The organism is Limibacter armeniacum (assembly GCF_036880985.1).
Taxonomy (GTDB): domain Bacteria; phylum Bacteroidota; class Bacteroidia; order Cytophagales; family Flammeovirgaceae; genus Limibacter; species Limibacter armeniacum.
This window is the reverse complement of the sequence record NZ_JBAJNO010000009.1, coordinates 2,133,843-2,249,185: the sequence shown is the minus strand read 5'-3', so window position 1 is coordinate 2,249,185 and position 115,343 is coordinate 2,133,843. Positions and strand designations below refer to the sequence as shown.

Genomic DNA, 115,343 nt, shown 5'->3' with positions numbered 1-115,343 from the left:
GGGATCGCAAGAGCAAACTCCATACTGGAACTTATGCAGACTGCTGAGCAAACCCCTGATGTGGTAGCAGGTCAAGCAGAAGTACGTTTCCTGAGAGGTTTTTACTACTATATCCTTATGGATATGTTTGGAGGAGTACCCGTAATTACTGCTTCAGAACATGATGGTAAATCAGCACCAAGTACTAGGGCTCAAGTATATGAGTTTATCGTAACAGAACTGGAAGGAATCAAGGATCAATTACCTGAAACTCCACAGTATGGTCGTGCAGGAAAGGCTGCTGCATATGCGATGCTAATGAAGTTGTACCTGAATAGTGGTGTTTATACATCTGATGGATACAATGTATCGACTCCATCTGCAGAAGCGCTTCAGAAAGTAGTAGAATACGCGAAGGTGATTGAAGGCATGGGGTATTCATTGTATAGCAATTACCTTGATACTTTCAAGCTGGAGAACGAAGGAAGCAACAAGGAGAATATCTTTACTATCACTTACATTGCACAGGCTGGTTTAGGTAATCATGGAAACTGCTGGGGAATGCACTACGATACTCGCAAACTGATTTATGATGGTAAGGAAGTAGAAGTTGGAGCTGGTCATTCTCAGTGGAATGGTTTTTCAGTAATGCCAGATCACTATGACTCGTTCAGTGACGATGATAACCGTAAGTCAATTTTCTATACGCAGTTTGAAACAGTTGATGGAACAGTAGTAGAACATACGAACGATGTACCATTACGTGATGCCAATAAACTGCAAGGTGTACGTGTATTGAAGTGGGAGATTGATCCTAAGCAACCAGGTATTGACTGGGGAGGAGATGGCGGTACTGACTTTGCTGTTCTCCGCTTTGCAGATGTATTGTTGATGCATGCTGAAGCAGAGGCAAGAATGGGTAATGATGCAGAGGCATTGTCTATTGTGAATGAATTGAGAACACAAGGTGGACGCTTTAAGGCAGACTCACCGATCGCAGATGCAACTGCACATATGACGGCACTAAGTGTAGCAGATGTGACAGAGTTTATCTTGATGGAAAGAGGATGGGAGCTATGCTGGGAAGGCGTAAGACGCCAAGACCTGATTCGTTATGGTAAGTTCCTGGATGCATGGCAGAACAAGCAAATGGAAAATGATGGAGCTTCTAAAACAGTGGATGGGGAGGTTGTGTACCTTCCAAGTGCTGGTAAGCCGAGTGATGCAGCAAAACGAATTGTTTTCCCTATTCCAACGGTGCAGGTTTCTCTTAACCCGAACCTGAATCAGAGTACAGGTTATTAATACAAGAGAGTGAACTGAAGGTAATATTTTCATATACACACTCATAGATTGAGTTGGATTACGCAAGCAGCCCTGAAAGGGGCTGCTTTTTTTGTTACATATATGTTGATTAAGAATGTTACAAAGAGAGGGGGAATGGATAAAGTATGGGTTTTCAACCTTTTCAAGGTGTTAATTAGATTCAAAGAATAGAAATTTCTTGTCAATGTTATATTCAATGTTAACATAATGTTACGTAATCTGTTTGAGTATGTCATTTTGTGAAATAAGACAAAGTATGTTCTTTGTTTTTGGCTAAATGAAGAAGAATTTTTGTGAATAAAAGTCCTTTATATAGGAGTTTTTTAGGCTCTTATCATGAGTGTTTATTCATTTAAATGGCTCATTTTCAATTTTTTAATTAACAATAGAACTCTGTTAAGGTTTCGTGTAAAGTGTGATTTAACAATTTCTTAAATTCTAAATAACTGACAATTGACATTAGAATCCGAAAATTGCCACCGGATTAAGGACAAACGACTAACGAATCAAAAGTGTGGGGACACTTCTGATTAAAAAATAATTAGGATCTCAGGTAAAAGATTAACTAACATGTTTTCAAGATTAGGGTACATTATGGCTGTGCTGTTTTTGACAGTACAAGCAGGGAATTCTTATGCCTTTACACAGGCAGATTCTGTTGTTACAGACACTACACAAGTAAAAACAGTTGATCCACAGAAGTCAGTGGTATCAATTGAAAACAAGCCATTCGGCAAGAGTCTTGTCATCGATACGAATGGTCCTGACTTCAAATTTTCATTGGAAGGTCGTGTACAGACCCGTTTTGACGTAGTAAGTCTTGACGGTGATAATACACAGGAGCTATACTTTAGAAGAGCACGTTTGAAGTCAGGCGGTTACCTTTTCAGTGAAAAACTGGGTTACAAACTGGAGTTTGACCTGATCAATAATGAAGTATTGGATGCCGTTCTGAAATGGAAATTTTTACCAAATACTTCACTTTGGGTTGGACAAACCAAATTGGCAGGTAACAGAGAGAGAGTTGTTTCTTCTCAAAACATGCAGTTTGTTGACCGGTCAAGACTGAATGCCGATTACAATATCGACAGGGATTTGGGCGTACAGCTTCATCACAAATTCAGTGTGAAAGACTGGGTGATCAAAGGTTCCGTGGCGGTAAGTACAGGCGAAGGTAAAAACTACAACTACGTTGGTGAGCAAGAACTATCTGATGGTTTGGCTTACACTGGCCGTATCGACTTCCTTCCTTTCGGAAATTTCAAAAGCAAAGGTGATTATGTTGAATCTGATCTTGAAAGAGAGTCTACACCAAAATTGGCAGTAGGGTTCACTTACAGTACAGATGATAATGCTATTCGTGACCGTGGTCAGAGAGGTAGTGTATTGTCTGGCACTAGAGACCTGGAGTCGTATTTTGCTGACTTTATCTTCAAGTACAGAGGCTTCTCAATGCTTGGTGAGTATGCTCATAAGTCTACAGACGGAGAGACACCAGTAGTCATTGATACAGCAGAGAGATTTGAATCTTTCAGAACAGGACAAGGTATGAACTTGCAAGCAGGTTACCTTCTGAAGTCTAACTGGGAATTCGCAGGACGTTTTACGGAAATCTGGCCTGAAGAAGTTACAGGTCGTGAGCATGTACAGGAGTACACCGTAGGCGTATCAAAATATATTATGAAACACAAGATCAAAGCGCAGTCAGATTTCAGCTATTCAGATTTTGATGTAGCGAAGGATGAAATGACGTGGAGATTGCAAGTAGAGCTTTCTTTCTAAGAACCAAAGCTAGCTCATTTAAGCAAGAAGATATAACTGAAGAAATTGAAGTAAAATGGAGACAACAACTAACAACAAAATGTTGAGCATCTCGAAGCAAGTAGTTTCGATTCTGATGGTACTGTTTGTGTTTTTGGTATCATTGAGTCTGATGAGTTCAGGCTTCAAACTGATGGGTAAGGATGTAGCATCAGAAATTATGACTGTCACTTCCAATCCTTTTATTGGGTTGTTCGTGGGTCTGTTGGCAACGGCACTTGTACAGAGTAGTTCAACAACTACTGCTATGATTGTTGCAATTGTTGCTTCAGGGGCTTTAAGTCTTCAGAATGCAGTGCCAATGATTATGGGTGCCAATATTGGTACGAGTGTAACAAGTACTATCGTAGCTTTGGGACACCTTTCTAATAAGGATGAGTTCAATAAGGCGATTGGTGCGGCTACTGTACACGACTTCTTTAACTTGATTGTAGTATTGGTTCTTTTCCCATTGGAGCTGAGTACAGGACTATTGTCTTCCGTAGGTTCATCTGTTGCTGCAATGTTCGTATCAGATGGTGCTAAAGAAAGCACAAAGCTATTCAGCATTATGGGGGTAACAGTAAAACCTACTGCTAAGTTTATCGTGAGCGTATTAGGCAAGAATCCATATATCGTATTGGTAGTAGCTACAGGTGTGTTGTTCTTCTCATTGAGAGCATTTACAACAGTACTGAAGAAGGTGTTGGTAGGTAACTCTCAAAAGAAACTGGAGAAATATATCTTCGGAACTCCAATCACATCGCTTTTCTGGGGTATGGTGATTACAGCAGGTGTGCAATCTAGCTCAGTAACTACATCACTGGCGGTGCCATTGGTAGCTTCAGATAAGATTTCTTTGAGAAAAGCATTCCCATTCTTGATGGGAGCGAACATTGGTACAACTGTAACAGCGCTAATTGCTGCATTATCCCAAAACGAAGCAGCTTTAGCCGTGGCACTTTGTCACTTGTTCTTCAACCTGTTCGGTGTGTTGATTCTGTTCCCGCTTCCAGCTTTCAGAAACATTCCAATCTGGTGTGCTGAAACATTGGGTAAAGCGTCTATGAAAAACAGAACAATTGGTTTTGCATACGTATTGGTAGTATTCTTCCTGATGCCGTTTACGCTGATTTATTTTACATCTCCAGACAAGCCAAGTGGAGAAGTGAAAAAGGTAGAAATACAGTCTTTTCAGAAGACCAAAACAGTTGCCTTGCACTAAGGATATAAGTTATCAAATATTGAAAAACCCGTCATGATGGCGGGTTTTTTTATTGCCCTATTGTATCGGGTCATTTATCTTGTGGCAAATTTATTCCACAAAACAGTACTGACGATGCATTATAAGATATCCTACCAGCAACCACAGCAGCATTTTATAGACTTTGAACTTACCATTGACTGTCCTGATGATGCGGCCATAAAACTTCAACTCCCTGCATGGAGACCCGGAAGGTATAGTCTTCAGAATTTTGCGAAAAATATCCAACGTTTTGAAATTTTGAATACCTCATCAGGAGAGCCTGTAAGCTTTAAGAAGGCGAGTAAGGACTGTTGGGAAGTTGATGTAGTAAATGTGAAACAAATCTCAGTACACTACAATTACTTTGCTGTACAGATGGATGCAGGAGGTTCTTGGCTGGATGAAACACAATTGTATATCAACTTTGTCAATTGTGGCCTTCAGGTACTTGAACGGGAACAGGAAGCTTATACAGTTGAATTAATATTACCTGATGAATATCGAGTTGCAACCAGTTTGCCAGCTCTCAGTAAGCACCAATTTGAAGCCCGAAATTTTGATGTGTTGGCAGATTCTCCACTGATAGCAAGTGATTCCTTGCAACATGAAAGCTATCAAGTTGATGGAAGTACATTTCATATTTGGATTCAAGGAAATGTAAAGCCTGATTGGGATAAGCTGCTGACAGATTTTGAACGGTTTACTAGAACCCAAATGACTCTTTTTGGTGGGTTTCCACATAAAGACTTCCATTTTATGCTCCAGATATTGCCTTACAAGCATTATCATGGAGTAGAGCATCATGAATCGACAGTAATTACATTGGGACCAGATGAAGAGTTTGGTTCAGATACGATGTATCATGATTTGATTGGAGTATCTTCTCATGAGCTGTTTCATGTTTGGAATGTCAAGGCGATAAGACCTGTAGAGTTACAACCTTATGACTTCAGCAAAGAAAGCTACTTCCGAACAGGTTTTGTGGCAGAAGGCTTGACAACCTATTATGGTGACTACCTTGTGGCAAGGGATGGAACAATCAAGGAGGAGCAGTATGTAGATGATCTGAATAAAATGCTGAAAAGACATTTTGAAAATCAAGGTCGTTATAACCTTTCTGTGGCAGATTCTTCATACGATTTATGGTTAGATGGTTATGAAAAAGGGATTCCGAACCGAAAGGTTTCTATTTATATCGAGGGTGCATTGGCTGCATTTATATTGGATACTGAGTTAAGGCAACAATCGGGAAATAAAAAGTCATTGGATGATGTAGTCCGGTTGCTGTGGGAGAGGTTTGGTCAAACAGGAATAGGTTATTCAGAGGAGGATTACAGAAAAGCGGTAGAAGAAGTAGCCGGAAAACCTATGCAAACATACTTCGAAACATGTATTGAGGGTAAAGGGGGCTTGGAGAAACAACTACAAGCAGCCTTTAGTTATGTAGGATGTAGTTTGGATATAAGTCTGTCAGCACAATATCAAGAAAGAGATTTTGGATTCAGAATAGCTGCTGATTCTTTACGTGTGACAGACATTGTACCGAACTCGCCGGCTGAATTGCTAGGCTATGGTGATGAAGTTGTAGCTGTAAATGGCAGAAAGGTCACATCCAGCAATTTCTCTTTGTTGGTGCAAAGAGCAGAGGAACTAGACCTGACAATTTTCAGAAATGAACATCTAAAAAAAATAAGACTGAAGCGTGACGGAAAGGACTATTTCAGTACTTACGAGGTGAAAATTGAAGATCAGGAAAAGTATCAAAAATGGATGAAAGCATAAAAAGGGTACAAAAATTGGATATATGCTAGGTGATTTTGCCTAGCAAATGCTTTTATGTAATTATACTTATCAGAAAAATTCAAATTGTACGTTATTCTTCTGTAGTTATACACAAGGCATTGATTGACGAACAATCCAAAAGCTTAATTCATTTCCAACAATACTAGGTATTACCATTTGAAATAAGATACCATGAAACAACTATTCACTGGACTTTTTTGTCTTTTTGTATTGCTCTCAAGCAATGCATTTGCACAGGAAAAGAACCATTTTAAACAATTTTTTGAGAAAGGTGAAAGACACCGTAAGGCAAAAGAATACAAAGAAGCAATCTTTGAGTACAGCAGTGCATTGCTAATTGCCGACACTTCAGCAACAACCCATTTTTGGAAAGGTGTCTGTCACCTGAAATTGCAGGAGTACGATGCCGCTATGAAAGACTGGGATAAGAGTATTGCTATTGACCCGACTTTCAAGCCGCCATATCTAGAAAAAATCAATGCTTATAAAGCAAAGAATGATAATGAGAAGGTCATTGAGATCATGAACAGCATGGCCAATGCAGACCCTGATGTAGACAGCAAAGCTAATGGTAAGCTGAATATTGCCAAATTGCTTTTTGATATGAAGCGATATAACAGAGCAATGCAGTTTACTAAAGAAGCTATGTCAGTGAAGTCAGATTACATGGATGCTATTCTGATGCATGGACAGGTGCTTAACAAATTAGGAAAGTGTGTTGAGGCTGCCCAGACATTGGAGAAGGCTACAGCTAAGTTAGGAGATAGTAACACTCAGGCAAGTGCTGCCTTTTTCTATGAATTAGGCTATGCTTATCACCAGTGTGGGAAATTTGATAAATCTAAAGAAGCATTTACACGTGCAGACTTTGGCCCTTACAAAGCGCTGATCGCAAAGTTACAGCCTGATTACTATTACTCGGTAGCATCTGTTTACAGCCAGGTTTATGAGTACGAAACGGCTGAAAATATGTTGAACAATGCACTGAGAATTGATGAGACTTATGCACAAGCAAACGTATTGATGGCTGATATGGAAATCAAGCAAGGTCAATATCAAAAAGGCATTCCTTTCCTGCAAAAAGCACTTCAGAATGCAAATGGGGATAAGTCTTATGAGATGATTTATACTCGTTTGATTGATATGATGCTGAATGCTAAAAAATATGCAGAGGCGATAACGTATGCAGATAAATGTTTGGGAATATTCCCTAATGCCAAAAATGCAACTTTCATGAAGGCAGTAGCACTTAATAAGAGTGAGAAGAAAGAAGAAGCAATTGAGCTGCTGAACAACTTGATGAATGCACCGGGTGTTACACAAGTAGATAGAGCCCAATACAATTTCTTATTGGGAACAATTTATGGTAGCTCAAAGCCTGAGGAAGCAAAGAAAGCATTGACAGAGTCTCGTAAAGGACCATTTACAAATGCTTCTCAGTACCTTTATGACTTGATTGATGAGCAAACAGGAAAAGGTATCTAACATTGACCTGATTGCTTAATAGGTATAAAAAAGAAAAAGCCCGATAGAGTATATCGGGCTTTTTCTTTTAATAGACTTTTGGACTTGAATAGGCAAAAGTGAGTGGATTAGGATATTTGAATTCATAACCCAACTTATCTTTTAACTTTTGTCCACTGACAGTCTTGTGATCAGGTAGTCGGCGAGGCTTTTCAAATTCGGGCATTTCATATCCAAACTCTTCGCTTTGCTTTATACACAATGCTTCTCTTGATGGATGTTCTGGAGCCACAGCATTGAGAACGGTATTCCATTTGTCTTGTAGAATTACTTGCTCAATAATACCAATCACATCATCTCTATGAATATAGTTGACCGGAAGGTCTCCTGTTTCAATGCCTTTCTTACCAGCCAAGTACTTGCAGAGCATACGATCATACCCCATCAAACCACCACAGCGAAGTATCGTTGTATCAAAAGGAGTATTGATTCTAAGTAGCTCTTCTGCTAATAATATTGACTTTGCATTATCGGCCTGTGAAGTACTGCTGTTTTCATTCACAATACCATTTGTGTCAGGGTAGACAGCAGTCGAACTTATATAAATCACCTTGTCAATAGGGAGACGTTCTACAGCTTCTTTTACATATTTAACTTGTTCAGCATGCCAAGTTAGCATTTGATGCTCCCTGAATTTAGGAGGGATACTGATAATGACCAGATCACTGTCCAAAAAGGCATCGAGACTATCTCCTTCAGGTGATGGGTTCAGTCGAATTACATAGGGTTTGATTCCAGCAGCTTCCAGTTCAGCTCCTTTAGCTTTGTTGGTGACACTTCCCTTTACTTGGTATCCTTTTTCGACAAGGTAAGCACCAAGAGGAAGACCAAGCCAACCACACCCCAAAATACTGATGGTTTTGATATTAGTTGCTTTTTGCATTTGTGAGATTGTTAATCTGTGGCAAAGAAATAGGTGAAATTATAGAGATTTACCCGTTTAGGTTTTTACTGAATGATACGAGCAGTTCTGCCACTGCCTTACTTCTTTCGGGTTCTTGCAGCTTGATCATGCTTCGGCTCTCAGCTTTCTGTAAGATCATTTCTGCCATATCAACAGCATGTAGGGCTTGTTTTTTACGAGCAGCAAGCGTTGCCTCCTGTTGATATACTCGAAGCATTTCTTCTGCAATTTCAGGGGCATAGGAAAGGTGCTTAATGCGAGCATCCTTGATTAAGATACCGGTTTCTACTAGTTTGTCTTTCATCTGAGATTGTAAGACACCTGCCAAAGCTTTGGTATTCCCTCTAAGCGTTACTGTATCGCTATCTTCTCCAGGGTTGTCAAATGGGTAGGTTTCTGCCAACATTCGCAGGGTCATGTTTGTATTGACCTCTACCATTTGTTGAGGGTTTTCCACTTCAAATAGTGCTTTTACTGTATCTTCTACCTTCCATATAACGGAAGCGGATATATCTATTGGAATACCTCTTTTGTCATAAACCCTCAGTTTTTCACATTCAAATACATGTGTTTTGAGAGATACAGGTAGCCTTTTGGCAAGAGGGTGTACCCAATAGAAACCTCCTTTGCTTACAGAACCTTTATAATTTCCTAAGACGGAGATTACTTTGGCTTCTCCTGGTAATACTGTAAAATAACCACGAAACATTAGTAATGCAATCAGCAAAACCAAAATGCCTGGAGCTTCTAAATAATCCCAGTTCATTAGAAGTACACCTGAAGTGAAGACAGCAGTTTGTAACACTGCCATGAGATAGCCCGATAGTGGAGCGAGGTTCTTTTCGATCAGCATATTGCAGGTTAGAGATAGTTCAAGCTTAAGGTAACAGCCCACTTTTGAAAGTGGGCTGCATCAGTTATTTATTATATTGGTTCATGGTCATGCTAATGCCAATTGTCGAGAAAGACAAGCACATGTCACAAGACTTATCAATGAGTGTACCGAGTTCAATTTTTTCATCGTCATTGAAGTCGCCTAAAACGAAGTCAATTTGTTTTCCCTTTGCATAATCATCGCCGATACCGAATCTTAATCTTGGGTATTGCTGAGATCCCAACATTTGTTCAATATCCTTTAGTCCATTATGTCCAGCACTTGACCCTTTTCCTCTCATTCTAATAGTTCCATAAGGTAGGGCCAAGTCATCAACAATGACAAGGAGGTTATCCATCTTGAGTTTTAGCTCACGCATCCAGTAGTTAACAGCTTTGCCACTTAAGTTCATATAAGTAGTTGGCTTGATAAGGTGGATGTGTCTGCCTTTATATTTGAAATCAGCCGTAAATGCTAGTCTGCCTGTTTCCCACTCAGCACCATATTTTTTAGCCAATTCATCCACGACCATAAAGCCGATGTTGTGACGGGTATGAGCGTATTCAGGTCCGATATTGCCTAGCCCAACAATCAGGTATTTCATAACAATTTCTATTGTATTCTTTTAAATAAAAAACCAAACGTCTTGATTTAGACATTTTGGAAAGCTAATCTCATCCTATATTCAAACAGTGAAATGAAAATTTCAATTAGAAACTATACTATTTGCTTGTGATAAAAGGTTGAAACGATAGTAACCGCTCGTTGAACCCTTTTTGAGGATAAGGGAAAAGACAAAGATAAAATTATGAAGACAAATTCCGTGATTTTCTATCTACTACTTGCGCTATGTAGTATGACTTCTTGTTTTGCAACAGCAGAGGTCAAGACAGATGCACAACCCATCTCGCACCAACTTTGGGGAGAGTTGCTCAGTAAACATGTATCAGAGGGTGGAAAGGTAGACTATAAGGGGTTTCAAAAAGACAGGGCAAAGCTGGATGAATACTTGCATTTGCTGTCAGCTAATCACCCAAACCCAGATACATGGACTAAGAATGAGAGGCTAGCTTATTGGATCAATGCATACAATGCATTTACAATTCAGATTGTGTTGGATAACTACCCATTGAAGAGTATAAAAGATGTAACTTCGCTAAATATTGCCTTTGTACATTCTGTATGGGATATCAAGTTCATCAAAATCGAGGGAGAAGAATACGATCTGAATAACATTGAGCATGGTATTTTACGTAAGAAGTTTGAAGAGCCTCGTATTCATTTTGCGATTGTTTGTGCCTCAGTAAGCTGTCCTAACTTACGCAATGAGGCATATACAGCCGATAAACTGGAGGAGCAGTTGCAGCAACAGGCAGTAGCATTTATTAACGATCCATCCAAAAATCAGATTTCAGCAAGTAGTGTGAAGATTTCTAAGATATTTACTTGGTTTAAAGGAGATTTTACCAAAAACGGATCGTTAGCCGATTTCTTGAATAAATATTCCAAAGTCAAGATTGAGCCAAAAGCTCGTATAGATTATTTGGATTACAATTGGGACTTGAATGAGTAAGAAGGGATACGTACCTTTGGCATAATATTTACGGTAATTTAATAGAGTGAACTTTTCACATAAGTTTTTCATTCTTGTTAAGTGATGTGGAATGAAAGGGCTGAATAAGTTCCACTTTCATGAAGAATTACAAACCCTTTTGAACCATTTTCAGATCAGAATATAAATATGAAAATCACAAAAAATTTACTCACAGCTTTTCTGATGTTATTACCATTTTCATTGTGGGCACAGGGAGCTTCGTCTTTTACAGATACGCTGGCATCCAATAAGCATACAGTGAATACTATACAGAACTATGATGTGATGTGGAAAAAGTCTTTGTGGTTTATGATGGACCTTCGCTTTAAAGTGAATGAAGGCTTTTATGCAAAGAACAACGAGCTGACACGTGTGTTGATTGATGCTGTGAAAAATGATATGATTCTTCCATATAAAAACGACTCTTTAGAGACCCGTATGAGTAAGGACGAGTTCTTGTCAAAATTGCGTATTCCACAAACGGAACTGGAAGGTGACTCACCTGTCGATGATTGGGCAGCGGAAGAATGGGGTGTGGAAGCTAAAACACCTCAACGTAATGCTGACAATGAGTATGATCCAAGAGATTTCTTTTTGGTAGAAGTGAAAGTAGACAGGGTTTTTGACAGAAGAAGAAGTACTATGTATAATGATATTGTTTCATTGACATTCTTCCTGCCTGCAGAGTATAATAAAGCTAAGTTGGATAAGCCTATAGCTTCCTTCTCTTATAAGGAGCTTTATAACCAAGTGTTTCATATAGAGAAAGACGGTCAAGTTGTAGACAATCCTGAAGCGGTTTGGTACAATTCCCAAAACTCTTCACAGCACAGAAATTTGGCAGATGCATTTGCCTTGGGTATGTATGAGAAGAGATTGGTGAAGTATGAAAACCCAAAGGACAACACAATTGTTGATCTATATGGAGATGGGAAAAAAGGTTATTACCAATCAATGGAAGTGCTTTACAAGTTGATGGAGTATGAGGCAACCCTTTGGTCATACTAATCACAAAAAAAGATATATTGAGTCCCGAAGATACCCTCTTCGGGATTTTTTGTTTTGTGATCTAGGGTAATTATTTGTTTATACTGGACAATTAAATAATTTAAATACCAATCAACTATTCCATACAGAAGAGACTTTTGAGCCTAAACTGATGAAGATACTAAGAAACTTTTTAATGCTGTTGTCTGTAATGCTTTGGTCACTTAGCACGCAGGCACAAGACACGGACTTACCATTTAAGATTAAAGCCCCTCAAAGCTATGTACATGAGGGTGATAGTGTTGTATTGGAAGGTGCAATGGGAGACTCAGCTTTTGTAGTCTACTTTGCAGATGACTTTCAACCTGCTGCACCACCGATGGTAGAAAACCCTTATTATGGTCAGTCAAATATGAAAGTTGATACAGTACTGAGAGTTTCGGTTACTGAACCTGTCTATCCTTCATCAAAAGGACTTGTGTTTTTTCAGCAAGATACCGCTACTGTACAAGGTGTGGGGTTGGCAGTTGTCCCTGAAGATTTTCCCAAATACCGGAAGCTGAAGAACCTTACAGCCTCAATGGTTTATATCTCAAGTAAGGAAGAGATGCTGAGCTTGAGTAATTCTCCTGACATGAAGCAGGTATTTGAAAACTTTTGGCTAAACCTTGGTGGAGGAAGAGAAAATGCCTCTCGTCTTATCAGTGTTTATTTTAGACGGGTATCTGAAGCTAACCGCAGGTTTACAAACTATAAGGAAGGTTGGAAAACTGATCAGGGAATCGTTTATATCATATTTGGTGAGCCGGACCAGATCAATCCAACTTTGGAAGGAGAAGATTGGGTATATAGTGAAAATCCTAATCACCGTGAAGTATCATTTTCTTTTGTCAAGAAGAAAAATATTTTTAGCGGCAATCACTACGAGTTGATACGTGACCCTAAGTTCAGAAAGCTTTGGTTTGATACGGTCAAACGCTGGAGAAATGGTACCATTCAGTAAGCAAAAACATATAAACTACGAATACCGGAAATAATCTCCATCAACTCAGCTTGGATTTTGTACCTTTGCAGGACCAACGAATCTGAATAGAACAGAAGGCGATTTATGGGGTAAGAGTTTGCCATATAATTGCTAACCTGTTCTTTAAGTTGAAAAGTATTTATGCAGCAGAAACAAAAAAAATATTTTGGACCACCTAGGAAGAAGGTGGATCCAAGTGAGATGGTTTATGGTATTCAACCAGTACTTGAAGCCATAGAGGCGGGGAAAGAAATAGATAAGTTGTTGGTGTCAAGAGAAACATCTAACTCGCAACTGTCTGAAATCATCAAACGAGCTCAGGATTTAAAGATTCCTGTGTCAAGAGTACCAGACCAGAAGCTTGAAAAAATCACTCGTAAAAATCATCAGGGAGTGATTGGCTTTATGTCAGCGATCGCTTATGCTTCATTGGATAATATTGTTTCTGAACTTTATCAGGAAGGGAAAACGCCTTTTATCCTGGTGCTTGATAGGGTGACAGATGTACGAAACTTTGGTGCAATTGCCCGTACTGCTGAATGTGCAGGTATGCATGCCATTGTGATTCCTAGTAAGGGTTCTGCTCAGATTGGTAGCGATGCTATTCGTACTTCAGCAGGTGCTTTGAGCCATATTCCAGTATGCCGTACAGAAAACTTGATGGAGGCAATACATTATTTGAAAAACTCAGGCTTACAGGTTGTTGCTTGTACTGAAAAAGGAGGGGATACGATTTACACACCTGATTACTCTGCGCCAACAGCTATTGTAATGGGATCAGAAGAAGATGGTATTTCGAATGAAATCATGATACAGTCGGATTACTTGTCCAAAATACCGATGGGAGGTAGAGTAGGCTCTCTGAATGTATCTGTAGCGGCAGGGATTATCATCTTTGAAGCACTGAGACAGAAAACAGTAAACTAAATATTTGAATAACTAAAGAGACGTCAACCAGTTCAAGTGGTTGACGTCTCTTGCCATTTAGGCAAACTAGCAAACACATGAAGAAGGTTCTCATCATCAGATTTTCATCAATAGGTGATATTGTTTTAACTACTCCTGTTATCCGTACACTCAAGACGCAGTTAGAGGGAGTGGAAGTACATTACTGTACCAAGAAGGGGTACAAAGGTATTTTGGAGCACAACCCTTATGTTGATAAGCTACATTTGTTTGATGGTGATTTGGGAGAGTTGGTAAAGCAGCTGAAAGATGAGAAATTCGATTTTGTAGTTGATTTGCACAACAACCTGCGTACTTCCATTATCAAGACTAGGTTGGGAGTAAAGTCCAAAGCTTTTAATAAGCTAAATTGGGAAAAGTGGTTATATGTGAATATGAAGATCGATAAGATGCCTAATGTGCATATTGTAGATCGTTATATGGAAGCAGTGAAACCATTGGGCGTTAAGATGGATGCGTTGGGGCTGGACTATTTTATTCCGGAGAAGGATGAGGTAGAATTGACTTGGTTACCTGAAAGCCACAGAGAGAAGTATGTTGTTTATGCTATTGGGGGGCAACATGCTACCAAACAGCTACCATTTGAAAAAATGGTAGAATTGTGTGATAAAATTCAGCAACCAATCATGTTATTGGGTGGGCCTGAAGATAAGGAGTTAGGTGATAAGATTGTTGCATTTTTTGACCAGACAAAAGGAGACCCTTCATATAATGAAGGTTTGGAGAAACTGAAGAAAAATAAGTTGGTATTTAATGGTTGTGGCAAGTTTAACCTAAACCAGTCGGCATCTGTAGTGAAACAGGCGTACGCTGTATTTACTCACGATACAGGCATGATGCACATAGCGGCAGCTTTCAAGAAAAATATATATTCAATTTGGGGAAATACCACTCCACAGTTAGGTATGTACCCTTACAGAACGCAGTTCACAGTTTTTGAAAACACTAAATTAGACTGCCGACCTTGCTCTAAAATCGGTTACAGTAAGTGTCCGAAAGGTCATTTCAAGTGTATGAATGACCAGCAGTTCGATTTTTACTTACCTTAAAAAGAAAGGGCTTCAGTATTATGAAGCCCTTTCTTTTTGGTTTATGCTAATTTATGGAGTCGTTCTTCGACTTGTGCAGCGATTAACTCAAAGTCTTGTTGGTTTTCAACAAAGTCAATAGACGTCATTTCAACAACCAGTAATTCACCCCAATTATAGTCTGAAATCCATTGGTCATAAAGATTATTGAGATTGTTGAGATAGTCCTTAGGAATATCTTGCTCATAATCACGACCACGTTTGATGATTTGTTCATGCAGACGGGAAGTGTCAGCTTTCAGGTAAATCAGCAAATCAGGTACTTTGACATATGAAGCCATTAGCTCAAACAAATGCTGATAATTGCTGAAGTCACGGTCATCCATTATACCAGAGACGTGCAAGTTTTTAGCAAAAATATGTGCATTCTCGTAGATAGACCTATCCTGAATAACTGGTTTGTTGCGGTTTGTAATATCGTTTACCTGCCTAAAGCTGTTGTTTAGGAACTGTACCTGTAGGTGGAAAGCCCAACGAGGCATATCGTGGTAAAAGTCCTCGAGGTAAGGATTCGCATCCGTACTTTCAAATTCTGGTTCCCACCCAAATCGTTCGGCCAGTTTGGTTGTGAGTGTCGTTTTTCCTGACCCTATATTTCCCGCTACTGCTATATACATTCCCTTTTCCTGCCTTATTTTAGTTATTCAGTTTATTTTCTACTTGCTTGATGATACTTTCCAAGTCATCTTGATTATTGACGAAGTCTCTATCATTCATATCAATAACAAGCAATTTGCCATGTGAATACTGCCCAATCCAGTCATTGTAGAGTGTATTCAGACTCGCTAGGTAAGACTCAGAGATAGATTGTTCATAATCACGCCCTCTTTTCTTGATCTGAGAAACCAGTTTGTCTGTATCTGCTTTCAGGTAAATCAACAACTCAGGAGCCGGCATGTATGAAACCATTGAGTCAAATAGGTGAATAAAATTGCCGTAATCACGATCACAAAGCTCACCACCTGCATGTAAGGCTTTAGAGAAAACGTGTGCGTCTTCATAGATAGACCTGTCTTGAATAACAAGTTGTTTACGGTTGACAAGGTCTTCTACCTGACGGAAGCGGCTATTCAAGAAATAGACCTGTAAATGAAAAGACCATCTAGGCATATCACCATAAAAGTCTTTCAGGTAAGGATTATCCTCTGTGCTTTCAAATCTCGGTTCCCAATTGAAATGCTCTGCAAGCTTGGTAGTAAGAGTTGTTTTGCCAGAGCCAATATTTCCTGCTATTGCAATATACACACCGTTAAAATTTATCAGTGAAAAGTATAATTATCATGTTAGTGCATAAAAAACGAGCTTCGCTAAAAGCTCGAAAGTATGCTTCATACGCATCATAGACGCTTAAAGCCCAAGTTTTGCAGAAACCTGATCAGCAATCAACTTGAAGTCTTCAGGGCGATTTACAAAGTCCATTTCAGTCATGTCAATGACTAGTAATTCTCCCATATCATATTGAGATATCCACTGCTCATACAACTCATTCAGGTTTGTAAGGTATTCTGTTGGGATATCTTGTTCGAAGTCACGCCCACGTTTCTGAATTTGAGAAACCAGTTTGTCGGTATCGGCTTTCAGATACACCAAAAGGTTAGGTGCTTTGACATGACGTGTCATCAGGTCAGATAGTGCCTTATAGTTTTGATAATCACGATCAGTCATCAGGTTGGAATTCTTGAGGTTTTCTGCAAAAATATGCGTTCCCTCAAAAATAGAGCGATCCTGAATTACGGGACGTTCTCGTAGGTGAACATTCTTAACCTGATTGAAGCGGCTGTTCAAAAAGTAAATCTGTAGATGAAATGCCCAACGGGACATATCATCGTAAAAGTCCTTTAAGTACGGATTGTCATCTGCACTTTCAAATTCTGGTTCCCAGCCAAAGTGCTGAGCCAACATATTTGTTAGACTTGTTTTGCCACTTCCAATATTGCCTGCTACTGCTATATACACGCTTGTTCGGAGTTTATGAAGTTTGTAAATACTGTCTCCGTTATTAGGAGCCTGATTCGTCGAATCCGATTAGGAGCAGGAAGCAGTAAGCTAAAGCAGCCTGCACCAGAAAAAATCGGACGCAAAAATAGGAAGCTCATCCGAAAAGCAAAACTTTGATTTTTGAAAGAGTTTATTAATAATCAGTAAAGTACTGACGGAAATTTCTCTTTTGAGAGGTCAGATTTGGAAAATAGCGTATACCAGAAATGATAACATCAGTACAATTGCTAATCGCATCCATACAGAAGTACGGCTTTGGCTGCGACTTCTGTTGTTGGAAAAGGAGATACGTTGGCGGATACCTTCCATGCTCAAGTCTTGATTGCCTTCCATTTGAGCTTTAATCAGCTTTTCTCTTTCTTCGATGCGTTCCTTTACAGGGTCATAGTAACGAGGTTCATAATCAAAACGGCGGTAGTTCGGAATCTTGAAAATTGATGGAAACTTTTTCATCGTTGAAATAAATTTTAGTTACACCAGTTTATTGGCAGGAATATCGCTTGGGAAAATCATGTTAAATGGGTCGTAAAGCAAATAAACTAGGAGGATAACATAGAGCCTAATCTACAAGCACGGTTTTGTTCCCATTCATGATGATCTTACAAAGCATATAATGTCTTCTATATGAGAATAAGTACTCTTTTTACAAAAGTAACAAAAATGTAGAGGGGAATTATTTGTGATATATCAAGATAGTGGGTGTATTACCAATTTTTAACGCCTACAATTACTGTTATAACTCCTTCATTATTCATACTTTTGTTGTTGCGGATAGTAATAAATGCAAAATATAATATTTGTTAGGAGGAATGTTTTTGAGTAATTTTTCGCTTAGATTAAGTTACATCTTTAAGCTTACATAAGTGCTTTTTTCTTCCCAAATATTTGCTTTGACTGTCGCATCAAAACAGGAACCTTATATTCTGTTCATTCCCTTTTAGGTTTTCCGTTTCGGGTAATTTAAAAGGATTGAAGAGGAAATATTAAATCAGGAGAAGGTATGACTTCAAGTTACGTGGACTCAACGAAACTTGAATATCAATAGCTTGTCCTGTACAACTATTCACTGAATTATTGAACATAAGCTATATTTCAACCAAGAGCTTATAAAATGACAAGAAGACGAATCATGCAAAGATTTCGCCTGGTACTGCTACCGTTTATCCAGATTAATTTATTAGTTCATTTTCTATCGTTCTCTGTAAATGCCCAAGACCGAGACTTTCACCGTCGGCAACAGGTTTGGGTAGACAGCGTATTACAAAATATGACTACTGAGCAGAAGCTCGGTCAGCTCTTTATGGTGTCTGCCTATCCGCAGCTTGGTAATCAGAACATTCAGGAACTTGAACAGTTGATAGGAGAATACCATATTGGGGGGGTAATCTTCTACGAAGGCGAGCCTGTGCAAACTGCTAGGCTAGTCAATCATTACCAATCTCTATCAGGTTTACCCCTGCTCATGGGTATGGATGCTGAACAAGGAGTAGGCTCGCGTATGACCGAAACGATCACACTTCCTAAGCAGATGACATTAGGGGCGGTAAATAGCAACCTTTATCTATATAATATGGGGCTTGAGGTTGCTAAGCAATGTAAACGCATGGGTATTAATATCAATTTTGCTCCTGTAGTTGATATAAATAGTGATCCTTCCAACAGTCTAATAGCCGATCGTTCCTTTGGGGAGATTCGTGAAATCGTTACAGCCAAGGGTAGTGCTTATATGAGAGGTATGCAAGACCAAGGTATTTTGGCTTGTGCCAAGCATTTTCCAGGGCAGGGTGAAGTACAGACTTATTCACATGAGGCATTGCCAGTAGTGAAAAAAGACTTCAAAGAACTGGAAGCTCAGGAACTGTACCCTTTCAAAAATCTTATTCTGGATAGCGTAAAATGTGTTATGATGGGGCATATGAATTTGCCTAAATTGGATAACACACCAATGCTACCAGCTTCGTTGTCAAATCAAGTGATTGATGGAGTGCTTAGAGATTCATTAGGATTTGATGGCTTGGTTATTTCTGATGTGATGAATGCAAATGCGCTAACTCAACATTATACATCAGGAGATGCAGAAGCTAAGGCAATCCTAGCAGGAAATGATATGGTATTGCACCCAACCAATGTGCCTAAAGCAATTAAGCTGTTGAAAGAAGCCATAGCAGATGGCAGGTTTCAGATAACTGATTTAGATAGCAAGGTCGCTCATATTCTAAAAGCTAAATACTTTGCTGGGTTATCTAGCTTTACGTCAGTTAATACGGACTTCCTTAAAAAGGACCTGAATTCTATACAGGTAAAAGCTTTGAAACAGGAATTGTTTGAGCAATCTATTACAGTACTGAAAAACAAAGAGGAGCTTTTGCCTGTCCGTGATGTAGCAGCACAGACTTTTGCCTCTGTTACAATAGGCTCTCCTTACAAGACCAATGACTTTGCTGAAATGTTGGACAACTATGCCACATTTGAACATCATACGGTTAATGCAAAGGAAGAGTCTACCGCCACAATGAACCGTATTTTAGAGAAAGTAAAAGATAAAGGAGTTGTTGTCGTAGGAGTCTTTAGTAAGACTAATGAAGAGCAAAAACGTTACGGTGTAAGTTATGCAACACAGCAGTTTATAAGGCAGTTACAGAAACATACAAAGGTGATAACGGTATTGTATGGAATACCTTATGGCTTGAAATACCTTGAAGGATGTGACCATTTGATTTGTGCTTATGAGACGGATCCAATAGTGCAGAAGGTGGTACCACAGGCTATTTTTGGAGCTATCGATACATATGGCATGTTGCCTGTTACAGCTAGCAAAAAGTTTCCGGCAGGTTCTGGGCTTAATATCAAGTCTATTCAACGTATAGGTTATGCCTTACCTGAAATGGTTGGAATGGATAGCGATATTTTGACCAAAATTGATAGCATTATACAGGAAGGAATCTCGGAAGAAGCAATGCCTGGATGTCAGGTAGTCGCCATTAAAGATGGTAAAATAGTACTTGAAAAATCATATGGATATTTCACCTATTCAAAAAGGGAAAAGGTCAATAACAATACAATCTATGATCTGGCTTCCATCACGAAGGTGGCTTCAACAGTGCAGAGTTTGATGTACTTGACAAGTCAAGGTGAATTTAGCTTAGATGATAAATTGGGAGATTATTTGGTAGACCTTGATTCTACAGATAAAAAAGATCTCAAAATAAAGCATATCCTTACACACTGCTCAGGACTTAGAGGAGGATATTTCTTTTGGGGTCATGTGATGGACAAAAACACATTTGTCTATCATCCTGAATACCTCCATGCATCTAAAGGAAAAGGGTATTCAGTTGAAGTAAGTCCTTCAGTATTTGCCGCAGATAGCATGAAAGATGCTATGTGGGACTGGTTGAAGGATGCAGGTCTTTCTAAAAGACGAAAATATAGAGGAGGAAGGTATTCTTATCATTATAGTGATTTGGGATACTATTTCATGCAGAGAATTGTAGAAGCGAAAAGTGGTCAAAGTTTGGATCAGTTTACACAAGATCACTTCTATAAGCCTTTAGGACTAAAAACGATGGGTTATTTGCCTAAAAAGCATTTTAGAAATGCAGACATTGTACCTACCGAGATGGATGTCCGTTACCGAAAGGAATTGATTAGAGGGTATGTACATGACCCTTCAGCGGCTTTGATGGGAGGAGTGGCAGGACATGCAGGCTTGTTTAGTAATGCTCATGATTTGGCGGTGCTAATGCAAATGAACCTCCAAGGAGGTTATTATGGAGGTAGAAAGTACTTTGATGAGGACGTGTTGAATTCTTTTAATACAAGACCTTTTACGCAGTACAAGAACCGTAGGGCTTACGGTTGGGATAAACCGAACCCGTGGGAAAAGGAAGATGGACCAACATCAGCATTGGCATCTAGCCGAACGTTTGGTCATACAGGTTTTACAGGAACTTGTACATGGGTGGATCCTGAGTATAATTTGGTTTATGTGTTTTTATCTAATAGGGTTTACCCATATGCGAAGAACCGCCAGTTGATGAAGATGAATATCAGAGAAAATATTCAGACAGTCTTATATGAATCAATAGGCTTGAAGCCACAGCAATAACAGAAAAAGGTGAAGATTAAATACTTCACCTTTTTTTGTAAAAGTGTATAAGTACTTTTTAGGTCTGTTATCTAGTTTGGTAATAAGTATCCTTTTGTAGAAAGTTTTATATTTAATAAAACCCATTAACCAACTTATAAAACCGGACCTATGGCAACAAAAAGGGACTTGAAAGGAGGATTAGCCTCAGCATTAGGAAGTACAGAGAATAACGCTGGTGGAAATTCGAAAGCAAGAGTGAATTTACCATTAGGATATAGGCTTACAAAGGAACATATCAACCGCTTAAGGGCAATAGCTCAACATGAAGAGAGAGACATTAAGGAAGTAATAGATGAAGCAATAGAGTTTTATTTGGAGTTTCAAGTAGGGGTTCCAGATAAAAACCAGAATTAAAATGAGTGTTTTAATAAAAAAGGAAGGAGTTTCTCAGTAATGGGCAACTCCTTTTATGTTTTGGTTAGTTATTGGGTGCTCCTGTATTAACCCAAGACTCGATAAGCTCGATTTTTTCATCAGATAGCTTATTTTGATCTTTAGGCATTGGACTAACACCATCTTCGTGTTTGATAGCTTTCAGGAGTCGGCCATTGTCAACAACAGCTTTAACGCCGGAGTAGTTAGACAAGGATATTCCACCACTGTTCCCATGACAGTTGACACAGTGAGTACTTAAGATAGGTTGAATATGCTCAGAAAAAGTAACCTCTCCAGATGAGTCTTTATTATCTTCTTTTTGTGGTGTGGGATCGTCTGAATCATGGTTAGATGAGCAAGCAAATCCAATGATAAAGATTAATAGTAACAACCTTAGCTTAGTATGCATGAAATTAGTTGGGTTTGATGTTAATGTTTAATTTGTCTAACATTTCAAATCTTATTCCAAAACAGGAAATACCTAAAGGAATAATGTTTGAACAATAAATGGAGTTGAATCCATATTTTTTGATGAATAATAGGACAGATAACTTATATCTTACTTTATGTTTCCAATCAAGATTCGCCAGATATTTAGTTTAATCTCTTTGATGGTTATGCCTTTATGTGCTTTACCACAGACAAAAGCATTAGGGTTCATTTTGTCAGATAAAGTAGCTGTAAAGGAGGAAGGAAAAGAGCTTTCATTTCCATGGGTTGGGGGATTGAATTCCATTCAATTCAATAAGATGGACCTTGATATGGATGGTCAACAGGATTTAGTTTTGTTTGATCGTCATACCCATAAAGTAACGACTTTTTTGTGGCTAGAAGATACATATATTCATCAGCCAGCCTATGAAAGTTTATTTCCAGATATAAATGGGTGGATGATCTTGGCGGATTATAATTGTGACGGTAAAAAAGATATTTTCACTACCTCACAAAAGGGGGTGATTTTTTTTCAGAACCTTGGCGGAACTGTATTAGCATTTGGAGATGCTATGATCATTGAGACGACTAACTCCTTGGGAAACCCTACAGCTTTATCTATTGACGGGGCTGATATTCCAGCAATAGTGGATCTTGATAGTGATGGGGATTTGGATATACTCACTTTTGCACCAAGCATTGGTACAACGGTAGAGCTTCATTTAAACCTTCAGGTAGAAAATGAATTGGAGTGTGGTAGTTTGACATTTAGAAAGGAGAATACTAGATGGGGAGAGTTTTCAGAAGGGAGTACCTGTGGGGAGTATTACTTTGATAGTAGTGAAAGTAACGAAAGTAATATGCGTCCGGCAGCTGTAAAACATGGAGGTTCTACGCTGTTGGTTTTGGATTTGAATGGGGATAACCAAATGGATTTGCTATTGGGTGAAGTGGATTGTGATACACCAATTGTACTGCTTAATGAGGGAACGAGTAAGGATGCCATATTTACTGAAGTTACTGTCGGTTTCCCTATTGAGACCCCTGCTGATTTACCAGTATTTCCTGCATCGTTTTATGAAGATATAGATGGCGATGGAGTTAGGGATTTGTTATTAAGCCCGAATATAGAATCTGGGGACAATGCATTGGGACAGACAGACTTTGCTAAGTCAAGCTTTTATTACAAGAATACCGGAACAGAGCAGTCACCTGTCTTTGAACTGACATCAGAGATGTTCTTGCAGAGTGAAATGGTGGATGTTGGAGAGTTTTCAATGCCTGCTTTAGGAGATGTGGATGCTGATGGGGATACAGACTTGCTTATTTCATCTTATGGTAGACCTGATGGGAATGGAGTGCCCCGCTCTACTATATATCTTTATCTGAATGTGGGAAGTGATACTGAACCTGAGTTTGAATTACAGACAAAAGATTGGCTTGAGGTTTCGTCATTGGGGTTGATAGAAGTACAAATACAGTTGGTTGACCTAAATAAAAATGGAGTGCCTGATCTTGCTTTTTCAGGTCGTGAACCAAACACGAGTAACAGTATGCTCCGTTATGTGATAAATCAAGCAGAAGCTAACCAGCCATATGAATTCGATTTGTCACAAGTGAAGACTATTGATTTTACGATTCGTCCACAGGACTATTTTTACTTTTATGATATAGACAAGGATGGGGAGGTAGATATATTGAGAAGTCTATTTAGTGGCTTCACTAACCAGAATGAGAACAGTGGTACGTTGGAGTATCATCGAAATACAGGAAACCTGTCTTTTACAAAGGTGACGGATGCATTTTTAGGAATAACCGATGACAAATGGAGGTCACCTATGCCGCTGATTCATGACTTTGATGGAAACGGAACACCTGATATGCTGATTGGTACAGCAGGTGGTAAGTTGGTTTATTATGAAAATGCTTTGAGTGATATTAATTCAGCACCAAGTGGTCGGCAAGATTTAGTGACATTGAAGGAAAACCAACCTTTAGGTTTATATGGATTTGGGAAAAACTTAGTTCCAACCATTTTAGAAAATAACCTTTGGATTGGTAGTGCAGGTGGTGGGTTGTTTTTATTAGAGAAAGGGATGTTTGAGATAACAGGTATTCCAGAGTTACCTGAAAGAGTTAAACTTTTTAAAGCCTATCCTGTTCCAACCAGTCAAACACTCACAATTCAGTCTAATTCGAAGTTGCCTCTTACAGGGCAGATTTATAGTGCTTCAGGAAATAGCGTATTGAATGATATTACTTTGTCATCTTTTGGAAAAGTAGAGTTAGATGTAGCCTCTTGGGTTAAAGGCCTTTATTTACTCAAAATGCATAATGAAGAAGGTGGAGCGACAATCAAAATATTAATACAATAATAGCGTGCGAATAATGGATACGGTGATATATATAGAAATAACAAAAGAAGTATCATTTGACTTTAGTAAACCATTACTAAATAAGATTAGGGCAGAAAAGGTGGGTTGTACTGTTTTTGATATAGATAACCATTCAGAGCCTTATACCATTAATTGTGCTGTGAAGTTATTGGAAGATGCTGCCGATGTACTGATTGTGGTGCATGCCATATCTGAGGGAACTGTGCGGAAATTGTTTCCGTTTTACAACAAAGTCATAAAGCTACGCTCAAAACTTAATTTGATAATGTTGGGGGATGAGTCTGTAAGTGAGAAGATGTTTTCACCATTGCATGAACGTTTTACGAAGGCTGCATCGATTTCAGAATTAGAAATGATGCTGGTAAAAGAATAATGGTTTTGATGAAACTTCTCATTTACAATAATTTATGATTGTGGGTTGGTAAAGAGAAAATAAAATCATAAGTTTGCACCTCTTTTGGGCGGATTACTGTTCCAAAAGAGCAAAAAGGATGCTTAAAATGGATTCTTCCGTTGGTATCCGAAGTTGGTTTATTGTTCATAAAATAAATTGTTTACAAAGTGGATACACTTAGCTACAAAACAATTTCAGTAAACAAAGCTACTGCTGAGAAGGAGTGGGTTTTGATCGATGCTGAAGGTAAGACACTGGGTCGCCTGGCGACTGAGGTAGCGATGATCCTGCGCGGTAAAAGAAAGCCTAGCTTTACTCCAAACGCGGATTGTGGCGACAATGTAGTAATTATCAACGCTGAGAAAGTTGAGATGACTGGTAAAAAATGGTCTGACAAACTTTACATTCGCCACACTGGTTATCCAGGAGGTCAGCGTGTGAGAACAGCTACTGAAATGAAAGAAAAATTCCCAATTAGAATCATCGAGAATGCTGTAAGAGGCATGCTTCCTAAAAACAGATTGGGACGTCAGTTGTACAGAAACCTGCACGTATACGCTGGTACTGAGCACCTGCACGAAGCACAGAATCCTAAGAAAATTGAACTGTAAAATTAAAACATTAAGATGGAAGTAATTAACACATCAGGCAGAAGAAAAACTTCTGTAGCTAGAATTTACCTGACTCAAGGTGAAGGAAAAATTACTGTCAACAAGAAAGATCTTGCTGATTATTTCCCATCTGAAATCCTGAGAACAATCGTAAACCAACCTCTGGATCTGACCAACGAGGCTGGCAAATATGATATTAAAGTAAACGTTCAGGGTGGAGGAATCAACGGTCAAGCAGAAGCAGTAAGACTGGCTATCTCTAAAGCAATTTGCGAAGTGAATGCTGAGCACAGATTGGTACTGAAGCCAGAAGGTCTGCTTACTCGTAACCCTAAAATGGTTGAGCGTAAGAAACCAGGTAGAAGAAAGGCGAGAAGAAGATTCCAGTTCTCGAAGCGTTAATCGCTGCTGGAAAAGCTTCAAGGCTCGTGTTTCAAAATATTGGGTACTGCTTGGACTGCTTGTTGGCAGTCCTTATCCCAACTTTTGAACGCTTTCGCCTTACATCTAGAAATCTAATTCAAGACTTTAATATCGTATTTGCTAACAATGAAAAATCTGGAATATAAAGATCTTCTTGACGCAGGTGTACACTTTGGTCACCTGACAAGAAAGTGGAACCCAAAGATGGCTCCTTACATCTTCATGGAGCGCAATGGTATCCACATCCTGGACCTGAACAAAACGAAAGTGTCTCTTGAGCAAGCTCAGCAGGCAGTGAAAAACATCGTAAAATCAGGTCGTAAGGTGATGTTTGTTGCAACTAAGAAACAAGCACAAGAGATCGTTTCTACTGAGGCATCTCGCCTGAAAATGCCTTTCGTAACAGAAAGATGGTTGGGTGGTATGCTGACCAACTTCGCAACTGTAAGAAAGTCACTGAAGAAAATGTCTTCTATCGATAAATTGATGAAAGACGAGGCTTTCAACGCTTTGGCGAAGAGAGAAAGACTGATGATCACTCGTGAAAGAGAAAAACTGGAGAGAGTATTGGGCGGTATCGCTGACCAGTCTCGCCTGCCAGCTGCTCTGTTCGTGATTGACGTGAAAAGAGAGCACATCGCGATCAAAGAAGCTAACAAGCTGGGTATCCCTGTAATTGCAATGGTAGATACCAACTCTGATCCTGAGGGTGTTGATTACGTAATTCCGTCAAACGACGATGCGTTCAAATCAATCGCTCTTATCACTTCTGCTATTGGTTCAGCTATCGAAGAAGGTATGTCTGAGCGTAAGAAGGAAAAAGATGAGGCTAACATGAAGGTTGCTGAAGAAGAGAAAAAAGCAGCTGACGCAAAAGACTCAGAATAATAATTAGATCAGAGCAGAATATCTCTTGGCATTAAGTTGACCGAAAGGTATTCGCTACTAATTTCAAACTCCTTAAGCTGAAATAAAATGAACATCAAAGAAATCGAAGCGAAACTGAAGGAGCTGAAAGCAAAACAGGGTGATTACTTCAAGCAAAAAAAGGCTGACAGAAACCCTGCGGATGTTGAAGCTATCAGAAAAGAAATGGCTGAGTTGAAAGAGCAAGCGAAAGCTGTTTACAGAAAGTCAGCTAAATAAGAAATAAAAGCTTATATTTGGACCCGCAGAGTACCTACTGGTGCACTGCGGGTTTCTTCTTATAACAAACTCATAAACAGTGCGTACTCAGCTGCCTTTATCAACAGGTAGGAGTACGGACTAATCCAGTAATCACAATAAAAATTCTTATCAAAAAATGGCTATTTCAGCACAAGACGTTAAGAAACTGAGAGACATGACTGGTGCCGGCATGATGGATTGCAAGAAGGCATTGGCTGAGGCAGAGAGCGATTTCGATAAAGCAGTTGAAATCCTGAGACTTAAAGGTCAGAAAGTAGCAGCGAAGAGAGCTGACAGAGAAACAACTGAAGGTGATGTATTCGTTTGGTCTAATGACAACGATTCAGAGTCTATCGCTATCGCACTGGGTTGCGAAACTGAGCCAGTAGCTGTAAACGACCAATTCAAAACGTTGGGCGAAACTATCCTGAAAGCGGCAGTAGAAAACAAGCCTGCTACAGTTGAAGAACTGATAGCTATTGCAGTTGACGGTGAAACACTGGAGGCAAAAATTACGGATCTGATTGGTAAAATCGGTGAGAAAATCCACGTAGCTAGCTACGCACATGTAACTGGTGAGAAAGTAGCCGCTTACAAGCACGGTAGAAAAATCGCTGTGTTGGTAGAGTTGGTTAACACTGATGGTGCTGACGTAGTTGAGGCTGGTAGAGACGTTGCAATGCAAGTTGCTGCGATGAACCCAGTAGCAGTTTCTGAAGCTGACGTTGACCCAACTGTAATCGCGAAAGAAAAAGAAATCGGACGTGAGAAAGCACTTCAGGAAGGTAAACCTGAGAACATCGTAGACCGTATCGCTGACGGTTACGTGAAGAAATTCCTGAAAGAAAACACTTTGTTGGAGCAATCTTTTGTAAAAGACCCTTCAGTATCTGTTGCTCAGTACCTGAACAACACGCAGAAAGGTATGACTGTGAAAGCATTCCACAGAGTATCAACAGGTGCTTAATTTCACTGAGTGAAAAATATAGCAAACGAAAAACGGCAGGAGCTTTTTAAGCTTCTGCCGTTTTTTTATTGTGCTCTTGAACTTACGATATGTTCAGAGTGATTGAGGTGTACCCTTAAAAGGTGATAGGCTTTATCTTCCCCATCATAATACCCATATATATAATCATCCTTCAGCTTGAATAGCGTTTCTCCAAGCCTGTAAAGTGGTAGCCCAATACTCTCAATGGAATGGGATAGTTTGACAATACTATTGTCTAATAATTCATTACGAATATGACTAAATGAGCCAATAGATAGTAAGCTCTTGATGTAAGAAGCGTGAAGAGTTTTGTTGGCCTTAAAGTCAGCATACATAGGATTGTATGTATAGGCAGACGCTACGCTTTCTAGGTCATTTGTTTCATTAGCTCCAATGGTCACTTCTAAAGTATTCGCATTCGTTTCATATACCGAAATTCCTATAGAAGGAGAGTGTAGCTTCTTGAAAAAATGCTTAGTGTGTTTTAGTTCCTCTGAAAGGTCTTGAATTTCTATTACAGGTGTATTCTTGAATGAAATCTCTCCCTTTTTGCTCGCTGTAAATTGTTGAACAATACTTTGGTTATCTAAACTGTTAACAACTAGTCTCATCTCGTGATTATTACTGGCAATACGAAATAAGTGCTTTTTGTATAAGAAGGAATTTGTATAGTCAAACTCTTCAGGGAAGTCATATTTTTGAAATGCAGCTATTCCATTTTGAAGGTCTAATTCTATGACTTGTGTTGAATGACTTATTTGATCTTCAATTGTGAGGTAAAGCTTGTTGTTCTGTTGGTATAACTTGTTTGTGTGATGAGAAAGTCCAAAACTGTTATAAGTGACTTCAGGTATTTTGAATGTCTGCTTTTTATGAGGAGATATAGTGTTGTATAGTGATTTTCTATTCCCTTCACTAGTGAATTTATGTCCCCAAAGGTCAAAAACTTTTTTCTCGTATCCATCATATGATAACTGATACATTTCAATAGCAGGGGTTCCATATGGTACCATCAGCATACATAGTGAAGAATCGTAAGTTACAGCCTGAATAAAATGGCTTTTTGTATTAGACTCTATACTGTACTGATGGTAATAGCTATTATTGTTTTCAAAGTCGAAAGTGATATAGTGGATATCATTCCGGTATTGGTCAAACATGTAAAGTATACAGCTGTTTTGTTTGACAATTCCACCGATAATATCTTTCGAATAGAAACCTGTAGGGAGCTTCATACTTTGCTTCCCCGTCAGTTGAAGATGTTTATTTAACATCATAGCATCAATCGTTGTCTTCCGTTTAATTAGTAGACAAACATTGGAGCTATCATAATTAAAGAGTGGAATGATATCAGCCTCTGAATTGGTTTCTTCCCACTGAATTGGAGATTGAAGCACTTGCTGAATACTTTGTGAAATGCACAAAAAGGGTAGCAGCAGGCTACATGCAATGAGTAAAAAGTATTTCATTACGTTTGTTGGGTTACCCGTAAGACGGTGACAGACTTAAAGGATTTGTAAAAAATGGATGAAGTATGTTGTTATTTCAATCTAAAATTAACAAATATTTAGAAAGTAACAAATTGTACAACTTTTGAAAGATTGTAAAAAGGAATGTGTATAGGTTGTTGTAGTAAAAGGTGGGATAGGGAAAAATTAAGCGGAATCATATGAACAATTCCGCTTATAAAAGAAAGTATTACAAAGAACTTAAAAATTCAACCAGCTTCTTAACAGCCTTACCTCTATGGCTGATACTATTTTTTTCCTCTAAGCTGATTTGAGCAAATGTCTTTTCATAACCATTAGGCTTGAATATAGGGTCATATCCAAATCCTTGGTCACCGGTTCTTTCTTCTATAATTTCACCTTTTGCAATACCTTCAAACTGATGATAAGTACCATCTATGACTAAGGTGATCACGGTTTTGAATTGTGCATTACGCTCACTTTTGCCTTTAAGGTTTTCAAGTAATAGGTCGATGTTATCATTACTATCTTTTTGAGGTCCCGCATAACGAGCTGATAATACACCAGGCTCTCCGTTCAATGCTTCAACTTCAAGACCTGTATCGTCAGCAAAACAGTTAACCTTGTAATTATCCCAAATGTAAGCAGCCTTTTGTTTAGAGTTTCCTTCTATCGTTGGTTGCTCTTCAGGGATGTCTTCATGACAACCAATATCACTTAAGCTTACAACTTTGAACTTACCTTCAAGCTGTAGGCTAATTTCTTTTAGTTTATTAGGATTGTTGGTTGCAAAGCAAATTTCTATCATGGCTAGTATTTCAGTTTATGAGTAAATGAAAGACGAATTTACAAATGCTCAAAAGTAATTTGCAAAAATAAACCTCGCAGGTTTTTCACATTCTTGTGAAACCCTGCGAGGTCTTTATTTATAAGTTAAGGAAATCTTATACTATCTAGCGTAAAGCTCTTCAAGTTTCATGTCAAAGACGAGCGTCGCGTTTGCTGGAATGGAAGAACCATTTCCTTGTGTTCCATATCCTAAACCTGAAGGAATATAGAAACGCATAGAGTCACCTTCCTGCATCAGACTTAATGCCTCAGTCCAACCTTCAATTACAGAGCTATAAGAAACTGTATAGGTTGTGTCTGTACTGATTACATCACCGTCATCATTTGTTTCTTCCTCTATATTTTCAGAAACAGTAGGGATACCAAAAGGCAATACGACTTGTAACGGTGAATCTCTCAGTATTGAACTGTCGAAAATATTGTTTTCATAAAGAACCCATCCAGTATAGTTTACAAGCAGGGAGTCATTATCATTAGCAAAAGTATCACCTTCGCCTTTTTTTAGGGTTTGGTAATATATGCCAGATTCTGTTCTTTGATAATCAATACCTTCCTTAAGTTCTAGGTCAAATTGGAGATGAGTCCTGATTTTGTCATCGTCTCTTTCGCTTTGAACAATAGCATCAAACCCACTGTCATCATCACAAGATGAGATAGACAGTACAGTAAGAAGCATAATAAAAATATTGAAGAGTTTATATCTAATCATAGTTAGTTAATAATTTCCTTAACGGTAATCTCAAAAATGAGTGGTGAGTATGGTGCAATAGAACTAGCCCCTGTCATACCGTAGCCATAGTGCGAAGGCATTAGTACTGTAGCTGTTTCACCAACTTTCATAGTTTTCAAACTAATTCCCCATCCTTTAACAAAGTTTGACGAATTTAAGAAAAATTTATATTCATTCCCAGAATCAAATACTTTGCCATTCAATAATTTTCCTGTATAGTCTACTGTAATGTAGTCTCCCTCTTGCACTTGTTGCGCACTATCTTCTGCTGCTTCGGTAACTACTTTGTAGATATCATCATAAGGAAGTAAGTATTGAGAGCTGTTTTCAATATCAAGAGAGTCCTTCATAAACTGAGCAATATGTGTTGCCTCATAATATTTTTGAGTAACTGTATCTCTTGCTGCTTCTACTTCTACTTCCATTCTAATAATAGCATTTTGAGGAACTGAGACACCATTGATAGTTCCACTATTTGATCCATATGCATAGAAAGAAGGGATGTATAATTCTGCTTTTTCTCCCATATACATGTCAGTAATACCATCTGATAGTCCGAATATAAAACCACCAGTTCTTTGATCACTCAAGTAGAATGTCATTGATTGAGCTTCTTTGTCAATTAATAGACCTTCTGCCTTGTCAGAAGCAAACAACTTTCTTCTAAACTTAATATCTAATACGTTGCCTGCATAGTTTCCATCTACACCTTCTATAAATGAAGAATCTTCAGGGTTAAGAGTTACAATGCGAACACCGTTAGTAGTTCTTCTGTAATCTATATTATTTGTTTCCAGGAACGTTTCGATAGCGTCTCCGTCTTCTGCTAGGTAGTCATTGATTTCATCTGAAGAAAACAAGTCACAACTGCTAAGTCCTACAGCTATTGTTGCAGCTGTAATTAGTTTGAACCAATAATTTTTCATTGTTTGCTAATTCGTTTATTTGATATTAAAGGCTTGATAAAGGTCTAGAATAACTTTTTGAAAAAGTAAAATTGTAGAGAAACAGGACGATTTTAGCGACGAATCATTCAATTTGTTCTACAGATCACCGTTTCTTTGCTATAAAATTACTATTCAAATGACACGAGTGCATCTTAAAGGGTTGGAAAAAAGTTAAATAAAATAAAAAATGGCTGAGAATTAATTTTCTCAGCCATTTACATATAACGCTATATTGCTTATTTCTTCTTGATGTCTAATAACTCTACATCAAACTTAAGAATAGAGAATGGCTTGATTTTCGGACCAGCTTCTCTAGGTCCATAAGCCAAGTCAGAAGGAATATACAGAGTAGCTTTAGCTCCTTTGTTCAATAATGCGATACCTTCATCCCATCCTTTAATTACACGTCCTTGCCCCAATGGGAATTCGAATGGCTCACCACGGTCAACAGAAGAATCGAACTTTTCGCCACTTGTCATCAACGTACCTGTATAGTGTACTGATACAGTTTGACCTGCTTCAGGCTTTGTTCCTTTACCTTCTTCATGAATCACATAAAAGAGACCATTCTCTGTACGTTGTGCTTCAATGTTGTTGTCTTTAAGGAATTTTTCAATCTCAGCGATTTCTTTATCCTTTTGTTGTTCAAAGCGAAGCTCAATACCTCTTTGGTACTCTTCTTTAGGCTCCATAGAAAGCACTTTGATACCAAGTTTAATTGGATCTCCAGCTTTACCAAACTGAGGAGGAACCATTGGGCCAAATAGGTCTTCTGTTTTTACGTCAACTAAAACACTGTCTCCAACAGTTGTTTCTCTGAATACTTGACCAAATACAGATGCTGTATCTCTTGGGTTGATAAGTGTTGCTGGAGGAAACAGCGTTTCTCTATCAGAAGTGTAAAGTACAGAGTCAGTATTGTTGTATATAGTAAGATTGTATTCTACAACATCATTGTCTATAGCTTTGTCTCCTTCATTTTCTAAAACGTGAGCATATTTATAGCCAGACTTAGTTGTCTTTTGTTCCGCAGATTTGTCACAGCCTGTGCTTATAGCTCCAAAAGCGGCAAGACCAATAATGATTTGTTTCTTAGTTAGCATCTTTTTTTGTTCTGATTATAGTCTTTAAATAGTACTTGAGGGTTAAGCCTTTTCGCTTTCGGCTTCTTGTTTCATTTCCTTCAAGGCTTTCTTGAATATTTGAACAGCCCCTTCCAATGTTCCATCAATAATTCTGCCTCCTGCTGCATTTTTATGTCCACCCCCATTAAAATAACGAGCAGCCATATCCGCAACAGAAAAATCTCCAATTGATCTTAACGAAAGCCTGATACCATCACTGTCATCATTTTCTTTGAACAGTGCAGCAACTTCAATGCCTTCTACTGAAAGTGCGTAATTAACCAAGCCTTCAGTGTCTCCTGTCTGGATATTGAATTGGTTACGATCTTCTTTTGAGATGGTGAAATAACCAGCTTGATATTCTGGTATGAATGTGAGTTTTTGACTTAAGGCATAGCCTAAAAATCTGAGCCTTGTCTCTGTATTGTTGTCATACACAAGGTTGTGTATTCTACTTGTATCAATTCCAATATCTTTCAGTTCAGCAGCTATACGTAAGGTACGGCTAGAAGTACTTGGATACTTGAATGAACCGGTATCTGTCATAATGCCGGCATAAATATTTTCAGCGATTTGCTCATCAATTTTATCAAGCCCGTTATCCAGCTCAATAAATTCATAGATGAGTTGGGCTGTTGCCGCAGCTTCTATATCATATAGTTCAAACTCAGCAATGTCATCCTTACCTCTATGGTGATCAATCAGTAAAATAGGTGTTTTATCTACAACTTCTTGAACAATTTCTCCCAGTTTCTCAATTCTACTGAGTGAAGAAAAGTCTAGACAGCATATAAGGTCTGCTTCGTGAATGATCTCGGCAGCTTTTTCTTTATTGTCATCGTTGGTGTACACGATCACCTCATCATTGCCCGGAAGCCAAAACAAAAACTTTGGGTAATCTGAAGGTGAGATTACATAAGTCGAATGTCCTGATTTTTTCAGGTACAGGGACAACGCCAAGCATGAACCTAATGCATCTGCATCGGGCTTATGATGTGGAAGAATGACTATTTTTTTAGGACTACTTAGTAGTTCCTGTAATTTCTTGAAATTATGCATACACGCTCAAAGAATAATACAAACACAAAATTGCTAAGATTTACTATGAATAACAAACATTTACTTACTCGCTTCCAATGACCTAGCAACTACCTGTAGTATATAGATCAACAAAACAATAAATAAACATACCTTTTTCTCGTAGGTAATGAGTTTGAGGTCATCTCGATAAGTGAAAAACCTAACACATTCCCCGATTAATTTTATAATTTAGCGGCTTTGTTTTTAGAAATTGTGACTCAAAGAGCACTTAGTATGGTAACGGGAATTAAAATTTGTCTGTTTCTATAAATAAGTAAAGATCAAGGCTATAAGTTTTCGTATAGCAATTGATTTCATAAGTACATTTTACCTTAGGGGATAGAATATAAATATTTTTCATTTAGATATGGGAACACCATTTGTCATTGGGATAACGGGCGGTAGCGGATCAGGGAAAACATACTTTCAAAAACAGCTAGCCAAAGCTTTGGGGGAAGAAAATATTTGTCTTGTTTCACATGACAACTATTACAGAACAATTGATAAGCAGCCCAAAGACCAAAATGGTATCGAAAACTTTGATACACCGGAGTCGATAGACTTGGATACATTTGCAAAAGATGTTGCTTTATTAAAAAGTGGCCACACAATAGAACGAGAAGAATATACCTTTAATAAGCCTGGAGTTGTGCCCAAAATGTTAACTTTTGAGCCAAAGCCCATTATCATGCTGGAAGGTATTTTTGTATTGCACAATAGGAAAGTAGCAGACCAAATAGATTTGAAGGTATTTATAGATGCTAAAACTCACCTTCAGATTAAGCGCCGTATCATTCGTGACAGCCTCGAAAGAGGTTATGATTTGAATGATGTGCTTTATCGCTATGAGAATCACATTATGCCATGCTATGAAAAATATATTGAGGTTCATAAAAATACAGTAGATTTGGTTGTGTGTAACAATCAAAGTTTTGATATGGCATTAGAGGTGTTGGTAACATACCTCAAATCAAAAGTTTGATATTTTTTGATCAAAACGACTATAAACGGTCGGTATGAACTAGATCAGTTGAGAAATGAATAAAAGGTTTGCAGTGATCGGTTTGGGACAGTTCGGTTTGGCTGTCGCTAGAAATCTTGCCTTGCATGGAGCGGAAGTATTGGCGATTGACCGAGATATGGATCAGGTCGAGATGGTCAAGGATGATGTGGCTTATGCTGTGGCTTTGGACTCTACAGATATCAAGGCTCTAAAATCTCAGAATATTGCTGAGATGGATGCAGTTTTGGTCGCAATTGGAGAAAATGTAGAAGGCCTGCTTCTGACAACTGTACTTTTACAAGAACTAGGAGTCAATAGGATTGTAGCCAGAGCTGTTAGTGATCAGCAGAAAAAAATCTTGGAGAAGCTTCAAGTGAAAGAGATTATTTCTCCTGAAAAGCAGGTAGGGGTTATGGTGGCAGAACAAATGATAACACCAGAGCGTCAATCTTCAATGGGTTTGCCTGATGGGTATGAAATTGTTCAGGTTAAAGTCCCACCAAAAGTACATGGCAGAACTGTTGATGAGATTGACTTTGAGGAAAGCTATGAACTTAGGCTAATCTGTATTAGAAGAAGTTACGAAATGCCTTCATCTGATTTGAGAGGGATTATCGAAAAAGAAGATCATTTGCTGTCAAGGCCACAGTTAAGTACTGTTCTTAACAGTAGTGATACTTTGATTTTATTTGGAAAGACGGATGATATTGAAACCTTCTTGAAGGTGAATAAAATATAGAAAAGAAAAAGGCAAGAAGACTATAAAGCTTCTTGCCTTTAATTTTTTATTGATAATGAAATCTTACTGCATCATTTAGTGACAGAACTACAGGACCGAGAGTACTTAAGAATGTTCTTAATCGTATTGTTGCTCGGTTTAAGCTCTGTCTGGTCTAGTTGGTTTTTTAAGTCTAGCAGGCTAAAGAAATCATCTTGCAATGTCTCTTCAGAGATCATTTCTCTGTCTAAGTCGTTCAGATCTGTTTCCTCTAATTCTTTGTAGAGGTGTTTAATTAGTAGATCCAGGTGTTGTTTTTGTTTTGTTGATGGCATGGGGTTCTGAGCTTTGATTCATCATCTTGCGCAAGTTGATTAGCGCATATCTCATTCTTCCCAAAGCAGTGTTGATGCTTACATCAGTAGATTCAGCAATTTCCTGAAAGCTCATCTGCATGTAGTGACGCATCACTAGCACCTCTCTTTGGGCTTCAGGTAGTTTCTTCACAAGCTCTCTAATTGTAGCATGAGTTTCGTGCTTGATCTTGATGTCCTCAATAGAGTCTTCTGAAAATTCCAGTGTATTGAAAACGTTGCTTCCATCTTCCATAATAATGGTTGGGTAACGTTTCTGCTTTCTGAAATAGTCTATCGCCATATTGTGGGCAATTCTGGAAATCCAAGGAAGAAACTTACCTTCTTCATTGTATCTTCCTGACTTAATCGTATTGATTGCTTTAATGAAAGTGTCTTGAAGAAGATCTTCAGCGACATAAGTATCTTTAACGATCAGATAGATGCTTGTGAATAACTTATTCTTATGTCTTTTTAATAAGGTTTCAAAAGCAGCTTCATTCCCGTTTTTATACTGGTTAATCAATTCGCAATCACTGATTTTGTACTTTTTCATGGTCAGATACATTAAGTTAACGATGCAGTAATAATGGTATTGTTGTTTTAGTCTTTTAATTCTTTGGTTTTACCCTAAAAAGCCAAATTTTAACATTTGAGAGAGAGGCTTTTGTACAAGTGCTGTGGGTATCCATTGTTTTCGTTTTTTCTCCTTTGTAAATCTTTGTAAAAGGCGCTCTAAATCAAAATTTTCTAAATTTCTTGGTCTAATAATTAAGGAAGTTGACCGATGAATCTTGCTAGTTTATCTAAAACGCTGTTTTTCCATCTGTCAACATAGTGTACAATGGTAGTCGGAAATGGCTGATATATAACTATTTCACTCCAAACTGGAATTTTTCAAAGAGTATGATCGGTGTTGACTAACAAATGATTAGTATTAGAAAAGTGCAATTATGGTGGTGAGGTTATACTGTAATATTTAATTATGAATTATTCTTCATGTGTTTGTGTGTACTTATCATATAATTAATAATTTCTTTAACAGCATTTTTTTATTCTATAAATGGGAGAATATGATGTAGTATGCTTGGTGGTAGAGTTTGTGGGTGTAATTAGGAAAGTCAATATTTGTATGCTTGTAGTACATAACTGCTGATAGGGTATTTGATTAAGAGGAAAAATTGAATTATTGAAATATGTTGGATGATGAGTATTATATGGGTGTAGCTCTTAGAGAAGCGCACAAAGCTGCCGAAGAAGGAGAGATTCCTGTAGGGGCGGTAGTCGTATGTAAAGGAAAAATAATAGGGAAAGGGTATAATCAGACGATTCGTCTAAATGATGCAACTGCTCATGCAGAGATGGTGGCAATCACCAGTGCTTCTGAGCATTTAGGCTCCCGGTATCTATCAGATTGTACATTATATGTTACGTTAGAGCCTTGCGTTATGTGTTCTGGAGCGACGTTCTGGTCACAGTTGGGTCGTTTGGTTTATGGAGCCAAAGATGATAAAAGAGGATATAGTAGGTTAAGCCCTTCTGTACTTCACCCTAAAACGGAAATTTTAACAGGTGTATTAGAAGAGGAGTGTAGCGAATTAATCTTAAAGTTTTTCAATAAGCTGCGAAAAGACTGATAGAGTATCAGCTTTTATGTCAGAGATGGAAGACAAACATTTCCTTTCTTTTGAGATAGCTGTTGGTCTTTTAACAAAGCCTTATAAAGTATCGGAAAGTAGATGAGATAAATTGAAGAGATGTTAAAGTAGAATGTAGCCAAATAACTCCTATTTAGAGTTATTTGGCATTTTCAGTCAATTGACTGGCTATGTTTTGAATCTCATCAGATGGGAAAATGTGAGTTCCTAATGTGGCTTCAATTGATTTAAGAAGCATTACTTTGGCAACGTTAAAGGCTTTTATTCCTTTATACCTTTTAGGAATAACAGGACTGAGTATACTATTGAGAAGTTTACCAATATCTTCTCCGATTCGTAGCTCTTCACGGTCACCTAGTAATAATGACGGTCTAAAAATATGTAAAGCATCGAATCCGATATCAGAAAGGTTCTCTTCAATTTTTCCTTTTACCTGATTATAATAGAAGAATGACTCAGGGTCTGCTCCCATTGCTGAGATTACAGAAAAGACTTTTACATCATGTTGTTTGGCCCAGTTAGCGAAAGCTTCAACATACTTGTAGTCTACTTTGTAGAAGGCTTCTTTGGATCCTGCTTTTTTCATGGTTGTACCTAAACAACAGAATGCAATATCAGGAGTAACACTTAGTTCTAAGTCAGAGATGTTATCTAGGTTGGTAACTAGCTCTTGTAGTTTTTCATGTTTTTGCCCTGACATTCTTCTTCCCACTGAAATTACTGTACTGTATTGGTCAGAGTCTAGAAGTTGCTTGAGCAGTGACGAACCTACCAAGCCGGTGGTGCCGATTATGATTGCTGTCTTCATTTTTGTAGTAGATGAAGTCAATTTGTTTAGAACTTTATTCTAACAAAATAAGAGACTTGTGCTATTTTATAAAGAAACCGGCCGGAGTCTTGTTTGAAACCGGCCGATACTGATTAGCTGATGGATTGTAAGTCTTGTAGTTTTTTGTAGACTCCATCGTCGTGTTGCATCAGTGCATTGTGAGTACCACGTTCTACAACTCCACCATCTTTAATAACTATGATCTCATCAGCATCTTGAATAGTACTTAGTCTATGTGCAATTACCAATGAGGTGCGATTTTTCATCAGATGTGTAATGGCATCTTGTACCAGTTTTTCAGATTCAGTATCCAAAGCTGACGTTGCTTCATCTAAAATAAGAATTGGAGGGTTCTTAAATACGGCTCTAGCAATACTAAGGCGCTGACGTTGTCCTCCTGAAAGTTTAGTGCCTCTTTCGCCAATTACAGTATTGTACCCATCTTCTGATTTTTCGATGAACTCATGAGCATTGGCAATTTTGGCAGCTTGCATCACATTATCTTTTGAAGCATTATTAGCTCCAAATGCTATATTATTGAAGATGCTGTCGTGGAAAAGAATCGATTCCTGTGTCACCACTCCCATGACACGTCTTAGTGAGTCAAGTGAGTATTCTTTTATATTGACACCGTCAATTAGAATTTCACCTTCCGTAACATCATAGAATCTCGGAATCAGATCGGCGATAGTTGATTTACCTCCTCCAGAAGGCCCTACAAGGGCAACCGTTTTACCTTTTTCAATAGATAGGTTGATACCTTTTAGGACTTTATTATCTCCATATGCGAAGTGTACATTTTTGAATTCAATTGAACCTTTGAATTCTGTTAGTTCTTTCAATGGTTCAGAATCCTTGATAGCAGGTTCAACTTCCATGAATTCCAATAGTCTTTCACCAGCTGCTAAGCCTCTTTGAATTACCCCGATAGTATTGGAAATAGCCTTTGCAGGGTTCAATACCTGAGTAAAGAGTACAATATAACCAATGAACTGACTAGCCTCAAGAGGAGCTGAGCTACTTTCATCTAGCACAAGTTTTCCTCCATAATAAAGAAGAACGGCAACAAAAGTAACCCCCATCACTTCTGAAAATGGAGAAGCTAGTTCCCTACGGTTAGCCTCTTTTGTGAATGAGTTCATATACTTGTCGTTTTCTTCTTGGTATTTGCCGTTTACAAACCCTTCTGCATTAAAGGCTTTTATAACCCTCATGCCACCAATTGTTTCATCTAAAATACTAACCAAAGAGGAAGAAATACTTTGGACATCTTTAGAATGCTTTTTAAGTTTTTTGGCAATAAACGAAATACCTCCACCTGATACAGGAATAAGTGCCAGCGTGAAAAGTGTTAGCTGAGGAGACATACTAAATAGTGCCCAAAAGAACACAATTAGGTTGATAGGCTCACGGACAAATGTTGTTAAAGACTGTGTGATAGAAGCTTCTACAGCAAAAATGTCGTTAGTAGACCTTGATACAATATCTCCACGTCTTTGGTTGTTGAAAAAGCCTATATCCAGAGACAGTACTTTATCATACATCGCTTGACGGATATTGGCGATGGTTTTGCCCTTTAGGCGTTCAGCCATACGGCGCGCCATGTAACGGAAAATATTAGCGAAAATGGAAGCGGAAATAGTAATAGAACATAGAGCTAAAAGTGCTGTAAGAGGTCCTTGTTGCTCTATAATCCTTCCGAATTCCTGATATCCATAATTTTTGATGAAGGATGTTGATAACTCAAAATCATCTAGTGTTAGAGGGTGTGCAGGAATTGTAGAGCTGTCAATATTTCCGAAAAGTATATCTAACAAAGGCATTAGCATAGCGAAGTTCGCTAGACTGAAAATACTTGCCAAGGTTGTTAGAATTAAATATGGTGCTATAAAGCCTCCGAGTGGCTTTGCAAAGTCTATTAGTCTAAGATATGTCTTCATTGTCCTTCTTTATCTTTCATAGCCCACCTCAGAAAGGTGTTATCCCACTCAGTATACCTAATTGAGACGTTTATTGATTTGGAGGGCGCAAATTACGACATATTCAAGATTAAATAATAGAAAACCGATGTTATATTTCATGTAACTGTCAGAATCTAAGGATAGAAAACTAAAAAAATGGTTAGCTTTGCGTGGATTTCTGTTTTGTAATAAAGCAAGATATAATTGATTGATTCACAGTTTTAGGTAATGATTGCTGTGAATTTTCCGATACAAGGAGATACAAATAAGTATCCTATTATTATGATATAATAAGAATCTAAGTTAGACATGTTCTTTTGTGAATGTAGGATAGCTTGAGGAAAGAAATATTAAAGACATACTCTAAGACATCTTTGGTGATGAAAATCAGTGGATTTACATTTTTAAAAAATACAACAAAACTATACTATCCTGTAAAAGAATCTATATTATCGATATTGGATATCGTGGATGAGTTTGTGATAGCTGTTGGGGATAATGACCCTGATGATAATACTTTGGGAATGCTCGAAAGTATTGGCTCTGATAAGATCAGAGTCATTAATACTGTTTGGGATCTTGATAAATACCCTAATGGAACAGTTTACGCTCAGCAGACGGATATTGCTATGAAAGCATGTACAGGTGATTGGCTTTTTTATATTCAAGGTGACGAAGCTGTACACGAGAAAGATCATCAAAAAATTCTTGATGCTTGTAGCAAATATGTTGATGATCCTGATGTTGAAGGCTTACTTTTCCGTTATATGCATTTTTATGGTGATTATGAACACTACTTTAGAAATCATTGCTGGTACCCAAATGAAATCAGAATTGTTCGTAACCTACCAGATGTTCATTCATTTAGAGATGCACAATCGTTTAGGAAAATTCCGAATTTTGACGGTGTAAGTTACCATTCTAAAGAAGGAGCTGAGAAGTTAAAGGTAGTCGAGATTGACGCTGATATCTATCATTATGGATGGGTACGACCTCCAGAACTTATGACCCAAAAGACAAGACACATTAATACAAATTATAAAGGGAAAGGGTTTAATGCGGATGACTATGAGGAATTCAGACATGCCTATGATTATGGCCGTTTGGATCGTGCGAAAGTATTCAAAGGAAGTCACCCTGCTTTAATGCAAGACAAAATTAAACAGCTTGATTGGAAAGATAAATTACGTTTTTCAGGCCCTACAGCAATTAACCGTGACTTAAAAAAGCATGAAAAACTAAAGTATAGAATACTTTCTTTTCTTGAAGAGAAATTCTTGGGAGGAAGGCTGATTGGTGGTTACAAAAACTATAAACTGATAAAAAAATAGGAGTACAACAATGTATTTGTTACTGGCTAAGAAAAATATAACTATCTGAAATACCTTGATATGCAAAAGTTAACAGCAATCATTCCTACAGGAAATGAGGAGCACAACATAGAGGCAGTACTGGAATCAGTATCGTTTGCAGATGAAGTGATTGTAGTGGATTCTTATAGTACTGATCGTACAGTAGAATTAGCAAGCAAACATACAAATTGCATCTTGATGAGAGAGTTTGATTATCCTTCATCTCAAAAAAACTGGGCAATTCCTCAGGCATCAAATGAGTGGATATTGTTGGTAGATGCTGATGAACGTATTACACCAGAGTTGAAAGCAGAGATACAAGGGATTTTAGCTTCAGACCCAAAAGAAGATGGATTTTGGATTTATAGACAGAATCACTTTATGGGACAAGAAGTAAACTATAGTGGTTGGCAGAATGATAAAGTGGTAAGGTTATTTCGAAAAAGTACTTGTCGTTATGAAGACAAACGAGTGCATGAGGAGATTGAGGTAAAAGATCGTAAGATAGGAGAGTTAAAGCATAAAATGCTTCATTATACTTATGTGAGCCTTGATCATTACATTAGTAAACTGAATCAGTATGCCAAGTGGCAAGCTGTGGACTATCAGAATAAAGTCCATAAGGTGAATTTTTCCCATTTGATGCTTAAGCCAACTTTTCGTTTTTTTAAGCACTTTTTTATACAGAAAGGCTATAGAGATGGTGTAGTTGGTTTCATTATTTCTTACCTCCAGTCTTATGCAGTAGCTAGTCGTTACATCAGACTGTGGCTTCTTCAGCAGGAAGGAAAATAACCTTCTGCTATTTTTATTCTTTCTAAATTAGATTCTAATAGCGTTATCTCTTTTAATTGAAGGGATAACGTTATTGTCCTACCCGTAAGCTTTTTCTAAATTTGCAGGATATTTCATAAGAGCTGGTTAGCTGATATTATGGTTGCTAGACTTAAGTAATTGTAATACAGTTGGCTGTTGTTAAACATATGTTTGTGGAACTGGGTTGAGACTGAAAATCTTAACTTCTGTCAAAAACTCTGATAAGATGAGTGAATTAATCAAGGATATCAGCCTTGTAAAGGATGAGAAAAAGGATGTAGATGCTTGTGGCGTAAGAGTATCTGAAAACACTGCCGAGCAAGGGCAGCGCAAGTTGTACATCGAAAGCTATGGATGTCAGATGAATTTTTCTGACTCTGAAATTGTCGCTTCCGTTATGAAGGAGGCAAACTTCGGTACTACTTCCAATGTGGAAGATGCTGATTTGGTATTCTTGAATACCTGTTCTATCCGTGATAAGGCGGAGCAAACAGTACGAAAGAGACTGAAGTATTTCAATGCGGTAAAAGATAAGCGCCCAGGTATGGTAATCGGCGTTTTGGGTTGTATGGCAGAACGCTTGAAAGAACAGCTGCTTGAAGAAGAAAAGATTGTAGATATTGTAGCCGGGCCAGATGCTTACCGTGACCTTCCAAAGTTGGTACAGGAAGTAGATGGTGGAGAGAAAGGCGTAAACGTATTCTTGTCAAGAGAAGAAACATATGCAGATATTAGCCCAGTTAGGTTAAATTCTAACGGTATTACAGCATTTATCTCAATTATGAGAGGTTGTGATAACATGTGTTCATTCTGTGTGGTACCATTTACAAGAGGTCGTGAGCGTAGCCGTGATCCACATTCGATTGTAGCAGAAGCAAAGGAGTTGTTTGATAAAGGTTACAAGGAAGTGACATTGCTTGGGCAGAATGTAGACTCTTACAAATGGGCAGAAGAGCAAAATAATAAGGCTAGGCTAGAGAAAATAGAGAAGAAAGGCGATGAAGTCGAGATTGTAAACTTTGCGAACTTGCTTGAAATGGTAGCTCAAGTTTCTCCTGATTTACGTGTTCGTTTCTCTACATCTCATCCTAAGGATATGACTGACGAGGTGTTGCATGTAATGGCTAAATATGAGAATATCTGTAAGTATATTCACTTGCCTGCTCAGTCAGGAAATAGTCGTGTTTTAGATATAATGAACCGTACTTACGACCGTGAGTGGTACATTGGTCGTGTTGATGCAATTCGAAGAATATTAGGGGAGGACTGTGGCATTTCTTCTGATATGATTGCAGGTTTCTGTACTGAAACAGAAGAGGAGCACCAAGATACATTGACACTGATGGATTATGTAAAGTATGATTTCAGTTATATGTTCTACTACTCAGAACGTCCAGGAACCTTGGCTGCCAAGAAGTTCGAGGATGACATTGCTTTGGATGTGAAAAAGCGCCGCCTGAGCGAAATTATTAACAAACAGAATGAATATTCTCTTGAACGTAACCAAAGAGATATTGGTAAGACGTTTAAAGTATTGATTGAGGGATATTCAAAACGTTCAGATGAGCACTTGCAAGGTAGAAATACAGCCAACAAAGTGGTGGTATTCCCTAAAAAGCACTATAAGCCAGGAGAGTATGCGGAAGTGAAAGTACATGATTGTACTTCGGCAACCTTGCTTGGAGAGGCATTATAATTTTTTTAGAACAAGAGGCTATCAGATAAAATATCTGATAGCCTTTTTAGTTACTGAACAGTTGAAAGTGAATTACGTCATCAAAGAATAGATGGATTATTTTTTTACCAATCTCCGTTTTAGCGTAATCTGTCGCATTTTTTTGCTTAAAAGTAACTGGTGTTATTCTTTGAGCTTAGTAAGATTTGGTTTTTGTCATCTGTTGGCAAAGACAAGTGTATTCTACAAATTAAGCCGTTGAATGCGGTTTGAAATCAAAGAATGGATATGATTGCCTTAACAGTTTGAGTGAAAATTACGTTGCTAATGTATGGAGTTTGTCTCTCTACATTGGCTGAAAGAATCTACTCTAACATTAAATTTTTTTAAATAAAATGAATAGTTACAGGTTCTCCATTGTTATCAGTGGGGATTCCTATATCCAACACTCAAAAACTAGCTGAACAATTATGAAAAATTACTTTTCACTATTCTATTTTCTTGTAATAGCTTTTTTAATAGCAGCCTGTTCTGACTCAGATGGGGAAGAAGTTACTGTGGATACTGAAGCTTTGGGGAAAGATGGAGTAAGTAATTCTGAAATTCCTGCTATTAACTTATTAGTAGATGATGTAATGCATTCACTGTACCTGTGGGCGGATGAAACACCTACTCTAAGTAATGAAAAATTAGCAAGCTATGAAAATCCACAAGATCTTGTTGATGCTTTTAAAAGTGAAGAAGATCGGTTTAGTTTTATTATCCAATCTGAGCCAGATAATGCCCGTATTGCTAGTAGTAAAGATGTAGGGACAGGTATTATTTGGGGGGTAAGTAGTGGTCGCATTTATGTTGTTCATGTATTAAAAGGCTCTCCAGCTGATTTGGCTGGTGTTACACGTGGTGATGTTATTAGTGAAATAGATGGAGCCACTGCCAGTTTGAATACAGCATTGGCACTTAGTGAAAGGGTATTAAGGTCTTTTGACTTGAAATTGACAAACCTTAGTGGAGGAGATGAAAGATCGGTGTCAGTGGCTTCAGAAATACTGGATGTAGAGTATGTGAGTGAGCATCAGGTGATAAGTTGGAACGGAAATAAAATAGGTTATTTGTTGTTTGATGCATATGAAGAAGCTTCAATTTCTGCTTTAAATGATGCTTTTTCAGAGTTCAAGCAAGAAAATGTAAGGTATTTGGTACTTGATCTTCGGTATAATGGAGGGGGGAGTGTAAGTGTAGCAAGACATTTGGCTAGCTTGATTTATGGAAAAGGGACTACTGATGATATACTGTTAAGAGAAATTTTTAATGAAGAATACTCTTCAGAAAATGCAGTAGTTACTTTTAGTCCTCAGACTCAGTTAGGTTTGGATTTGGATAAATTGTATGTCATCACAGGTGGTGGGACAGCATCAGCTAGTGAGCTGACCATTCATAACCTTCGCCCTTATATGGATGTTATTACTGTTGGTCAGACAACATATGGGAAAAACGTAGGATCTATTTTAATTCAGGAAGAAGGATATGACTTTTTCCCTATCTCTTTTAGAGTGACTGATGTGAATGGAGATGGAGATTATGGTGATGGGATTGCACCAGATATTAGTGATGCGAGAGATTGGATAGACGTTCCCTTGGGAAGTGTTAGCGAATCAAGGTTACGAGCCGCTTTAGAAGACATCAGTCCAAACTCAGCAGCTAGAGTAGCTGAGGAGAAACATCAATCAGTGGATGTGCCTGTAGTAGGAACACAGTCCTTGATAGATTATAACTTGAAAGTAAACTTAACAGAATAACAATACGAAAACCTTTGGAGGAACAGCCTTCAAAGGTTTTTTTTGTATAAATAAAAGTTTAAACATTATTGATTGATATTGAAGGTGTTTGTACAAAAGTACGAATACTTTTACTGATAGAGTTGTCATTAATCAACAGAAAAATTTATAGCTTTATCATTACGAGGGAAATTACATGGTATATACCCTCAAATCCTTGAGGGATGAAATAATGTTAATAACCCAAGTATTTTAATCAATGTTGAGAATAGCATCAGGGAAAGTAACCTGCTTTTTCATATTCATTTTTTTACTGCAAGCTTTTAATGGAATTGGACAACTATCCAAGGTAGATAGTCTATCAATGCTGTTAAAACAGCAGGACCTTACGGGAACGGAGAGGTATAAGATTCTGGCAGACTTATCATATACGCTGTGTCGCAGTGACATCAAATTGGCAAGAAGGTATGCATATGAGGCGAAAAATGTAGCCAAGCAGCTAAAAAGTGATCAGCTGTATGGACGAGCGCTTTCGCTTGTAGGACTGACTTATAAAGCAGAGGGTGCATATGAAAAGGCCCTTTTGAATTATAGACAGGCATATGATTTAGAAACAGAGCCAATTAATAGAGGGAATATCTTAGGCAGAATAGGAAGTATTTATAGCCATTTGGCTAAGTATGATTCAGCATTTCATTATTACAATGCAGCATTAGCAATACGTCAAGAAATAGGGGATGAAGAAGGGGTGTCTTTTTCATATAATAACTTAGGGACATTGTATGAGCGAAAAGGTGAATACAAGAAAGCCATTGAGTATTATTTCAAGGATTTACGCCTTTCTGAAAAGCTAGGTGTGAGCGATCAGGACCGAGGGGTGACGCTGTATAATATTGGGTTAGTTTATTCTACATTAGAAGACCATAAACTTTCACTCAAGTACCTGAATCAGTCCCTGGAGTTGCGAAAGAAAGTAGGTGATAAAAAAGGAATGGCAGTAACGCTAAGTGCATTGGGTGATCTGTACCTGAATATAGAAAACTATAGCCTTAGCTTTGATCATTATACGGAAGCCTTACAGCTATGCAGAGATTTAGGAGATGTGAGAAGAGAGGCTGAAGTACTGGCAGATTTAGGTTATTGGCATCATAAGAGAAAGATTTATCAGAAAGCAACAGAGCTATTTAGGGAAGCACTTGCGCTGTATCAGCAGATAAATGACAAACGAGGGTTATTGGAGTGCTACAAAAGCTTGTCGGAAACTCTTTACAAGCAAAAGGATTATGTAGCGGCTAGTAAGCTTGTATCAAAAGCTTACCCTTTAGCTGAAGAAATGGGAGCGAAAAGTGTCATTTTGGAACTGATGGAGTTGGAAAACAAAGTGGTACTGTCTTCAGTGAATCAATTTAAAGCGCTAGAGCAGGTTCAGCGATTTTTAAACCTTAAAGATTCCATCTATAACTTAGAGAAGGCAAAACAAATCGCAGAACTGCAGGCTGAGTATGATTTGTCAAATACGGAAAAGGAAAATGCTTTGCTTCGAAAAGAGCAAGACTTACAACAAATAAGATTAAAGCAGGAGCATAATGCTACCTTAACTTTTGGAGGAATCTCATTTATTCTGACACTTTTGGCCATATTTTTCTATCGACAAAGAAGGTATGGGCTGAAAGTGAACAAAGTTCTACAGACGAAAAATAAGGAGCTGAAGGAGAGGGAAACTGAGTTGATTGAACATTCAGAAGAGCTAAGTCAAGTTAATGAGGAGTTATTGGCAAGTAATAATGCTTTGCAAGAGGCATATGGAAGAATTGAGTTGAAAAATGAGCAGATCACTCAAAGTATCAACTATGCATGCCGGATACAGGAAGCACTTTTCCCTACTAAGGAAGATATCAACCAAAACTTTAAAGGAAGTTTTGTTTACTTCAAGCCATTGGACCTGATTAGTGGAGATTTCTATTGGCTGTTGAATTTTGAAGGGTTAGTTTTTTGGGCGGCTGTTGATTGTACAGGACATGGGGTTCCTGGTGCGTTAATGAGCATGTTGGCAAGTAGTGGGCTAGATGATATTGTGAGAAATGATAGGGTCACTGATCCTGCCCGAATATTGGAGTACCTTCATTTACGGATAGTTGATACACTGAAACAACAGCAAGGTTATAACAATGATGGAATGGACGTGTCATTGTGTGTGTATGATCCTGTTAGTAAAAAGTTGAGTTTTTCAGGTGCTAGACATTCAATTTGTTATATCCAGAATGGAGAGTTGAATATGATTAAGGGAGTGAAGCGTTCGATTGGAGGAGAAATGTTTCATAAACCATTCAAGAGCCATGAGATCAGTATCAAAGTGCCAACACAAGTTTACCTTTATTCTGATGGATATAAAGACCAGTTTGGTGGACCGAAGAATAAACGTTTTATGGCTCATCGTTTCCGTAACTTATTAGAAGAAATTCATCATCATGATATGGGAAAGCAATATGAGTTGTTGGATAGGAATTTTTATGGTTGGATGAACGAAAGTCGTACAACACAGGTTGATGATGTATTGGTTTGGGGAGTGCTAATTGATTAATAAAATGGGAGATGGATTTCTTTCTATAGTTTTAATTCCTATCTTTGCACCCGCAAATTTTGTTAAACAAACAATATAGGCTGCGGATATATTGAATGTCTGACTTTGCTTAATCATCCAATCGGGATGATTATCATATGGGTCAGAACAATAAACCTCACAGTTTATTTGTAAATTATTTGTAGTTAATACTATGGAAAACAAAGAATATTTAAGCGTAGAGTACAAAAAAGCAATCTTCGAACAGTACAGCAAAGGTGGAGCAACTGATACAGGTTCACCTGAAGCACAGGTTGCACTTTTCACTAAAAGAATCAGCCACCTGACTGAGCACCTGAAGAAAAACAAAAAAGACAACGCGTCTCGTTTGGGTCTTCTTAAATTGGTAGGTAAAAGAAGAAAATTGCTTAGCTACTTGGCTAAAAAGGATATCAACAGATACAGAGCAATCATCAAAGAACTTGGTATCAGAAAATAATGTGTTTTCAAAAAACACATATTTTTCTAGAGCTAAGGTTGATTCTGACCATCTGAAAAATATACAGGGACCCCTTCTTGAAAAGGGTCCCTTTTTGCGTATAAGTATGCGTATCCAGTATTAAAAGCTGATTTTTTTAACAGATGCATATAGAAAAGGATAGCAAGATTTTACAAAAATGAAGCTACCTTAAGTTATTGGAGCACAAGAATGTGTTCAAAATGTGATAAAAAATACAATTAAGCGGACAATAGTTGGTGAAAATTTGTATTTTTCATGGTTGAAAGAAGAAAGAGATAAAAAAGCGGAAAAAAAAATTAAGCAAGCGGTTATTCTATGTGCAAAATAGAGGCACAACCCTACCTTGGGCTGCGGCATTATTCCTTAGCCAGCCATAGAGATAGAGAAATCAATAAGCAGTCAAGATCAACCTCTCATATTCGCCTCGCAGAATTTTCGCTGAATTAAGCTGTAACAAAAAGAAGTTCACATACGATGTTCGAAAACGTAATTAACAAAACTATTGCCCTCCCTGACGGAAGAGAGATTTCAATCGAATCAGGCAAGATGGCAAGACAAGCAGATGGTGCTGTTGTATTGAGAATGGGCAATACAATGCTTTTGGCTACTGTAGTGTCAAGCACAGATTTGAGAGAAGGAATCGATTTCTTCCCTTTATCAGTAGACTACCAAGAAAAATTTGCTTCTGCTGGTAAAATCCCTGGAGGATTCCTGAAGAGAGAAGGCAGATTAAGTGACAGGGAAATCTTGATTTCAAGATTGGTAGACCGTGCGCTTAGACCAATGTTCCCATCTGACTATCGTTACGAAACACAAGTAAATATTTCCTTGATTTCTGCAGATCAGGAAGCTCAACCAGACGCATTGGTAGCGTTGGCAGCTTCTTGTGCTTTAGCAGTATCAGATATTCCTTTCCCAACACCAATTTCAGAAGTTAGAGTAATCCTAACTAAGGATGGTGAATATGTAGTAAACCCAACACCAGCACAAATAGAAGCTTGTGATCTTGATTTGATCGTAGCAGCTTCTGAGGAGAATATCCTGATGGTGGAAGGTGAGATGAATGAAGTGTCGGAAGATGTTATGCTGGAAGCAATGAAAGTTGCTCATGATGCAATCAAAGTACAGTGTCAAGCTCAAGCCGAACTGACTGAGATGGCTGGCAAAACAGAAAAAAGAGAATACGACAAGGGACCTGAAAACGAAGAGCTAGAGAAAGAGATTTTTGATAAAGTATATGACAAGCTTTATGCTGTAGCTAAAGCTTCTATCAAAAATAAATCAGAACGTAAAGAAGCGTTCTCAGCTATAAAGCAAGAGTATTTGGACGCACTTCCAGAAGATGATGAAACAATTGATCTCTTCTTGGTGAAAAAATACCTGAATGCAGCAGAAAAGAAAGCAGCAAGAAACTTGGTGTTGGATGAAAAAGTTCGATTGGATGGTCGTCAGCTGACAGAAATTCGTCCAATTGAATGTGAGGTAGATTATTTGCCTTCAGCACACGGTTCTGCATTGTTTACAAGAGGTGAAACTCAATCACTGACAACTGTAACAATGGGTACTAAGTTGGACGAGCAGATGATCGATGGTGCTATGTTCCAAGGTACAAGCCGCTTTATTTTGCATTACAACTTCCCTGGTTTCTCTACTGGTGAGGTTAAGCCTAACAGAGGTCCTGGTAGACGTGAAGTAGGTCATGGTAACTTGGCATTGAGAGCACTTTCAATGGTAATGCCTCCTGAAAATGAAAACCCTTACACTGTACGTGTAGTGTCAGATATTCTGGAATCGAACGGGTCATCATCAATGGCAACGGTTTGTGCAGGTTCTTTGGCGCTGATGGATGCAGGTGTGAAACTTAAATCGACAGTATCAGGTATTGCGATGGGTATGATTTCAGACCCTGAAACTGGTAAGTATGCGATACTTTCTGATATTTTGGGTGATGAGGATCACTTGGGAGATATGGACTTCAAGGTAACAGGTACTGAAAAAGGTATCACTGCTTGCCAGATGGATATTAAAGTGGATGGTTTGTCATACGAAGTACTGAAATCAGCTTTGGCTCAGGCTAATGAGGGTAGGTCTCATATCCGTGGCAAGATGGAGGCTGTAATTAAGGAAGCTCGTCCTGACTTGAAACCTCATGCTCCACGTTCTGTGACAATCGAGATTGAGCAGGATATGATTGGTGCTGTGATCGGACCAGGTGGTAAGATTGTACAGGAAATCCAGAAGGAAACAAATACAACGGTTGTTATCGAGGAAGTTGAAGGTAAAGGTCTTGTAAATATCTTTGCTGTCAATGGAGACGATATGAAAGCAGCAGTTGAACGTGTAAAAGCAATCATTGCAGTACCAGAAATTGGTGAGGTATATGATGGAGTTGTAAAATCAATTCAGCCATTTGGAGCCTTCGTTGAATTCATGAAAGGTAAAGATGGTTTGCTTCATATCTCAGAGATTTCTTGGGAAAGAATCGAGACTATGGATGGTGTCATGGAAGTAGGAGAAGAAGTGAAAGTGAAGCTGATTGACATCGATAAGAAGACAGGAAAGTATAGACTTTCTAGAAAAGAACTGCTAGCTAAACCAGAAGGCTATCAGGAACGTAAAAAGGAAAGAAACGATAGAGGTGATCGTAGAGGTGGTGGAGATAGAGGTGGTAAGAAGAGATTCTAAATCACACTATTGAACATTATAGATAAACTAGGTGTTGTAATTCAAAGAAGTGGTATTACAATACCTAGTTTTCCTCTTGTCCAATCTTTTTATAATTGATTGTGAACTAATAAACCTACATATTCGTTATCATAAGGCATTTGTCTGAAAAAATAAAAGTCACCAACTGATGAGACAACTCAAGATTAGTAAGCAAATTACAAACAGGGAGTCGCAATCACTGGATAAGTATCTCCAGGAGATTGGTAAAGTCGACCTGTTAACTCCTGATGAAGAAGTAGAGTTGGCAAAGCGTATCAGGGAGGGAGATCAGCTAGCTTTGGAAAAGCTAACGAAAGCTAACCTCCGCTTCGTCGTTTCTGTAGCAAAACAGTACCAGAACCAAGGGCTCTCTTTGGGTGACTTAATCAATGAAGGAAACCTAGGATTGATTAAGGCGGCACAACGTTTTGACGAAACCCGTGGTTTCAAATTTATTTCTTATGCAGTTTGGTGGATTAGACAGTCTATCTTGCAAGCATTGGCTGAACAGTCAAGAATTGTTAGGCTTCCACTGAACAGAGTTGGTTCTTTGAACAAAATTTCAAAAACTTTCTCTGAATTAGAGCAGAAATACGAACGTGAGCCATCTCCAGATGAATTGGCTGAAGTATTGGATGTGACAACTAATGAAGTTGTTGATACCATGAAAATTTCAGGTCGTCATGTTTCCATGGATGCACCATTCGTACAAGGTGAAGAAAATAACCTGTATGATGTGTTGGAAAATGACACTGAAGAGAAGCCAGACGCAGAGTTAATGAATGACTCACTCCGAAGAGAAGTACAACGTGCACTTTCAACTTTGACAAAAAGAGAGGCAGATGTAATTACACTTTACTTTGGATTGAATGGAGAGCATTCAATGACTTTAGAAGAAATTGGAGAGAAATTTAACCTGACACGAGAGCGTGTTCGACAAATTAAGGAAAAAGCAATTCGCCGATTGAGACATACTTCAAGAAGTAAGGCGCTGAAACCTTATTTGGGCTAGATAAATAAAAAGGGTTGTCAATTTCAATTGACAACCCTTTTTATATAATTAACTAAATACCCTATTTTATCCTTTGGTAAGTGATAAAAGAGTAATCGTACGGATTTTTATCATCTTTACTGAAGTCAAACCTTGAAACTTCTTCCCAAACTTTTTCATCTATTTGTGGAAAGAAAGTATCTCCCTTAAACTCAGCCATAACATCAGTTACGTAAAGCGTATCAGCCAGATCAATGGCTTGTTCATATATTTGAGCGCCACCTATGATAAAAGCTTCTTTTTCGCCATTACTTTCTGCTATTTGGATAGCATCTTCTAATGACTGCGCTTTCACGCAACCCTGAGCAGGCTCATATTCATTATTTCTTGTAATAATAATATTCTCTCTATCGGGCAATTTTCTCTTGATGGACTCATGTGTCTTACGACCCATAATAATATGATGTCCAGAGGTACGCTTTTTAAAATGTGCCAAGTCAGCAGGAAGGTGCCAAACAAGCTTATTTTCCTTGCCTATGACATTTTTATGAACGGACTTGGCTACAATAATTGAGATTTCCATAATTGTGATAAGCCTTGAGTGAAAGGCATTAGTCAGTTTAGTATTAAAGCTTGCTTTGTTCGTAACCTGAATCAATAAGCAAATCAGGGTTTCTGGCTGCTTGAGTGGCTAGTTCATCACATCTTTCGTTTTCAGGAATACCAGCATGTCCTTTTACCCACTTGAGCGTAACGTTATGTTTGGGGTAGATATTAAGGAAGCGGCGCCAAAGATCCTCATTCTTCTTACCTTGAAACCCCTTCTTTAGCCATCCCCACAACCACTTTTTTTCTACAGTATTTACTACATATGAAGAATCTGAATAGATTGTTATGTCTTGTCCAGGATAAGTTAAGGTTTCCAATGCAACAATTACTGCTAACAGTTCCATCCTGTTATTAGTGGTTAACCTAAACCCTTCAGAAATTTCCTTGCGATAATTATTATGAGCAGGAGAGATGAGCACTACACCATAACCTCCAGGTCCAGGATTTCCAGTTGATGCTCCATCTGTATATGCAATAATCATAGGCAAGGTAAAATTATTTAAATGTTTAATGAAAACACAGCAAGCTACAATAGCTATTTCGTGCTTAATATTTGTTAGCCAATTTCTTAGGCTCTGTTTTGTTCTATTTTTCTAACCCGTCAAGACGGTGTTTATAAGATAAGTATGACTGTACAATATTTATTAGGTTTTAATTGGAGTACAGTAATATAATCTCTGACTACTAGTATAATCATGTTTCACTATTTCTTAGCATAGAAATAGTAAAAATAAGCTTTAGTAGAGACAATTGGATCACGTGTGTTTTACTTTCCTTAATTGGGTTATTTCTACACAAGAGAAATAAAATAATGGTTTTTATTTGAAGTGAAAACTCTTATCAAAAGAAAGATCAGTAGAAAGTGGATCTGCCATGAGGTACACTCCATATTGGAGCGTAAAAATAATAGAAATATTGCAACAACTTATATAATCTTTGAAGCAACTTTATGAAAAATCAAGATTTAATAAATATTTTCATTGTACTATTTTAATGTTACCTATTCAATAAAGATGAAATTGTAGTTGAAGGGGATATGTTTCAGTGTACAGATTAATATAGAGAGTGCAAATAGTGCGGAAAGTTGTGTATGAGATTAAGTTTATAAGTAACCATTTTTACTCCTTTATGTAACTTTAATTGCTTTTTTGTCTATTTCTCGATAAGTTATTTTTGGATGGAAAGTAATCATGCTTTTTGCCTAACTTTATACAAAATCAAGTAAGCCAATTTTTACAAACCTAATGGACTAGAGAAAAGTCTTTGATAAATCCTTTTATCTAAAGTAGTTTCAACGCTCAAAAATATAACTTACGTGAAGCGATTATATCTTTTTTTGATCATACTATTTTCCCTTTTTCAAGGGTATGATGCATATGCCCAATTCCCAGACTTACAGGAAGATGAAAACTATGAAAAAGAATGGGCGTTTGGTATTCTGATGAATACACATGGTGGGTTGATTGGTGGTGTGTCCGTTAGGCATGCTCGTAAATTATTCTTTACTCGCACCATCAAAGAGTCTTTAGGAGTCAATAGTGGTAAGGAAAAAGTAACTGTTTTGAAGGAAGGGTATTTGGAAAACCCCAACATGTATCACAGCTTTTCTTTTGAAATAATTAATATTAAACACCCTAAAGAGCAACGTATTCAAAGCCCACAAACAGGGAATTCTTATGTGCCGGCAAAGCGAAACTATCTTTTGGTGATTAGACCTCAATATGGAAGAGAGTTGATTCTTTTTAGAAAAGCTCGGGAACAAGGAGTCCAGATTAACTTTGTAGGAGCTGTAGGACCAGCAATTGGATTGGTAGCTCCTTACCTTATCAGATATCGGGATACGGATAGAAACCGTACGGTAGTAGAGCAATATGATAGTCAAATTCATACAAATACTCAGCGTATAGAAGGTACTGGAAGTTTTCTGGAGGCAATAGGTAAATCTAATGTACAGCTGGGGCTGGCACTGAAAGCATCTTTGACCTTCGAGTTTGGTATATCAAAGCGTAATATTTCTGGTGTTGAAGCTGGCGCAATGCTTGATGCCTTTACTAAGGAAATTGAAATTTTACAAGGGGCTGATAATAAAGCGATTTACCCATCTCTATTTTTGACATTTTTCTTTGGAAGCCGTAAATAATTACGAGAATAAAAGAATTGATATAGGCAGCTTATGGAGAAATAAGTTGCCTTTTTTGTTTAGAGAGCCACAATGAAGTTATAGAATCATTATAAAAAGGGGAGAAGTCATCGGAAAGATAGGATTAGTTTGTAATTTTGCAGCTGAAAACGAAGCTGTAAAGGTTGATGGCTTAAATGCATAACTGACTGATAAACATGTTTGATCAGTCTTCCTAATAAACAATTAAGGAGTTATTGGGTTTAAGAAGAGCACCTTAATGTTAGAAAAATTAATCCGATTCTGATGATAGAGTTACCTGTAATCTCGTCTGATAAGCCAGAAAGAAAGAAAAAGCCTAACTGGTTGAGGGTAAAACTTCCGGTAGGTAAAGAATATGCAAAAGTTAGAAAGCTTGTTGACGAGCACAAACTGCATACAATCTGTGAAAGTGGTAACTGCCCTAACATGGGGGAATGCTGGGGTGAAGGTACTGCTACATTTATGATATTGGGCAATGTTTGTACACGTGGCTGTTCTTTTTGTGCAGTAGCGACAGGACGCCCGAATGAATATGATACTGAAGAGCCACAGCGTGTTGCCGAAGCGATCAAATTGATGCAGGTAAAGCATGCAGTAATCACTTCTGTAAACAGAGATGAGCTGAAAGATCGTGGTGCTGAAATCTGGTACCAGACTGTAGTGGAAGTGAAAAAGGCTAGTCCGATCACCACAATTGAAACACTGATTCCAGATGTAAGGAATAACTGGGATGCACTTTACAGAATGATTGAAGGAGGACAAGAAGTTGTTTCTCATAACATGGAGACTGTAGAGCAGCTTTACCGCAAGGTTAGACCTCAAGCAAAGTATGCTAGAAGCCTTGAGCAAATCAAGAGAACAAAAGAGGCTGGTATGAGAACCAAGACAGGAGCAATGCTTGGCTTGGGAGAAACAGATGAGCAAGTATTCAAATTGATGGATGATCTGGCAGAAAATGGCTGTGATATCCTGACTCTTGGACAATACCTGCAACCAACCAAGATGCACCTTGAAGTAGAAGAGTTTGTTCATCCTGACAAATTTGACTTCTTCAGAGAGGAAGGCTTGAAAAGAGGACTTAAGTATGTTGAGTCGGGTCCATTGGTAAGGTCGTCTTATCACGCGGAAAGACATGTAAATGTTCCTATCTGATCCAACACTGAAGAATATTGATTGTGAAGGGCTTCTGCTGATAGTAGAGCCCTTTTTTTACGGAAGATTATTTATGGATAAAGAATATACAAAACAGCAGTTGGCGCTTAGGAATGGTGAAGACAGAGAGGAAATTTGGTGTGCATTTAAAGGTTTGATTTATGATGTAAGTAAGTCACGGTTATGGAGAAATGGAAAGCATTATGAACATTGGGCAGGACAGGATTTGACTGACGAGTTAGCAGGTGCACCTCATACTGAACATGTCTTTGAGAAATTTGATGTCGTTGGTAAGCTAAAGAACTAAAACGATGGATAAGAATATAAAAGCACATTTAGCATTATTGGGAGCTGCTGTTATTTATGGCGCTAATTACAATATAGCAAAAGGTGTTATGCCCGAATATATCTTGCCGTTCGGCTTCATTGTAATAAGAGTAATTGGAGGTGCACTTCTATTTTGGCTTTTACATAGTCTTACGGTTAAGGAGAAAGTGGTACGGTGGCAAGATTATCTTCATTTGGCAGCCTGTGCTGGGTTTGGGGTAGCAACCAATCAGATGCTATTTTTCAAAGGACTTTCAATGACAAGTCCAATCAATGCCTCAGTGATAATGACTAGTACACCAATCATTGTCTTGTTGGTATCTTCAGTCTTGATTAGGGAACGGATTACAATTAAAAAATTTATAGGGATTGGTTTAGGGCTGATAGGTGCATTATGGTTGATAGGTGGTGAAGGTTTGACCTTTAATTCCGAAACCGTAATTGGAGACCTGACTGTATTTGCCAATGCAGCTGCATACAGTATTTACTTAGTAATTGTAAAACCTTTGATGGCTCGCTACCATCCTTATACAATTACCAAGTGGATATTTCTTTTTGGGACTGTATATGTGTTGCCTTTTGGATTGGGAGAGTTCCAACAAATAGAATGGAGTACAATGCCTACTCTTATTATAATGGGAGTATTGTATGTAGTGATAGGTACAACCTTTTTGGCATATTTACTAAATGCAGTAGCCTTAAAGCATGTACAGCCTAGTATTGTTAGTTTTTATATCTATTTCCAACCACTGATAGCTACATTGATCGCAATCATAATTGGGAGTGAAGTACTTTCATTACAAAAAGTGCTATCAGCAATATTAGTATTTATAGGAGTATTTTTGGTGAGTAAAAAGTAGAAATACAAAAGTGTGGGTTTAGTAATTAACATTCACACTTTTCTCATCAGAAACTAATTCTCCACCTTTTATCCGAATGATACGTTGTGTCTTTTTGGCTAGCTCAAGGTCATGAGTAACCAATACCAATGTAGTGCCTTGCTCCTTATTAAGCTCAAAAAGCAAGTTTTCCACTTTTTCTCCAGTTGCTTCATCCAGATTGCCAGTAGGCTCATCTGCAAACAGGATTCGTGGTGTATTGGAAAAAGCCCTTGCTAGTGCAATACGTTGTTGTTCTCCTCCAGAGAGCTGTGTAGGGTAATGGCTAAATCGATCTTCTAAGCCTACTCGCTCCAAAAGTTCCATGGCTCTAGAGCGTATATTCTGCTCTTTTCTTAATTCCATAGGTACCATGACGTTTTCAAGAGCTGTTAGAGTAGGTAGTAATTGGAAATTCTGGAAGATAAAGCCTACATGTTCTCCTCTTACAGCGGCTCTTTCATCTTCACTCATGTCGTTAAGACACATTCTATTAAGCCAAACCTTACCTGTAGAGGCACTATCTAAACCTGCACAAAGTCCTAGCAATGTCGTTTTTCCACTTCCGGAAGGACCTACAATAGAACAGGTCTCTCCTTCTTCAATACCGAAAGAAATATTGTTAAGTACAGTAAGCTGATGGTCATTACTGTGATAATGTTTCGATAGGTTTTGCAGTTCGAGAATGTTTGTCATAGAGCCAACTATATTTTAAGAGGTTTTGCCAGATAAATTAAAGTATTCAGCTAATAGTGATGCTTCAATATAGAGAATATTAAAAGAAAAAATAGGATACAGTAGCGTATACAAATCAACAAGGAATACAAAAGCCTTTACTGGAAAGTAACCAGCAAAGGCTTTTATTCTACTAGATGTAAATAGTATTAGTGCTTACGCCTTATTGGGCATAGCCGCTTTCTTTGGCTTCAAGGTTTCATGCTCCTCGTGCTCATCAATCTTGTTTAAGCTCTTTGTTTTTCCAAACAGCTCCTCAGATTTCATATTGTAAGCGTGAGCAGCTTCTTCAGCTGTAGGGAAAAGTCCCAGGTCATAGCGGTCAGTACTTGTGTAAAGTACAGCCCTATAAGTATTCTTGCTTACTTGTACCACACCTCTGTAGCCAGTCTTGTTGTTGAAGTTTTTCTGGTTACGTCTCAACTCCGACATAGTAGCCCATTCAAGGTTTTTGACACGGCAGTCGAGTGCGTTTCCGTTTTTGATTCTTACAAATAGACGTTTTGCAGAATCAGGTTTTTCGATAAACTTCTCAGCAATCATCTTATGCAGGTAGATCGTAACGTTCTTGTAACCATCTTTGGTAGGATAGTTACGCTGATAAAATACATACCCACTAGAGTGCATACGGAGGTTCTCCAGTAACTTGATTTCTTTATAGTATTCATTGTTCTCGATGAATTCATAAGCTTCATCTGAGATGATGACATGTTTGTCTGCGTTTTTCAACTTTACTTTGTAAAGCATAGCCCTTCTAATTCAATGTGTGTTAAACTTAGTTATTTGCCTGTGCGGTATGTTTCATAGTCTTGTCGTGGTTGAAAAAAATATTCACACATCGCTGCAATTATGGTATCAATTTACAAGACCAATGAAGGAGATGAATACCATCGAACTGTTCCAAGGAATAAGTTCTTTTTCATATTAAATCAATGTTCATTCCTTCTTAGCCTTGTTACGTCATAAAATTTCTTAAAAAAGTGAAATTTACCTCATGTACCAATTTTTTACCCTAAATGCCGTTTAATAAGGCAGTTAAATCAAAACCCAATTCTGAGAGGTGTTATGATAGCCTTGTCTTATATCTCATGATGACCTTAATTGAAATGCTCAATCTCAGTCAGTAATGGTATAAGTTGTACTTTTAGGGTATTTAAAGATTGAAGTACAGTTTGCTTGATATTACGAGAAGCCTGAACCATAAGGACATTACTACATGTTGCAGCATTGAAACCCAGTGGCTCAGATGATTTATTACCAGAATATTCAGAGAGTGTCCTTTTGGAATCGGATGCAATATTTCCTGATATGAGAGAAATATTCTTCTTTTATAATTAGGACAATTTAAACTTGTTAAAAGTTCAGTTTAAATTTCTCTGCAACTTGTCTTAAATCATTGATTACAGGCTCCAATAGTGGGATACCTTCCTTGTTACGGATAGCTTCCATTTCTCTTTCTGGATCTCCCGGAATCAGTACAGGTCCTTCGCCTTCTATCGATTCACTTTCTCGGAAACGTGTGATCCAATTGTCCATATGGCTTTTGAATTCATCAGCAGGCCTGAATGCGTCCACTCTCATTGCTCCAAAGAAATGACCAAGACCTTCACCAACAGGCTCAGGGTGCAATGGAAGAAAACTTACAAATGGAGGAGCCCAAGGGCCATAGTTGGCACCTGAAAGAACAGCTGATAAGATATCGACAATGGATCCCAAGTTATACCCTTTATGGCTACTGTGAACTCGGTCACTACCTAGTGGTAACAAAGCACCGCCACTTTTCAATGCATTGGCATCTGTAGTTGCGTTGCCATCTTGGTCTTGCACCCAGCCTAATGGAGCATCTTGCTCTTTGCGTTGAAGTATTTCAAGTTTGCCGTTAGCTGCCGTTGTTGTTGCAAAGTCAGCTACAAAAGCAGGCTGTTCATTGGCAGGGATTGCAACAGCTATTGGGTTGGTACCCAACATACGTTCTTTTGAAAAAGTAGGAGCTACAAGTGGACTGGCATTTGTCATGGCGATACCAATCATGTCCTTTTGTAATCCCATCATGGCGTGGTAACCTGCGATACCAAAATGGTTGGAGTTTTTGACTGAAGCCCAGCCTGTCCCCACATTTTCAGCCTTCTCCATAATGATTTGCATTGTCTTGGGGCCTACCACCAGTCCAAGGCCTGCATCACCGTCTATGACAGCTGTACTGGGTGTCTCATGGACAATGCGGATGTTAGGTTTGGGGTTGATTCTCCCAGCTTCCCAAAGCCTAACATAGCCGATCAGTCTGGCAACGCCATGGGAATCAATGCCACGGGTATCTGCTGATACCAAAACAGTTGCAGCAGTTTGTGCATCTTGTTCTGAACAACCCATTCCCAAAAAGACATCTCGGCAAAAATTTTCTAAAAATTCTCGTGAGAACATAAGTATAAGTTCGTCTGTTGAAAGATTGAGGGTGGTACAGAGGGCTCTGCATGGTTATTCTCCTGAACTCAAGAAGTTTGCAGTTAGTAGCAGCTTACTGGTTGATAAGGATATAAGTCGTTAGCCCATCTGTATTGCTACAATAGGTTGAAACATTCCAGCCTTTGCATGTTGATAGACAAAAGTATTAATTATTTTTGATATGAACAATTCAACTAATTATTGAATTATTTTAATATATGTAAAAGGTATTCTGTGTTGTAAGTGGTTAATATTGAAATTTTTAGGGTGTATCTCTTGAAATTGTAAGAAATAAGGATTGGAGTAAAGCCAGTAAGTCGCTTGGTTTCTTGACCAATAACCAATGAATCCATCTACACGCAGAAACAAAAGCATCGCAGAGTGCGTAGCTTTTCTGAATCGCCTAACCTACTTTTGGATGACACTTTTTAATCACAAATACATTGAGTCTTTTGGAGCAGCTACCTTACATAAGTATTCTTTTAGCCGTAAGAAATGAGGAAGAGAATCTAGGCAATTGTCTTGATGCATTATTAGCACTGAATTACCCTAAAGAGAAATTGGAAATTCTTGTAGGGAACGACGCTTCAGAAGATGACACAGTTGCAATTGCAGAAAAGTACAGCCAACAATACGACTTTATCAGGCTTTATAGTATTGAGGAAAAGCTTGGGGGGGCAGAAGGGAAAGCCAATGTTTTGGCACAGTTAGCCCATTTCAGCAAAGGAGAGTTTCTGTTTTTTACTGATGCAGATATGGAGGTGCCTGTAGGTTGGATTAGGGATATGTTGAAGGGGTTTGATGCTGCTGATGTAGGAGTTGTAACAGGGGTCAGTTATGTGGAAGGGAATGGGCTTTGGAATACTTGGCAGGCAATGGAGTGGTTGTATGCCTTGTCATTGGTAAAAGTGATGGCGATACTGAAGCAACCCGTTACTGCAATGGGAAACAATATGGCTGTTCGGAGAGCAGCTTACGAAGCAACTGGTGGGTATGAGCAAATACCATTTTCTGTAGCAGAAGACTTTGCCTTGTTTTGGTCAATGAGAAAGGTTGGGTGGGACTTTCGACAACTGTTTACAGTAGGGGTACTCTCCCGAACACAACCAGTTAAAACACTCTTGGATTGGCTAAAGCAACGTAAAAGGTGGATGCAAGGAGCGATGATGTTGCCTTGGTATTGGCAACTTGCCCTGGTTTTACACTCTTGTTTGCTTCCAGTTCTTTTGTTTTTCCTGTTTATTAGTCCTCAATGGATACTTCTGCTAAGTTTCTCCTTAATAAGTATAAGAAGTTTTTGGATAGGGTCTGTTTTACACTTTTTAAGGATTAAAAAAGGTTTGTGGTCAGTATTTTATTTTGAGCCAACCTATACCATTTTGTACTCGCTATTGCTCATCTATTACTTATTACCTGTTAATGTTGAGTGGAAAGGACGTGAATATCAATGAAAAGTGTAGTTTTGCACCCTGAAAATTCAATGGTAACACTTAGACATAGGTTTTTTTAGGATCGGATATGAAAAATAAATGCATATTTCTTGACAGAGACGGTGTACTGAACAAGGATTACGTAGATTACGCTTATACATTGGATAAGTTTGAAGTACTGCCGAATGTACCAGAAGCAATCAATATGCTAAAGGAAGCAGGTTACGTTATCGTGATCATCACCAACCAGTCAGGAATAGCGAAGGGTATTTACAAAAAAGAGGATGTTTATATCTGTCATGAAGAACTTCAGCGTGTCTGTAACAATCAGATTGACGATATGTTCTATGCTCCTTATCATGAGAGTGTGACAGCATCACTGACGAGAAAGCCCAATACACTGATGTTTGAAAAAGCAATCGCCAAATACAACATTGATATTGAACAGTCATGGATGGTAGGTGATAAGGAACGCGACTTGATTCCAGCTAAGAATATTGGTATTTCTAAAAGGATTCAAGTAGACAATGATCCAGTTGAAGGGTCTGTTTATACGCACTTTGCCAAAGACTTGATGGATGCAGTAAACATTATTTTGAAAGAAGCTTAAAATCATTCTTTCAATGAAAAGGGTTGGGCAGTATTAACTGTACCCAACCCTTTTTTTATACTTTATATCTGAGATTAAAACTTTTCAGCAAGCATGTCGGCAACTTGCTCCAAATATTTTTGGTCAGTTTTGTCAAAGTCAGCCAGAGACATGCTGTCAACGTCCAATACCATTTTCACTTCTCCATCCTTTATGATGGGAACTACAATTTCTGACTTGGATGCTGAGCTACAGGCAATGTGTCCTGGAAACTTGTCAACATCGTCCACAAGGAGTGTAGATTGTTGTGAATAGGCTGCTCCACATACCCCTTTGTCAAACTTGATACGTGTACAGGCTACCGGACCTTGGAATGGTCCCAATACCAGTTCATTACCATTGGAAATATAAAAGCCTACCCAAAAGAAATCAAAAGTAGTTTTCAGTGCTGCTGATACATTTGCCAGATTGGCTGTCAAGTCATTTTCGTAAGTGATAAGTGCCTTGATTTGAGGTAGCACAGCTTCATATTTTTCAGCCTTTGAGGCACTTTCAGGTATAATCAGGTCTTCTGCCATAGAACTCTTCAATTTGTTTATACAAGTGGTTGAGATTTTGTAAACCTCTAACATTAACATTTTTAATGTTCTGATTGTTGCGCAAAGGTACGGTAGTTGACAAGAAAAAAATAGGGTTTTGCTGATATCCAATTGAATTTTAATAACAAAATAGACCATTCAATCTGCGTTTAAAATCTGAAGTGAGGTTGGGCTTTCGCTATTTTAAAACTATTTTTGTCGATACACATTGGGGTATTGATAATAAGTGAGTTAATGTGGAGAAGTTACTGTATAAGCAATACCGATAAGGGCTTCAAAGTCCTGTTAACCCTGAACACCGGATGATAAGAACCCTTTTACCGGTATGTTCATAAGTCAAGAAATCGAAACAGAGAAGATATTTTTCAAACTATTATATGCAAAAGGTTACGCCAGGTCAAATATTGACATTGCTCCTGTATGTTACCATGATGTCGGGTATCATTCTGACTATGTCGCCAGGAGAGCTAAAACTAACAGATGAAATTGCCTTAAGAGTACCAACTTTTAAGGATGTATTGCCTCGACAACTATTGGAAAGGAACAAGGAGCGTGATACTGAAGTTGCTTATCAGGAAATTGACGATACACAAGATGAAGTAGAACCTGCCGATAGCCTTTGGACTGAGAAAGGTAAAGGTGGCAATAGTAAGAAGAAAAACACGACAAATAAGAAGGTACAAGTAAGTACTAAGCCAGGAGATATAGCTATTGAATATGCAAAAGAAGACCGAAAGGCTCTGGATGCTTTTTTTGCAGGATTGGAGGCAGTTGTAAATGAAGGGGAGATGATTCGGGTACTGCATTTTGGAGATTCCCAGTTGGAGGGAGACCGAATGACAGAACGCCTTCGTCGTAATATGCAAAATCAGTTTGGTGGCTGTGGTATCGGGATGGTGCCTATTACTGAAATAAAGAATATCCGTTCTACGCTTACCCAAGATGCTAGTAGTAATTGGGAGACATATGCGGTATATGGCAATGAGGGGAAAACACCAATGCATGGTGACTTTGGTGTATTTGGGAAGTATTTTTCTTTTCAGAAAGATTCGACCCAAGCAATGACAGAAGCATTCTTGGAGTTTGGCCGCACAAGTTATACACGTAGGCAGGAAAGACGTTTTGAGAAAATGAGACTTTTCTTCCGTAACCCTGATTCTACACTGAAGATTCATTATAAAATGAATGGAATCAAGTCTGATACGGTTGATGTCGCGCCTGAGTTTGGGCCACAATCACTGTCCTTACCAATTTCAGGGGAGTTAGGTGAGGTAGAGTTGAGCTTCCGTACATCTGGAAACCCTGAATTTTATGGGGTCTCGTTTGATTGCAATAGTGGGGTCTCTGTCGATAATATTCCTTTCAGGGGTAGTTCAGGAACGGAGTTTACCAAAATGCACCGTAATCACCTGAAAGAAATTGTTCAAAATCTGAATGTACGTCTGTTAATACTGCAGTTTGGTGTCAATGTTGTACCTCAAATTCGTGAGAGCTATTCTTTTTACGAACGTGTATTTTACAGGCAATTGAAATACTTGCAGGGGCTGTATCCTAATGCCTCTATTTTGGTAGTGGGCGTTTCAGATATGGCGCATAAGGATGGTACTGAGATGCGTTCATACACCAATATCAAGGAGATTAGTGCAGCACAGCGTAAAGCAGCCGCAAAGGCAGGTGTTGCATTCTGGGATTTGTATAAAGCCATGGGTGGGGAAAATTCCATTATCAAGTGGGTAGACAGAGAGCCAGCTTGGGCAAACAAAGATTATACACACTTTACCAGACGAGGTGCCAACCATGTGGGGGATATGCTTTACAATGAACTGATGCGTGAATATGCAAAGTATAAGAAGCGTAAAAACAGCTAGACAATATAGATGCTTTAAAGTGGATGAAAGGATTAACGAGTAAATGTAATATCCTATGTGAAATTACCTTTTTGTTGTATGCTTTCCTGTGTATCATCCGCTGACCGAATAATTGAATTGACATATGATCAAAGACCTTATATACAAGTACAAAAACAGAACAGGTAAACTGCCTAAAAGAATCAAGGTACTTCCTTTTGCACTGATATTGTGTGCTGCGGGTATTCCATCTATCAACCCATTGAATAATCATGAAGATTCGGCTGTAAAGCTGCAAAAGGATTATGATTTTATTCGAAGGGATATCAACTACTTCCAGACGTTTGGTCAAAATAATGTGCTGACACATTTTTTGACTCAGCTAAGACTGTTGGAAGTACAGAAAGACAGGAAGGTACATGTACTTCACTTGGGTGATTCCCACATCCAAGCCGATTTTTTCTCTGGCAGAATTAGAGAACTTCTGTACAAAGATAACCGCTTTCCTATGAGTAGCCGTGGTTTTGTATTTCCTTACAGGGCAGCACATACCAACAACCCTTTAAACTATAGGAACTCCTATACAGGAAAATGGACCGGAAAGAGAAGTTCTATGAGCAGTCATTCAAGCAGGTGGGGAGCCGCAGGCATTTCAGCCAGTACTTTTAGTACATCCTCAACGTTGAAATTCGATCCGAATGTAGATGTACTGATGCCATATGATATAAAGCATGTCAAGGTGTTTTATCCTAATCAGGATCCTGCACAGTTTGATGTAAAAGTGCGCCCGACGGAAGGTAACTTGATCGTTAAGCAGGATAAAGGTGATGGAGTAATAGAGTTTACATTAGATAAACCACAAAAAGATATTACCCTGACACTGGAGAAGAAAAACCAAAGCCAGAAACGCTTTGTCATGCAGGGAGTACTTTTAGAAAGTGACCAACCAGGACTTACATATAGTGCAGCAGGTGTGAATGGAGCGATGGCAAAATCTTTTGCCCGTTGTGCAGACTTTGCTAAACAGGTAGAAATGCTGAAGCCTGATTTGGTTGTGGTTTCTTTAGGGACCAATGATGCTTTTATCAAGCCATTTAATGTGTATGACTTTAAGAAGTACTATACAAGTATGCTCAAGGAGATAAAGGCAGCAGCACCTAATGCATCGATCTTGTTGACTACTCCTGGTGATAGCTATCGATACAGCAAATACCTGAACCATGATAATGAAGAAGCCAGACTAGCGATAGGAGAAATGGCTAGAGAATATGGAGCTGCTGTTTGGGATTTCTATACTGTGATGGGTGGCTTGAATGCAATGGATTATTGGCTAAAGAACGATTTGGCCTCAAAAGATAGGATTCACCTTTCTCAGAAGGGATACGAATACCAAGGTGAACTATTTTATAGAGCCTTAGATAAGGCATATAATACATTCGCTGATACAGTCACCATTGGTACACTTTCTAGATTTGATGGGACCTCGAGTCAGTAAATAAGAACGAAATATAGGCAGATAAATCCCCCACACCTTTTTAAGAGATGTGGGGGATTTTTTTATTCAAAAAGTTATATAAATACACCTTGTCTACAGAAAGCAGAGATGCTAATCAAGTGTTCCAAATTTTCTATTGATTAATTATAATGAGTGATTATTCATTTTACAAAATGTGTTAATTTTTGCATTAAAGTTTTAAATAATATGAATTTGCAAATACTTTTGGCGCCATCACAAAAAGTACCAGTTTGAAAATTTAATTGTCATGCTTGCTGTACACTTTTAGGAATAGTATACAGGAGGTTACAACCTTAATCGGTTGTGAATAAAATTATTAGGGATTTCTTTTTTGGAGGTTGTAATTGTACAACTCCGTGTGAATGGATATTCTATTTTTACAATTGGTTTCCCTTGTCACTTTTTGGTTGAATATATCTGTTCGTTGAGCATAATTATATTATATAAATCAAGTGAGGGATGTTGGAGGAATACAAATGTAAAAATTACACGAATATTCATTCACTTATTTGCATTTTAGTGCTATTAGCTTTTAATTATACAATAATTAGATACAGAAAGTTAAAAATGGAGAATAGGAGTCAGACCTAAGAATCTCATAATAACTAAAAACTGATATCGGAATAATAGTAATGAAATAGAAACAGAAACCTATTAAACAACATCCTCCCGATATAAGGGAGGAACTTATTTAAACTACTAATCTGAATATTCACGTGTGTCTCACTTCTGAGCGCATCAAATCATTTAGGAAAACATGCAAATAAGAAAATTACTACTTTGCTTGGCGGCTTTGCTATGCTGTCAGGTTTCATTTGCCAATGGCTATCAAGTAATGTTACAAGGTAACAGGCAGTCAGGTATGGGTAATGTAGGGGTTGGTTTTATGCCAAGTGCCGGAAGCATATGGTTCAACCCAGGAGCCATGTCTTTTCTGGACCGCAATGTAATATCCATAGGTATACAACCTGTATTCTCTAACATTACGTATAGGGCACTTGAAAGTAATGCTTTTACTCACTCAGAATCGCCAGCAGGTACTCCATTTCACCTTTATGGAGCATGGAAAATCAATGATAAATTGTCAGCAGGACTTGCAGTTGTAACACCTTATGGTTCTACAATTGTATATCCGGATGACTGGAGTGGAAAAATGGCTTTGCAGGAAATCTCATTGCAGGCTATCTACATCCAACCAACACTTTCTTACAAAATACATGACAAGGTATCAGTAGGTGTAGGTTTTGATGTTGTATATGGAGGTGTTAACCTTCAGCGAGTAGCATCAGAGGCTTTTAGTAATGATATCAACGTTGAGTTGGATGGGTCCACAGTTTCTTATGGATTCAATGCAGGTATTTATGCACAGCCATCAGAGAAGTTTTCAATTGGTATGACTTACCGCTCAAAAGTAAATATGGCACTGGAAGAAGGATCAGCCATGTTTACAAATATCCCATCTGTAGCTTCAGCGCTTTTCCCTGCAAATGGCGAAACCAAATTTGATGCAGAGCTTCCTTTGCCATCTGTAGCAGCTATTGGTGTTGGTTTTTATCCAAACGAGAAGTTGTCAATCGGATTTGATGTAAACTATGTACAATGGAGTGCTTACCAAGAACTGAAGTTCAAGTTCTACGATCCACTGCCAGGTATGGAGCAGGAGGGAGACCGTTATGTTTCGGCATCAGAAAGAAAATACCAAGACTCTTGGATGTTCAATTTGGGTGTTGAATATCACTTAAATGATAAGGTTGACTTAAGAGCAGGTACTTACTTTGACATGAGTCCAGTTAAGGATGGTTACCTAACACCAGAAACACCAGATGCAAATGCGCTAGGTCTTACTGCTGGTGCAAGCTACAAGATTACTGACAAGTTTGTAGTAGATGCAAGTATTCTGTTTGTGGACAAAGCACAACGTGAAAACATTGCAGTTAGAGACTCAAACGGGAATGTCGTAACAGGTGGTGTTGACGGTGTGTACAAGGCAAGAGGTATTGTACCAGGTATTTCTTTGAACTACTTGTTCTAATACTTCAAGAAGCTAACTATTCAGTAAAATAACTGGACGAATAAAAAGAGATCACAAAATGAAAAATATATATAAAGCATTTTTAGGAGCGAGTGTATTGCTTGCTGTATCTGCTTGTGAACCTGAGGTTGACGAGATTGAAATCAAGAACGGAACCAACCCTGTTACGCAAAAAGAAATTGACTATTCAACATTTGCTGCTATTGGTAACTCTCTTACAGCAGGATATGGTGATGGTGCATGGTCTAAGTCAGGGTTAGAAAACTCTTATCCATCGCTGATCGCAGCTCAGCTAAAAGATGCTGGTTTAGGTGCTGAGGTGTTTAATCAGGCAACTGAAGGCTTGACAGAGTCAGGTGTAAATGCTGATGGTAGCGGTAAAATTGTAATCAAAGGTTTTGTAGGGGCATCTCCAGTATTTTTGCCAATTGGTGATGGTAAAAAGATGTCTGACTTAGCCTCAATAGGTGGAGAAGGTAAGTTTTTCCATAATATGGGTGTGCCGGGTATGAAGGCCGTACACTTGCAAATACCAGGCTTTAGTCAGGCTAATCCGTTATTCTATTTTGCATCATCACAAACTACATCTGTAGCTGCGGATTTGGCAAAAGTAAACCCAAGTTTTGTAACTGTCTGGATTGGTAACAATGACTTACTGGGATATGCAACTGCTGGAGCAGATGTTACAAAAGACCAAATGTCAGAGCCTACTGATATCGAAACTGCGATTAAAGGGACTTTGGATGGATTGACAAACCTTACAGGTGGTGCCATTGCCAATATTCCTGATGTAATGGCTATGCCACTCTTTAATATAGCACCTTCAGCAGGGTTAGCACAGCACGAATCTCAAGTGTTCGATGCGACAGCAGCAGATAATGCAAATAGCGCTCTGAAAACTAAAATCAAAGCCAATATTAAAGTAGAAGGAGCTCAACAGATAGCATTAGCGAAAACCCAAGCTGAAGCAGGCGTAACAGCAGTACTTTTGGCGACGATCAAAGGTGCAGGATTGCCTGTAGAAGAGCTTTCTATGACAGATAATGTTATCTTGGGAGCTGTAACACAAGTAGTAAATGAACTAAAAGCTGCTACAATTGCAGCAGTGGAAGCTGAAGCTGGAGGTCCGACAATTGATCAAGTATTTGATAGTGGGAGTAATGGTAAACTGACAGTGGCAAAAACAGTAGTTATTGTTATGACAGTTTCTGAACTCATGGAACAAAACTCAAGTCTGACGCAAGAGCAGGCAACAGCCCTAGCTAAGGAAATGATGGCATCTGAAACAGATGAGTATGAGTTACAGGCAGCCGCTCAAGAATTGGTTAATGGATGGGGTGCATTGGGTGTTAATACATGGTCTAATATCAATACATGGATTCAATACACTATTGCATCTGAAGCAACTGATGCTTACCAAGAGTTTATCACAACAGTGCTGATTGGTGGCGGTGCTACAGCTGAAGAGGCAGAACAGTATCTTGCAACTGTAGATATTCTTAATGGAGAAGAAACAGACTGGGCAGTTGAAGTAGAAAAATTCCTAGCAAAGACACTATGGCGAAATGTAATTATTCAAGCTGTAAAAGGAGCCGCTATGCAGGTAGGAATTGATGCAACTAGTGCTGAAGCAGTAGGAAACCAGGCTTTAGCTACACTGGAGAAAGAAACACCCTATTTTGTACCTGCAGAAATCCTTGAGTCAAACTTTGAAGAAGCAATGGCAGAGTTTCAGTTTAGCCTGTATCAGCAAATGGATAACTTCCCTGTATTTACAGTAGGAAATAACCCATTCCTGATTGAGGATGAAACTGTACAGCCATTGGGAATTAGGTTTGCGACAGAAGAGGATAGAATTCCGTTGACAACATTCCTGACAATCCAGACACTTCAGGCTACTGATCCTGCTAAAGCTACTGAGTTGGCATCACTTCTGACTGACGAGTATGTGGTAACCAAAGCAGAAATTAAGGAGATCAATGAAATGCGTGAAGCGTACAACGAGGTTATCAAAAACATTGCAGACGAATATGGTCTAGCGTTAGTTGATGCAGAGGGCATCTTTGCTAATAAGATCATTCCAGGTTTCACAGAGAGTGGAGTGGCTTATTCGGCTGATTTTGTAACAGGTAACTTCTTTAGCCTTGATGGTGTGCATATGACTCAGAGAGGATATGCGATTGTCGCAAATGAGTTTATTGATGCAATCAATAAAAAATATAAGGCTTCAATTCCTAAGGTATCTAACTTGAATGATTATCCGACTGTAACGTTGGATCATTTAGAATCTGCTCAGCAGTAATCAAGGGGTAGCAAATCATATTTAAAAAGCCGCAAACAGTATATGTTGTACTGTTTGCGGCTTTTTCTGTTTTTTTAGTGGCCAAGAATATGTTAAGAAAAACGGTTCTATTGGTAAGTAATCAAGAATAATTTGACTTGTGTACTTAATTGTTCAGTCTATAGAAAATATTGCGTATAATAATGTGACCTTAAACTAACTTAAAACCCTTTATTTCAACATATATATTACTTATAGCCTCAAAGAATTTTCCTTTCCCCGAGTCTTAGTAGACTCCACTTAGAACCAGTTGAACACACTGAAATACTAACTACTTTATGAAAATCAAACCTTTATTAATGGTATTGCTGACTTTTTTTTGGTCAGTGCATCTTTTAATGGCCAACGGTTATCAAGTTAACCTTCAAGGCACTAGACAAATAGGAATGGGAAATGTTGGAATTGGGCTTTGGCCTGATGCAACAGCAGTATTTTTTAACCCCGGAGGGATGTCCTATTTGGGAAGCAGTCAAATTATGATCGGTATCAGTCCTATTTTAGGCGGCTCAGTTTTTCTAGCTCCTTCTGACCCTGCCAATGGAATTTACAGTAATGCAAAGTTTCGAACTGACAATCCTGTAGGAACACCGTTTTTTGCGTATGGTGTTTACAGGCCTGACCGTGACTCAGGGATATTTTCAAAATTGACATTTGGGTTAGGTGCTTTTACACCTTTTGGTAGTACAGTGGATTGGGAAGATGGCTGGTATGGTCAGTTTGCACTGGAGCAAATAGAACTTCAGTCAATCTTTGTCCGACCGACTGTTAGCTGGCAAGTCACCGATCGCTTATCAATAGGAGCGGGAGTTGACTTTATTTTTGGAAGCGTCAATTTGCAAAGGGCTTTACCAGTTGATGGTCCAGTTGATAGCATGGTTGAACTAGATGGCAATGCAGATCTAGGTGTAAGTTTTTCTGTAGGGGCTTTTGTGAAGGCTTCTGATCTAATCAGTTTCGGCCTTACTTATAGACATGGTATAGACCTTTCTGTTAAGAAAGGGGATGTTACATTTGTGGCGCCTGATGGACTTGTTTCGAATAATTATAACCCTGATACTTATAACCCAAGCGATCCCTCACAAACCTTCTTTAGTGGAACTCAATTTGATGCAACCCTGCCTTTGCCTACAGTGGTAGGGTTTGGTATGGGAGTTTATCCAACAGATAGATTGACATTGGCTTTTGATGTCCAGTATATCAACTGGAGTGCCTACAAAGAATTGAAGTTTGATTTTACTCAGCCTGTACAGGGATCTTTTGAAAGTGTAGCCCGTAGGAATTATGAAGACTCATGGATTTTCAATTTTGGTGGTGAGTATGAGGTGATACAAGATAGGTTTACAGCAAGAGCTGGTTTTTATTATGACTTATCTCCAGTAAGAGATGGTTATATAACACCTGAAACACCAGATGCGAATGCTTTAGGATTGACAGCAGGGGTGACATTTAATTTCAATGAGCATATAGGAGTAGATTTAGCCTATTTATTTATCAATAAGGAAGAACGTCACAATACAGTACCGGCAGGTGTAGAGACAAGTGGAATCAACGGTACTTATAAGTCCCGTGCCCATATACCAAGTATTGCTGTTCACTATTCTTTCTAACCATCGACTATCGTGTTTAATATGAAAAAGTATTTCAAATTCAGTAGTAAGGGGTGGTTGTTAGGTATAATGACATTGTTTGCCTGTGAGACTGATATAGACGTATTAACCCCAACCAATAATGGAACTCTGCCAAATGGCACACCGGTTACATTGGACTTTTCGAATTATATCGCCATTGGGAATTCTTTGACGGCAGGGTACTCAGATGCCGCACTTTATCTGGAGGCACAGCAACAAAGTTTTCCTTCGATTGTAGCTGAGCAACTGATGGAGGTTGGACTGGAAGACTTTGACCAGCCTTTGATGCCAGATGGAGGTGGAGCCAATGGAGGTACAGGTGATAATCTTCAAGGTAGAAGATTTATTCAAAGTTTTGTCAATGGAGCTCCCAATATTCAGATTGCCCCACCTAGTACTACACCTTATAGCAAGGTTGATAATATTGAAGAGATCGATAACTTTGGTGTGCCTGGACTCCGGTTGGTAGAAAGCGTTATTCCAGGATTAGGTGCTTCAGTTGAATTGGGTAATCCATTTTACTTTAGGATTCTTCCAGAAGAAAGCCCATTGAAAACTTATCAGGACTTGGTAGTAGAGCAGGACCCTACATTTTTCACCCTTTGGTTAGGTAACAATGATGTGTTGGGCTATGCAACATCAGGTGGGGTGTTTGGAGAAGAGGGCATACCAGAACAGGCAGGCTTGAATGGGTTGACATCAGTGACGACCTTCCAAATACTATATGAGGGGTTAGTAGAGCGATTAATAAGTGATGGGGAAACATATGGAGCTTTATATACTATACCAGATGTAACGACCATTCCTTTTTTTACAACTATACCTTGGAATAGCTTGGTATTGGATCAGGCTACTGCTGATCGTGTCAATTTATTGATTGGTGGAGTTGTAAGGGGAGGTGTGGAACAACAAGCAGTAGCTACCGTAGTTATTCCACAGATTGTACAAGGTTTTGTAGATGCCGAAGTGCTTGCCCCTGAAAATGCTCCTGCTTTTCAGGCAGAGTATACACAGGCATACCTAGACAATCCAGACTCACCTGTTGCTCCAGAAAATAGCCCATTTGCAGTACTCTATCCAAGTGCTAATGCAGCATTGGATCAAACAGTAACCTCAGTAGCATTTCAAGAGCAAATAGATCAGCAGACGGCCCTTTTTATCGAACAGGCAAATCAGCTTGTGCCGGGGGCGGTACCAGAGTTTGTTGCAGGAGCAAATCCATTAATTGTGTTGGATGAAGAAAGTCCGACAGGTTTTCGGAGTATGATTAGTAGTGAGTTAGTATTACTGACAGCTTCTGGAAAACTTCAGCAATTGCAAGAAGCAATAGCTGGTGCAGGAACAGGGGGAATCACACCAGAAATGATATTATCTCTTTTACCCGATGATGAAGACTTTTTGGATACGCAGGAAGTATTATTAGTCAGAAATAGGTCAAGAGCCTTTAACCAGATTATTATTGATCTGACTATAGCCAATGATAATCTGGTATTGGTAGATGTTGCAAGTGTTTTGGCAGAAGCAGCAGAGATGCCTATCTCTGAGGATGGTGTTACATTGAGTGCTACCTTTATCTCTGGAGGTGCATTTTCTTTGGATGGTACACACTTGACTCCAAGAGGTTATGCCTTTATCGCTAATGAAACCATTAAGGCAATCAATAAGGAATATGGTACAAGAATTCCTGTAGTCAGCTTATCTCAATATAGAGGTGTTGAGTTTCCTTAAAGTGTTAGCTACTAGGAGGGTAGGTCATTCATGAAACCCATCTCTAAATAAGACAATTACAAAAAAGAAAAAGAGACCATAGCAACTGTGGTCTCTTTTTCTTTTTTATTACCTAAATTGTACTTTTGCGGAGTATTTTTCTCTGGAAGGAATGAGTTAATACCCAATTCTTTACATGTTTTAGGGTCTAAATTACCTATTGTTTACTGGAATTTATGAGCAAGCCATCAGTACTTGACCAAATATTTGAATGGAGAAGGAAACGCCTTTCTGAGCGTACCTTTATTTTGATAGCAAGCAGTTTGGTGGGAATTGTGGCTGGTTTAGCTGCTGTCCTTCTAAAGATGACGGTACATTTTGTACATCATGAAATGACTTCGGCAAGGTATGATGAAAATTATTTTCAACTGCTCTATCCAGTAATAGGTCTTCTCCTGACAGTATTATTGGCAAAGGTGCTTTACAAAGAAACCAGTGTAGGCCACGCCATTTCAGATATACTTTACTCGATTTCCAGAAAACAAAGTATAGTAGCACAAGGGAAAATGTACTCCCGTTGGATTACCAGTGTTATTACAGTTGGTTTTGGTGGTTCGGTAGGATTGGAGTCTCCGATTGTATTGACGGGTGGTGCCATTGGTTCCAATATTGGAGAGGCGCTAAGGCTGGATTATAAAAGCAGGACATTGCTTTTAGGATGCGGTGTTGGTGGAGCAATTGCCGCTATTTTTAATGCGCCGATTGCAGGTCTTATCTTTGCCATTGAAGTAATCCTGACAGGAGTATCAGTATCTAACTTTATCCCCTTATTGATCGCGTGTGTTTCTGCCACTATTATCTCTAAACTCACAGTAGGAGATGAGATCCTATTCACTTTTAATATTGTAGATGCAATTAAGGCAGAGCACCTTCCTTTCTATGTTATTCTAGGAATAGTATGTGGTGTGACAGCGCTATATTTTAACCGTATGCTGCATTGGGCGGAGCACTTTGTAAGCAAGCGCAACCAAAACCCATATGTAATAGCTATTTTGGGAGGTATGTTCCTTTCTGTACTGATTTTCCTGACACCACCTGTATATGGTGAAGGTTATATCTCAATTGAAAATATCCTTCACGGGAGAAGTACAGAACTGCTAAGCCGCAGCCATATCTTTGGAGGTTTACTGCAAGATGGCTGGTTATTTCTGCTCTATATTGTAATCCTGATTATCATGAAAATTATTGCCACATCTGTTACCCTGTCTTCAGGAGGTAGTGGTGGTACTTTCGCCCCTTCCATGGTATTGGGTGGTTTAGCAGGATTTGCAACAGGAAGGTTTATTAATTTGGCAGGGTTTGCGGATGTATCAGAAGTGAATTTTACTTTGGTAGGTATGAGCGGCGTAATGTGTGGTATTCAGTATGCACCTCTTACAGCTATATTCTTGATTGCAGAAATCACTGGAGGATACACACTTTTTGTTCCACTAATGCTTGTAGCAGCCATCTCTTATGTAACGGTGACATTCTTTGAACCAGATTCGCCACATATCAGGGCTTTGAAAGAAAGAGGAGAATATGTCCATGAGGCAGATGAAGATACAAAAGTGTTGGAGCGTTTGAATATCAATAAGCTAATTGAAACGGATTTGGTGACCGTTCCACACGAAGGCGTTTTAGAAGATTTGGTAGAGGCAATCAGCCGAAGCAAAAGAAATATATTTCCGGTAGTGGATGCAGAAGGAAAGCTGAAAGGTCTGGTTACCTTGGATGATGTAAGAGCTGTAATGTTTGATGTGGAGAAGCATCAGGAAGTGAAAATAGCAAGCTTGAAACAAGAACCAGCTGAACTTGTTTATTATGGTGAACGTATGCGGGATGTCATGATGAAGTTCGAGCAAACGGATGCATGGAACCTTCCTGTAGTGGATGCTGAAGGTAAATATGTAGGCATTGTGTCGAAGTCTCGTATATTTGGGGTTTACCGTAAGCAATTGATCAGGCTGCAAAAAGACTGGATCAACTCATAGGGAGATATTGAACAGGAAAGGTCAGAGAATATGGAATTTGAAGCATATCTAGTAAGCAAGAAGATAGATTCGGAAGCATTTAGAAAAGCAGAACCGCTTTGCTGGCAGGAGTGGTGTGACCATTTTATGCAAATGCACCCGAAAAGCTTTACAGCTCAGAAACTTTACCTGATCAATGGAAAGAGAAGACAGTACCTTCTTGCTGAGGAAGTGACTGCAAAGACAACAGCTACTAAAAAGGCAGTTCGTCCAGCAGCGGTGAAGAAAGCAGAAACGACAGCTTCAAAACCAGCTATAAAGCGTCCTGCAGCGGTAAAACCAGTACAGGAAGTACCTGAAGAAAACACCAATGGTACTTCATCAGTAGTAAAACCAAAAGTGCGTCCTTCATTTAAAAAACCTGAAACGACTTCGGGTCAAGAAAATGTAGAACAGCCTAAAAAAGTAGCAAGACCTGTCTTTAAAAAGCCAGTTATTGAAGAGGAAGATAAATCTGAAGCAACAGCTGCAAAACTCAAAAAGGCCCGTCCGGTATTTAAGAAACCATCTGTAGCAGAGGAATCTACATCTTCCTCAGAAGAGGCATCAGAGGATAAACCAAAGAAAGTCCGTCCGGTATTTAAAAAGCCATCTGTAACAGAAGAGTCTACGCCTTCCTCAGAAGAGGCGTCAGAGGACAAACCAAAGAAAGTCCGTCCGGTATTTAAAAAGCCATCTGTAACAGAAGAGTCTACGTCTTCGTCAGAAGAGGCATCAGTGGATAAACCAAAGAAAGTCCGTCCGGTATTTAAAAAGCCATCTGTAACAGAGGAGTCTACGTCATCATCAGAAGAGGCGTCAGAGGACAAACCAAAGAAAGTCCGTCCGGTATTTAAAAAGCCATCGGTAACAGAAGAGTCTACGCCTTCGTCAGAAGAGGCGTCAGAGGACAAACCAAAGAAAGTCCGTCCGGTATTTAAAAAGCCATCGGTAACAGAAGAGTCTACGCCTTCGTCAAAAGAGGCATCAGTGGATAAACCGAAGAGAGTACGGCCAGTATTTAAGAAACCAAAACAAGATTAGTTTTTATATAACTCACAGCACTCAAAAACTGTGAGTTTTTTTATGCCTTTTGATTCCTAACTCACATTCTGTCAATTCTTCTCAGATCGTTACATTTTATTGATTAGACTTTCTACTTTTGTTTCACAAATTACATTTTGGTAATAATAAAATAAGCAACACCATGTTTGATAATCTTCAACCTAAGCTACAAAAAGAGCTGGCAGATATTAAGGAAGCTGGTCTTTACAAAAGCGAGCGTATCATTACAACGCCACAGGGTGCTGTAATCAAAACAGACAAAGGTGAAGAAGTACTGAACTTCTGTGCCAATAACTACTTGGGTCTGTCTTCTCATCCGAAAGTGACTGAAGCGGCTAAAAAGGCAATTGACTCTCATGGTTTCGGAATGTCTTCTGTGCGTTTCATTTGTGGTACACAGGATATTCATAAAGAGTTAGAGGATAAGATTTCAGCATTTTTGGGAACAGAAGACACCATTCTTTATGCTGCGGCATTTGATGCCAACGGTGGTGTATTCGAGCCTTTGCTTGGCCCTGAAGATGCCATCATCTCTGATCAGCTGAACCATGCTTCCATTATTGACGGAGTGCGCCTTTGTAAGGCAATGCGTTTCCGTTATAAGCACAATGACATGGAAGACCTTGAAGTACAACTTAAGGAAGCGAAAGAGAAAGGTGCTCAAAATATCATCGTAGTGACAGATGGTGTATTCTCAATGGACGGTACAATTGCCCAATTGGATAAGATTTGTGATCTGTGCGAAAAGTATGGCGCATTGGTAATGACTGATGAGTGTCACTCTACAGGTTTTATGGGTAAAACAGGACGTGGTGTACATGAATACCGTGACTGTATGGGACGCATTGACATTATCACAGGTACACTGGGTAAAGCACTAGGTGGTGCTTCAGGTGGTTTTACTTCAGGTCGTAAGGAGATCATTGACCTGCTACGTCAGCGTTCACGTCCTTATTTGTTCTCTAATACATTAGCTCCGTCAATTGTAGGTGCTTCTATTGCTGTGTTTGACTTGCTAAGCAGCACTACTGAGTTACGTGATAAGCTGGAGGACAATACAAAGTACTTCAGAAGCAAGATGACAGAAGCTGGGTTTGATATCAAACCAGGTGAGCATGCAATTGTACCGGTGATGCTGTATGAAGCACCATTGGCTCAGAAATTTGCAGACCGTCTGTTGGAAGAAGGTATTTATGTAATCGGTTTCTTCTATCCGGTTGTTCCTCAAGGGCAGGCAAGAATCCGTGTTCAGGTGTCAGCAGGACATGACCGTGAGCATTTGGATAAGGCAATTGCTGCATTTACCAAAGTAGGTAAAGAATTAGGCGTGATTAAATAAGAAGGTTGAAAGTTCAACATATTCTTGACTTATAGTTACAATAAAGGCATCACCTGTTACAGGTTGATGCCTTTATTAATTATCTTGATCAAAGAAAATAATATAGCTGAAATAGGAAGCCACTATCGTTATGAGAATTTTGATACTCTTATCCTTTTTGATGGGAGGTGTCTGTATGGAGACATCTACCTTTGCCCAGGATGCGCGTGGTAAACTTCATTATGAGCAAAGCCCATTAAGCACTAGAATTTATTATACCCACCCAAATTCAGAATTTAATGAGTCGCTGACGATGCGTGATGTGGAAAATATCTTGAAAACAGATAAACAAGCCTATGAGGAGTTTATGTTAGCAAAGAGTAATTATATTACCTCTGCGATCATTGCAGGGATTGGAGCAGGAATGGTTGGGTGGCAGATAGGAGCCGCATTTGGTAATCAGCATCCAAATTGGACAGTAGTTGGAGTAGGGACGGGAATAGTATTGAGCTCTTTACTGTTTGAAAAAGCTTTTAGTAAGCATGCCAAGAAAGCAGTCGAATACTATAATAAAGGTTCAGGAGATGAGATAATATCCCGTAATCTGGTAATTGGGGTATCCCCATTGGGAGCAGGACTTGTTTGGTCATTCTGAAAACGATGAATCACGACTTTTTAATAATAACTGAAAATGGAAATACAGTATATAAAAGGCGATGCAACTCAACCTCAGGGCGGAGGCAATAAGATCATTGTACATATTTGTAATGATATTGGCGGATGGGGTAAAGGCTTCGTTATGGCACTCTCAAACAGGTGGCCTGAACCTGAAGCTCAGTACAGAGCTTGGCATAAGTCTGGAGAAGGATTTAGGCTAGGCAGGGTTCAGTTTGTGGAAGTGTCCGGAAATATATTTGTGGCTAACCTGATTGGGCAGCATAAAATCAGAAAAGATGAAGATGGAAACCCGCCGATCAGATATGAAGCCATTAAGGAAGGTCTTCAGGAGGTAGCCGATAAGGCAAGTGAACTGAATGCATCTGTTCATATGCCAAGAATAGGCTGTGGATTGGCAGGTGGAAAGTGGGAAGAGATAGAACCGATCATAAAAGAGCAACTGACTGAGCAGAATATCAGTACAACTGTCTATGATTTCTAGATAAGTCGATAGACTAAAAAAAATACCGAAGGTAGCATTTACCTTCGGTGTTTTTATTAAGTACCTAACGTTTGATACCTTCTTATTTATAGAACTCATCCTTCAAGTCTTCAGGAATTTCGACAGGACGTTGTGTTTTTAGGTCAATGACTACGAATGTTACTTTTGCATCTACCACTACCTTGTCAGTACCTTTCAGGAAAATCTGTTGTCTAAATACAACACTGCTTTTTCCTATGCTCTCAAAGCAGGTCTTGACTTCCAAGGTTTGTCCGATTGTCGCTGGATACTTATAGCTGATGTCGTAGTGGGCAATTACCGTTGCAAATCCTCTTTGCATAGCGGTATTCATCGTATCATTCTTTTCGAAATGTGCCCAACGAGCTTCCTCTAAAAATTCAAGGTAGCGCGCATTGTTTACATGTTTGAATACATCGAGGTGGTACCCTCTAACTGGAATTTCGATTGTACTGGTTCTTACGTCTAAAGTTTGCTGATTGCTCATTTGGTTAAAATATTATGTGAATGAGCCTTCAATATAGGGAATTGATTGGAGATATTAGACTTGGTAGTTAAGATGAAAGTGCTTTTCTCAATATCTCCAACCCTTTGTCTTAAGTCTCTTGTCTTATCTGTTTCTTCAGAATACTCCAAACATTTTCTGCTACAATCTTATTTCCTTCCGCAGTAGGGTGAATGCCGTCTCCTTGGTTTAGCTCAGGAATACCAGCAACTCCTTCCAATAAAAATGGGACTAAAGGGATGTTGTTTCGTTTGGCAAGTGTTGGATAAATTTGACTAAAAGAAGAAGTATATGCTTCCCCCATATTAGGAGGGGCCTGCATGCCAGCCAAAATAATGATGGTTTTTGGAAACTGTTTTTTGACCTTATCAATAATAGCCTGAAGGTTTGCTTCTGAAGCCTTCGGGTCAATACCTCTTAACCCATCATTGCCACCCAGTTCCAGAATGAAAATAGCAGGCTCGTAGTTTTCCAAAATCCATTCAACCCTTTCTTTGCCGCCAGCCGTAGTTTCACCACTTAGCCCTGCGTTGATGGACTCATAGGGTAATCCCATTGTTTCAAACTTTTGGTTGATAAGGGACGGGAAAGCTTCATCAGGGTCAAGTCCGTAGCCTGCCGTTAGACTGTTGCCGAAGAAAATCACTTTCTTTTTAGCAGTTACGGTTTCAGTATTGGTTTCTTCCTTGGTTGGTTGGGAAGAGACCTTCTCTGTACTCTTGTTACTTCCGCAAGCTGTAAGTAGTACACACAGCATAACAACTAGCGAAGAAATCATATTTTTGGTCATGTTTTGTATAATTAGCGTCATGTTAGCACCTTTCAATTCTTTTTTAAGATAATACCTTCAAATGCATTGAACAAAAAGATCTAACTTTGCATTCTCCTAAGGGAAAATTTGATCAATGATAAAAGGCAATTGACAGGCCAGCCTGTGAGGTTGTCTGCATTTTGCTAACAAACAAATGAATATGAAAACGCTGTTGATAACGCCTCCTCTAACCCAACTTAATACGCCATACCCTGCGACGGCATACCTGAAAGGGTACCTGAACAGAAAAGGTGAAACGGCATTTCAGGCAGATTTGGGGATCGAACTGGTATTGAAGATGTTCTCCCGCAGTGGACTGGAGCGTATCTTTGATGCAGCAGAAGAGATCATTGATGATTGCTCTGCCAATGCACAGCGTATTTTTTACTTGCAAGATGACTACATTGATGCGGTAGAGCCAGTGATTCATTTTCTTCAGAACTCTGACAGCACCTTTGCTCATAGTATCTGTTCTCGTGAAGTATTGCCTGAAGCCAAGCGTTTCAAGCAACTCTATAATATGGATGTGGCATTTGGTCAGATGGGAATCACAGACAAGGCAAAATACTTGGCAACGCTTTTTCTGGAAGACTTGGGGGATTTTATCATTGAAGCGATCTCTCCGCACTTCGGATTTAGCCGTTATGCAGAAAGCATTGCAATGTCGGCAAGTAGCTTTGATCCTATAGAGGAAGAGTTGAATGAACCACTATCTTTATTGGATGAGCTCCTGCTGGAGTTATTGGAGGAGAAAATACAATCTACCCAGCCAGATTTTATAGCCTTTACAGTGCCATTTCCCGGTAACCTTTATGGAGCGCTCAAGTGTGGACAGTACTTGAAAGCGCATTATCCTGATATCAAAATTGCAATGGGAGGAGGTTATGCCAATACCGAACTCCGAGATCTGACAGACCCAAGGGTATTTGATTACCTTGACTTTATCACATTAGACGATGGTGAGGGGCCAATTATGCAGGTAATCAAGTTGATTAAGGGTGAGGTGAAACCTGAACATTTACAGCGTACGTTTATCCGTAATGAGCAGGGCAAAGTGGAGTTTGTAGACTTCAAAATGCAGGCATTTGTACCACATTCTGAAGTGGGAACACCAGACTACACAGGCTTGCCACTAGACAAATACCTTTCGGTAATAGAGGTGGCAAACCCTATGCACAGACTCTGGAATGATGGTCGTTGGAACAAGCTGACAGTAGCACATGGTTGCTATTGGAAAAAATGCTCGTTCTGTGATGTATCATTGGATTACATCGGACGCTATGATGGAGCACCAGCCAAGTTGCTGGTAGATCGAATTGAAGAGTTGATTAATACCACAGGGCAAACCGGTTTCCATTTTGTGGATGAAGCGGCTCCCCCACTTGCCTTAAGGGATCTTTCTTTGGAATTGATTAGAAGAGGTATCAAAATCACATGGTGGGCAAATATCCGTTTTGAAAAAACATTTTCAGAAGACCTTTGCAAGCTGATGGCATCGGCAGGCTGTATCGCTGTATCCGGTGGTCTGGAGGTAGCATCTGACCGTCTATTGAAGATGATGAAAAAAGGTGTAGACATAGAACAGGTGGCAAGAGTGACCAACAGTTTTATGAAAGCCAACATTATGGTACATGCCTACCTGATGTATGGATTCCCGACACAGACAGAACAGGAAACCATCGACTCTTTGGAAATCGTTCGTCAGCTCTTTGAACATAACTGTATTCAGTCTGGTTATTGGCACAGGTTCTCGATGACAGCGCATGCTCCAATCGGGTTGGAACCTGAGAAGTTTGGTGTCAAAAGAATAGGACCGGATTTTGGGGGCTTTGCCAAGAATGATTACGATCATGAAGACCCGACAGGAGCTGACCATGGTATATTTACAGAAGGTTTGAAATTAGCCCTGTTTAATTATATGCATGGGGCAGGGATGGAGCACGAGGTGGAAGAGTGGTTTGACTTTGCGACCAAACCTACTACACATCATCAGCATTTGATTAGCGATGCGATTCACCGCCATAAAGAGCAGGATGATGAAAAGCTGAATAACGCACTGATCTGGATGGGTAAGATGCCTTTTGCAGAGGAGTATAAAGTGAAGAAAAAGGGAAGTATACAGACCCGAGTAAGACTGACTTTCTTTGGCCGAAAAGAAGACTTAGAGGTGACGACAACCCCTGAAGAAGCTGAGTGGTTGATTCCTTATTTGGAACAAAGTCACGTATATCAAGAAGAGCCTGCAAATCTGAAAGAGATGAAGGAAAGTTATGAGTCACACTTTGGTAGACCATTCAAAAAATTTGTCAATGAAAACCTTTGGCAGCAGCTTCGTAAAAATGGTTTGTTGTTGATTAGGTTGTGAAAATAAAGAATAGGTAGTGACAATCTATCTTAATCATTAGTGAAAAATAAAATCAGACACTGAGTCTGTTGCTAATAATAAAAAAAAGGCGAATTATATGGTTCGCCTTTTTTATTTACAGCGGTTTCAAAAAGCTATATCTAATATTTTTTGAGATGGTGGAATTGTAAATATCTACAAGATATAGAGTAAGATGTGAAGGTTTATGCTAAATTTAGTGTGAGATTAATTTAACTTATTTCTTAGTCATCACAGTGATAAAGGGTCTTTATGAATATGTTTTAATTATTCTTTCTGATGTCATATTTCTAATAATTAGATCGAATTATGATTTTATCAATTTTTTTAAGTGTAGTCTTTATTGTACTTGGTGTAATTCATTTCAATTGGGTAATCGGAGGGGAGTTTGGGTTTGCTGAATCATTGCCTACTAAGGAAAATGGAGAAAGGGTATTGAATCCGAAAAAGCTAGACAGTGCCATAGTAGGTCTTGGGTTAACAGCATTCGGAATTTTTTATGTGATTAAATCAGGATTGGTGGTTTTCAGCTTACCTGACTGGATAATGGACTATGGAAGTTGGATAATACCCTCAATATTTCTTTTGCGGGCAATTGGTGAGTTTAAATATGTTGGATTTTTCAAAAGTATAAAGCATACAACTTTCGGGAAGTTAGATACAAAGTTCTTTTCCCCATTATGTTTGTTGATAGGCATATTCGGAATATTGATTCATCTTATGAGGTAAATAATTGATGGAGAGTTCAGTCATATATATTATCAAAATGATAGCAAAAAAATATTGAGAAGAAATGAGCATATTTAAAAAACTTTTTGGGAAAGAATCAAAAAAAGAAGATTCACAGACTAGCTTGAATGGGTTTAGTACATATGAAAAACCTGATTGGTATTCATTAAATGAACTACTCAGTTTACATGCAGGGTTATCACTTGAAAAGCAACTCATTTTTGGAGATGTAATAGGTGATAATTCATGGCAATTTGATATGGGTTCAGGTACAATCTCTTTTGGAGATAATTTAACTTTTCCGGTTCAAGTGATAGGTTCTTTATCATTTAATGATAACTCTTGGATGTGGGGATGGGCAAATGCCCAAAGTGGAATACCTGAGCATTTACTTGAGCAGTCAATGCAATTGAAAAGTATTGGAGAAGAGAAAAAAGTCAAAGAACTAGTAGAAGGACATTTTTCTGTAGAAGAGAACTTTGAACATAAAATAGGGATGATAGCTTGTGGTTATTTTAGTTCAAAAAGCTATTACTGTGCAAATTATGGGCAAGGGACTCTAGTTGTGACCATTGATAGTGATCAAATACCTGCTATTGAAAAAAGTAGATTGGAGAAAGTGATAACTGTATTTCCCCAATTGATTGGTAATATTGAGTTAAATCATAAAGAGGCTTTTGTTAATTACTTAATTGATAGAGGTTTTCAACTTAAAGTTGAAGAAGACAAAATTGAGGGATTAAATGGTGGCAAGCTAATAGTAGGGGAATTTGATCAGTTATCAAGGCTTAAATCTTTGAACGGTAAATTATAATCTAACAATTCAAGCAGTGTTTAAACTGATATATAATAAAAAAGGTCTTTTGGAATTGTAACCGAAAGACCTTTTTATTTTTAGCAGGGAGAAAGTATCAGATTTGATCTTCGTGATAGCCCAAGAGCTTGCGTAGCGTGCGAAGCATATGGTCTATGTCATCCTGTCCAACAACCTCTTCATATTCCTTTCTTATTTCTACGTGACAATGATACAAGTCCAAACGCTTCTGTTTCCCTTTGTCGGTTAGTTTGAGCAGTATAGCTCGCTTGTCAGTTTGATGAGGCTCTGTATAGATATAGCCAGCAGATTCCAAAATCTTCACCACCTTATTCATCCCTTGCTTGGTGATTTTGGCAAGCCTAGCCAGTTCATTATTGATTGTGCCATCAGGGTCAATATTTACCAGTAGCACGATATGCCCCATCTTAAAATCATTATACCCACGAGCCAGCATTTTTTCTGTAAACTTTTGCTCCATGTCTTTTCGGAGCAGAGCAAGTAGTCTGGGTAGGCTGTGCTTTTGTCTTTGAGCTATAAATGTCATCCATTCATCCAGTGTGCGTTCCATTTCATTGTGATATTGAGTTTATAAATAGTAGTTGGTAGTTCCTCCATTTTACCCATGACAAATATATGAATAAAAATAAAGTAAATTAAGTTGACCTTTTGGTCAATCTAGTTTACTTTTGTCGCCGTTCAAAAAAATACTTCTATGGAAAAAGAAATACCATCAACTCCGAAAAAGGGTAACAAAAAGCTAATCCAGCTAATTTTTGCCGCAATCCTGTTAGCGGCAGCAGGGTTTGGTGTCAAAGAAACTATGTACTCGTTACATCACGAGACTACAGACAATGCCCAAATCGAAGGGCATACTTATCCAGTGATTTCAAGAGTATCAGGATATATCAAAAAATTGAAGGTGTCTGATTATGGACAAGTAGGCGCTACTGATACTTTGGTTTATATCGAGGATGAAGAATACCGCATCGCTGTAGACCGAGTAAAAGGTGATTACCAATTGGCTAAGGCTAACCTGAAAGAGGCTGAGGCTAACAAGCTTAGTACAGAAGCTCGTTTGCGTGTAGCTCGTTCCAATGCTCAGGTAGTAAGCATTCAGAAAGAAAAAGCAACTACTGACCTGAACAGGGCTAAAGCACTTTTTGCAGACAATGCCTTGACTAAAAAGGCTTTGGAGGATGCAGAAGCGCAATTCCAAACCATCTCTCAGCAGTACCAAGTAGCACAGAATGAGATCATCCTTGCTAAAAGTAACCTTCAGGTAGCTGAGTCAGAGGTGATCAAAGCACATTCTTCAGTAGAGATCAAGAAAGCAGCCCTTGATCAGGCTGTATTGGATCTTTCTTACACCAAGATTCCGGCACCAGGTAGCGGTCGAATCGGTAAGCTGCAAGTAGAGCCAGGACAGTTTGTAAAGGCTGGTCAGCCGCTATTCACCATTGTGGATGATAAGGATTTCTATGTAGTGGCTAATATGAAGGAGACACAACTGGAGCATATTCAAGTAGGACAGGAAGCTGAAGTGATGATTGATAGCTACCCCGACTTAGCTCTAAAGGGAAAGGTGGAAACAATTTCACGAGCTACGGGTGCCAAGTTCTCTTTACTGCCTCCTGACAATGCAACAGGTAACTTCGTGAAGGTAGTGCAAAGAGTACCTGTTGTAATTCGCCTGACTGATGTGAAACAACATATGGATCTGCTTCGCGCTGGTTTGAGCGTAGAAGTGTCATTGTCTTACTAAGAAAAAAATACTGAACTGATATTATGGCAGCAAAAGGACTCACCAAATGGATCATCGTGATCACTACGATCTCAGCGACGATCCTTGAGCTGATTGACACCACTATCGTAAACGTGGCGCTCTCTCAGATCAGTGGTAACCTGGGGGCGACCATTGAGGATACCTCCTGGGTGGTGACCGCCTATGCGATCGCCAACGTAATTGTCATTCCATTGACGGGCTTCTTGGGCTCGTATTTTGGTCGGAAAAACTACTATTTCGCTTCCATTCTCCTGTTTACACTTTCCTCTTTTCTGTGTGGAAATTCGACGAGTTTGGAGGAGCTGGTATTCTTCCGATTTATACAAGGTATAGGAGGTGGCGCATTATTGTCTACTTCACAGTCTATACTTTTTGACGCTTTTGACATAAAGGACCGTCCAATTGCCGCTGCCATTTTTGGTATGGGGGTAATTATTGGTCCTACAGTCGGACCTACCCTTGGAGGTTACATAGTGGATAACTTCCATTGGTCACTCATTTTTGATATCAACGTACCAATTGGTTTGATAGCGGCTTTCTTGGTATTCACTTTCATTGAGAAGAAGCCGGAGGAGCACAATATTGACCGAAAGAAAATTCATATCGATACGCTTGGTATTGTACTGTTGTCAATATGGGTAGGAGCACTTCAATATATCTTGGAAAGAGGGCAGGCTGAAGACTGGTTTGAAGCCAAGCACATTATAGTGTTGACGGTAGTTACAGTTATAGCATTTGTGTGGTTTATCTGGCATGAGCTGCACACAGAACATCCTGCCATCAACCTGCGGGTATTGCAGAATGGTACTTTGGCAGTGACGACCATATTTACCTTTATAATGGGTTTTGGTATTTACTGCTCCATGTATGTGTATCCAGTATGGATGCAACAGTTTATGGGGTATACACCTACTTTGACAGGGGTCAGTTTGTTCCCAGGAGCCTTACTTTCAGCTGTGCTGATGCCTTTTGTGGGTAAGTCTTTACAGCGAGGGGTTGCGCCGAAGTACTTGATTATGATCGGGTTTTCGATGTTTGCCGTATTTTGCTTCTGGATGTCAGGAGCAAGCCCTGAAGCAGGTTTTGCCTTCTTCTTTATGCCACTTATGTTACGGGGTGTAGCCATGTCATCATTGAGTGTACCACTTTCCAATCAGGCAGTTTCGGGGCTTTCATCAGAAAAAATGCCTCAGGGTATTGCCATCAATAATATGATGCGCCAGTTGGGAGGAGCGTTTGGTATCGCCATGATGAACACCTATCTGGCAAGAACGTTTGCAGCCAACCGAGGTCATTTGATTTCCTATGTAACTCCTGACAGTCCGGATGTACTTGATCGTCTCAATGCATTTATTTCAGGGTTTGTGGCAAAGGGGATGAGCTTGGCAGATGCACAGCATGCTGCTTATGGTATGCTGGAGAAAATGGTAGACAAGCAGGCATACTTACTAACCTATCTGGAGTCTTTCAGGTTGGTTGGGGCATTCTTCGTTTGTATTCTTCCGCTACTGCTTTTTGTAAAGCCCGTGAAGGTAACAGCCAAGATAGACGATGCAGGGCATTGATGGCCTGTATGACTAACAGATTGATTCTTTTGACTAGCGTCAAGATATAAAGCATTCATTCTTATGAAGAAAATAATAACAATTGCCGCCTTGCTTGCGATGGGAACAGGTGTAGTGGCGCAGGAAAAGGTGCCTAGCCATTTGGATCAATGGATTCAGGCATCCTTTGAAAACTTTCCCAATATTCGCTCAGCCAAGTTGCAGCAGCAATTGGCAGAGGATTATGTGCAGTATCAAAAAGGCAACCTGTTGCCAACAGTAAGTGGTACGGCTAATTACCATTACCTGTATCCGGCACCTTCTATTCAATTTCCAGGTTCGGATCTAGCTTTCCAACCTTTTCCAAATCACAACTATAGTGTAGCGGTACAGGCTAGGCAGCTGATTACAGACTTTGGACGCACAGAAAGTGAAGTAAAGAAAGCACAGACTTCTGTTGAACAATCAGCACTTCAGACAGAAGAGGTAAAGGAACAGTTGGCATATGAGATTTCTCGCTTGTACTTGAACCTTGCTTTTGTAGAGAAAAGTATTGAAGTACAAAATGCCAATATTCAGGTATTGGAAGAGACTGAAAAACTAGTGCAGAGCCGTATCAAGAACGGGGATGCATTGGATCTGGATTTATTGAATGTTCAGGTTCAGCTTGAAAACAGCCGTAACCAGCGCAAAGATTTCCAGAACGCAGAGGAGAAGTTATTGGCATCGATTGCTTACCTGACAGGTACCGATCCTATCAATATCTCGAAAGATGAAAGTGCCCTGAATTGGACTACAGAGCTGTTGGCGTCTAAGTCAATGGAAGAGAGTTTTGAAAGCAATACGGCAGTTAAGCTGGCAAAAACGGAAGAGGAAATCGCTTCAACCGAATTGCATACAGCGGAAGCTAGCCATATGCCATCACTTTATGTAGATGCAGCAGCTGGTTTCAAGAATGGTTACCTTCCGTTATTGGATGAAACCAAGTTCAATTACAGTGCAGGTATCACGCTTTCTGTGCCTATTTATCATGGCAAAAAGCTGAACCGTCAGCAGGAGATGGCCAGAAAGAAACTGGATATCGCAAAACTGTCAACAGAAAATACAGAAAGTAGCCTGCATAAGGAATGGCGTCAGGTTTTGGCTGATATTGAAACCAATCAAGAGAAGCTGAATTCATCTCAGACGCTAATTCAGCAAGCTGAACGTGCCTTGGAAATAGCTAAAGCGCAATACAAGCACGGGGTGATTACTTATGTAGATCTTCAGAATGCCAATAATGCATTGTTGCAGGCACGTCTGACACAGTTGCATAACCGATACCAATTGAGCAATGCACAATTGGAAGCACTTCGTCTGCAAAGTGAGCACTTCTGGCAAGAAGGATAAGAACTTAGAACTTACGTGTGATGTGATATAGTAAATTAGGCCCCCGAGCATTTGTTTGCTTGGAGGCCTTCCCTTTTTTAATTTCTACTGAAATTTCCACTATTGGCACTCCAGCTTTCGGAGACACCACCTGAACCAGACCAAGTAGTAAAGCTGAAATTACCATTCCCATTGCTTGTACCCGAAATAATGTAGGCACTCACAGCATTGCCATTTCTATTCCAACTTAAAGGCGTATTGGAGGTACAGGTTTCTGGACCTTGACCATTACTTTTCAGGAAGTATGCCTTACCGCTGCCATAGACTTTTGCACTGCCATTGCTCTCCACCAATACGGCAGTTGCTTCATCAACACCTACACCTTTGACGCCACTGGCGCCAAAATCCTTAAAGAAGCGAGCCATAAACGTAAAATGCCTTCCTTGTCTGTCTCGCTCATTGTAGTGAGAGTCTGTTACCACCCCTGTCATATATGGCACAGCCAGAAAGCCGTCTCCCAATCCAGCCATATAATTATTATATGGATCATCTAATGCTTCATCAGAGTAAACAGTTCCGTTGGATGCTGCATAATAGTAAGCTCCTAATACCGCTAATCCAGCACTAGATCCACCAATGGGTACATTACGTTGCGTTACTGCATTGTTGATGGCTGTTTCAAGTTGTGAATCTTTCCAGAAGCTGACATAGTCATCTTGGTCACCACCAGCGATAAAGATCCCTTCAGCCTTGTTTACGAGGTCTATAGTAGTGGTATGGTCAGCGTCAGAGCGGGAGTCTACCACAATAGTTCTCACGGAGTTTACGCCTCCGACATCACTATAAATATAATTGTTGTACCCATCAGAGCTAGAAGAGCGGAGAACAACAAAGTCACCACCATTGGCCTTTTGTGTTAGGAAGTCAAATGCGGCATCTTCAGCAGTAGTATACGAGTCAGCACCTCCCATTAAGGCAATACCAGCAGATGGAGTAGTGACAATATCAGAGCTGTTACCAGTGGTATAGACAGTAGGTCCTCTACCACTACCTTTGCGGTTGTTGGAATCTTCTGTTGAGGTTTCTTCGGGCGTAGCATCACAGCCCATCAGGAATGCCATGGCAATAGTGGCACTCCATAAACAGAGTTTGTTCAGTTTCATTGTAAAGCGAAATTATTAAATGAAGAATAAAGGGTACAGCAAAGTGTACCTATACTTAAGGTTTGATATACACAGAGAGAAATAGTCTATTCACATTGACAGAGGCATATACAAAAGGATAGCACTACTCAATGCGAAAAGCACTTCTGAATAATCAAGAAGAAAAGGTCAATTGGGATTTATTGAGAGAGAGGAAAAAAATCAACAGTCAAAAATAGGCTGCAAGTTGCGCAGACTTATTTTCTTGCCTTGGATGGCATCCGATTTCCGCTTGGAAGTAGGCATATGGAAAATAAAATCTAGCATACTGTTGTAATATGGACTAAGTGATTAAAATTTCTTCGTTTTAAATTTATGTCGAATTATATAACATATCAAGGCTTTTTTGTGAAATTTTATTTCAGTCAATCTGTTTTTAACAATATGAGTTGGAGGTTTTGTAAGTGAGGCAATGAACTTGGTAAGTTTTGGAGCGTGGCAAATAAAAAAGCACCACCCAATAGGTAGTGCTTTTACTGAACTAAAAAACGTGTTACAAGTCTGCCAACTTTGTAATCGTCCTAAAGCAAATAAACCATGGCAGACCGTAATAGAAGTACGGTCTGATAAAAGGATATTATTTTTTTGAATGGTAGTGGTCTTGGAAGGAATACAGGAGTTGATATTTTTTCAGAAATACCTGATCAATAATGGAGGATTTCGGAATCGGACACCTTTATCAGGTAAATAGTATGCTATCCATCATCATGACTTTGAGGTTTACCCCAAAAGACGTTTCGGGTAAAGCTCAGCATTGCTTGGAGAAGCAGTTAGCTTGATATTTTAGTGTTCACAAGCGTACAGTTTTTATCAAAATGAACAGATTTTTTAGTAGTTGATTATAAATTTTTAACATTCAACTAATTGTTATTCAGGTTTTTATGAGAATTGGTATGTCGTTGGAATAAAGTAGTAGTGTCAAATTAATTAAATAATCCTTCCTGTACAGAATTGCACAGGAAATGACATTTAACTAACAGATCATTATTCTAGTGTCATTTTAATTTTTATAAAACTCCAATGAAAAAATTATTACCAATTCTTCTATTGTTTTTTACACTGAATGCTATTGCCAACGGTGACCCTAACAATGCAAAAAAATTCGGTACTGTATCAGGAAATGTGGTAGAGCAAGGTAGCAGTACACCTGTAGGATATGCGACTGTAGCTTTGATGCAGGAAGGTAAGTCTGTAACAGGTGCCTTGACCAAAGATGATGGTACTTTTGAAATCAGTAAGATTCCATTAGGTGATTACAACTTGGTGGTTAAGTTTATTGGTTATCAGGAATTCAGTAAAGCTGTTTCTTTCACTTCTGAAAACCACACCCTCAAACTTGAGAATATAACACTATCACTTTCTGATAAAGTCTTGGACGAAGTAACCGTTCAGGGAGAAAAGGTGAACGTTGAGTACAAGCTAGGCAAGAAGATCGTGAATATGAGTGAAGAGCTGGTGAAAGGCAGTACTTCCGTTTCAGATGCCTTGGGTAAAGTGCCAGAAATTAACGTGGATGCTTCAGGTAATATTAGCTTGAGAGGAGACCGCAACGTTCGTGTACTGATTGACGGAAAGCCAACACAAGGGAATGTGGCAGATGTTCTTCAGTCATTGCCACCAGATGCCGTAGAAAATGTAGAAGTAATTACCAACCCTTCTGCCAAGTATGATCCTGATGGACTTTCAGGTATCATCAACATCGTGACCAAGAAGAACAAGATGGAAGGAATGAATGGTTCTGTCAATGTAGGCGCAGGTGTAAGAGATAAATACAATGTAAATGGTAACCTGAATGTAAAGAAGGGTAAGTTGAATGTAGGGCTTTCAGGAGCTTACCGTAACGACAGGTACTATAACAAGGGTAACTTTACCAGAAGCTACTTGAATTCGGGAGAAAAACTTGACCAACAGTACAACGAGATTTCCAATCCAAATTTTGGCTACTTCAAGCTTAATGCGGACTACTATATAGATTCTACAAAAGTGCTTTCAGCTTTTATCAACGGTAACAAGTGGAATTACAAGCAGCAAAACTTCTTTGGTTACGACTACCGTAATGATCAGGGAGAGTACCTCTTCAGTCAGAATGGTATTGGTAGGTTAGCTTCAGATGGACGTAACATTGGTATGGATATCAACTACCGTCAGGATTTGAAAAAAGGTAGCTTGGAACTGGATTTCTATGCCAATGACGGCGCCAATGAGTTCTACTCCAACAGTGAAGTAAACGGTGAGACAGCTGAGCAGTCTTATACATCGGGTAATACGATGAAAGCAGCTTGGAATGTGTATGTGGGTGAGGTGAATTTCACTCATGAACTGACAGAAAAACTGAAACTGGAAGCAGGTTATAAAGGCGAAATTATTGATGCCTCATCAGAAAATGTGTTGAGCTTGAACGAGACACAGACATCTTTAATTTTTCCATTCCAGTCACAATTGCATGCTGGCTACATGACACTTTCAACAGAACTGAAAGGTATTGAAATGAAGTTGGGCTTACGTGCGGAGCATGCCAATATGTCTAGTGACAGCACACTGATTGATTACTCTAGTCTCTTCCCGACACTGCACCTGCAAAAGAAATTGGGAGAGATGAATAGCCTGAGCCTAAGCTACAGCCGAAGAGTAAGAAGACCGGAAATCGATTGGATTTTGCCGATTGAAGTGCAGACAGACCCTCAAAATATCCGAGTTGGTAACCAAGGGCTACAACCTTCTTATACCAATTCCATTGAGTTGGGTCTGAACCACAATGCCAAAAATTACTCATTGAATGCCAGTATCTATACAAGGTTGAGTAATGACGTGATTCGTCAGATTACTACGTTTGATGAAGATAGAAATGTCAACATATCACAGTTCCAGAATATTGGAAAAACAACCAACTATGGTATCTCGCTTTCAAGTGATGTAACCATTACAGACTGGTGGAAAGTAAACGGAGGAATTGACCTTTTCCACTTTGATATTGATGAGGATCAGTTCCCATTACCGAACAGAACACTTTTCAACTGGAATGGTAAGCTTAATACGACCTTCACTTTACCTAAGGAACTGACTTTGACAGTCAATGGTAACTACAGTGGTAAGCAGTATGGTGCGCAGGATATCAATTTGGCAGCATACAATCTGGAAGCAAGCGTTACGAAGAAACTGTTTAACAAGAAAGCAGACCTTACATTGAGTGCTAACCATTTGGCATTCAATGGTGAACGTACAGAAATTTACTACGATGGCTTTACACAGTACAATGAAACGTTGTGGGAAAACCCAGTTTACCGTATGTCATTCACCTACAGATTCGGAAAGATGAAGATGAAGAACAGGGAGCGTAGCACTGGTAACGGTGGTGGATTTATGTAAGAGAATCATAGAGGAGAGATAGAAAATCTCAAATCTATAAGTTTTAATATGGGAGTTATATTGGAAGGGTGTTACCTGCTTAGGTAGCATCCTTTTCTTGTTTCAGCCACATCTCAAAGAGCTCATGATAGTTTTGTAACTTTAGGCAGTAGCACTGAACGTACAAATGAAATGAAACTATCTCTCCCTAATGCACAACAGGTACTGCACGACAGTACTCGAACACTAAAGCGTTTCCCTCTCTCCATGCTTTCTGCAGCAGTAGCGACAGTTATATCAGTCTATCTCATTGAGCGGGAAGAAGCGATTCAACACTTGGAGCCTTACTTTCGCATCATTCATGTCAGTCTGTTGGGGATACCACTTTTCTTGGGAATTGATCTCCTTGGTGAAAAGTTTAAACTGTCGCCAACATTGAAAGTAGTTTCAATGCTTTGTGGGCTGTTTTTTCTGTTGGCTTATTATGCGACTCTACCGGAGGAAATGACCAATATCCATTTTTCGAGAGCAGCTATTATGATGCTTACAGTACATTGCTTTGTGTCAGTAGCGCCTTTTTTAAGTAGGGGAAACTATAGGGCTTTTTGGGAGTACAATACACAGCTTTTTCTACGTTTTTTTGGAGCATTTGCTTATGCAATCATGCTTTTTACAGGACTGTCCATTGCTCTGCTGGCATTGGATAAGCTATTGGGAGTAGAGGTCAATGAGGACTTGTTTGCGGAGCTGTTAGTCATTTTGTTGGGACTTTTCAATACATGGTTTTTTTTGGCAGGAGTACCTGATGATATAGATTCATTGGAGGAGGAACAACAGTATCCAACGGAGTTGAAAGCCTTTACGCAGTATGTATTGGTACCATTGGTCAGCATTTATCTGGTAATTCTATACCTCTATATGATAAAGATCGGTTTGACATGGGACTGGCCTAGAGGAATGGTTTCATGGCTGATCCTGTTTTTATCATTGCTGGGAATTCTCTCAAGCTTGTTACTATACCCTGTTCGGCAGCAGCAGGAGAATCAATGGCTGTATCACTTTTCAAGGTTGTTTTATTGGCTACTATTACCTCTGACAGCCCTGTTGGTAGTGGCTTCTTGGAGACGGATTTCGGACTATGGGTTTACTGAGTTACGTTATTTTCTGTTGGCTATAGCACTGTGGCTTATTGGAGTCACCATTTATATGTTGCTTAACCGGCGGCAAAACATCAAGGTTTTTCCGCTGACCTTGGGTATTATTTCATTGGTCACAGCTTTTGGTCCTTGGAGTGCTTTTAATGTGTCAAGAAAAAGTCAATTGAACAGGTTAGAGAAAATACTCCAAGAGTATGCACTATTGGAAGATGGAAAACTGAAACCATCAGATGATAAATTATCTTTTGAGGGTAAGAAAGAAGTCAGCTCTATAGTAAGCTATCTTGTGAGGGTACATGGATACAGGACATTACAACCTTTGGTGCCTATTTCCTTGGATTCGCTTTTAAAAGACGAAAACAGGCGACAATACCCTGAGGCAATAATGCATGCGGCATTTGGAACCGAATTTGTCAGAAAGTGGGAAAATGTATCCCAGAAAATGTTTTCAATTCAGCTAAACAGGTCTGAGAATAGTGCATATGATGTGAAAGGGTATGATTATGTATTGGAATGTGAATTTGCAGGAAGAGATCATGAGGATATTTCAGATTACCTCCTAACTGATGGGAGTAAGTTATCCATTACCTTTGATCGCAACACTTCTACTTTAAAGGTTCTTCGAAACAGGCAAAATATTCATACAGTCCCGTTGAAGGGATTTGTTGAAAAACTGGTTGAAAATAATCCGACCGGTAGGGATGGTATATTCTTGTCACAGAGTGAGTTAAAGGTAAAAGCACAAAACAGGAACGGTAAAGTACAAGTCTGTTTTCAATATATGGATGGAGAATTGGATAAAGAGAGGATAAAATTAAATAACATGAAGATTATCATGCTTTTAGAAGTAAAATGATTTTGAAAGCAATTGTTAATGACTTATCTTAAAGTAACAATGATGAAGCTAAAAATATTTCAATATACATTTTAGCAAATAAACCAAACAGTCCGATCAGGCCGCTATCCACTAGCGGTCTTTTTTTGTTTTAGGGGGGCTATAAATCAAGTTAATCTTACTTCTGAAACTGAGGTATTTTTATCTTTGCCATTCCAGAACATAACCAATCTGCTAAATGGACAAACAGACTATAATTGAGAAGACAGCCTCATTTATCAAGGCGAAATTTGAAGGAGAAGGATCAGGGCATGACTGGTGGCATATCTACCGTGTATGGAAAAGTGCTATCAGCATCGCTGAAGCTGAAGGCGCTGACACTTTTATTGTTGAGCTAGGAGCCTTGCTGCACGATATTGCAGATCACAAATTCCATAATGGAAGCTTGGATGAAGGGCCAAAACAGACACGAAACTGGTTGGTAGAAGTAGGGGCAGACACCGAAACAGTGGAAAAGGTTTGTGAAATTGTAGCCAATGTGTCTTTCAAAGGTGCAGGCACACAATCAGTCATGACGACATTGGAAGGGAAAGTGGTGCAGGATGCTGATAGGTTGGATGCCATTGGTGCGATCGGAATTGCGAGAACATTTGCTTATGGAGGCTTTAAACAACGGGAAATTTATAACCCTGAGATACCACCAGTAATGCATGATGACTTTGAGTCTTACAAGAAAAATACAGCGCCTACGATCAACCATTTCTATGAGAAGCTCCTTTTATTGAAGGATCGTATGAATACCGTAACGGGAAAAAGAATTGCAGAAGAAAGACACCGCTATATGGAGATGTTTTTGGAGCAGTTCTATCAGGAATGGGAAGGTAAAAGATAAGGTGGAAGACATTAGATTTGGGATTCAGTCTCTTATCTAATGTCTTTTTCACTTATATCTAGAATAACTCAATTAACTCTTTTAGAGAGATGATTTCGGCGCCAACGTATTCGTTGTGTTCTACAGCATCAGGATTGTAGTAAACTGAAAACATGCCTGCATTATTGGCTCCCACAATATCAGTGTTGAGGTTATCTCCAATCATGGCACTTTGGTCAGCGGCTGCACCTGCCTGTTTCATGGCAAACTCAAAGATCTCCTTGCTAGGCTTCTTGTGTCCTGTACACTCAGAAGTTACCACAGAATTGAAGTAGTGAAAGATATTGGAGTAACGCATCTTTGTGCTTTGTACATCTGCAAAGCCATTGGTCAGGATATGCAGGTAATACTTGTTTTGCAAGTGCTCCAATGCTTCAATGGTATCCGGAATCAGGTAAGGCTTTTTAGGGCATCGTTCGAGGTATTCTTTTCCAAGATTGGCAGGGCATACTGCCGCAGGGATGTTCAACAACTCAAACATCATCGGGAAGCGACGATCACGAATAGTCTCTTTTGTGATACGACTCTCGTTGTAATGTGACCACAACTCAGCGTTGATTTTGCGAAAAGCAGCGATAAAGTGGTCTTTAGATGCAGACCCTTTGCTCAGCAAATCAACACGGTGAATGTCATACAATTCTTCTAGTGTTTCTTCAGAACACCGTTCAAAATCCCAAAGTGTATGGTCTAGGTCAAAGAAAAGGTGCTTGAAAGTATTTCTTTTCAGGTTCATATAAGGACATCTTTTTCGTAAAGGGTTCATCATCACCCTTATTGCAGAGAAAGCCAGGCTATTTTGGTTTCCCTCATTTTCTAGAAACAAACATAAGAATACAATTGTTGAAACTGAACTATTTTTCTGATTGCTATATCCTCCTTATTTTTTGATACAAGTAAGATGGAATGATATTTTTTGGCGATACATCCTTTTCTCCCAAAAAAAATCCTGTCAAAATCAGATTTTAAATTTCATTGTAAAAGCCAATGATGCATTGGGCTTTGTCAAAAATATCCAATTTTTGATGAAGTGTAAACTGTTATGAGGTCGTTATTTAGACCTTTTAGATAGTGTTTTTTATGAAATTTTTTTCTCAAAAAATCCATTTTTGGATGCAGTAAATCACCTCTTGGTGAAATTAAATTTTGATTATTTTAAATAAATGAAATTAAATTCTGATAATTGTTGTTTTTATGTTTGTATATAATTGTAAATAATACAACTAATAATATATTTCTGAAGTTCAAATCATTATCCAACTTAATTACTATTTTTGTCCGCAACACTGATGGAGTTATTACGCAATAAAAACATACAGATCTATGGCACTTGTTGAAATGGTTTTGCCAGCTATGGGTGAGAGCGTATTTGAAGCAACCGTTCTTACTTGGCTGAAAAACGTTGGAGATAAAATTGAAACTGATGAGTCAGTACTGGAAGTAGCTACGGATAAAGTAGATACAGAAGTCCCTGCACTTCAGGATGGCATTATCAAGGAAATTCTAGTAAAAGAAGGAGACGTAGCTCAAGTAGGACACCCAATTGCTATTATTGAGGTAGAGGGTGAAGGTAGTGAAACAGTGGCTACACCTGCAGCTGAAACGGCAGAAACACAGACAACAACTGTTCAGACTGAAACGGCGGTAGCTCAGCCAGCTGCACAAGCAACAGCTGTAAGTGGAGACCGTTTTTATTCACCTTTGGTAAAGAGCATTGCTAGAGAAGAGGGAATCCCTGCGGCAGAGTTGGATACAATTCCAGGTACAGGCAAAGATGGCCGCCTGACTAAGAAAGATATGCTAGCTTACGTAAAAGATCGTAAGAATGGAGGTGCAGTTGTTCAGCCAACAGCACAACCAGCAGTAGCTGCTCAGCCATCAACTCCTGCTCCTAAACCTGTAGCACCAGCAGTTTCAGTGGGTGGTACAGATGAGATTATTGAGATGGACCGTATGCGTAAGATGATTGCCGACAGAATGGTAGCCTCTAAACATACAGCGCCTCACGTAACTTCATGTGTAGAAGCAGACCTGACAAACATCGTAAACTGGAGAAACAAGTGGAAGAATGAGTTCAAGAAGCGTGAAGGTCAGTCACTGACGTTTATGCCTATTCTTATACAAGCAATTGCCAAAGCGATCAAGGACTTCCCGATGATTAACGTTCAGGTGGATGGCAACAGAATTATCAAGAAAAAAGACATCAACATTGGTATGGCTGTAGCGTTACCTTCAGGTAACCTGATTGTGCCAGTTATCAAAAATGCTGATAGATTGAGCTTAAGTGGATTGGCAATGGCCATTAATGACTTGGCTTACAGAGCGAGAGAGAACAAGCTGAAGGCAGAAGATCTACAAGGAGGTACTTATACACTTTCTAATATTGGTTCATTTGGTAATACAATCGGTACACCAATCATCAACCAACCACAGGTAGCGATTATGGCAGTAGGTGCTATCAAGAAAAAGCCAGCTGTAATTGAAACTCCTCAAGGAGACCTGATTGGTATCCGTCAAATGTGTTACTTCTCACACTCTTATGACCACAGAGTAGTAGATGGCGCATTGGGTGGTATGTTTGTACGTAGAGTATGTGACTACCTTGAGCAGTGGGATATGAACCAAACGGTTTAACTGTCAAGTACTAGGCAATAGATAAAAAAATAAGACTTGGGATACATGTTATCTCAAGTCTTATTTTTTGTCCTTTAATATAAGTGAAGTTCACTTACCTTCCTTTACGCTTTTTACAAAGCGATTGATATCACCTTCCAAGTCTTTGCTGTCAGCGAGTAGCTTGATAAAAGCACTTCCGATAATGGCCCCACTAGCAGAGCTACAAGCTTCTTTAAACGTCTCATGGTTGGAAATACCAAAACCGATCAGACGTGGGTTCTTCAGCTGCATATCTTCTACACGCTTGAAGTAGGCACGTTGCCCTTCTGTAATATCTGTTTTAGCACCTGTAATACTTGATGAAGATACCATGTAGATAAACCCTGAAGAGTTTTCATCAATTTGGCGAATACGTTCTTCCGAAGTTTGCGGTGAGATCAGGAATACGTTGTGTAAGCCATGCTTTTCAAAAACAGTCTTATACTCTTCAACATACTCTTGCATTGGCAGGTCTGGAAGGATGACACCATCAATTCCAACTTCAGCACAAGCCATGCAGAAACGCTCAAGTCCATACTGTACCACAGGGTTTACGTAGCCCATCAATACCACAGGGATGTCACTTTTTTGGCGCAGTGTTTTTAGCTGCTCAAAAAGCTTATGGATCGTCATACCATTATCCAAGGCTGTTTGGTTACTGGCTTGAATGGTAGGCCCATCCGCAACTGGGTCTGAATACGGCATGCCAATTTCGATTAAGTCAGCTCCAGCTTTATCAAGTGCCGTAATGATGTGCATGGTATCCTCCAATTGTGGGTAACCTGCTGTAAAATACACGTTCAGGATATCATGTTGTTTTTCCTGAAACAGTCTGTCTATTCTGTTCATAAAAAATTTTAAGAAGTGGTTTTTATAGTTCTTTCAGTAAGGAAACGAAGTTAACAATTTCCCTGTAATAAATTGGACAGCAAACAGGTCAATAAAGATCTCCAGCCTGTTGATTAAACAAGAACCAGAGGTGTCGGTTTATCTGATTGGTGAAAATATTAATTGATAGGATGGGTCTTTAGAATCTGAAATTTGAACAAAACCAAGAATGAAGTATTCTTAATGTGCCATGATTTTTATCAATAGCTTAACTATAATTTTTTGACTGATGAATGATTTATAACTGAGCGGTTTACTGCTGTTTGTTTGTGGGTTGATGAGTTTCGTTACCTACCGAGTAGGAATTGATGAAATCAATATGAAAAAAACATTTTGGAGAATGGGATCAGAACCATTGGTAAAGTAGTCGGAAAGCTCTCGGTTATCGATCATAGTCGAAGCAGGTAAGGTACTTCAACACCAACATTGGTAGACTATCTAGCAGTAGTTGAGTTTAACACTGAGGATGGTAGGTTGTTTAGGGTTAGTTCCAAAAAAAGGTATGAAGAGGTAGATTTTGAAGAAGTGGAAGTGATATATAATCCTAAAGATCCAAGTGATTTGATATTGGATGATTATTACACGGATGGTTCTCGGGGCGCTAATGGCATTTTACTGGCAAGTTCAGCGCTTGCACTTGGAGCAGCATATGGATTATGTAGCGTAATGTATATACTGTTGACAGAATTTATGTAAGCGACAATAAGTTAACCTTTCCTACCTATTAGGCTTCTTAAGAAGTGAGGGATCTTTATACATCTTCTTCTGCTTTTGTATAAGAAAACAGAAGGGGGCTATCAGAACTGATAGCCAAGTAAGAGAGAGCCATGTGTCGTTGTAGATTTACCGAAGCTATAAGCAGACATACCATTCCCTTGTTCAAAACGAGTTTCAATCAGGTATTTACCAAACTTAGTTCCTAGGCCAATTAGATAACCTTGCTCAAGTCGTCTAGTTTCAGCGATGGCTTTTCCTTCTTCTATCGTATTGGTTGAGTAGTAACGATTATTTGTAAGAGAAGTATTTTTTGCGATTACAGCAAAGCCATTTGATACACCTACATTGATGTAAAAGAAACGATTATTTTTAATTCCAAATCGGTATCTGACCATATTAGCAATTCTAAGATATGTGTAATCGATTTCTGAGTCTGTAATTATATAGCGGTCTTCATTAGTATAATCTTTATAGTTGCCTTTGTAATTATAATTATTTAGAGTTAACTCATTATTTATCGACCATTTAGCTAGATTTCTGGGTAATGAAATATCAAGTGAGACTCCTGCAAAGTAGCTAACTGTATTTAAGTTTTGAGGGAGTTCTCTAAACATTTCGCCTTCTAATGCTAAGGATGATAACCCCGCTCCAGCTACTATATATAAGTCAGTAGTATTTTTCTGTGGTTTATTTGCTTGTACTGCTTCAGGGTGACTCTTCAAATAATATTCTTGGAAGAGTTCTTCCATACTTTTACGTGTATACTCTGTTTGATTCACTCTTTTGTGTATGGATGGCAAATCTTGAAAGTAAAACCTCAGTTGTCCCTGATACTTCTTATTTTCAGCGATTACGTTTCTTGTTAATTGTCTGCTATTTTGTTTGCTCAAATACTTTTTATAGATCAAAAGCTTATAAGTACTATCATTTTGTACGATATAGAAAAAGTTAGCCCTATCTTGATTTTTTAGGTGAAAAAGCTTTTTCTGACGATTGAATAACTCTTGTAAAAAAACCTGTGCAGTAATTGTCTGTATTGAAGGGCTTGAACTTAAGGTCTGAGTATTTCTAGAACTAGTTTCAATTTCAACCAATGCACTTTTATATGTTTCACCTTGAACAGAGAAGGCTGAGATATCAGTAGGTGTTAATATTATAGCATCTTCTTCAAGTGTTTTTTTGAAGCTTATTTCTTTAGGGTTAATGTCCCAATCTCTATAATCAACCCATCCAAGTAGTGTATCAGATTTAGAGTCAATAACTGTTGCAGGTTGGTAATTGGATTGTGAGTAGGCTTGTTGAAGTACGAAAATACAAATGATAATTGAGTAAAGAATTTTCATAGAGGTGTGTGAAATGGTTTAGTTTTAAAATTACTAGTAATATAGAAGCTCGCAAATGTAATGCTTTTAAGTTTTTTTGACTTTAATTATTGATTTTTATAGCCATTCGGACCACTTTTTAACCTTTTACGGAAAAAAAATAATCTTCATTTCTTCTCCTTTCAAAAAGACTTACTTTCATCCAAAATTTCATTTTCTGTATTTCTATTATGCAGAAAATCTTTCGATCAGCAAACCTGCTGAAGATTCTAACACATATAATATCTTTTTGAACTATCATGATTAAAAACACTCAAAAGTTAGCGCAGCTGTTGCTTCTGGTAGTCTGTCTGTTTATGACAGTTAAGGGAACAGCTCAACAGAACTCAGAGACTGTAGATCTCAATGCTAAAGTACCGTTGGATAAAAATACGATCATGGGTACGTTGGATAACGGCTTGAAGTATTTTATCCTTGAAAACAAGAAGCCTGAAAAGAAGGCTGAGTTAAGGCTGGTGATTAATGCGGGCTCTATTCTGGAAAATGATAATCAGTTGGGATTGGCTCACTTCCTTGAGCATATGGCATTCAATGGCTCAGAAAACTTTGATAAGAATGGAATTGTGGATTACCTGCAATCTATCGGTGTGAGGTTTGGTGCAGACCTGAATGCTAGCACAGGCTTTGATGAAACAACTTATATCCTTCCAATTCCGACAGATGATAAGGAGAAGTTTGATAAGGGAATGCAGATTCTTCGTGATTGGGCTGGAGGCCTTAAGCTGGAAGAAGAGGAGATTGATAAGGAAAGAGGCGTGATTCAGGAAGAGTGGCGTTCTGGTAAAGGTTTGCAGGAGCGCATTAGAGATCAGGTGCTTCCTATTATGCTTTATCAGTCTCGTTATGCAGATAGATTGCCTATCGGTACAATGGATGTGGTGATGAACTTTGACTATCAACGTATCAGGGATTTTTACAATGACTGGTATAGACCCAACCTGATGGCAGTAGTGGCTGTTGGTGACTTTGATGGGAAAGAGGTTGAAAAGCAGATCAAAGAAATGTTTAGTTCGCTGAAGAATCCTGCCAATGAAAGAAAAAGGGAAGTATATACAGTGCCAGATCATGAGGAAACGCTGGTAAAGATTGTAAGGGATAAGGAGGCTACTTCTACTTCAGTACAGATCTATACCAAGATGCCAGAGCAAAAGGTGAAGACACAGGCGGATTTGCGTAGAGAGTATGTTGAAAATCTTTACAATCAGATGTTGAACATGCGTTTGTATGAGATCGGAACAAAGCCTGATGCTCCTTTCCTTTATGGATATGCAGCATTTACAGACTTCTTGGCTGATAAGGATGCTTATGTTATTTCAACAGCTCCAAAGGAAAATCAGACTCAGGATGCTGTAAAATTGGTATTACGAGAAAACTACCGTGTAAAACAACATGGCTTTACAGCAACGGAGTTGGAAAGAGCTAAGAGCGAATTATTGTCAAGGTTGGAAACAGCGTACAATGAGAGGGACAAGACACCTTCGGCTCAATTGCTTGCGGACTATGTGGATAACTTTACAGAAGGTAACCAAAACCCAAGTATTGAATATCGCTTCCAGTTTGTGAAGAATGTATTGCCTGGAATTACTTTGGAGGAAGTGAACAAGCTATCAGACAAGGTGTTGCCTGGCAAAAATACAGTAGTGATTGTTACTGGACCGGAACGTGAAGAAGTGGATCTTTCCAACAAGGACGAGTTGTTGGCTATCATGAAAGATGCAGCCAATGAGAAGCTGGAACCTTATGAGGATATTGCAGCAGGCAAGCAGTTGCTAGAAGATGTTCCGGCAGCTGGTAAGGTGGTTGAAACTCAAGAGTTCGCAGATTTGGGAGCTACTACTTGGACACTTTCAAATGGTGTGAAAGTGACCTTGAAACCTACAGATTTCCAGAATGATGAAATAGGTATGACAGCATTCCGTTTTGGAGGTCATTCGCTTTGTAAAGATGAAGACTACCAATCAGCAGCTCGTGCAGATGGAATTGTTGAAATGGGTGGATTAGGTGAGTTTTCTGAGGTGCAGCTTTCAAAAATGCTGGCAGGTAATACAGCTAGTGTATCTCCTTCAATTGGTGAATTGACAGAAGGTGTTAGAGGTAGCTGTGCGCCAAAGGATTTTGAGACAATGATGCAGTTGACTTACCTGACATTTACAGCTCCAAGAAAGGATGAAGAGCGTTTTGCTTCTTATATAGATCAGCTTAAAAACTCCATTAAGAATCTATTGGATGATCCGAATGCCTATTTCAAGGATGTAATTGCCAAGACGCTTTCTCAAAACCATTTGAGAGCAGCAGATATTCCTACTTTGGAAGAAGTTGATAAGATTGATTTGGATGTAGCCTATAACTTCTACAAGGAGCGTTTTGCAAATGCAGGTGGATTCCACTTTTACTTTGTCGGAAACTTTGATTTGGAGCAGGTAAAACCACTGATCGAACTGTATCTTGGCGGATTGCCAGGAGACCCTTCTTACCAATCGAACTTTAAGGACAACGGTATTGAGAAGCCAAAAGGAGTAGTAAAGAAAGATATCAAGAAACAAAGTGAGCCAAAGAGTACTGTGCTACTAGTGTTGCATGGCGATTATCCTAAAAGTACGTTGAAGGATAGGTTGGTGATGAACATTTTGGGACAGGTTACCCTGATTAGGTTGACAGAAGACTTGAGAGAAGAAAGAGGAGGCGTGTACTCACCTTGGGCAGGCACAGATGTATCTTTTTACCCAAGTCCAGAATATGCAGCTCAGGTTTACTTTATGTGTGATCCGGAGAGGGTAGAAGAACTGGTAGGTGCTACTTTTGAGGAAATGGAGTCAATGCATAAGGAGATCAAGGAAGTTAACCTCAATAAAGCCAAGCAAGCACTTCTTGAGCAGCATAAAGAGCAACTCAAGAAGAATAACTTCTGGCTTAGTGTTATGTATCAGAAGGATTATCAGCAGGAGCCTTACAGTGATATACTTAAGTTTGAAGAAACTGTTAACAATATTACAGTAAAGGATATCCAAAAAGCTGCTCAAAAATATCTGACAGACAAGCAGTATGCTGAGTTTATTCTTTCTCCAAAAGAATAATTCAGTTTACCGAAGTAGCTTCATCAAGGCAGGTTTCAGTTCCGGATAAAGGAATTGGAAGCCTGCCTTCTCTATTTTTTCGGAGGAAGCTTTGGTTCCATGGAGTAACATTTCTGCCATTTCTCCCATCATCAGTTTTAAAGCAAAAGAAGGGACGTTTGGCAAGATTACAGGTCGGTGAAGTGTTTCGCCAATGGCTTTGGTCATCTCTTCATTAGTGACCGGATTTGGCGCTACGCCGTTATAGGGACCTTCCATATTGGGGTTTTCAATGGCATGTATAAACATATTGGCAAGATCGTCAATGTGAATCCAGGAAAGGTATTGCTTGCCATTTCCTAATGGTGCTCCCATCAGAAATCTGGCTGTGGTCGACATTTTATCCAAGGCGCCGCCGTTTTTAGCCAATACAATTCCAACCCTTATTTTGGCTGTACGGATTCCTTGTTGGGCAATGAGGTCAGCTGCATTTTCCCAAGCTACACATACTTCTGCCAGAAAGTCTTTGCCGGGCTTAGCACTTTCTTGCATCAGTACATTATTGGTATGTCCATAATACCCTACAGCAGAAGCTGAGATAAATGCTTCTGGCTTATGGGAGGAGGTCTGGATTTTTTCAGCGAGTAAGGTAGCTGTCTGGATACGACTTTTGAGTATTTTCTTCTTTTGCTGGTCAGTCCAACGTTTGTCTGCCACATTCGTACCGGCCAAGTGTACTATAAAGTCGGCTTTCTCGATGGCACCATCTTCAATATACCCTTTGGATGTGTCCCAGACATAATAATCAATATTAGGGTCTTCTTTTTTGGATCGGGACAGGTAGGATACATTATAGCCCTTATTGAAGAGGAGTTCGGTCAAACGGCTTCCAACAAGACCAGTACCTCCAGTAATCAGAACGTTCTTAGACATAGGTAGCAAAAGAGTTTTGTAGAGAATAGAAAAATCCTGTTACTAAATTAAAAAGGTCAGACAAAGCATTGTAGCTTGATCTGACCTTTATGATTTATTTTTTCAGTACTTGTTCGTATACTTCTTCGTAAAGCGGTCTGATGTTTTCCAGAGAGAAATCTTCCGCACGCTTTCTAGCATTGGCTTTGAAAGTAGGAAGATGCTCGTCCTGCAAGATGTGGATGGTATTTCTAGCCATATCATCAACATCTCCCACATCACTCATAAACCCTGTAACACCTTGGATATTCAACTCAGGAAGCCCACCTACATTTGAGGAGATCACAGGCACTTCGCAAGCCATTGCTTCCAATGCAGCCAGACCAAAACTTTCCTTGGCAGAAGGCATAATAAACAAATCTGCCACAGAAAGTACTTCCTCAATGGTATCCAGTTTACCAAGGAAACGTACATCATGGCAAGCACCAATATCGTAGCAGGTTTCTTCTAAGTGTGTGCGTTCGGGACCATCACCTACCATCAGCAACTTACAAGGGATTTCTTTTCTTACCTTGGCAAATACTTTAATGACATCACTGGCGCGTTTCACTTTTCTCATATTCGAAATGTGAATCAGCAGCTTTTCACCATTCGGGCAGATAGCTTTCTTGAAGTGGTCTTTCTTCTGCCTTTTGAAACGGTCAAGGTCTATAAAGTTAGGGACAACTTTGATATCTGTGCTTGACTGAATATCAAAGTATTCCAATGTCTGTTGCTTTAGACTTTCAGAAACGGCAGTTACCCCATCAGACTGATTGATACTGAAAGATACAACAGGCTCGAAAGTTTCATCTTTTCCAACGAGTGTAATATCTGTACCATGTAGTGTGGTGACAACAGGAATGTCAATACCTTGTGCTTTCAGTATTTGCTTAGCCATAAATGCGGCAGAGGCATGAGGAATAGCATAGTGTACATGCAGGAGGTCAAGTTGTTCATTTTTCACTACCTGTACCATGCTACTAGCCAAAGCCAGTTCATATGGCGGGTACTTGAAAAGCGGATAAGTTCGGATATCAACTTTGTGATAGAATAGGTTCTTGTTGAAAAAGTCCAACCTGGTAGGCTGATCGTACGTGATGAAATGGACTTCATATCTGTCTGTAGCGGCCAGCGCTTTCCCCAATTCTGTGGCTACAACACCACTTCCTCCGTAGGTCGGATAGCAAACAATACCAATTTTCATAAGTCTATGCTGTAGTGTACAGGTAACCCCCCTTTAGGATCAGATCTATTCAGGCAAAAGTACTGTTTGACTTTTGCCTGAATGTAACCTTATACTTACTACTCTTTCAGAGTGTTTTCAGTTCATTATAATTGATTCCCATATGAGAGTTGTCGTATACGCAGCTCCCATTTTCAATGACTAGCACTTGTGGAGATTCGTGGAGTACACCAAACTCATCAGCTAGCCTGTTGGAGATATTTCTGTAAGAAATAAGGTCAAGATAATAAGGCTTCAAGGATACTTCACCTTCTTGCCATGATCTTTCGAGACGGTTCTTAGCCATTGAGCTAATCGAGCAACGGGTGCTGTGCTTAAAGATCATTACTTTTTGAGCTTTAGACTCTTCCTTGATTTGAGCAATTTGCTCTTCTGTTGTAAGGTTATGCCATTGCATATTGTATTCCAGTAAGTTGTATTTAAATGCTGAATATCGTTACCGAAGTTTACTTCTGTACTATCATTCAGCGGAATATTATCTTGTCTAGCAAAGATAGAAAGTTGCTGAAATGATAATGTCAAACTAAGAAACCAAATAAGGGGTAAAGTGTTTGGAAGCGAGATGAACTTTGGGAAATTGTATTTATAAAAAAAGCCGAATCCTGATAGGATTCGGCTTTCTGTATATTCCAAGAACGGCTTACAGCGTGTTCACGAATTTAGCCAATTTTGCTTTCTTGTTAGAAGCATTGTTCTTGTGGATGATGTTCTTCTTAGCCAGTTTGTCGATCATAGACGAAACTTTCTTGAACAGTTCCTCAGCTTCTGCTTTCTCAGTTGTAGCTCTCAGTTTCTTGATGAAAGTACGAGTTGATTTCAACTGATATCTATTTCTCAGACGCTTAGCCTCATTTGAGCGAATTCTTTTCTTCGCAGATTTGTGATTAGCCATTATATTGTCTTATTAAAAATTATCCTAACTAATTGCTTTACTTATTATAATCCCAAAACGGAATGCAAAATTATGATTTTAAATAAAATAAAGCAACCCTTTTTGATTAATCAATCACGAGATCATGATAACCTTTTGCATGATACGCAATATTTTGCAAAAAATAGCGCAAAAATGTGCGTAATTGAAGGGTTATCGCTTGTTACTTGATAACATCAAATCCTGTGTAAGGCTGTAGTACTTTAGGTATTTTGATGCCTTCAGGTGTTTGGTTGTTCTCCAGAATAGCTGCCAAGATACGAGGCAAAGCCAACGCACTACCGTTAAGTGTGTGCAACAGCTGTGTTTTTTTGTTATTGTCGCGGTATCTAAGCTTTAGTCTGTTTGCTTGGTAAGTCTCAAAGTTACTTACTGAGCTTACTTCAAGCCACTTTTCCTGAGCAGCAGAGTAAACTTCCAAGTCATAACATAGCGTGGCATTAAAGCTAAGATCACCACCACACAGCAAAAGCTTTCTGTATGGAAGCTCTAGTTTTTCCAACAGCCCTTCTACATGAGCAGACATCTCTTCCAATACATTGTATGAGTTCTCAGGCTTTTCGATACGTACCAACTCTACCTTGTCAAATTGGTGAAGTCTGTTAAGACCTCTTACGTGTGCACCCCAAGAGCCTGCTTCTCTTCTGAAACATGGTGTATAACCTGTCATTTTCTGAGGCAGATCCTTCTCTTCAAGAATTACATCCCTAAACATGTTGGTAATTGGAACCTCAGCTGTAGGAATCAGGTAGAAGTCATGATTCTCGATGTGGTACATCTGTCCTTCCTTGTCAGGCAATTGACCTGTTCCGTATCCTGACGCTTCATTGATCACGATAGGAGGTTGAATCTCTCGGTAACCAGCCTTGTCAGCTTCATCCAAGAAGAAGTTGATCAATGCTCTTTGCAGTCTAGCACCTTTGCCTTTGTAGAAAGGGAAACCGGCACCAGTAACCTTGTTGCCCATTTCAAAGTCAATGATGTCATAATCCTCGATCAGTTCCCAGTGAGGTTTTGAACCTTCTGGCAGTGAAGGCTTGTCACCTTTTTCATACAAAGTGACGTTGTCGTCAGCAGTGAACCCTTCCGGAACAGATGCATGTGGCACGTTCGGAATATTGTAAAGTAGCGTCTGAAGTTTTTCCTCCAGCATTGCTACCTTGTCACTCATTTCTTTAGACTGAGCCTTATAGGAAGCAGCTTCTGCTTTTACCCCTTCAGCTTCTTCTTTTTTGCCAGCTTTCATCAGTTCACCGATCTTACGGGCAACCAGATTAGCTTGCTGAAGTGCGTCGTCACGGTCTTTTTGGCTTTTTCTTCTGTCCTCATCAAGAGTCAGCACCTCATTTACCGCTTCTTCAGCATTCTTGAAATTCTTTTTAAGAAGTCCTTTGATGACTTCTTCCTTATTATCGCGTATGTATGAAACTTGAAGCATCTCGTTTTCTTTTATGTAAATTTTGAAGACAAATATAATTAACTTATCATGGTCTAGGACAAAACAATAGCTTAAAAATAAAATTCTCACCCTGTGAATGCATGACGGTTTTTCTACAGTGCATCATTCACTGATTGTCCGCAGTAAAAGTTAACCCACTTTCATGGAAAACCTATTTGAAATGACAGCCTACGTGTTAGCAGGAGTAGTGGCAGGTCTTGTCAATACTTTGGCTGGCGGGGGCTCTATCTTTACACTATCTCTTCTGTTTTTTCTAGGTATGCCAGCCCATATTGCCAATGGTACTAACCGCCTTGGGATTTTGGTTCAAAATATATCAGGTTCTTATACATTTCAGAAATCAGGGCTTTTGGATATTCAGGCAAGTATGCATTATGTGGTGCCTTCTTTGATTGGTGCTTTGGTTGGGGCATCTGTAGCGACAGATATTGAGGCTGATTTGCTGGAAATGGTTGTTGGAGGGCTTATGATTTTTATGCTGGTCGGTGTACTTTTTGAACCAAAACAGAAGAAAAATATGGTAGGAGTGGGGAGGAATAAAAACCATTGGCTGCAATCTCTCTTTTTTTTGGGAGTGGGTTTTTATGGAGGGTTCGTGCAGGCTGGTATAGGCATCCTGATTATTGTGGCATTTTCTTTTACTTCATCCATAGGGATGATCCGTTCCAATGCCATTAAGATGCTGATTATTGCAATTTATAGCCTTCCTGTATTCTGTATTTTTATTTATAAAGGACAAGTGGCTTGGCTTGCGGCTATCTTACTGGCAGTAGGGCAATTGATTGGTACTTGGGTCGCCGGTAAGTATGTAGCAAAACGTCCTGGGGTGAATAAGCTGGTAAAGTGGGTACTTGTAGTAATGATATTGGCGACAATCTTTAAGACCTTTGGGGTATTTGCTATCCTTCCTATTTAATTAATGAATCATACTTTTTACTGAAATTCCTCAAGAGCCTATTATCTTTGCGTCCATGAATATGAAATATTTGATTAGTGACTGTGATGGCGTACTGATTGACAGTGAGATAATAGCCGCACGCGTGATGGTACAATACCTAAATGAATTCGGTGTACCTATCACTTTGAATGAGTACCTGCAAAACTGCTCAGGTAAAACCTTTAGCGGACTTTTGACATCCTTTTCAAGAGAATATTGCTTTACCCTTCCTGAAAATGCACTTCAGGTAGCTGAAGACCGTCATATGACAATTGCAGAAAAAGAGTTGCAGGTCATTAAAGGTACTAAGGATGCATATAAGGCTATTCCTTTGCCTAAGGCGGTAGTGTCAAATGGTTGGCATAGGCATATCGAGATGGCAGTGAAATTTGCTCAAATGGAAGATATGTTTGAAGGAGGTATTTTTTCAGCTGTTGAAGTAGTGCCTAACCCTAAGCCAGCTCCTGATGTTTATATCTATGCGGCAGAAAAGGTAGGTGTAGACCCCAAAGATGTTGTAGTAATTGAAGACAGCAAGAGTGGTGTAATATCTGGAGTAGCGGCAGGTATGAACGTTATTGGCTTTACGGGAGCTAGCCATATTCTGGATGGACATGACGAAATTCTACTAGAGCTAGGAGCGAAGGCTGTAATCAGTGATATGAAGGAGTTACCTGAGCTTGTGAAAAAGCTGTAGGAAAGCCGTTTGAATATAGACAGTGAAGAGGGGGACTATTCCTCTTCACTGCATATCAGGAGATCCACAGGGATGTCATGTGCTTCTGCTGTAATATTTTCTACTACCTGAAAAGGGTATGCCACCCCAACCTTAATGGCTTTATGGTGATCCTGAAGAAAGGTGTCGTAGTACCCCGCCCCATATCCTATCCGGTTTCCTAAATGGTCAAAAGCTACTGCAGGTACAATGATCATATCGTAAGTACCTTTGTATTCCTCCTCTGTTTTTGGATAGAGCGTATTGAACTTACCGATTACCAGTCCTTCCATACTTGTTAAAATACAGTGCTTTAGTGAGCGATTTTCCAGTGTTTTAGGAACTACCACTTGTAAGCCACATTCGAGTGCATACTTAATCAATGGAAGTGTATCCACTTCATTTTGAATAGGCAAGTAAGTGTGGACCGTTTTTATGTCCTTTTCCTCTATCAGCTTCTTGAGTTGCTCAACAATCTTAGTGCTGTGTAGTGTGACTTCCGCATCGCTGAGTGCCTTTCTTTGTGATAATATATTTTTTCTCAGTGTTTGTTTGCTGTTCATCTCTAACGGTCAACTTATGCTCCTAATCGCTTAAGTTCATTCTCAATATTCCACCTTGCTTGTTCTTCCAGTTTTTCCCTAACATCAGGGAGGCGGTAGATAAATGGTACCTCCAAGAACTTATGGAGCATCTGTTTCCTCTTTTCCTTGAAAATAAAGAAAGGGATTACCTGATATTCTTGCCTGATCTGGTCAGCGTATTGTCTGTAACGATCAGGTTCAGAACCCAAAATGACAAGGTCAGCATCCAACATGATAGCGGTATCTACCGTGTCAGATTCTTTTTGCTCAAGGTGATTAGCAGTACGACATATTAGGTTGATTACCTTTTGGATCCTTTCTGGCGCAATTCCAAGCTGAAGTAGCGCATCTTTTGCCATAATCGCACTTTGTGCTTCATTGTCACTTCGGAGGGTTGCCATAATGGCATCATGGTACCATACGGCAAATTGTAGGGCATCATAATCTTCTGCCATATCCTGAAACTTCTCTACATTATAAAGCATCCCTTGAATGTGAGAGAGGTTGTGGTAGTGGCGTTTGGTTTCATTGTACTTACGGATGAGCTCATTGTAGAGCTTAGTAATCAGAATATGATTCTGAGAATATTTGCCGGCTAGGTCATTCCATTTGTTTCTCATACACAAATTGTTGTGTTTAATAAGGCTAAGTGGGTGAAACGGTTGAAATATCGGTATTTGAAAAATTGTTGAGATAATGAATATTACACTAATAGTCTGTTCAAGCAGTATAGATTGAAGCTTTAGTTAGGTAATGAAATGTCTTCTGTAAAATTGTTGATTATTAATTGTTTATCTGATTTATCTGGCATTTGAATGGATAAATTAGATTTGCTATATGCCTAATAAGTACAATCAAATAGAAAAATAAAAATAGAAACAGTATAAATTCCTGATAGTGAATATGGTTTTCTAACCCTTTCTGAGTACGCTCAAACTGAGTGAGCAGCCATATCCCCTGATATTTGCACAGGTGTGTCAAGTATTGGGATTAGACCACTTAAATTCGATTCAAAGGTAATATTAAATATTGTACTATATCAAGAGGTATTAACTGTGGAGATTAGTACTTTGTTTGGTGTTGAGAGGTGAGAAATAGGGCTTCTTTTTTAGATTTAAAGTTTATTTCCATTTGTTAGTAACAATCTAGAAAATAAGAAATCAAGATAGAAAAAAAGCAAATTTTTAAGGGTAGTAAGTCTTTAGGGATGGTTAAGGTGAAAAATGATTTGTATTTAAGGAGTATATCTATAACTCTTTAATATTCAAACCTGTCTCAAGATTGTAGGATACATATAATTAATATCACCTTAAGATGTTAATTGTTCTTTTTGTTTTTTGTACAATTGAAGACCAAATTGAAAATTGTTGTTGAAAGTTGATTTGTATTGCGTTTGGCAAATTTTATATTTGGGGATTATTTCAAACTGCACCAGTTCTATTTAAAGAGAAACCGCTTCTTTATTTTAGACTCTCTATACTACTGTGTGATAACTACTATCTAACAAAATAATATCTTCTTATGAAAGTATCCGGAATAACTATTAGTTATAATAGTCCGGCATTCAAATCTATTTTTGAACGCCTATTTCCGGCTATGTGTATGTTAGCATCTCGTATTCTCAAAAGCGAGGAGAAGGGAGAAGA

General features: G+C 39.0%; 100 protein-coding genes (2 of these 100 cut by a window edge). 63 read left to right on the top strand and 37 right to left on the bottom strand.

The window, feature by feature from the left end; all coding sequences use genetic code 11:
* From V6R21_RS27190 to V6R21_RS27170, 5 genes are all read left to right on the top strand, one after another.
* Positions 1-1,284, top strand: the 3' portion of a protein-coding gene (locus tag V6R21_RS27190; RefSeq protein ID WP_334246667.1) for a RagB/SusD family nutrient uptake outer membrane protein. It extends 348 nt beyond the left edge of the window; the window shows 1,284 of its 1,632 coding nt (coding positions 349-1,632); the start codon falls outside the window, past its left edge; it ends in the stop codon at positions 1,282-1,284.
* 591 nt (positions 1,285-1,875) lie between these two features.
* A complete protein-coding gene (locus V6R21_RS27185) occupies positions 1,876-3,087 on the top strand; it encodes a porin (protein WP_334246666.1) in 1,212 nt (403 codons plus the stop codon).
* Between the two features lie 55 nt (positions 3,088-3,142).
* A complete protein-coding gene (locus V6R21_RS27180; RefSeq protein ID WP_334246665.1) occupies positions 3,143-4,330 on the top strand; it encodes a Na/Pi symporter in 1,188 nt (395 codons plus the stop codon).
* 114 nt (positions 4,331-4,444) lie between these two features.
* A complete protein-coding gene (locus tag V6R21_RS27175) occupies positions 4,445-6,133 on the top strand; it encodes a M61 family metallopeptidase (RefSeq protein WP_334246664.1) in 1,689 nt (562 codons plus the stop codon).
* 192 nt (positions 6,134-6,325) lie between these two features.
* Positions 6,326-7,639, top strand: a complete 1,314-nt coding sequence (locus tag V6R21_RS27170) for a tetratricopeptide repeat protein (RefSeq protein WP_334246663.1) — start codon at positions 6,326-6,328, stop codon at positions 7,637-7,639.
* 67 nt (positions 7,640-7,706) lie between these two features.
* Here the strand turns inward: V6R21_RS27170 and V6R21_RS27165 are convergent, their stop codons facing one another.
* The 3 genes from V6R21_RS27165 to pth all read right to left on the bottom strand — a co-directional run bounded on the left by V6R21_RS27165 (position 7,707) and on the right by pth (position 10,060).
* Positions 7,707-8,561: an NAD(P)H-binding protein gene (locus V6R21_RS27165; protein WP_334246662.1), complete on the bottom strand. Its 855-nt coding sequence runs from the start codon at positions 8,559-8,561 to the stop codon at positions 7,707-7,709.
* Positions 8,562-8,610: 49 nt separating this feature from the next.
* Positions 8,611-9,435, bottom strand: a complete 825-nt coding sequence (locus V6R21_RS27160; RefSeq protein WP_334246661.1) for an SPFH domain-containing protein — start codon at positions 9,433-9,435, stop codon at positions 8,611-8,613.
* A gap of 64 nt (positions 9,436-9,499) precedes the next feature.
* Positions 9,500-10,060 (bottom strand): aminoacyl-tRNA hydrolase, encoded by a 561-nt coding sequence (pth, locus tag V6R21_RS27155; protein ID WP_334246660.1) that lies wholly within the window; start codon positions 10,058-10,060, stop codon positions 9,500-9,502.
* Positions 10,061-10,264: 204 nt separating this feature from the next.
* Between pth and V6R21_RS27150 the strand changes: the two genes are divergently transcribed.
* The 5 genes from V6R21_RS27150 (at position 10,265) to V6R21_RS27130 (ending at position 15,076) form a co-directional block, all read left to right on the top strand.
* A complete protein-coding gene (locus tag V6R21_RS27150) occupies positions 10,265-11,029 on the top strand; it encodes a DUF547 domain-containing protein (protein WP_334246659.1) in 765 nt (254 codons plus the stop codon).
* 168 nt (positions 11,030-11,197) lie between these two features.
* Positions 11,198-12,058: a type IX secretion system ring subunit PorN/GldN gene (gene porN, locus V6R21_RS27145; RefSeq protein ID WP_334246658.1), complete on the top strand. Its 861-nt coding sequence runs from the start codon at positions 11,198-11,200 to the stop codon at positions 12,056-12,058.
* A 151-nt stretch (positions 12,059-12,209) separates the two neighbouring features.
* On the top strand, positions 12,210-13,040 hold the full coding sequence (locus tag V6R21_RS27140) for a GWxTD domain-containing protein (protein ID WP_334246657.1): 831 nt from the start codon (positions 12,210-12,212) through the stop codon (positions 13,038-13,040).
* 162 nt (positions 13,041-13,202) lie between these two features.
* A complete protein-coding gene (rlmB, locus tag V6R21_RS27135) occupies positions 13,203-13,988 on the top strand; it encodes a 23S rRNA (guanosine(2251)-2'-O)-methyltransferase RlmB (RefSeq protein ID WP_334246656.1) in 786 nt (261 codons plus the stop codon).
* A gap of 77 nt (positions 13,989-14,065) precedes the next feature.
* Positions 14,066-15,076: a glycosyltransferase family 9 protein gene (locus tag V6R21_RS27130; protein ID WP_334246655.1), complete on the top strand. Its 1,011-nt coding sequence runs from the start codon at positions 14,066-14,068 to the stop codon at positions 15,074-15,076.
* Between the two features lie 41 nt (positions 15,077-15,117).
* On the opposite strand, the gene V6R21_RS27125 is transcribed toward V6R21_RS27130, so the two are convergent.
* The 4 genes from V6R21_RS27125 to V6R21_RS27110 all read right to left on the bottom strand — a co-directional run bounded on the left by V6R21_RS27125 (position 15,118) and on the right by V6R21_RS27110 (position 17,566).
* Positions 15,118-15,732: a deoxynucleoside kinase gene (locus tag V6R21_RS27125; RefSeq protein ID WP_334246654.1), complete on the bottom strand. Its 615-nt coding sequence runs from the start codon at positions 15,730-15,732 to the stop codon at positions 15,118-15,120.
* 19 nt (positions 15,733-15,751) lie between these two features.
* Positions 15,752-16,360, bottom strand: a complete 609-nt coding sequence (locus V6R21_RS27120) for a deoxynucleoside kinase (protein WP_334246653.1) — start codon at positions 16,358-16,360, stop codon at positions 15,752-15,754.
* A 102-nt stretch (positions 16,361-16,462) separates the two neighbouring features.
* A complete protein-coding gene (locus V6R21_RS27115; RefSeq protein ID WP_334246652.1) occupies positions 16,463-17,071 on the bottom strand; it encodes a deoxynucleoside kinase in 609 nt (202 codons plus the stop codon).
* A gap of 219 nt (positions 17,072-17,290) precedes the next feature.
* Entirely contained in the window at positions 17,291-17,566 is a 276-nt protein-coding gene (locus V6R21_RS27110; protein WP_334246651.1) for a hypothetical protein, read from the bottom strand.
* A 676-nt stretch (positions 17,567-18,242) separates the two neighbouring features.
* Here V6R21_RS27110 and V6R21_RS27105 point away from each other — a divergent pair.
* Both V6R21_RS27105 and V6R21_RS27100 read left to right on the top strand, forming a co-directional pair.
* Entirely contained in the window at positions 18,243-21,221 is a 2,979-nt protein-coding gene (locus V6R21_RS27105; RefSeq protein ID WP_334246650.1) for a glycoside hydrolase family 3 N-terminal domain-containing protein, read from the top strand.
* Positions 21,222-21,371: 150 nt separating this feature from the next.
* Positions 21,372-21,617 carry a hypothetical protein gene (locus V6R21_RS27100; RefSeq protein ID WP_334246649.1) on the top strand — a complete coding sequence of 82 codons (246 nt, stop codon included), beginning with the start codon at positions 21,372-21,374 and terminating at the stop codon, positions 21,615-21,617.
* 64 nt (positions 21,618-21,681) lie between these two features.
* Here the strand turns inward: V6R21_RS27100 and V6R21_RS27095 are convergent, their stop codons facing one another.
* Complete coding sequence (locus V6R21_RS27095) at positions 21,682-22,047, bottom strand: c-type cytochrome (protein WP_334246648.1); 366 nt, start codon at positions 22,045-22,047, stop codon at positions 21,682-21,684.
* Between the two features lie 157 nt (positions 22,048-22,204).
* Here V6R21_RS27095 and V6R21_RS27090 point away from each other — a divergent pair, with 157 nt between their 5' ends.
* The 7 genes from V6R21_RS27090 (at position 22,205) to tsf (ending at position 28,028) form a co-directional block, all read left to right on the top strand.
* The gene (locus V6R21_RS27090; protein ID WP_334246647.1) at positions 22,205-24,445 is read left to right on the top strand and encodes a T9SS type A sorting domain-containing protein; all 2,241 of its coding nucleotides are present in this window, start codon (positions 22,205-22,207) and stop codon (positions 24,443-24,445) included.
* A 13-nt stretch (positions 24,446-24,458) separates the two neighbouring features.
* Positions 24,459-24,839: a hypothetical protein gene (locus V6R21_RS27085; protein ID WP_334246646.1), complete on the top strand. Its 381-nt coding sequence runs from the start codon at positions 24,459-24,461 to the stop codon at positions 24,837-24,839.
* Between the two features lie 188 nt (positions 24,840-25,027).
* On the top strand, positions 25,028-25,471 hold the full coding sequence (rplM, locus tag V6R21_RS27080; protein WP_334246645.1) for a 50S ribosomal protein L13: 444 nt from the start codon (positions 25,028-25,030) through the stop codon (positions 25,469-25,471).
* Positions 25,472-25,486: 15 nt separating this feature from the next.
* The gene (rpsI, locus tag V6R21_RS27075; protein WP_334246644.1) at positions 25,487-25,873 is read left to right on the top strand and encodes a 30S ribosomal protein S9; all 387 of its coding nucleotides are present in this window, start codon (positions 25,487-25,489) and stop codon (positions 25,871-25,873) included.
* A gap of 147 nt (positions 25,874-26,020) precedes the next feature.
* Positions 26,021-26,782: a 30S ribosomal protein S2 gene (gene rpsB / locus V6R21_RS27070; RefSeq protein WP_334246643.1), complete on the top strand. Its 762-nt coding sequence runs from the start codon at positions 26,021-26,023 to the stop codon at positions 26,780-26,782.
* 87 nt (positions 26,783-26,869) lie between these two features.
* Positions 26,870-27,040: a hypothetical protein gene (locus tag V6R21_RS27065; protein ID WP_334246642.1), complete on the top strand. Its 171-nt coding sequence runs from the start codon at positions 26,870-26,872 to the stop codon at positions 27,038-27,040.
* A gap of 157 nt (positions 27,041-27,197) precedes the next feature.
* The gene (tsf, locus tag V6R21_RS27060; protein WP_334246641.1) at positions 27,198-28,028 is read left to right on the top strand and encodes a translation elongation factor Ts; all 831 of its coding nucleotides are present in this window, start codon (positions 27,198-27,200) and stop codon (positions 28,026-28,028) included.
* 65 nt (positions 28,029-28,093) lie between these two features.
* Here tsf and V6R21_RS27055 read toward each other — a convergent pair whose 3' ends face one another.
* From V6R21_RS27055 to V6R21_RS27030, 6 genes are all read right to left on the bottom strand, one after another.
* Complete coding sequence (locus tag V6R21_RS27055; protein WP_334246640.1) at positions 28,094-29,518, bottom strand: hypothetical protein; 1,425 nt, start codon at positions 29,516-29,518, stop codon at positions 28,094-28,096.
* A gap of 229 nt (positions 29,519-29,747) precedes the next feature.
* Positions 29,748-30,326 carry a non-canonical purine NTP diphosphatase gene (locus V6R21_RS27050; RefSeq protein ID WP_334246639.1) on the bottom strand — a complete coding sequence of 193 codons (579 nt, stop codon included), beginning with the start codon at positions 30,324-30,326 and terminating at the stop codon, positions 29,748-29,750.
* 141 nt (positions 30,327-30,467) lie between these two features.
* Positions 30,468-31,076 (bottom strand): FKBP-type peptidyl-prolyl cis-trans isomerase, encoded by a 609-nt coding sequence (locus V6R21_RS27045; protein WP_334246638.1) that lies wholly within the window; start codon positions 31,074-31,076, stop codon positions 30,468-30,470.
* A gap of 2 nt (positions 31,077-31,078) precedes the next feature.
* Entirely contained in the window at positions 31,079-32,023 is a 945-nt protein-coding gene (locus tag V6R21_RS27040) for an FKBP-type peptidyl-prolyl cis-trans isomerase (protein ID WP_334246637.1), read from the bottom strand.
* A 257-nt stretch (positions 32,024-32,280) separates the two neighbouring features.
* Entirely contained in the window at positions 32,281-33,147 is an 867-nt protein-coding gene (locus V6R21_RS27035) for an FKBP-type peptidyl-prolyl cis-trans isomerase (protein ID WP_334246636.1), read from the bottom strand.
* A gap of 42 nt (positions 33,148-33,189) precedes the next feature.
* Entirely contained in the window at positions 33,190-34,227 is a 1,038-nt protein-coding gene (locus V6R21_RS27030; protein WP_334246635.1) for a DHH family phosphoesterase, read from the bottom strand.
* A 388-nt stretch (positions 34,228-34,615) separates the two neighbouring features.
* Between V6R21_RS27030 and V6R21_RS27025 the strand changes: the two genes are divergently transcribed.
* Positions 34,616-35,230, top strand: a complete 615-nt coding sequence (locus V6R21_RS27025) for a uridine kinase family protein (RefSeq protein ID WP_334246634.1) — start codon at positions 34,616-34,618, stop codon at positions 35,228-35,230.
* Between the two features lie 55 nt (positions 35,231-35,285).
* The gene (locus tag V6R21_RS27020) at positions 35,286-35,990 is read left to right on the top strand and encodes a potassium channel family protein (protein WP_334246633.1); all 705 of its coding nucleotides are present in this window, start codon (positions 35,286-35,288) and stop codon (positions 35,988-35,990) included.
* A gap of 270 nt (positions 35,991-36,260) precedes the next feature.
* Here the strand turns inward: V6R21_RS27020 and V6R21_RS27015 are convergent, their stop codons facing one another.
* Complete coding sequence (locus V6R21_RS27015; protein ID WP_334246632.1) at positions 36,261-36,878, bottom strand: RNA polymerase sigma factor; 618 nt, start codon at positions 36,876-36,878, stop codon at positions 36,261-36,263.
* Between the two features lie 640 nt (positions 36,879-37,518).
* On the opposite strand from V6R21_RS27015, the gene V6R21_RS27010 reads away from it, so the two are divergent.
* The gene (locus V6R21_RS27010) at positions 37,519-37,959 is read left to right on the top strand and encodes a nucleoside deaminase (RefSeq protein WP_334246631.1); all 441 of its coding nucleotides are present in this window, start codon (positions 37,519-37,521) and stop codon (positions 37,957-37,959) included.
* Positions 37,960-38,119: 160 nt separating this feature from the next.
* On the opposite strand, the gene V6R21_RS27005 is transcribed toward V6R21_RS27010, so the two are convergent.
* Positions 38,120-38,788: an NAD-dependent epimerase/dehydratase family protein gene (locus tag V6R21_RS27005; protein ID WP_334246630.1), complete on the bottom strand. Its 669-nt coding sequence runs from the start codon at positions 38,786-38,788 to the stop codon at positions 38,120-38,122.
* A gap of 113 nt (positions 38,789-38,901) precedes the next feature.
* Complete coding sequence (locus tag V6R21_RS27000) at positions 38,902-40,749, bottom strand: ABC transporter ATP-binding protein (RefSeq protein WP_334246629.1); 1,848 nt, start codon at positions 40,747-40,749, stop codon at positions 38,902-38,904.
* Positions 40,750-41,150: 401 nt separating this feature from the next.
* Between V6R21_RS27000 and V6R21_RS26995 the strand changes: the two genes are divergently transcribed.
* From V6R21_RS26995 to V6R21_RS26960, 8 genes are all read left to right on the top strand, one after another.
* Positions 41,151-42,101, top strand: a complete 951-nt coding sequence (locus V6R21_RS26995) for a glycosyltransferase family protein (RefSeq protein ID WP_334246628.1) — start codon at positions 41,151-41,153, stop codon at positions 42,099-42,101.
* A gap of 60 nt (positions 42,102-42,161) precedes the next feature.
* On the top strand, positions 42,162-42,917 hold the full coding sequence (locus tag V6R21_RS26990) for a glycosyltransferase family 2 protein (protein ID WP_334246627.1): 756 nt from the start codon (positions 42,162-42,164) through the stop codon (positions 42,915-42,917).
* 247 nt (positions 42,918-43,164) lie between these two features.
* The gene (gene miaB, locus V6R21_RS26985) at positions 43,165-44,634 is read left to right on the top strand and encodes a tRNA (N6-isopentenyl adenosine(37)-C2)-methylthiotransferase MiaB (RefSeq protein ID WP_334246626.1); all 1,470 of its coding nucleotides are present in this window, start codon (positions 43,165-43,167) and stop codon (positions 44,632-44,634) included.
* A 449-nt stretch (positions 44,635-45,083) separates the two neighbouring features.
* Positions 45,084-46,412, top strand: coding sequence for a S41 family peptidase (locus V6R21_RS26980; RefSeq protein WP_334246625.1), 1,329 nt, complete (start codon positions 45,084-45,086; stop codon positions 46,410-46,412).
* A 238-nt stretch (positions 46,413-46,650) separates the two neighbouring features.
* Positions 46,651-48,972, top strand: a complete 2,322-nt coding sequence (locus V6R21_RS26975; RefSeq protein WP_334246624.1) for a tetratricopeptide repeat protein — start codon at positions 46,651-46,653, stop codon at positions 48,970-48,972.
* Between the two features lie 193 nt (positions 48,973-49,165).
* A complete protein-coding gene (gene rpsO, locus V6R21_RS26970; RefSeq protein ID WP_334246623.1) occupies positions 49,166-49,450 on the top strand; it encodes a 30S ribosomal protein S15 in 285 nt (94 codons plus the stop codon).
* Between the two features lie 495 nt (positions 49,451-49,945).
* On the top strand, positions 49,946-52,156 hold the full coding sequence (gene pnp, locus V6R21_RS26965) for a polyribonucleotide nucleotidyltransferase (RefSeq protein WP_334246622.1): 2,211 nt from the start codon (positions 49,946-49,948) through the stop codon (positions 52,154-52,156).
* A 169-nt stretch (positions 52,157-52,325) separates the two neighbouring features.
* Positions 52,326-53,189, top strand: coding sequence for a sigma-70 family RNA polymerase sigma factor (locus V6R21_RS26960; protein WP_334246621.1), 864 nt, complete (start codon positions 52,326-52,328; stop codon positions 53,187-53,189).
* A 61-nt stretch (positions 53,190-53,250) separates the two neighbouring features.
* Here the strand turns inward: V6R21_RS26960 and V6R21_RS26955 are convergent, their stop codons facing one another.
* Both V6R21_RS26955 and rnhA read right to left on the bottom strand, forming a co-directional pair.
* Positions 53,251-53,751, bottom strand: coding sequence for a dihydrofolate reductase (locus tag V6R21_RS26955; protein ID WP_334246620.1), 501 nt, complete (start codon positions 53,749-53,751; stop codon positions 53,251-53,253).
* Positions 53,752-53,794: 43 nt separating this feature from the next.
* Positions 53,795-54,259: a ribonuclease HI gene (rnhA, locus tag V6R21_RS26950; RefSeq protein ID WP_334246619.1), complete on the bottom strand. Its 465-nt coding sequence runs from the start codon at positions 54,257-54,259 to the stop codon at positions 53,795-53,797.
* Positions 54,260-55,092: 833 nt separating this feature from the next.
* Between rnhA and V6R21_RS26945 the strand changes: the two genes are divergently transcribed.
* The 4 genes from V6R21_RS26945 to V6R21_RS26930 all read left to right on the top strand — a co-directional run bounded on the left by V6R21_RS26945 (position 55,093) and on the right by V6R21_RS26930 (position 58,277).
* Positions 55,093-55,917 (top strand): hypothetical protein, encoded by an 825-nt coding sequence (locus V6R21_RS26945; protein WP_334246618.1) that lies wholly within the window; start codon positions 55,093-55,095, stop codon positions 55,915-55,917.
* 285 nt (positions 55,918-56,202) lie between these two features.
* Complete coding sequence (gene lipA / locus V6R21_RS26940; RefSeq protein WP_334246617.1) at positions 56,203-57,090, top strand: lipoyl synthase; 888 nt, start codon at positions 56,203-56,205, stop codon at positions 57,088-57,090.
* 73 nt (positions 57,091-57,163) lie between these two features.
* On the top strand, positions 57,164-57,397 hold the full coding sequence (locus tag V6R21_RS26935; RefSeq protein ID WP_334246616.1) for a cytochrome b5 domain-containing protein: 234 nt from the start codon (positions 57,164-57,166) through the stop codon (positions 57,395-57,397).
* Between the two features lie 4 nt (positions 57,398-57,401).
* A complete protein-coding gene (locus tag V6R21_RS26930) occupies positions 57,402-58,277 on the top strand; it encodes a DMT family transporter (protein WP_334246615.1) in 876 nt (291 codons plus the stop codon).
* A gap of 18 nt (positions 58,278-58,295) precedes the next feature.
* On the opposite strand, the gene V6R21_RS26925 is transcribed toward V6R21_RS26930, so the two are convergent.
* The 3 genes from V6R21_RS26925 to V6R21_RS26915 all read right to left on the bottom strand — a co-directional run bounded on the left by V6R21_RS26925 (position 58,296) and on the right by V6R21_RS26915 (position 61,451).
* Positions 58,296-58,991, bottom strand: coding sequence for an ABC transporter ATP-binding protein (locus V6R21_RS26925; RefSeq protein ID WP_334246614.1), 696 nt, complete (start codon positions 58,989-58,991; stop codon positions 58,296-58,298).
* Positions 58,992-59,186: 195 nt separating this feature from the next.
* Positions 59,187-59,777, bottom strand: coding sequence for an AP2/ERF family transcription factor (locus tag V6R21_RS26920; protein ID WP_334246613.1), 591 nt, complete (start codon positions 59,775-59,777; stop codon positions 59,187-59,189).
* Positions 59,778-60,383: 606 nt separating this feature from the next.
* A complete protein-coding gene (locus V6R21_RS26915) occupies positions 60,384-61,451 on the bottom strand; it encodes an Ldh family oxidoreductase (protein WP_334246612.1) in 1,068 nt (355 codons plus the stop codon).
* A gap of 473 nt (positions 61,452-61,924) precedes the next feature.
* On the opposite strand from V6R21_RS26915, the gene V6R21_RS26910 reads away from it, so the two are divergent.
* Both V6R21_RS26910 and V6R21_RS26905 read left to right on the top strand, forming a co-directional pair.
* The gene (locus V6R21_RS26910) at positions 61,925-62,923 is read left to right on the top strand and encodes a glycosyltransferase (RefSeq protein WP_334246611.1); all 999 of its coding nucleotides are present in this window, start codon (positions 61,925-61,927) and stop codon (positions 62,921-62,923) included.
* Between the two features lie 67 nt (positions 62,924-62,990).
* The gene (locus V6R21_RS26905; protein WP_334246610.1) at positions 62,991-63,512 is read left to right on the top strand and encodes a D-glycero-alpha-D-manno-heptose-1,7-bisphosphate 7-phosphatase; all 522 of its coding nucleotides are present in this window, start codon (positions 62,991-62,993) and stop codon (positions 63,510-63,512) included.
* Positions 63,513-63,586: 74 nt separating this feature from the next.
* Here the strand turns inward: V6R21_RS26905 and V6R21_RS26900 are convergent, their stop codons facing one another.
* On the bottom strand, positions 63,587-64,069 hold the full coding sequence (locus tag V6R21_RS26900; RefSeq protein ID WP_334246609.1) for a GAF domain-containing protein: 483 nt from the start codon (positions 64,067-64,069) through the stop codon (positions 63,587-63,589).
* A 398-nt stretch (positions 64,070-64,467) separates the two neighbouring features.
* Between V6R21_RS26900 and V6R21_RS26895 the strand changes: the two genes are divergently transcribed.
* The 11 genes from V6R21_RS26895 to V6R21_RS26845 all read left to right on the top strand — a co-directional run bounded on the left by V6R21_RS26895 (position 64,468) and on the right by V6R21_RS26845 (position 80,754).
* Positions 64,468-65,958, top strand: coding sequence for an SGNH/GDSL hydrolase family protein (locus tag V6R21_RS26895; protein WP_334246608.1), 1,491 nt, complete (start codon positions 64,468-64,470; stop codon positions 65,956-65,958).
* A gap of 124 nt (positions 65,959-66,082) precedes the next feature.
* A complete protein-coding gene (locus V6R21_RS26890) occupies positions 66,083-67,432 on the top strand; it encodes a GDSL-type esterase/lipase family protein (protein ID WP_334246607.1) in 1,350 nt (449 codons plus the stop codon).
* Between the two features lie 778 nt (positions 67,433-68,210).
* A complete protein-coding gene (locus V6R21_RS26885) occupies positions 68,211-69,485 on the top strand; it encodes an OmpP1/FadL family transporter (RefSeq protein ID WP_334246606.1) in 1,275 nt (424 codons plus the stop codon).
* Positions 69,486-69,543: 58 nt separating this feature from the next.
* Positions 69,544-71,787 carry an SGNH/GDSL hydrolase family protein gene (locus tag V6R21_RS26880; RefSeq protein ID WP_334246605.1) on the top strand — a complete coding sequence of 748 codons (2,244 nt, stop codon included), beginning with the start codon at positions 69,544-69,546 and terminating at the stop codon, positions 71,785-71,787.
* Positions 71,788-72,104: 317 nt separating this feature from the next.
* Positions 72,105-73,433 (top strand): OmpP1/FadL family transporter, encoded by a 1,329-nt coding sequence (locus V6R21_RS26875; RefSeq protein ID WP_334246604.1) that lies wholly within the window; start codon positions 72,105-72,107, stop codon positions 73,431-73,433.
* Positions 73,434-73,454: 21 nt separating this feature from the next.
* The gene (locus V6R21_RS26870; protein ID WP_334246603.1) at positions 73,455-75,182 is read left to right on the top strand and encodes an SGNH/GDSL hydrolase family protein; all 1,728 of its coding nucleotides are present in this window, start codon (positions 73,455-73,457) and stop codon (positions 75,180-75,182) included.
* A 215-nt stretch (positions 75,183-75,397) separates the two neighbouring features.
* Positions 75,398-77,194 (top strand): chloride channel protein, encoded by a 1,797-nt coding sequence (locus V6R21_RS26865; RefSeq protein WP_334246602.1) that lies wholly within the window; start codon positions 75,398-75,400, stop codon positions 77,192-77,194.
* 30 nt (positions 77,195-77,224) lie between these two features.
* Complete coding sequence (locus V6R21_RS26860; RefSeq protein WP_334246601.1) at positions 77,225-78,256, top strand: hypothetical protein; 1,032 nt, start codon at positions 77,225-77,227, stop codon at positions 78,254-78,256.
* A gap of 163 nt (positions 78,257-78,419) precedes the next feature.
* A complete protein-coding gene (kbl, locus tag V6R21_RS26855; protein ID WP_334246600.1) occupies positions 78,420-79,616 on the top strand; it encodes a glycine C-acetyltransferase in 1,197 nt (398 codons plus the stop codon).
* A gap of 130 nt (positions 79,617-79,746) precedes the next feature.
* Entirely contained in the window at positions 79,747-80,250 is a 504-nt protein-coding gene (locus tag V6R21_RS26850; protein WP_334246599.1) for a hypothetical protein, read from the top strand.
* Positions 80,251-80,286: 36 nt separating this feature from the next.
* Positions 80,287-80,754, top strand: coding sequence for a macro domain-containing protein (locus tag V6R21_RS26845; protein WP_334246598.1), 468 nt, complete (start codon positions 80,287-80,289; stop codon positions 80,752-80,754).
* A gap of 82 nt (positions 80,755-80,836) precedes the next feature.
* Here V6R21_RS26845 and V6R21_RS26840 read toward each other — a convergent pair whose 3' ends face one another.
* Entirely contained in the window at positions 80,837-81,259 is a 423-nt protein-coding gene (locus V6R21_RS26840; RefSeq protein WP_334246597.1) for an acyl-CoA thioesterase, read from the bottom strand.
* 109 nt (positions 81,260-81,368) lie between these two features.
* The gene (locus V6R21_RS26835; protein WP_334246596.1) at positions 81,369-82,055 is read right to left on the bottom strand and encodes an arylesterase; all 687 of its coding nucleotides are present in this window, start codon (positions 82,053-82,055) and stop codon (positions 81,369-81,371) included.
* 193 nt (positions 82,056-82,248) lie between these two features.
* Between V6R21_RS26835 and V6R21_RS26830 the strand changes: the two genes are divergently transcribed.
* The 3 genes from V6R21_RS26830 to V6R21_RS26820 all read left to right on the top strand — a co-directional run bounded on the left by V6R21_RS26830 (position 82,249) and on the right by V6R21_RS26820 (position 86,014).
* Positions 82,249-84,453, top strand: a complete 2,205-nt coding sequence (locus tag V6R21_RS26830) for a B12-binding domain-containing radical SAM protein (protein WP_334246595.1) — start codon at positions 82,249-82,251, stop codon at positions 84,451-84,453.
* A gap of 327 nt (positions 84,454-84,780) precedes the next feature.
* On the top strand, positions 84,781-85,200 hold the full coding sequence (locus tag V6R21_RS26825; RefSeq protein WP_334246594.1) for a DUF3995 domain-containing protein: 420 nt from the start codon (positions 84,781-84,783) through the stop codon (positions 85,198-85,200).
* A 64-nt stretch (positions 85,201-85,264) separates the two neighbouring features.
* Complete coding sequence (locus V6R21_RS26820; RefSeq protein ID WP_334246593.1) at positions 85,265-86,014, top strand: DUF6882 domain-containing protein; 750 nt, start codon at positions 85,265-85,267, stop codon at positions 86,012-86,014.
* Between the two features lie 97 nt (positions 86,015-86,111).
* Here V6R21_RS26820 and V6R21_RS26815 read toward each other — a convergent pair whose 3' ends face one another.
* Entirely contained in the window at positions 86,112-86,585 is a 474-nt protein-coding gene (locus V6R21_RS26815; protein WP_334246592.1) for a MarR family winged helix-turn-helix transcriptional regulator, read from the bottom strand.
* Positions 86,586-86,729: 144 nt separating this feature from the next.
* Here V6R21_RS26815 and V6R21_RS26810 point away from each other — a divergent pair, with 144 nt between their 5' ends.
* From V6R21_RS26810 to V6R21_RS26800, 3 genes are all read left to right on the top strand, one after another.
* Complete coding sequence (locus V6R21_RS26810; RefSeq protein ID WP_334246591.1) at positions 86,730-87,779, top strand: HlyD family secretion protein; 1,050 nt, start codon at positions 86,730-86,732, stop codon at positions 87,777-87,779.
* 23 nt (positions 87,780-87,802) lie between these two features.
* Positions 87,803-89,365, top strand: coding sequence for a DHA2 family efflux MFS transporter permease subunit (locus V6R21_RS26805; protein ID WP_334246590.1), 1,563 nt, complete (start codon positions 87,803-87,805; stop codon positions 89,363-89,365).
* 63 nt (positions 89,366-89,428) lie between these two features.
* Entirely contained in the window at positions 89,429-90,733 is a 1,305-nt protein-coding gene (locus V6R21_RS26800) for a TolC family protein (RefSeq protein ID WP_334246589.1), read from the top strand.
* 77 nt (positions 90,734-90,810) lie between these two features.
* On the opposite strand, the gene V6R21_RS26795 is transcribed toward V6R21_RS26800, so the two are convergent.
* Positions 90,811-91,875 carry a cyanophycinase gene (locus V6R21_RS26795; RefSeq protein ID WP_334246588.1) on the bottom strand — a complete coding sequence of 355 codons (1,065 nt, stop codon included), beginning with the start codon at positions 91,873-91,875 and terminating at the stop codon, positions 90,811-90,813.
* A gap of 689 nt (positions 91,876-92,564) precedes the next feature.
* Here V6R21_RS26795 and V6R21_RS26790 point away from each other — a divergent pair.
* From V6R21_RS26790 to V6R21_RS26775, 4 genes are all read left to right on the top strand, one after another.
* A complete protein-coding gene (locus V6R21_RS26790) occupies positions 92,565-92,693 on the top strand; it encodes a hypothetical protein (RefSeq protein ID WP_334246587.1) in 129 nt (42 codons plus the stop codon).
* A 241-nt stretch (positions 92,694-92,934) separates the two neighbouring features.
* Positions 92,935-95,280, top strand: coding sequence for an outer membrane beta-barrel family protein (locus V6R21_RS26785; protein ID WP_334246586.1), 2,346 nt, complete (start codon positions 92,935-92,937; stop codon positions 95,278-95,280).
* Positions 95,281-95,451: 171 nt separating this feature from the next.
* Positions 95,452-97,272 carry a DUF4153 domain-containing protein gene (locus V6R21_RS26780; RefSeq protein WP_334246585.1) on the top strand — a complete coding sequence of 607 codons (1,821 nt, stop codon included), beginning with the start codon at positions 95,452-95,454 and terminating at the stop codon, positions 97,270-97,272.
* A gap of 217 nt (positions 97,273-97,489) precedes the next feature.
* Complete coding sequence (locus V6R21_RS26775) at positions 97,490-98,143, top strand: HD domain-containing protein (protein ID WP_334246584.1); 654 nt, start codon at positions 97,490-97,492, stop codon at positions 98,141-98,143.
* Between the two features lie 58 nt (positions 98,144-98,201).
* On the opposite strand, the gene V6R21_RS26770 is transcribed toward V6R21_RS26775, so the two are convergent.
* Entirely contained in the window at positions 98,202-98,915 is a 714-nt protein-coding gene (locus tag V6R21_RS26770) for a YjjG family noncanonical pyrimidine nucleotidase (RefSeq protein ID WP_334246583.1), read from the bottom strand.
* Positions 98,916-99,502: 587 nt separating this feature from the next.
* Between V6R21_RS26770 and V6R21_RS26765 the strand changes: the two genes are divergently transcribed.
* The gene (locus tag V6R21_RS26765) at positions 99,503-100,813 is read left to right on the top strand and encodes a dihydrolipoamide acetyltransferase family protein (RefSeq protein WP_334246582.1); all 1,311 of its coding nucleotides are present in this window, start codon (positions 99,503-99,505) and stop codon (positions 100,811-100,813) included.
* Between the two features lie 90 nt (positions 100,814-100,903).
* Here V6R21_RS26765 and trpA read toward each other — a convergent pair whose 3' ends face one another.
* Entirely contained in the window at positions 100,904-101,683 is a 780-nt protein-coding gene (gene trpA, locus V6R21_RS26760; protein WP_334246581.1) for a tryptophan synthase subunit alpha, read from the bottom strand.
* 465 nt (positions 101,684-102,148) lie between these two features.
* Between trpA and V6R21_RS26755 the strand changes: the two genes are divergently transcribed.
* Positions 102,149-102,418, top strand: a complete 270-nt coding sequence (locus V6R21_RS26755) for a hypothetical protein (RefSeq protein WP_334246580.1) — start codon at positions 102,149-102,151, stop codon at positions 102,416-102,418.
* Positions 102,419-102,519: 101 nt separating this feature from the next.
* Here the strand turns inward: V6R21_RS26755 and V6R21_RS26750 are convergent, their stop codons facing one another.
* Entirely contained in the window at positions 102,520-103,782 is a 1,263-nt protein-coding gene (locus V6R21_RS26750) for an outer membrane beta-barrel protein (protein ID WP_334246579.1), read from the bottom strand.
* Between the two features lie 278 nt (positions 103,783-104,060).
* Between V6R21_RS26750 and V6R21_RS26745 the strand changes: the two genes are divergently transcribed.
* A complete protein-coding gene (locus V6R21_RS26745; protein ID WP_334246578.1) occupies positions 104,061-106,895 on the top strand; it encodes a M16 family metallopeptidase in 2,835 nt (944 codons plus the stop codon).
* A 6-nt stretch (positions 106,896-106,901) separates the two neighbouring features.
* Here V6R21_RS26745 and V6R21_RS26740 read toward each other — a convergent pair whose 3' ends face one another.
* The 5 genes from V6R21_RS26740 to serS form a co-directional block, all read right to left on the bottom strand.
* Positions 106,902-107,807: a TIGR01777 family oxidoreductase gene (locus V6R21_RS26740; protein ID WP_334246577.1), complete on the bottom strand. Its 906-nt coding sequence runs from the start codon at positions 107,805-107,807 to the stop codon at positions 106,902-106,904.
* A gap of 94 nt (positions 107,808-107,901) precedes the next feature.
* On the bottom strand, positions 107,902-109,032 hold the full coding sequence (gene bshA, locus V6R21_RS26735; protein ID WP_334246576.1) for an N-acetyl-alpha-D-glucosaminyl L-malate synthase BshA: 1,131 nt from the start codon (positions 109,030-109,032) through the stop codon (positions 107,902-107,904).
* A gap of 106 nt (positions 109,033-109,138) precedes the next feature.
* Complete coding sequence (gene ytxJ, locus V6R21_RS26730; RefSeq protein WP_334246575.1) at positions 109,139-109,468, bottom strand: bacillithiol system redox-active protein YtxJ; 330 nt, start codon at positions 109,466-109,468, stop codon at positions 109,139-109,141.
* 243 nt (positions 109,469-109,711) lie between these two features.
* Entirely contained in the window at positions 109,712-109,963 is a 252-nt protein-coding gene (rpsT, locus tag V6R21_RS26725) for a 30S ribosomal protein S20 (RefSeq protein ID WP_334246574.1), read from the bottom strand.
* 202 nt (positions 109,964-110,165) lie between these two features.
* Positions 110,166-111,440, bottom strand: a complete 1,275-nt coding sequence (gene serS, locus V6R21_RS26720) for a serine--tRNA ligase (protein ID WP_334246573.1) — start codon at positions 111,438-111,440, stop codon at positions 110,166-110,168.
* 163 nt (positions 111,441-111,603) lie between these two features.
* Between serS and V6R21_RS26715 the strand changes: the two genes are divergently transcribed.
* Positions 111,604-112,377, top strand: a complete 774-nt coding sequence (locus tag V6R21_RS26715) for a sulfite exporter TauE/SafE family protein (RefSeq protein WP_334246572.1) — start codon at positions 111,604-111,606, stop codon at positions 112,375-112,377.
* Positions 112,378-112,438: 61 nt separating this feature from the next.
* Positions 112,439-113,095 carry an HAD family hydrolase gene (locus V6R21_RS26710; RefSeq protein WP_334246571.1) on the top strand — a complete coding sequence of 219 codons (657 nt, stop codon included), beginning with the start codon at positions 112,439-112,441 and terminating at the stop codon, positions 113,093-113,095.
* Positions 113,096-113,130: 35 nt separating this feature from the next.
* Here V6R21_RS26710 and V6R21_RS26705 read toward each other — a convergent pair whose 3' ends face one another.
* Positions 113,131-113,676 carry a 5-formyltetrahydrofolate cyclo-ligase gene (locus tag V6R21_RS26705; RefSeq protein ID WP_334246570.1) on the bottom strand — a complete coding sequence of 182 codons (546 nt, stop codon included), beginning with the start codon at positions 113,674-113,676 and terminating at the stop codon, positions 113,131-113,133.
* A gap of 14 nt (positions 113,677-113,690) precedes the next feature.
* Entirely contained in the window at positions 113,691-114,317 is a 627-nt protein-coding gene (locus V6R21_RS26700) for an HD domain-containing protein (RefSeq protein WP_334246569.1), read from the bottom strand.
* A 901-nt stretch (positions 114,318-115,218) separates the two neighbouring features.
* On the opposite strand from V6R21_RS26700, the gene V6R21_RS26695 reads away from it, so the two are divergent.
* Positions 115,219-115,343, top strand: partial view of an RNA polymerase sigma factor gene (locus V6R21_RS26695; protein ID WP_334246568.1) — the 5' portion only. The gene runs 436 nt beyond the window's last position; the window shows 125 of its 561 coding nt (coding positions 1-125); its start codon is at positions 115,219-115,221; its stop codon lies off the right edge, out of view.

Coding starts and splice junctions, on each gene's coding strand:
- V6R21_RS26775 (WP_334246584.1), top strand. CDS start 97,490: ATGGACAAACAGACTATAATTGAGAAGACAGCCTCATTTATCAAGGCG.
- V6R21_RS26805 (WP_334246590.1), top strand. CDS start 87,803: ATGGCAGCAAAAGGACTCACCAAATGGATCATCGTGATCACTACGATC.
- miaB (WP_334246626.1), top strand. CDS start 43,165: ATGAGTGAATTAATCAAGGATATCAGCCTTGTAAAGGATGAGAAAAAG.
- V6R21_RS26955 (WP_334246620.1), bottom strand. CDS start 53,751: ATGGAAATCTCAATTATTGTAGCCAAGTCCGTTCATAAAAATGTCATA.
- V6R21_RS26885 (WP_334246606.1), top strand. CDS start 68,211: ATGCAAATAAGAAAATTACTACTTTGCTTGGCGGCTTTGCTATGCTGT.
- V6R21_RS26860 (WP_334246601.1), top strand. CDS start 77,225: ATGGAATTTGAAGCATATCTAGTAAGCAAGAAGATAGATTCGGAAGCA.
- V6R21_RS26915 (WP_334246612.1), bottom strand. CDS start 61,451: ATGTTCTCACGAGAATTTTTAGAAAATTTTTGCCGAGATGTCTTTTTG.
- rpsI (WP_334246644.1), top strand. CDS start 25,487: ATGGAAGTAATTAACACATCAGGCAGAAGAAAAACTTCTGTAGCTAGA.
- pth (WP_334246660.1), bottom strand. CDS start 10,060: ATGAAATACCTGATTGTTGGGCTAGGCAATATCGGACCTGAATACGCT.
- V6R21_RS26835 (WP_334246596.1), bottom strand. CDS start 82,055: ATGATTTCTTCGCTAGTTGTTATGCTGTGTGTACTACTTACAGCTTGC.
- V6R21_RS27110 (WP_334246651.1), bottom strand. CDS start 17,566: ATGAAAAAGTTTCCATCAATTTTCAAGATTCCGAACTACCGCCGTTTT.
- V6R21_RS26995 (WP_334246628.1), top strand. CDS start 41,151: ATGAAAATCAGTGGATTTACATTTTTAAAAAATACAACAAAACTATAC.
- V6R21_RS26745 (WP_334246578.1), top strand. CDS start 104,061: ATGATTAAAAACACTCAAAAGTTAGCGCAGCTGTTGCTTCTGGTAGTC.
- V6R21_RS27165 (WP_334246662.1), bottom strand. CDS start 8,561: ATGCAAAAAGCAACTAATATCAAAACCATCAGTATTTTGGGGTGTGGT.
- V6R21_RS27105 (WP_334246650.1), top strand. CDS start 18,243: ATGCAAAGATTTCGCCTGGTACTGCTACCGTTTATCCAGATTAATTTA.
- V6R21_RS27130 (WP_334246655.1), top strand. CDS start 14,066: ATGAAGAAGGTTCTCATCATCAGATTTTCATCAATAGGTGATATTGTT.
- V6R21_RS27095 (WP_334246648.1), bottom strand. CDS start 22,047: ATGCATACTAAGCTAAGGTTGTTACTATTAATCTTTATCATTGGATTT.
- V6R21_RS26990 (WP_334246627.1), top strand. CDS start 42,162: ATGCAAAAGTTAACAGCAATCATTCCTACAGGAAATGAGGAGCACAAC.
- V6R21_RS26880 (WP_334246605.1), top strand. CDS start 69,544: ATGAAAAATATATATAAAGCATTTTTAGGAGCGAGTGTATTGCTTGCT.
- V6R21_RS27085 (WP_334246646.1), top strand. CDS start 24,459: ATGGATACGGTGATATATATAGAAATAACAAAAGAAGTATCATTTGAC.
- V6R21_RS27185 (WP_334246666.1), top strand. CDS start 1,876: ATGTTTTCAAGATTAGGGTACATTATGGCTGTGCTGTTTTTGACAGTA.
- V6R21_RS27035 (WP_334246636.1), bottom strand. CDS start 33,147: ATGCTAACTAAGAAACAAATCATTATTGGTCTTGCCGCTTTTGGAGCT.
- V6R21_RS26900 (WP_334246609.1), bottom strand. CDS start 64,069: ATGGCAGAAGACCTGATTATACCTGAAAGTGCCTCAAAGGCTGAAAAA.
- V6R21_RS26845 (WP_334246598.1), top strand. CDS start 80,287: ATGGAAATACAGTATATAAAAGGCGATGCAACTCAACCTCAGGGCGGA.
- V6R21_RS26825 (WP_334246594.1), top strand. CDS start 84,781: ATGATTTTATCAATTTTTTTAAGTGTAGTCTTTATTGTACTTGGTGTA.
- serS (WP_334246573.1), bottom strand. CDS start 111,440: ATGCTTCAAGTTTCATACATACGCGATAATAAGGAAGAAGTCATCAAA.
- V6R21_RS27000 (WP_334246629.1), bottom strand. CDS start 40,749: ATGAAGACATATCTTAGACTAATAGACTTTGCAAAGCCACTCGGAGGC.
- tsf (WP_334246641.1), top strand. CDS start 27,198: ATGGCTATTTCAGCACAAGACGTTAAGAAACTGAGAGACATGACTGGT.
- V6R21_RS26770 (WP_334246583.1), bottom strand. CDS start 98,915: ATGAACCTGAAAAGAAATACTTTCAAGCACCTTTTCTTTGACCTAGAC.
- trpA (WP_334246581.1), bottom strand. CDS start 101,683: ATGAACAGAATAGACAGACTGTTTCAGGAAAAACAACATGATATCCTG.
- rpsT (WP_334246574.1), bottom strand. CDS start 109,963: ATGGCTAATCACAAATCTGCGAAGAAAAGAATTCGCTCAAATGAGGCT.
- V6R21_RS27065 (WP_334246642.1), top strand. CDS start 26,870: ATGAACATCAAAGAAATCGAAGCGAAACTGAAGGAGCTGAAAGCAAAA.
- V6R21_RS26935 (WP_334246616.1), top strand. CDS start 57,164: ATGGATAAAGAATATACAAAACAGCAGTTGGCGCTTAGGAATGGTGAA.
- V6R21_RS26795 (WP_334246588.1), bottom strand. CDS start 91,875: ATGAAACTGAACAAACTCTGTTTATGGAGTGCCACTATTGCCATGGCA.
- V6R21_RS26790 (WP_334246587.1), top strand. CDS start 92,565: ATGGAGGATTTCGGAATCGGACACCTTTATCAGGTAAATAGTATGCTA.
- V6R21_RS26975 (WP_334246624.1), top strand. CDS start 46,651: ATGTTGAGAATAGCATCAGGGAAAGTAACCTGCTTTTTCATATTCATT.
- porN (WP_334246658.1), top strand. CDS start 11,198: ATGAAAATCACAAAAAATTTACTCACAGCTTTTCTGATGTTATTACCA.
- V6R21_RS26715 (WP_334246572.1), top strand. CDS start 111,604: ATGGAAAACCTATTTGAAATGACAGCCTACGTGTTAGCAGGAGTAGTG.
- V6R21_RS26840 (WP_334246597.1), bottom strand. CDS start 81,259: ATGAGCAATCAGCAAACTTTAGACGTAAGAACCAGTACAATCGAAATT.
- V6R21_RS27015 (WP_334246632.1), bottom strand. CDS start 36,878: ATGAAAAAGTACAAAATCAGTGATTGCGAATTGATTAACCAGTATAAA.
- V6R21_RS26875 (WP_334246604.1), top strand. CDS start 72,105: ATGAAAATCAAACCTTTATTAATGGTATTGCTGACTTTTTTTTGGTCA.
- V6R21_RS27050 (WP_334246639.1), bottom strand. CDS start 30,326: ATGATAGAAATTTGCTTTGCAACCAACAATCCTAATAAACTAAAAGAA.
- V6R21_RS27055 (WP_334246640.1), bottom strand. CDS start 29,518: ATGAAATACTTTTTACTCATTGCATGTAGCCTGCTGCTACCCTTTTTG.
- V6R21_RS26920 (WP_334246613.1), bottom strand. CDS start 59,777: ATGCTTTACAAAGTAAAGTTGAAAAACGCAGACAAACATGTCATCATC.
- kbl (WP_334246600.1), top strand. CDS start 78,420: ATGTTTGATAATCTTCAACCTAAGCTACAAAAAGAGCTGGCAGATATT.
- V6R21_RS27125 (WP_334246654.1), bottom strand. CDS start 15,732: ATGTATATAGCAGTAGCGGGAAATATAGGGTCAGGAAAAACGACACTC.
- V6R21_RS26930 (WP_334246615.1), top strand. CDS start 57,402: ATGGATAAGAATATAAAAGCACATTTAGCATTATTGGGAGCTGCTGTT.
- rpsB (WP_334246643.1), top strand. CDS start 26,021: ATGAAAAATCTGGAATATAAAGATCTTCTTGACGCAGGTGTACACTTT.
- V6R21_RS26960 (WP_334246621.1), top strand. CDS start 52,326: ATGAGACAACTCAAGATTAGTAAGCAAATTACAAACAGGGAGTCGCAA.
- V6R21_RS27180 (WP_334246665.1), top strand. CDS start 3,143: ATGGAGACAACAACTAACAACAAAATGTTGAGCATCTCGAAGCAAGTA.
- V6R21_RS27160 (WP_334246661.1), bottom strand. CDS start 9,435: ATGCTGATCGAAAAGAACCTCGCTCCACTATCGGGCTATCTCATGGCA.
- V6R21_RS26750 (WP_334246579.1), bottom strand. CDS start 103,782: ATGAAAATTCTTTACTCAATTATCATTTGTATTTTCGTACTTCAACAA.
- V6R21_RS27040 (WP_334246637.1), bottom strand. CDS start 32,023: ATGAAAAATTATTGGTTCAAACTAATTACAGCTGCAACAATAGCTGTA.
- V6R21_RS27025 (WP_334246634.1), top strand. CDS start 34,616: ATGGGAACACCATTTGTCATTGGGATAACGGGCGGTAGCGGATCAGGG.
- V6R21_RS26705 (WP_334246570.1), bottom strand. CDS start 113,676: ATGAACAGCAAACAAACACTGAGAAAAAATATATTATCACAAAGAAAG.
- V6R21_RS26890 (WP_334246607.1), top strand. CDS start 66,083: ATGATCAAAGACCTTATATACAAGTACAAAAACAGAACAGGTAAACTG.
- bshA (WP_334246576.1), bottom strand. CDS start 109,032: ATGAAAATTGGTATTGTTTGCTATCCGACCTACGGAGGAAGTGGTGTT.
- V6R21_RS26710 (WP_334246571.1), top strand. CDS start 112,439: ATGAAATATTTGATTAGTGACTGTGATGGCGTACTGATTGACAGTGAG.
- V6R21_RS27150 (WP_334246659.1), top strand. CDS start 10,265: ATGAAGACAAATTCCGTGATTTTCTATCTACTACTTGCGCTATGTAGT.
- V6R21_RS26800 (WP_334246589.1), top strand. CDS start 89,429: ATGAAGAAAATAATAACAATTGCCGCCTTGCTTGCGATGGGAACAGGT.
- rnhA (WP_334246619.1), bottom strand. CDS start 54,259: ATGATTATTGCATATACAGATGGAGCATCAACTGGAAATCCTGGACCT.
- V6R21_RS26820 (WP_334246593.1), top strand. CDS start 85,265: ATGAGCATATTTAAAAAACTTTTTGGGAAAGAATCAAAAAAAGAAGAT.
- V6R21_RS26865 (WP_334246602.1), top strand. CDS start 75,398: ATGAGCAAGCCATCAGTACTTGACCAAATATTTGAATGGAGAAGGAAA.
- V6R21_RS26780 (WP_334246585.1), top strand. CDS start 95,452: ATGAAACTATCTCTCCCTAATGCACAACAGGTACTGCACGACAGTACT.
- V6R21_RS27090 (WP_334246647.1), top strand. CDS start 22,205: ATGTTTCCAATCAAGATTCGCCAGATATTTAGTTTAATCTCTTTGATG.
- V6R21_RS27175 (WP_334246664.1), top strand. CDS start 4,445: ATGCATTATAAGATATCCTACCAGCAACCACAGCAGCATTTTATAGAC.
- rpsO (WP_334246623.1), top strand. CDS start 49,166: ATGGAAAACAAAGAATATTTAAGCGTAGAGTACAAAAAAGCAATCTTC.
- ytxJ (WP_334246575.1), bottom strand. CDS start 109,468: ATGCAATGGCATAACCTTACAACAGAAGAGCAAATTGCTCAAATCAAG.
- V6R21_RS27140 (WP_334246657.1), top strand. CDS start 12,210: ATGAAGATACTAAGAAACTTTTTAATGCTGTTGTCTGTAATGCTTTGG.
- V6R21_RS26740 (WP_334246577.1), bottom strand. CDS start 107,807: ATGTCTAAGAACGTTCTGATTACTGGAGGTACTGGTCTTGTTGGAAGC.
- V6R21_RS26980 (WP_334246625.1), top strand. CDS start 45,084: ATGAAAAATTACTTTTCACTATTCTATTTTCTTGTAATAGCTTTTTTA.
- rlmB (WP_334246656.1), top strand. CDS start 13,203: ATGCAGCAGAAACAAAAAAAATATTTTGGACCACCTAGGAAGAAGGTG.
- V6R21_RS27010 (WP_334246631.1), top strand. CDS start 37,519: ATGTTGGATGATGAGTATTATATGGGTGTAGCTCTTAGAGAAGCGCAC.
- V6R21_RS26765 (WP_334246582.1), top strand. CDS start 99,503: ATGGCACTTGTTGAAATGGTTTTGCCAGCTATGGGTGAGAGCGTATTT.
- V6R21_RS27030 (WP_334246635.1), bottom strand. CDS start 34,227: ATGCATAATTTCAAGAAATTACAGGAACTACTAAGTAGTCCTAAAAAA.
- V6R21_RS27045 (WP_334246638.1), bottom strand. CDS start 31,076: ATGATTAGATATAAACTCTTCAATATTTTTATTATGCTTCTTACTGTA.
- V6R21_RS26700 (WP_334246569.1), bottom strand. CDS start 114,317: ATGAGAAACAAATGGAATGACCTAGCCGGCAAATATTCTCAGAATCAT.
- V6R21_RS26785 (WP_334246586.1), top strand. CDS start 92,935: ATGAAAAAATTATTACCAATTCTTCTATTGTTTTTTACACTGAATGCT.
- V6R21_RS26810 (WP_334246591.1), top strand. CDS start 86,730: ATGGAAAAAGAAATACCATCAACTCCGAAAAAGGGTAACAAAAAGCTA.
- V6R21_RS26815 (WP_334246592.1), bottom strand. CDS start 86,585: ATGGAACGCACACTGGATGAATGGATGACATTTATAGCTCAAAGACAA.
- V6R21_RS26925 (WP_334246614.1), bottom strand. CDS start 58,991: ATGACAAACATTCTCGAACTGCAAAACCTATCGAAACATTATCACAGT.
- V6R21_RS27020 (WP_334246633.1), top strand. CDS start 35,286: ATGAATAAAAGGTTTGCAGTGATCGGTTTGGGACAGTTCGGTTTGGCT.
- V6R21_RS27005 (WP_334246630.1), bottom strand. CDS start 38,788: ATGAAGACAGCAATCATAATCGGCACCACCGGCTTGGTAGGTTCGTCA.
- V6R21_RS26905 (WP_334246610.1), top strand. CDS start 62,991: ATGAAAAATAAATGCATATTTCTTGACAGAGACGGTGTACTGAACAAG.
- V6R21_RS27100 (WP_334246649.1), top strand. CDS start 21,372: ATGGCAACAAAAAGGGACTTGAAAGGAGGATTAGCCTCAGCATTAGGA.
- V6R21_RS26830 (WP_334246595.1), top strand. CDS start 82,249: ATGAAAACGCTGTTGATAACGCCTCCTCTAACCCAACTTAATACGCCA.
- V6R21_RS26850 (WP_334246599.1), top strand. CDS start 79,747: ATGAGAATTTTGATACTCTTATCCTTTTTGATGGGAGGTGTCTGTATG.
- lipA (WP_334246617.1), top strand. CDS start 56,203: ATGATAGAGTTACCTGTAATCTCGTCTGATAAGCCAGAAAGAAAGAAA.
- V6R21_RS26870 (WP_334246603.1), top strand. CDS start 73,455: ATGAAAAAGTATTTCAAATTCAGTAGTAAGGGGTGGTTGTTAGGTATA.
- V6R21_RS26895 (WP_334246608.1), top strand. CDS start 64,468: ATGCAAAAGGTTACGCCAGGTCAAATATTGACATTGCTCCTGTATGTT.
- pnp (WP_334246622.1), top strand. CDS start 49,946: ATGTTCGAAAACGTAATTAACAAAACTATTGCCCTCCCTGACGGAAGA.
- V6R21_RS27170 (WP_334246663.1), top strand. CDS start 6,326: ATGAAACAACTATTCACTGGACTTTTTTGTCTTTTTGTATTGCTCTCA.